This is a genomic window from Nitrosomonas communis, assembly GCF_001007935.1.
Lineage (GTDB): Bacteria > Pseudomonadota > Gammaproteobacteria > Burkholderiales > Nitrosomonadaceae > Nitrosomonas > Nitrosomonas communis.
On sequence record NZ_CP011451.1, the window covers coordinates 3,862,826 to 3,978,168 of the forward strand.

115 protein-coding genes, 5 tRNA genes and 1 pseudogene (2 of these 121 running past the window's edge) are annotated in these 115,343 nt (G+C 44.2%); 54 read left to right on the forward strand and 67 right to left on the reverse strand.

Annotation, left to right across the window (positions count from 1 at the left end):
* Both AAW31_RS17520 and AAW31_RS17525 read right to left on the reverse strand, forming a co-directional pair.
* On the reverse strand, window positions 1-232 hold the 5' end (the start) of the coding sequence (locus tag AAW31_RS17520; RefSeq protein WP_158441589.1) for a HupE/UreJ family protein. The gene continues 380 nt to the left of window position 1, outside the view; only the first 232 of its 612 coding nucleotides appear in the window; the start codon lies at window positions 230-232; its stop codon lies beyond the left edge, outside the window.
* Between the two features lie 323 nt (window positions 233-555).
* Window positions 556-1,134, reverse strand: a complete 579-nt coding sequence (locus AAW31_RS17525) for a cytochrome P460 family protein (RefSeq protein ID WP_235264409.1) — start codon at window positions 1,132-1,134, stop codon at window positions 556-558.
* Window positions 1,135-1,430: 296 nt separating this feature from the next.
* Between AAW31_RS17525 and ybaL the strand changes: the two genes are divergently transcribed.
* On the forward strand, window positions 1,431-3,122 hold the full coding sequence (gene ybaL / locus AAW31_RS17530; RefSeq protein WP_046851228.1) for a YbaL family putative K(+) efflux transporter: 1,692 nt from the start codon (window positions 1,431-1,433) through the stop codon (window positions 3,120-3,122).
* 205 nt (window positions 3,123-3,327) lie between these two features.
* Window positions 3,328-3,498 carry a hypothetical protein gene (locus AAW31_RS21545; protein ID WP_158441591.1) on the forward strand — a complete coding sequence of 57 codons (171 nt, stop codon included), beginning with the start codon at window positions 3,328-3,330 and terminating at the stop codon, window positions 3,496-3,498.
* Window positions 3,499-3,551: 53 nt separating this feature from the next.
* Here the strand turns inward: AAW31_RS21545 and AAW31_RS17535 are convergent, their stop codons facing one another.
* From AAW31_RS17535 to AAW31_RS17565, 7 genes are all read right to left on the reverse strand, one after another.
* Entirely contained in the window at window positions 3,552-4,301 is a 750-nt protein-coding gene (locus AAW31_RS17535; RefSeq protein WP_052752345.1) for a M48 family metallopeptidase, read from the reverse strand.
* The gene (locus AAW31_RS17540; protein WP_046851229.1) at window positions 4,249-5,034 is read right to left on the reverse strand and encodes a lysophospholipid acyltransferase family protein; all 786 of its coding nucleotides are present in this window, start codon (window positions 5,032-5,034) and stop codon (window positions 4,249-4,251) included. The genes AAW31_RS17535 and AAW31_RS17540 overlap by 53 nt, the downstream gene beginning before the upstream one ends.
* A complete protein-coding gene (gmhB, locus tag AAW31_RS17545) occupies window positions 5,031-5,570 on the reverse strand; it encodes a D-glycero-beta-D-manno-heptose 1,7-bisphosphate 7-phosphatase (protein ID WP_046851230.1) in 540 nt (179 codons plus the stop codon). Before gmhB ends, AAW31_RS17540 begins: the two co-directional genes overlap by 4 nt.
* A gap of 1 nt (window position 5,571) precedes the next feature.
* Window positions 5,572-7,770 (reverse strand): glycine--tRNA ligase subunit beta, encoded by a 2,199-nt coding sequence (glyS, locus tag AAW31_RS17550; RefSeq protein ID WP_187426882.1) that lies wholly within the window; start codon window positions 7,768-7,770, stop codon window positions 5,572-5,574.
* 2 nt (window positions 7,771-7,772) lie between these two features.
* The gene (gene glyQ, locus AAW31_RS17555) at window positions 7,773-8,681 is read right to left on the reverse strand and encodes a glycine--tRNA ligase subunit alpha (protein ID WP_082110514.1); all 909 of its coding nucleotides are present in this window, start codon (window positions 8,679-8,681) and stop codon (window positions 7,773-7,775) included.
* A gap of 53 nt (window positions 8,682-8,734) precedes the next feature.
* Window positions 8,735-10,228 (reverse strand): apolipoprotein N-acyltransferase, encoded by a 1,494-nt coding sequence (lnt, locus tag AAW31_RS17560; RefSeq protein WP_046851932.1) that lies wholly within the window; start codon window positions 10,226-10,228, stop codon window positions 8,735-8,737.
* 255 nt (window positions 10,229-10,483) lie between these two features.
* Complete coding sequence (locus AAW31_RS17565) at window positions 10,484-10,852, reverse strand: DUF6164 family protein (protein WP_046851231.1); 369 nt, start codon at window positions 10,850-10,852, stop codon at window positions 10,484-10,486.
* Window positions 10,853-10,974: 122 nt separating this feature from the next.
* On the opposite strand from AAW31_RS17565, the gene AAW31_RS17570 reads away from it, so the two are divergent.
* Window positions 10,975-11,811: an SDR family oxidoreductase gene (locus tag AAW31_RS17570; protein WP_046851232.1), complete on the forward strand. Its 837-nt coding sequence runs from the start codon at window positions 10,975-10,977 to the stop codon at window positions 11,809-11,811.
* Between the two features lie 253 nt (window positions 11,812-12,064).
* Here AAW31_RS17570 and AAW31_RS17575 read toward each other — a convergent pair whose 3' ends face one another.
* Window positions 12,065-12,976, reverse strand: coding sequence for a hypothetical protein (locus tag AAW31_RS17575; RefSeq protein WP_046851233.1), 912 nt, complete (start codon window positions 12,974-12,976; stop codon window positions 12,065-12,067).
* 127 nt (window positions 12,977-13,103) lie between these two features.
* Between AAW31_RS17575 and aat the strand changes: the two genes are divergently transcribed.
* The 6 genes from aat to AAW31_RS17605 are packed head-to-tail and all read left to right on the forward strand — an operon-like array spanning window position 13,104 to window position 17,368.
* The gene (gene aat, locus AAW31_RS17580; protein WP_046851234.1) at window positions 13,104-13,805 is read left to right on the forward strand and encodes a leucyl/phenylalanyl-tRNA--protein transferase; all 702 of its coding nucleotides are present in this window, start codon (window positions 13,104-13,106) and stop codon (window positions 13,803-13,805) included.
* Complete coding sequence (locus tag AAW31_RS17585; protein WP_046851235.1) at window positions 13,789-14,532, forward strand: arginyltransferase; 744 nt, start codon at window positions 13,789-13,791, stop codon at window positions 14,530-14,532. The genes aat and AAW31_RS17585 overlap by 17 nt, the downstream gene beginning before the upstream one ends.
* Before the next feature lie 48 nt (window positions 14,533-14,580).
* A complete protein-coding gene (locus AAW31_RS17590; RefSeq protein WP_046851236.1) occupies window positions 14,581-15,606 on the forward strand; it encodes a quinone-dependent dihydroorotate dehydrogenase in 1,026 nt (341 codons plus the stop codon).
* A complete protein-coding gene (locus AAW31_RS17595) occupies window positions 15,596-16,261 on the forward strand; it encodes an RnfABCDGE type electron transport complex subunit B (protein ID WP_309567366.1) in 666 nt (221 codons plus the stop codon). The genes AAW31_RS17590 and AAW31_RS17595 overlap by 11 nt, the downstream gene beginning before the upstream one ends.
* Window positions 16,262-16,273: 12 nt before the next feature.
* On the forward strand, window positions 16,274-16,936 hold the full coding sequence (nth, locus tag AAW31_RS17600; protein ID WP_046851237.1) for an endonuclease III: 663 nt from the start codon (window positions 16,274-16,276) through the stop codon (window positions 16,934-16,936).
* Window positions 16,937-17,368 (forward strand): DUF1841 family protein, encoded by a 432-nt coding sequence (locus tag AAW31_RS17605; RefSeq protein ID WP_046851238.1) that lies wholly within the window; start codon window positions 16,937-16,939, stop codon window positions 17,366-17,368.
* A gap of 208 nt (window positions 17,369-17,576) precedes the next feature.
* Here the strand turns inward: AAW31_RS17605 and AAW31_RS17610 are convergent, their stop codons facing one another.
* The 4 genes from AAW31_RS17610 to AAW31_RS17625 all read right to left on the reverse strand — a co-directional run bounded on the left by AAW31_RS17610 (window position 17,577) and on the right by AAW31_RS17625 (window position 20,877).
* Complete coding sequence (locus tag AAW31_RS17610) at window positions 17,577-17,900, reverse strand: c-type cytochrome (protein ID WP_046851239.1); 324 nt, start codon at window positions 17,898-17,900, stop codon at window positions 17,577-17,579.
* A gap of 27 nt (window positions 17,901-17,927) precedes the next feature.
* Window positions 17,928-18,212: a c-type cytochrome gene (locus AAW31_RS17615; RefSeq protein WP_046851934.1), complete on the reverse strand. Its 285-nt coding sequence runs from the start codon at window positions 18,210-18,212 to the stop codon at window positions 17,928-17,930.
* 174 nt (window positions 18,213-18,386) lie between these two features.
* Window positions 18,387-20,309: an ATP-binding cassette domain-containing protein gene (locus tag AAW31_RS17620; protein ID WP_046851240.1), complete on the reverse strand. Its 1,923-nt coding sequence runs from the start codon at window positions 20,307-20,309 to the stop codon at window positions 18,387-18,389.
* A 130-nt stretch (window positions 20,310-20,439) separates the two neighbouring features.
* Complete coding sequence (locus AAW31_RS17625) at window positions 20,440-20,877, reverse strand: Hsp20/alpha crystallin family protein (protein ID WP_046851241.1); 438 nt, start codon at window positions 20,875-20,877, stop codon at window positions 20,440-20,442.
* A 419-nt stretch (window positions 20,878-21,296) separates the two neighbouring features.
* Here AAW31_RS17625 and AAW31_RS22370 point away from each other — a divergent pair, with 419 nt between their 5' ends.
* Together AAW31_RS22370 and AAW31_RS17630 are read left to right on the forward strand one after the other, a co-directional pair.
* Complete coding sequence (locus AAW31_RS22370) at window positions 21,297-21,461, forward strand: hypothetical protein (protein ID WP_170828923.1); 165 nt, start codon at window positions 21,297-21,299, stop codon at window positions 21,459-21,461.
* A gap of 368 nt (window positions 21,462-21,829) precedes the next feature.
* Window positions 21,830-22,468 carry a YbhB/YbcL family Raf kinase inhibitor-like protein gene (locus AAW31_RS17630; RefSeq protein WP_309567367.1) on the forward strand — a complete coding sequence of 213 codons (639 nt, stop codon included), beginning with the start codon at window positions 21,830-21,832 and terminating at the stop codon, window positions 22,466-22,468.
* Between the two features lie 241 nt (window positions 22,469-22,709).
* Here AAW31_RS17630 and argB read toward each other — a convergent pair whose 3' ends face one another.
* Window positions 22,710-23,597: an acetylglutamate kinase gene (argB, locus tag AAW31_RS17635; protein WP_046851242.1), complete on the reverse strand. Its 888-nt coding sequence runs from the start codon at window positions 23,595-23,597 to the stop codon at window positions 22,710-22,712.
* Window positions 23,598-23,953: 356 nt separating this feature from the next.
* Here argB and AAW31_RS17640 point away from each other — a divergent pair, with 356 nt between their 5' ends.
* Window positions 23,954-24,538, forward strand: a complete 585-nt coding sequence (locus tag AAW31_RS17640; protein ID WP_046851936.1) for a BON domain-containing protein — start codon at window positions 23,954-23,956, stop codon at window positions 24,536-24,538.
* 28 nt (window positions 24,539-24,566) lie between these two features.
* On the forward strand, window positions 24,567-25,934 hold the full coding sequence (locus tag AAW31_RS17645) for an FAD-binding oxidoreductase (protein ID WP_046851243.1): 1,368 nt from the start codon (window positions 24,567-24,569) through the stop codon (window positions 25,932-25,934).
* A gap of 77 nt (window positions 25,935-26,011) precedes the next feature.
* On the opposite strand, the gene cyoE is transcribed toward AAW31_RS17645, so the two are convergent.
* From cyoE to AAW31_RS17690, 9 genes are all read right to left on the reverse strand, one after another.
* Complete coding sequence (gene cyoE, locus AAW31_RS17650) at window positions 26,012-26,905, reverse strand: heme o synthase (RefSeq protein ID WP_046851244.1); 894 nt, start codon at window positions 26,903-26,905, stop codon at window positions 26,012-26,014.
* A 100-nt stretch (window positions 26,906-27,005) separates the two neighbouring features.
* Window positions 27,006-27,587, reverse strand: coding sequence for an SCO family protein (locus tag AAW31_RS17655; RefSeq protein WP_046851245.1), 582 nt, complete (start codon window positions 27,585-27,587; stop codon window positions 27,006-27,008).
* The gene (locus AAW31_RS17660; protein ID WP_046851246.1) at window positions 27,559-28,272 is read right to left on the reverse strand and encodes an SURF1 family protein; all 714 of its coding nucleotides are present in this window, start codon (window positions 28,270-28,272) and stop codon (window positions 27,559-27,561) included. The genes AAW31_RS17655 and AAW31_RS17660 overlap by 29 nt, the downstream gene beginning before the upstream one ends.
* A gap of 154 nt (window positions 28,273-28,426) precedes the next feature.
* A complete protein-coding gene (locus AAW31_RS17665) occupies window positions 28,427-29,275 on the reverse strand; it encodes a cytochrome c oxidase subunit 3 (protein ID WP_046851247.1) in 849 nt (282 codons plus the stop codon).
* 31 nt (window positions 29,276-29,306) lie between these two features.
* The gene (locus AAW31_RS17670; RefSeq protein ID WP_046851248.1) at window positions 29,307-29,516 is read right to left on the reverse strand and encodes a DUF2970 domain-containing protein; all 210 of its coding nucleotides are present in this window, start codon (window positions 29,514-29,516) and stop codon (window positions 29,307-29,309) included.
* A gap of 50 nt (window positions 29,517-29,566) precedes the next feature.
* Window positions 29,567-30,097 (reverse strand): cytochrome c oxidase assembly protein, encoded by a 531-nt coding sequence (locus tag AAW31_RS17675; protein WP_046851249.1) that lies wholly within the window; start codon window positions 30,095-30,097, stop codon window positions 29,567-29,569.
* A 119-nt stretch (window positions 30,098-30,216) separates the two neighbouring features.
* Window positions 30,217-31,791: a cytochrome c oxidase subunit I gene (ctaD, locus tag AAW31_RS17680; protein WP_046851250.1), complete on the reverse strand. Its 1,575-nt coding sequence runs from the start codon at window positions 31,789-31,791 to the stop codon at window positions 30,217-30,219.
* A gap of 62 nt (window positions 31,792-31,853) precedes the next feature.
* Complete coding sequence (gene coxB / locus AAW31_RS17685; protein WP_046851251.1) at window positions 31,854-32,687, reverse strand: cytochrome c oxidase subunit II; 834 nt, start codon at window positions 32,685-32,687, stop codon at window positions 31,854-31,856.
* Between the two features lie 875 nt (window positions 32,688-33,562).
* Entirely contained in the window at window positions 33,563-36,322 is a 2,760-nt protein-coding gene (locus AAW31_RS17690; RefSeq protein WP_046851252.1) for a valine--tRNA ligase, read from the reverse strand.
* Between the two features lie 864 nt (window positions 36,323-37,186).
* On the opposite strand from AAW31_RS17690, the gene AAW31_RS22375 reads away from it, so the two are divergent.
* On the forward strand, window positions 37,187-37,393 hold the full coding sequence (locus AAW31_RS22375) for a hypothetical protein (protein WP_046851391.1): 207 nt from the start codon (window positions 37,187-37,189) through the stop codon (window positions 37,391-37,393).
* A 7-nt stretch (window positions 37,394-37,400) separates the two neighbouring features.
* Window positions 37,401-38,360, forward strand: coding sequence for an ISAzo13 family transposase (locus tag AAW31_RS17705; RefSeq protein ID WP_052751990.1), 960 nt, complete (start codon window positions 37,401-37,403; stop codon window positions 38,358-38,360).
* Between the two features lie 430 nt (window positions 38,361-38,790).
* On the opposite strand, the gene AAW31_RS17710 is transcribed toward AAW31_RS17705, so the two are convergent.
* Window positions 38,791-39,228, reverse strand: a complete 438-nt coding sequence (locus tag AAW31_RS17710) for a DNA polymerase III subunit chi (protein WP_046851254.1) — start codon at window positions 39,226-39,228, stop codon at window positions 38,791-38,793.
* A gap of 20 nt (window positions 39,229-39,248) precedes the next feature.
* A complete protein-coding gene (locus AAW31_RS17715) occupies window positions 39,249-40,739 on the reverse strand; it encodes a leucyl aminopeptidase (RefSeq protein ID WP_046851255.1) in 1,491 nt (496 codons plus the stop codon).
* 355 nt (window positions 40,740-41,094) lie between these two features.
* Here AAW31_RS17715 and serB point away from each other — a divergent pair, with 355 nt between their 5' ends.
* Together serB and AAW31_RS17725 are read left to right on the forward strand one after the other, a co-directional pair.
* On the forward strand, window positions 41,095-41,925 hold the full coding sequence (gene serB / locus AAW31_RS17720; RefSeq protein ID WP_046851256.1) for a phosphoserine phosphatase SerB: 831 nt from the start codon (window positions 41,095-41,097) through the stop codon (window positions 41,923-41,925).
* 678 nt (window positions 41,926-42,603) lie between these two features.
* A pseudogene (locus tag AAW31_RS17725) lies at window positions 42,604-43,945 on the forward strand (IS110 family RNA-guided transposase).
* 206 nt (window positions 43,946-44,151) lie between these two features.
* On the opposite strand, the gene cysM reads toward AAW31_RS17725, so the two are convergent.
* The 4 genes from cysM to AAW31_RS17745 all read right to left on the reverse strand — a co-directional run bounded on the left by cysM (window position 44,152) and on the right by AAW31_RS17745 (window position 48,614).
* Window positions 44,152-45,036 (reverse strand): cysteine synthase CysM, encoded by an 885-nt coding sequence (gene cysM / locus AAW31_RS17730; protein WP_046851937.1) that lies wholly within the window; start codon window positions 45,034-45,036, stop codon window positions 44,152-44,154.
* A gap of 241 nt (window positions 45,037-45,277) precedes the next feature.
* Window positions 45,278-45,619 (reverse strand): ComEA family DNA-binding protein, encoded by a 342-nt coding sequence (locus AAW31_RS17735; protein WP_309567368.1) that lies wholly within the window; start codon window positions 45,617-45,619, stop codon window positions 45,278-45,280.
* A gap of 88 nt (window positions 45,620-45,707) precedes the next feature.
* On the reverse strand, window positions 45,708-47,366 hold the full coding sequence (locus AAW31_RS17740; RefSeq protein ID WP_046851257.1) for an MFS transporter: 1,659 nt from the start codon (window positions 47,364-47,366) through the stop codon (window positions 45,708-45,710).
* A 114-nt stretch (window positions 47,367-47,480) separates the two neighbouring features.
* Window positions 47,481-48,614 carry a Do family serine endopeptidase gene (locus tag AAW31_RS17745; RefSeq protein WP_046851258.1) on the reverse strand — a complete coding sequence of 378 codons (1,134 nt, stop codon included), beginning with the start codon at window positions 48,612-48,614 and terminating at the stop codon, window positions 47,481-47,483.
* 59 nt (window positions 48,615-48,673) lie between these two features.
* Here AAW31_RS17745 and AAW31_RS17750 point away from each other — a divergent pair, with 59 nt between their 5' ends.
* Both AAW31_RS17750 and mltA read left to right on the forward strand, forming a co-directional pair.
* Window positions 48,674-49,420, forward strand: a complete 747-nt coding sequence (locus AAW31_RS17750; protein ID WP_046851259.1) for a Nif3-like dinuclear metal center hexameric protein — start codon at window positions 48,674-48,676, stop codon at window positions 49,418-49,420.
* 232 nt (window positions 49,421-49,652) lie between these two features.
* Window positions 49,653-50,888, forward strand: a complete 1,236-nt coding sequence (gene mltA, locus AAW31_RS17755) for a murein transglycosylase A (RefSeq protein ID WP_046851260.1) — start codon at window positions 49,653-49,655, stop codon at window positions 50,886-50,888.
* 61 nt (window positions 50,889-50,949) lie between these two features.
* On the opposite strand, the gene AAW31_RS17760 is transcribed toward mltA, so the two are convergent.
* Both AAW31_RS17760 and AAW31_RS17765 read right to left on the reverse strand, forming a co-directional pair.
* Window positions 50,950-51,663 (reverse strand): DsbC family protein, encoded by a 714-nt coding sequence (locus tag AAW31_RS17760; RefSeq protein WP_046851261.1) that lies wholly within the window; start codon window positions 51,661-51,663, stop codon window positions 50,950-50,952.
* 281 nt (window positions 51,664-51,944) lie between these two features.
* A complete protein-coding gene (locus tag AAW31_RS17765) occupies window positions 51,945-53,117 on the reverse strand; it encodes a UbiH/UbiF family hydroxylase (protein WP_046851262.1) in 1,173 nt (390 codons plus the stop codon).
* 117 nt (window positions 53,118-53,234) lie between these two features.
* On the opposite strand from AAW31_RS17765, the gene AAW31_RS17770 reads away from it, so the two are divergent.
* Together AAW31_RS17770 and murJ are read left to right on the forward strand one after the other, a co-directional pair.
* Window positions 53,235-53,310, forward strand: a tRNA-Met gene (locus AAW31_RS17770).
* A gap of 955 nt (window positions 53,311-54,265) precedes the next feature.
* Window positions 54,266-55,804 carry a murein biosynthesis integral membrane protein MurJ gene (gene murJ / locus AAW31_RS17775; RefSeq protein WP_046851263.1) on the forward strand — a complete coding sequence of 513 codons (1,539 nt, stop codon included), beginning with the start codon at window positions 54,266-54,268 and terminating at the stop codon, window positions 55,802-55,804.
* Between the two features lie 22 nt (window positions 55,805-55,826).
* Here the strand turns inward: murJ and folE2 are convergent, their stop codons facing one another.
* From folE2 to AAW31_RS17795, 4 genes are all read right to left on the reverse strand, one after another.
* Window positions 55,827-56,642: a GTP cyclohydrolase FolE2 gene (gene folE2, locus AAW31_RS17780; protein ID WP_046851264.1), complete on the reverse strand. Its 816-nt coding sequence runs from the start codon at window positions 56,640-56,642 to the stop codon at window positions 55,827-55,829.
* Window positions 56,643-56,861: 219 nt separating this feature from the next.
* Window positions 56,862-58,706: a 1-deoxy-D-xylulose-5-phosphate synthase gene (gene dxs / locus AAW31_RS17785; RefSeq protein WP_046851265.1), complete on the reverse strand. Its 1,845-nt coding sequence runs from the start codon at window positions 58,704-58,706 to the stop codon at window positions 56,862-56,864.
* Window positions 58,707-58,756: 50 nt separating this feature from the next.
* The gene (locus tag AAW31_RS17790; RefSeq protein WP_046851266.1) at window positions 58,757-59,650 is read right to left on the reverse strand and encodes a polyprenyl synthetase family protein; all 894 of its coding nucleotides are present in this window, start codon (window positions 59,648-59,650) and stop codon (window positions 58,757-58,759) included.
* Window positions 59,640-59,906, reverse strand: coding sequence for an exodeoxyribonuclease VII small subunit (locus tag AAW31_RS17795; RefSeq protein ID WP_235264411.1), 267 nt, complete (start codon window positions 59,904-59,906; stop codon window positions 59,640-59,642). The genes AAW31_RS17790 and AAW31_RS17795 overlap by 11 nt, the downstream gene beginning before the upstream one ends.
* A 429-nt stretch (window positions 59,907-60,335) precedes the next feature.
* Here AAW31_RS17795 and AAW31_RS17800 point away from each other — a divergent pair, with 429 nt between their 5' ends.
* From AAW31_RS17800 to AAW31_RS17845, 10 genes are all read left to right on the forward strand, one after another.
* Window positions 60,336-60,761, forward strand: a complete 426-nt coding sequence (locus tag AAW31_RS17800; RefSeq protein ID WP_235264412.1) for a hypothetical protein — start codon at window positions 60,336-60,338, stop codon at window positions 60,759-60,761.
* A gap of 195 nt (window positions 60,762-60,956) precedes the next feature.
* Entirely contained in the window at window positions 60,957-62,111 is a 1,155-nt protein-coding gene (locus tag AAW31_RS17805) for an N-acetyltransferase (RefSeq protein ID WP_082110591.1), read from the forward strand.
* Between the two features lie 296 nt (window positions 62,112-62,407).
* The gene (lptF, locus tag AAW31_RS17810) at window positions 62,408-63,481 is read left to right on the forward strand and encodes an LPS export ABC transporter permease LptF (protein WP_046851268.1); all 1,074 of its coding nucleotides are present in this window, start codon (window positions 62,408-62,410) and stop codon (window positions 63,479-63,481) included.
* Entirely contained in the window at window positions 63,481-64,545 is a 1,065-nt protein-coding gene (lptG, locus tag AAW31_RS17815) for an LPS export ABC transporter permease LptG (protein WP_046851269.1), read from the forward strand. The genes lptF and lptG overlap by 1 nt, the downstream gene beginning before the upstream one ends.
* A 27-nt stretch (window positions 64,546-64,572) precedes the next feature.
* Complete coding sequence (locus AAW31_RS17820; RefSeq protein ID WP_046851270.1) at window positions 64,573-65,796, forward strand: CDP-alcohol phosphatidyltransferase family protein; 1,224 nt, start codon at window positions 64,573-64,575, stop codon at window positions 65,794-65,796.
* Window positions 65,771-66,772 carry a diacylglycerol/lipid kinase family protein gene (locus AAW31_RS22920; RefSeq protein WP_046851271.1) on the forward strand — a complete coding sequence of 334 codons (1,002 nt, stop codon included), beginning with the start codon at window positions 65,771-65,773 and terminating at the stop codon, window positions 66,770-66,772. The genes AAW31_RS17820 and AAW31_RS22920 overlap by 26 nt, the downstream gene beginning before the upstream one ends.
* Before the next feature lie 12 nt (window positions 66,773-66,784).
* Complete coding sequence (locus AAW31_RS22925; RefSeq protein WP_046851272.1) at window positions 66,785-67,756, forward strand: hypothetical protein; 972 nt, start codon at window positions 66,785-66,787, stop codon at window positions 67,754-67,756.
* Window positions 67,757-67,790: 34 nt separating this feature from the next.
* Window positions 67,791-68,438: a DUF2959 domain-containing protein gene (locus AAW31_RS17835; protein WP_046851273.1), complete on the forward strand. Its 648-nt coding sequence runs from the start codon at window positions 67,791-67,793 to the stop codon at window positions 68,436-68,438.
* A 216-nt stretch (window positions 68,439-68,654) separates the two neighbouring features.
* Window positions 68,655-69,311, forward strand: coding sequence for a class I SAM-dependent methyltransferase (locus AAW31_RS17840; RefSeq protein WP_046851941.1), 657 nt, complete (start codon window positions 68,655-68,657; stop codon window positions 69,309-69,311).
* A 352-nt stretch (window positions 69,312-69,663) separates the two neighbouring features.
* A complete protein-coding gene (locus AAW31_RS17845; RefSeq protein ID WP_046851274.1) occupies window positions 69,664-70,044 on the forward strand; it encodes a VOC family protein in 381 nt (126 codons plus the stop codon).
* A gap of 194 nt (window positions 70,045-70,238) precedes the next feature.
* On the opposite strand, the gene xth is transcribed toward AAW31_RS17845, so the two are convergent.
* Window positions 70,239-71,033 (reverse strand): exodeoxyribonuclease III, encoded by a 795-nt coding sequence (gene xth, locus AAW31_RS17850; RefSeq protein WP_046851275.1) that lies wholly within the window; start codon window positions 71,031-71,033, stop codon window positions 70,239-70,241.
* 336 nt (window positions 71,034-71,369) lie between these two features.
* Here xth and fdxA point away from each other — a divergent pair, with 336 nt between their 5' ends.
* Entirely contained in the window at window positions 71,370-71,693 is a 324-nt protein-coding gene (gene fdxA / locus AAW31_RS17855) for a ferredoxin FdxA (protein WP_046851276.1), read from the forward strand.
* 192 nt (window positions 71,694-71,885) lie between these two features.
* On the opposite strand, the gene AAW31_RS17860 is transcribed toward fdxA, so the two are convergent.
* Complete coding sequence (locus tag AAW31_RS17860; RefSeq protein WP_046851277.1) at window positions 71,886-72,983, reverse strand: transglutaminase-like domain-containing protein; 1,098 nt, start codon at window positions 72,981-72,983, stop codon at window positions 71,886-71,888.
* Between the two features lie 72 nt (window positions 72,984-73,055).
* Here AAW31_RS17860 and AAW31_RS17865 point away from each other — a divergent pair, with 72 nt between their 5' ends.
* The 7 genes from AAW31_RS17865 (at window position 73,056) to AAW31_RS22385 (ending at window position 75,360) form a co-directional block, all read left to right on the forward strand.
* Window positions 73,056-73,736 (forward strand): alpha/beta hydrolase, encoded by a 681-nt coding sequence (locus AAW31_RS17865; protein WP_046851278.1) that lies wholly within the window; start codon window positions 73,056-73,058, stop codon window positions 73,734-73,736.
* 128 nt (window positions 73,737-73,864) lie between these two features.
* A tRNA-Gly gene (locus AAW31_RS17870) sits at window positions 73,865-73,939 on the forward strand.
* Window positions 73,940-74,046: 107 nt separating this feature from the next.
* Window positions 74,047-74,120 (forward strand) — tRNA-Cys (locus AAW31_RS17875).
* Between the two features lie 19 nt (window positions 74,121-74,139).
* Window positions 74,140-74,229, forward strand: a tRNA-Leu gene (locus tag AAW31_RS17880).
* Window positions 74,230-74,478: 249 nt separating this feature from the next.
* On the forward strand, window positions 74,479-74,733 hold the full coding sequence (locus tag AAW31_RS22380; RefSeq protein WP_235264583.1) for an Arm DNA-binding domain-containing protein: 255 nt from the start codon (window positions 74,479-74,481) through the stop codon (window positions 74,731-74,733).
* 45 nt (window positions 74,734-74,778) lie between these two features.
* Complete coding sequence (locus AAW31_RS23810) at window positions 74,779-75,057, forward strand: phage integrase central domain-containing protein (protein ID WP_407667754.1); 279 nt, start codon at window positions 74,779-74,781, stop codon at window positions 75,055-75,057.
* Between the two features lie 30 nt (window positions 75,058-75,087).
* On the forward strand, window positions 75,088-75,360 hold the full coding sequence (locus AAW31_RS22385; protein WP_052752347.1) for a tyrosine-type recombinase/integrase: 273 nt from the start codon (window positions 75,088-75,090) through the stop codon (window positions 75,358-75,360).
* 673 nt (window positions 75,361-76,033) lie between these two features.
* On the opposite strand, the gene hisN is transcribed toward AAW31_RS22385, so the two are convergent.
* Entirely contained in the window at window positions 76,034-76,822 is a 789-nt protein-coding gene (hisN, locus tag AAW31_RS17890) for a histidinol-phosphatase (RefSeq protein ID WP_046851279.1), read from the reverse strand.
* A gap of 297 nt (window positions 76,823-77,119) precedes the next feature.
* Here hisN and AAW31_RS17895 point away from each other — a divergent pair, with 297 nt between their 5' ends.
* The 3 genes from AAW31_RS17895 (at window position 77,120) to AAW31_RS17905 (ending at window position 81,573) form a co-directional block, all read left to right on the forward strand.
* Entirely contained in the window at window positions 77,120-78,850 is a 1,731-nt protein-coding gene (locus AAW31_RS17895) for a PQQ-dependent sugar dehydrogenase (protein WP_046851280.1), read from the forward strand.
* 688 nt (window positions 78,851-79,538) lie between these two features.
* Window positions 79,539-80,201, forward strand: a complete 663-nt coding sequence (locus tag AAW31_RS17900; RefSeq protein WP_046851281.1) for a potassium channel family protein — start codon at window positions 79,539-79,541, stop codon at window positions 80,199-80,201.
* Window positions 80,202-80,205: 4 nt separating this feature from the next.
* Complete coding sequence (locus tag AAW31_RS17905) at window positions 80,206-81,573, forward strand: TrkH family potassium uptake protein (RefSeq protein ID WP_046851282.1); 1,368 nt, start codon at window positions 80,206-80,208, stop codon at window positions 81,571-81,573.
* 56 nt (window positions 81,574-81,629) lie between these two features.
* On the opposite strand, the gene AAW31_RS17910 is transcribed toward AAW31_RS17905, so the two are convergent.
* The 5 genes from AAW31_RS17910 to AAW31_RS17925 all read right to left on the reverse strand — a co-directional run bounded on the left by AAW31_RS17910 (window position 81,630) and on the right by AAW31_RS17925 (window position 83,263).
* Window positions 81,630-82,043 carry a hypothetical protein gene (locus AAW31_RS17910; protein WP_046851283.1) on the reverse strand — a complete coding sequence of 138 codons (414 nt, stop codon included), beginning with the start codon at window positions 82,041-82,043 and terminating at the stop codon, window positions 81,630-81,632.
* Between the two features lie 4 nt (window positions 82,044-82,047).
* Complete coding sequence (locus AAW31_RS22390) at window positions 82,048-82,302, reverse strand: hypothetical protein (protein ID WP_200899667.1); 255 nt, start codon at window positions 82,300-82,302, stop codon at window positions 82,048-82,050.
* Complete coding sequence (locus AAW31_RS22395; RefSeq protein ID WP_200899668.1) at window positions 82,256-82,456, reverse strand: IS630 transposase-related protein; 201 nt, start codon at window positions 82,454-82,456, stop codon at window positions 82,256-82,258. The genes AAW31_RS22390 and AAW31_RS22395 overlap by 47 nt, the downstream gene beginning before the upstream one ends.
* A 103-nt stretch (window positions 82,457-82,559) precedes the next feature.
* Window positions 82,560-82,952 carry an IS3 family transposase gene (locus AAW31_RS17920; protein ID WP_082110516.1) on the reverse strand — a complete coding sequence of 131 codons (393 nt, stop codon included), beginning with the start codon at window positions 82,950-82,952 and terminating at the stop codon, window positions 82,560-82,562.
* A gap of 8 nt (window positions 82,953-82,960) precedes the next feature.
* The gene (locus tag AAW31_RS17925; protein ID WP_046851284.1) at window positions 82,961-83,263 is read right to left on the reverse strand and encodes a transposase; all 303 of its coding nucleotides are present in this window, start codon (window positions 83,261-83,263) and stop codon (window positions 82,961-82,963) included.
* Between the two features lie 305 nt (window positions 83,264-83,568).
* Between AAW31_RS17925 and AAW31_RS17930 the strand changes: the two genes are divergently transcribed.
* Both AAW31_RS17930 and AAW31_RS17935 read left to right on the forward strand, forming a co-directional pair.
* Window positions 83,569-83,958, forward strand: a complete 390-nt coding sequence (locus AAW31_RS17930) for a hypothetical protein (protein ID WP_046851285.1) — start codon at window positions 83,569-83,571, stop codon at window positions 83,956-83,958.
* A gap of 189 nt (window positions 83,959-84,147) precedes the next feature.
* Window positions 84,148-84,462 carry a hypothetical protein gene (locus tag AAW31_RS17935; RefSeq protein WP_144413019.1) on the forward strand — a complete coding sequence of 105 codons (315 nt, stop codon included), beginning with the start codon at window positions 84,148-84,150 and terminating at the stop codon, window positions 84,460-84,462.
* Window positions 84,463-84,864: 402 nt separating this feature from the next.
* On the opposite strand, the gene AAW31_RS17940 is transcribed toward AAW31_RS17935, so the two are convergent.
* Complete coding sequence (locus AAW31_RS17940; RefSeq protein WP_046851287.1) at window positions 84,865-85,272, reverse strand: hypothetical protein; 408 nt, start codon at window positions 85,270-85,272, stop codon at window positions 84,865-84,867.
* Between the two features lie 1,707 nt (window positions 85,273-86,979).
* On the opposite strand from AAW31_RS17940, the gene AAW31_RS20985 reads away from it, so the two are divergent.
* Both AAW31_RS20985 and AAW31_RS17950 read left to right on the forward strand, forming a co-directional pair.
* Window positions 86,980-87,198 carry a hypothetical protein gene (locus AAW31_RS20985; protein WP_144413020.1) on the forward strand — a complete coding sequence of 73 codons (219 nt, stop codon included), beginning with the start codon at window positions 86,980-86,982 and terminating at the stop codon, window positions 87,196-87,198.
* Window positions 87,199-88,226: 1,028 nt separating this feature from the next.
* On the forward strand, window positions 88,227-88,643 hold the full coding sequence (locus AAW31_RS17950; RefSeq protein ID WP_046851289.1) for a hypothetical protein: 417 nt from the start codon (window positions 88,227-88,229) through the stop codon (window positions 88,641-88,643).
* 319 nt (window positions 88,644-88,962) lie between these two features.
* On the opposite strand, the gene AAW31_RS19300 is transcribed toward AAW31_RS17950, so the two are convergent.
* The 7 genes from AAW31_RS19300 to AAW31_RS17980 all read right to left on the reverse strand — a co-directional run bounded on the left by AAW31_RS19300 (window position 88,963) and on the right by AAW31_RS17980 (window position 94,151).
* Window positions 88,963-89,193 (reverse strand): type 2 periplasmic-binding domain-containing protein, encoded by a 231-nt coding sequence (locus tag AAW31_RS19300; protein ID WP_052752348.1) that lies wholly within the window; start codon window positions 89,191-89,193, stop codon window positions 88,963-88,965.
* Entirely contained in the window at window positions 89,193-90,344 is a 1,152-nt protein-coding gene (gene aroQ / locus AAW31_RS19305) for a gamma subclass chorismate mutase AroQ (RefSeq protein WP_082110517.1), read from the reverse strand. The genes AAW31_RS19300 and aroQ overlap by 1 nt, the downstream gene beginning before the upstream one ends.
* Before the next feature lie 117 nt (window positions 90,345-90,461).
* Window positions 90,462-91,238, reverse strand: a complete 777-nt coding sequence (locus tag AAW31_RS17960) for a phosphorylase family protein (RefSeq protein WP_052752350.1) — start codon at window positions 91,236-91,238, stop codon at window positions 90,462-90,464.
* Window positions 91,239-91,551: 313 nt separating this feature from the next.
* Window positions 91,552-92,064, reverse strand: coding sequence for a hypothetical protein (locus tag AAW31_RS22930; RefSeq protein WP_235264414.1), 513 nt, complete (start codon window positions 92,062-92,064; stop codon window positions 91,552-91,554).
* Window positions 92,065-92,073: 9 nt separating this feature from the next.
* Window positions 92,074-93,183 carry a transposase gene (locus tag AAW31_RS20240; RefSeq protein WP_148906929.1) on the reverse strand — a complete coding sequence of 370 codons (1,110 nt, stop codon included), beginning with the start codon at window positions 93,181-93,183 and terminating at the stop codon, window positions 92,074-92,076.
* Between the two features lie 165 nt (window positions 93,184-93,348).
* Window positions 93,349-93,582, reverse strand: a complete 234-nt coding sequence (locus AAW31_RS17975; RefSeq protein ID WP_052752351.1) for a pyrimidine dimer DNA glycosylase/endonuclease V — start codon at window positions 93,580-93,582, stop codon at window positions 93,349-93,351.
* Between the two features lie 8 nt (window positions 93,583-93,590).
* A complete protein-coding gene (locus AAW31_RS17980; RefSeq protein ID WP_410055185.1) occupies window positions 93,591-94,151 on the reverse strand; it encodes a lipocalin family protein in 561 nt (186 codons plus the stop codon).
* A 523-nt stretch (window positions 94,152-94,674) separates the two neighbouring features.
* On the opposite strand from AAW31_RS17980, the gene AAW31_RS17985 reads away from it, so the two are divergent.
* Complete coding sequence (locus AAW31_RS17985; protein ID WP_200899669.1) at window positions 94,675-94,947, forward strand: IS630 transposase-related protein; 273 nt, start codon at window positions 94,675-94,677, stop codon at window positions 94,945-94,947.
* On the opposite strand, the gene AAW31_RS22935 is transcribed toward AAW31_RS17985, so the two are convergent.
* A complete protein-coding gene (locus AAW31_RS22935) occupies window positions 94,944-95,120 on the reverse strand; it encodes a hypothetical protein (RefSeq protein ID WP_235264415.1) in 177 nt (58 codons plus the stop codon). The genes AAW31_RS17985 and AAW31_RS22935 overlap by 4 nt on opposite strands.
* On the opposite strand from AAW31_RS22935, the gene AAW31_RS17990 reads away from it, so the two are divergent.
* The 5 genes from AAW31_RS17990 (at window position 95,040) to AAW31_RS18010 (ending at window position 97,317) form a co-directional block, all read left to right on the forward strand.
* A complete protein-coding gene (locus tag AAW31_RS17990) occupies window positions 95,040-95,510 on the forward strand; it encodes a transposase (RefSeq protein WP_144413021.1) in 471 nt (156 codons plus the stop codon). The genes AAW31_RS22935 and AAW31_RS17990 overlap by 81 nt on opposite strands.
* 104 nt (window positions 95,511-95,614) lie before the next feature.
* Window positions 95,615-95,812 (forward strand): type II toxin-antitoxin system HicA family toxin, encoded by a 198-nt coding sequence (locus AAW31_RS23815; protein WP_046851291.1) that lies wholly within the window; start codon window positions 95,615-95,617, stop codon window positions 95,810-95,812.
* Window positions 95,809-96,048: a pilus assembly protein HicB gene (locus AAW31_RS18000; RefSeq protein ID WP_046851292.1), complete on the forward strand. Its 240-nt coding sequence runs from the start codon at window positions 95,809-95,811 to the stop codon at window positions 96,046-96,048. Before AAW31_RS23815 ends, AAW31_RS18000 begins: the two co-directional genes overlap by 4 nt.
* 205 nt (window positions 96,049-96,253) lie before the next feature.
* Window positions 96,254-96,769 carry a winged helix-turn-helix domain-containing protein gene (locus tag AAW31_RS18005; protein ID WP_046851293.1) on the forward strand — a complete coding sequence of 172 codons (516 nt, stop codon included), beginning with the start codon at window positions 96,254-96,256 and terminating at the stop codon, window positions 96,767-96,769.
* Window positions 96,751-97,317 carry an IS630 family transposase gene (locus tag AAW31_RS18010; protein WP_200899670.1) on the forward strand — a complete coding sequence of 189 codons (567 nt, stop codon included), beginning with the start codon at window positions 96,751-96,753 and terminating at the stop codon, window positions 97,315-97,317. Before AAW31_RS18005 ends, AAW31_RS18010 begins: the two co-directional genes overlap by 19 nt.
* 187 nt (window positions 97,318-97,504) lie before the next feature.
* Here the strand turns inward: AAW31_RS18010 and AAW31_RS18015 are convergent.
* The 13 genes from AAW31_RS18015 to AAW31_RS18075 all read right to left on the reverse strand — a co-directional run bounded on the left by AAW31_RS18015 (window position 97,505) and on the right by AAW31_RS18075 (window position 111,975).
* Window positions 97,505-97,581: transfer RNA gene (locus tag AAW31_RS18015), tRNA-Arg, on the reverse strand.
* Window positions 97,582-97,648: 67 nt separating this feature from the next.
* Window positions 97,649-97,873 (reverse strand): hypothetical protein, encoded by a 225-nt coding sequence (locus AAW31_RS18020; protein ID WP_046851294.1) that lies wholly within the window; start codon window positions 97,871-97,873, stop codon window positions 97,649-97,651.
* 133 nt (window positions 97,874-98,006) lie between these two features.
* Window positions 98,007-98,633, reverse strand: coding sequence for an isochorismate family cysteine hydrolase YcaC (ycaC, locus tag AAW31_RS18025; RefSeq protein ID WP_046851295.1), 627 nt, complete (start codon window positions 98,631-98,633; stop codon window positions 98,007-98,009).
* 122 nt (window positions 98,634-98,755) lie between these two features.
* Window positions 98,756-99,622 (reverse strand): pirin family protein, encoded by an 867-nt coding sequence (locus AAW31_RS18030; RefSeq protein WP_046851946.1) that lies wholly within the window; start codon window positions 99,620-99,622, stop codon window positions 98,756-98,758.
* A gap of 166 nt (window positions 99,623-99,788) precedes the next feature.
* Window positions 99,789-101,405, reverse strand: a complete 1,617-nt coding sequence (locus AAW31_RS18035) for an MFS transporter (protein ID WP_235264416.1) — start codon at window positions 101,403-101,405, stop codon at window positions 99,789-99,791.
* 14 nt (window positions 101,406-101,419) lie between these two features.
* On the reverse strand, window positions 101,420-103,432 hold the full coding sequence (locus tag AAW31_RS18040; RefSeq protein WP_144413022.1) for an amidohydrolase: 2,013 nt from the start codon (window positions 103,430-103,432) through the stop codon (window positions 101,420-101,422).
* 94 nt (window positions 103,433-103,526) lie between these two features.
* Window positions 103,527-105,017: a glucose-6-phosphate dehydrogenase gene (zwf, locus tag AAW31_RS18045; RefSeq protein ID WP_046851296.1), complete on the reverse strand. Its 1,491-nt coding sequence runs from the start codon at window positions 105,015-105,017 to the stop codon at window positions 103,527-103,529.
* 269 nt (window positions 105,018-105,286) lie between these two features.
* Complete coding sequence (locus tag AAW31_RS18050) at window positions 105,287-107,104, reverse strand: adenosylcobalamin-dependent ribonucleoside-diphosphate reductase (protein WP_046851297.1); 1,818 nt, start codon at window positions 107,102-107,104, stop codon at window positions 105,287-105,289.
* Between the two features lie 523 nt (window positions 107,105-107,627).
* Window positions 107,628-108,977, reverse strand: a complete 1,350-nt coding sequence (locus tag AAW31_RS18055) for a nicotinate phosphoribosyltransferase (protein WP_235264417.1) — start codon at window positions 108,975-108,977, stop codon at window positions 107,628-107,630.
* Window positions 108,974-109,558, reverse strand: a complete 585-nt coding sequence (locus tag AAW31_RS18060; protein WP_046851298.1) for an isochorismatase family protein — start codon at window positions 109,556-109,558, stop codon at window positions 108,974-108,976. Before AAW31_RS18060 ends, AAW31_RS18055 begins: the two co-directional genes overlap by 4 nt.
* Complete coding sequence (locus AAW31_RS18065; protein WP_046851299.1) at window positions 109,539-110,000, reverse strand: universal stress protein; 462 nt, start codon at window positions 109,998-110,000, stop codon at window positions 109,539-109,541. Before AAW31_RS18065 ends, AAW31_RS18060 begins: the two co-directional genes overlap by 20 nt.
* An 18-nt stretch (window positions 110,001-110,018) precedes the next feature.
* Window positions 110,019-111,446: an RtcB family protein gene (locus AAW31_RS18070; RefSeq protein WP_046851300.1), complete on the reverse strand. Its 1,428-nt coding sequence runs from the start codon at window positions 111,444-111,446 to the stop codon at window positions 110,019-110,021.
* Window positions 111,447-111,567: 121 nt separating this feature from the next.
* Window positions 111,568-111,975 carry an archease gene (locus AAW31_RS18075; protein WP_082110592.1) on the reverse strand — a complete coding sequence of 136 codons (408 nt, stop codon included), beginning with the start codon at window positions 111,973-111,975 and terminating at the stop codon, window positions 111,568-111,570.
* A 483-nt stretch (window positions 111,976-112,458) separates the two neighbouring features.
* Between AAW31_RS18075 and AAW31_RS18080 the strand changes: the two genes are divergently transcribed.
* Window positions 112,459-113,580 (forward strand): 3-deoxy-7-phosphoheptulonate synthase, encoded by a 1,122-nt coding sequence (locus tag AAW31_RS18080; RefSeq protein ID WP_046851302.1) that lies wholly within the window; start codon window positions 112,459-112,461, stop codon window positions 113,578-113,580.
* Between the two features lie 204 nt (window positions 113,581-113,784).
* Window positions 113,785-114,768, forward strand: coding sequence for a 4-hydroxy-3-methylbut-2-enyl diphosphate reductase (gene ispH / locus AAW31_RS18085; protein ID WP_046851303.1), 984 nt, complete (start codon window positions 113,785-113,787; stop codon window positions 114,766-114,768).
* Here ispH and thiO read toward each other — a convergent pair.
* Window positions 114,765-115,343, reverse strand: the 3' portion of a protein-coding gene (thiO, locus tag AAW31_RS18090) for a glycine oxidase ThiO (protein ID WP_046851304.1). It continues 534 nt past the right edge of the window; 579 of the gene's 1,113 nt are visible here — the last part of the coding sequence; its start codon lies off the right edge, out of view — the gene reads right to left on this strand; the stop codon is at window positions 114,765-114,767. The two genes, ispH and thiO, sit on opposite strands and share 4 nt — an antisense overlap.

Genomic DNA, 115,343 nt, shown 5'->3' on the forward strand with positions numbered 1-115,343 from the left:
AAGGTACTAGCCATACGACACGTCCCCCGATTTGAGTTGCCCATAGACCCACAGCGATCATGGCAAGTACATGATCCAATCCTCCTACAGGATGAATAAAACCGTGTACCCAGCCATTCTGAGTGTCAATTCCAGTATGAGCATAAGCTAATGAGGAGTAAACTATGGGAAAAAGCGCCAGAGAGAACAATAGTAGTAATTTAATAACAAAATATTTTATCAGGACTTTCATTCTAATTTCCTTAAGCATTTGTTTCCTATCCGATAGCGAATTGCAACGCGCCGCTAATTCAGTATTCACCAAAACTAAAATTGCTCATTCCATCCCTAAATCAAACATGACACGAAAGCAAGATGCAAACAGTCCATATAATACGGTAAGGTGAAGCTGGCAAAATCAGGGTTAATTTAGAAATGGAATAAATTATCCATACTTCAGCACGCTGTTACTCCCATTACTAATTCTCTAAAGTCAGATAATAAAACAGGCTGCAAGTTTCTAGAAACTTGCAGCCTGTTCATAGCTTACCAATAGTATTTATCTTACATCAACTATCAATTCTTTCTTGCAAAATCAACGAGCTTCTGAAAGCTAAACAGGTAGTCCTGATCTTTCAACGGAGTATGGCACTGAACACAATTCAAGTCGTTGCTTTTGGGTGTGCCATCCGGGTTATACACAGCAAATCCCCAGTCACCTGTGCGGTTCTCCTGAGAAAAAGTTTTGTCCCAATCACTTCTTTTTTCCATCACTGCAACAGCTGCGAGTTTTTCAATTTCAAACATACCCTCTTTATCTGAAATGATCTTGCCAGCTGCATCTTTTTTAGTTTCATATATTTCCATGACAACGACTGACCCTGGTGTTGCTTCTTCGCCTTTTTTGTAACTCGCAATAGCAATATCATTAGCATAAAATTTTGCTACCTGCGTCTGATTGGCCCGATTGGCAGTATCATATTGAGTAAAGGCTTGCTGATAACTCTCAGGAAATTTGACAAAATCAGGATTACCTCCGCTATGGGCATAAAAAGGTAAAAGTGTGCAGACCAGGGTAATGAATTTAAATCGATGCATCATTCTCTCTCCTTGCTTGTAGTATCTAATAGTTAAGAAGTTTCTATGTAAAATCATTTATTTAATAACTATACTGAAAAGCCTTGGATGAATTGCTTGCCCTCTGCATAGTTTGAAGCATTATATGCAGAATATCCAACAATAGAAACTGGCATTATCCAGCCGTGATCAACGAATACTATCCTCCTCATGAGATACTCATTAATTTCCAGGTAACCATCCTTTTTATTTAAGAAGACGCTTAACAAGCTTGTCAGGCTGTAGAATAAGACCCTTGATTGCACGCACCGAGCTGGCTTTAGAATAACTGGTCAAGCTCACCTATTACTGCCGCTATAACAAAAGGAAACTGAATGGAACATGACACCTCGTTGATAACGACTATTGCTGCTGGATTTGGTCTTGCCCTGATATTGGGCTTCATTGCTGAGCGACTCAAGATTCCCGCTTTAGTTGGTTATCTACTGGCAGGAATAGCTATGGGACCATCCACACCAGGTTTCGTTGCTGATGTAGATATCGCCTCACAGTTGTCAGAAATTGGGGTCATGCTGCTTATGTTCGGTGTGGGTTTGCATTTTTCTCTTGACGATTTACTTGCGGTTAAGCGTATCGCCCTCCCAGGCGCCGTCGTTCAAATGGGGCTGGCGACTGGATTAGGTATGCTTATAGCTTCGTGGTGGGGTTGGGATTTTGGCACCGGCCTGGTTTTTGGTCTCTCTCTGTCTTGTGCTAGTACCGTCGTATTGCTCAAAGCCCTTGAGTCACGAGGCATACTCGAAACCATGAACGGGCGTATTGCCGTGGGTTGGCTAGTGGTGGAAGATCTCGCTACTGTACTCATCCTGGTATTATTACCTTCCTTTGCGGGCATATTAGGTGGAACAGTCGCCCCTACCGAAGAAACTGTTCCGTTATGGCGCACGATTGGACAGACCCTTCTTGAGGTCTCAGCTTTTATCGCTCTGATGCTGATCGGCGGGCGTCGTATATTGCCTTGGTTGTTATGGCAAGTCGCAAGTATCGGTTCGCGAGAGCTCTTCACTTTGTCAGTTATCGCAGCAGCGATCAGTGTCGCCTACAGTGCAGCAGCTTTGTTCAATGTATCATTTGCACTGGGAGCTTTCTTTGCAGGAATGGTCATGCGTGAATCAGAATTCAGTCATCGCGCAGCTCAAGAATCACTACCATTGCGCGATGCCTTTTCTGTACTGTTCTTTGTCTCTGTGGGGATGCTCTTCGATCCACAGATATTGATGGAGAAACCGATGCATGTTCTCAGCGTCGTTGCTATTATCATTGTCGGCAAATCAATCGCAGCAATGGGGCTGGTACTTACCTTCCGCTACCCACTCAATACGGCATTGGTGGTGGCTGCCAGCCTGGCACAGATCGGTGAATTTTCGTTTATTCTTGCTGGGCTGGGAATGTCACTTGGTTTGCTTTCTTCAGAAGGGATGGATTTGGTTCTCGCTGGGGCACTCATCTCCATAGCGCTGAATCCATTTGTGTTTGCCGCAGTTAACCCTATTATAAATTGGGTTCTCCAGCGCTCGGAATTAGCTCGCCGTCTGGAACACCGCGAGGATCCCTTCGCTGAATTGCCGTTAACTACAGAACGCAAATACCTTGAAGGACAAGTGGTGCTGGTAGGCTATGGCCGTGTGGGACGACGCATCGCCAGGGAGCTGGATAAACGCAAAATTCCCTATGTGGTTGCTGAACAAAACCGCGAACTGGTAGAGGATCTGCGTAAAAAAGGTGTCGCTGCTGTATCGGGTAATGCGGCTGATCCAGCTGTGCTCATCCAGGCACATATTGCAGGTGCAGCAATGTTGGTGATCGCAACACCTGAAACCCTCAACGTGCGGCAGATTGCTGAAATTGCACGTACCCTTAACTCGGATATTGAGATCGTGCTCCGTACTCACAGTGAAGACGAGTCACAATTCCTGCAGAAAGAAAAGATTGGCACAGTATTCTTTGGAGAAGAGGAACTCGCTAAAGGTATGACGAACCATATACTGCAACGTTTTGCTCCATAAAATTGCAGCGACCTAAAACGGCTATTCCCGCTGCTTGCAGCGGGAATAGCCATTTTTCTGTGCAGAACAGCCCCCCTATCCCATTCCAAATCAAAAATGACGCGAAGGCGAGCCGCAAACAGTATCAATAATACGGCAAGGTAAAACCGACAAAATTACGTTTGATTTAGAAATGGAATTAGAAATGAAATAACACACCCTCAGAATGCTGCGCTATAAGCTCTTTGCCAAAGCTGGTTATATTACCCACGAGGGCCGAAAAAAGATGATGAATCTGGCAGTTACCATGCAACAGCGTGAATGGATTCATAGTGTTTGGGACAAATCCAAAACATTTGATCTTCTCGTTAAATTCAGCCCAATACTCACCCCTTAATCGCTTGTAATGGAAAATCCGGGTTAAATAAAGTTCTGGAGCCCATTTTCCAATCAGTCGATTTTTTTTAACTCTGCCCGCGCTTGCCGGTAATCTGGATAGATGCTCTCGACTACTCTCCAGAATGCCGCAGAATGATTCATTTCGATCAGATGAGATAATTCATGCGCTACCACGTAATCCACCAGGAAAAGCGGCAACTGTATTAACCGCCAGTTAAGGGATACTGTCCCATTTGAACTACAGCTCCCCCAGCGCGTGCGCGCACTGGATAATCTCACTTTTGGTAATGGCACACCCAATTTGACCGCATAAAGCGCTACTCGCTCACTCATGTACGCTCGCGCTTGTTTACGATACCAAGTCATTACGAATTTCTCGATTTGACAGGAAGTTAGCGAAGCAATTTGCCGGGTTATTTCCTGAATTTGATCTGTTTTATTATTTTGCGAAATCAGTTGCAGTTTTTCTGATTCAGTCAAGACCAATCGATAGGGATCGCCTAATAGCCAGAAAGTACTATCCAGACACCACTGAGGCTGGATAATTTTTTTCTCTTTCCATACCTCCAGACTTCTAATGACCCAGGCAGCTTTACTGTGCAGTACTTGCTCTATTCTGCTGAGAGTCGCTTGCAAAGGGACACTGACCGTTAAACCCTCTCGATTGATTTTCAGGCCAATCGTTCTCCGGTTACGACGAATCAGCGTGTAGCCGATTGTCCTGTCAACCAATGTGATGGTACGTGCCTCATTTTTCAGCGTCTTTGACTGACTGGTTCGAGATCGAAATAAATTGTTCATCATCACGCCCTTCTTTTCCACAACTGCTGATACGCGACACCTCAGTTTCTATCCACGCTTGTACACGTGCATTAAGCTCATCAGGATCCATACCGGTTGGATCAATTGGTTTGCCAATGCTTACCGTAATCGTGCCAGGAGATTTGATAAATGAATTTCTTCCCCAAAATTCTCCTGCATTGTGTGCAACTGGGACAACCAATGTACCCGTGTGGGTGGCGAGCCATGCGCCGCCTATCTTGTATTTACCCGTCTTACCTGGAGGAGTGCGCGTCCCTTCCGGAAAAATGACGATCCAGAAGTTCTGTTTTAATCTCTCTTTGCCCTGCTCAACGATTTGCTGTAATGCTGCTTTACCCGAACTACGATCAATTGCAATCGGGTTAGTCATTGCCAGTCCCCAGCCAAAAAATGGAATACGCAATAACTCTTTTTTAAGCACCCATACCTGGGGTGGGAAAATTTGTTGCAATGCCAGGGTTTCCCATGCTGATTGATGCTTGGATAACACAATACTTGGCCGATCAGGAATATTCTCCGCACCCAGCACACGATAATGCAGGCCACAGATTACCCTGAGTAGAAACAGCATGATGCAGGTCCAGCCGTAGGTCACCTTATAACGGTAATGGGGAGGAAGGGGATAACAGGCGAGAGTAAATAATGCATAGGGAGGCGTGATGATGAGTTGTAATACAGTATAAAAAGCTGAGCGCACGGCAGCTGATATCATATTTTCTTCACCAATGTGTCCACAACAGATGCCAGATCAGCAAAAATTTGCGTCCCTTCCGGGAGATTCCCATTCGCATGAGTCATTTCACCTTTTCCAGTCAGCACTAAAATCGGGATGGCCTCTACCTTGACCGCTGCCTGCAAATCCCGCAGTGAATCACCGACAGCAGGAACGCCTTTAAGATCGGTACTATAACGTTGCATAATTTCCTGAAACATACCTATCTCGGGTTTACGACAGTGACATTTATCCTGCTCAGTATGTGGGCAGAAGAAAAGCGCATCAATGCGTCCCCCGGCGTGATGAACCGCTTTGAACATCTTGTCGTTAATGGCATTGAAAGTCGTCATATCGAGCAATCCGCGCCCAATCCCAGACTGATTGGTTGCAATGATCACGCGATAACCGGCCTGGGTAAGTCGTGAGATCGCTTCCAGGCTGCCAGGTATGGGTTTCCATTCATCGAGTGATGTGATAAAGGTTTCGCTGGCCTCATTGATCACACCATTACTATCCAGAATGATCAATTTCATTTCAGCTCGCCAGTCTGGAAATATCGGCCACTCGATTCATTACCTGCTGAAGTCTTTTAAGCAAAGCCAAACGATTGTTGCGCAGCCTGTCATCATCGGTATTGACCATTACATGATCAAAAAAGGTATCAACCGGTGCTTTTAATGCTGCCAGGATTTGCAGGGCAACCGTGTAATCCTTCTGCTGAAAGGCCTCATCCACTTTATCTTTCAGCTCAATTAACGCTTGATACAATGCTCGTTCAGCAGGCACTTGTAAAAGTTCAACCTCTACCTGTGGGTTGATGATAGCGCTACTCTTTTTGAGGATATTACTCACACGCTTATTGGCAGCAGCCAGACTAGCTGCCTCTGGCAAAGCGATAAAAGCACGAATAGCAGCCAGTCGTTTGGGAATATCATTTAAATGTTGAGGATAGAGTGCCAATACAGCATCCACTTCCTGGGCACTGTAACCCTGCTCACGCAAATTTACCGCCAATCGATCATAGATAAAATCTGCTAATTGCCCGCTTACCTCTGCAGATATCGTATGACGGATATGTTTCTGGTGGGTCTTCTCCTCAGTGTCAGCAAATGGCCTCTCGGCGACTGTCTGCTGTACCCATTGATCTGCAATACGTTCATCCTGGAGAATTTCTATGGCTCGCTCCATCAGCCTATTCAGTTCAAGCGGTAAATCCTTTTCGATCAGGATACGAATTACGCCCAAGGCATGGCGGCGTAGTGCAAAAGGATCCCTATCTCCGGTAGGGAGTTGCCCGATAGCAAATAAATTGATCAAAGTTTCCAGCTTATCTGCCAAAGCCACACAGACGCCAACCAGATTATGTGGTAGTAAGTCGCCGGCAAAGCGTGGTTTGTAATGGTCTTCTATCGCATAGGCAATGGTATCGCTCAAGCCCTCGTGCTGAGCATAATAACGCCCCATGATTCCCTGCAGCTCGGGAAATTCTCCAACCATGTCTGTCAGTAAATCGGTTTTAGCTAATCGCGCTGCCTGCTCTGCTTGTTCTGCCAGTATATTGCCACCCAATATTTGCCCGATCTCGCGTGCAAGGGTACGTACATACTCAATGCGCAAACCTTGTGTACCCAGTTGATGATGGTAAACCACCTTGTTCAGCCCAGGAATGCGCGAAGCCAAGGTATGCTTCCGGTCCTGGTCAAAGAAGAATTTTGCATCAGCCAAACGCGAACGGACGACCCGTTCATTGCCCTCGATGACAAAATGAGTATCTGCTGGACAAATATTCGCCACCATCAGGAAGGTATTGGCCAGTTTTCCCTCCCTATCCAGCAACGGAAAATATTTCTGATTAGCTTTCATCGTCAGAATCAGGCATTCCTGGGGTACTTCAAGAAATTCTGATGGGAATTTCCCGATCAGCACGTTGGGATGTTCCACCAGTGCTGTTACCTCATCCAGTAACGCTTCATCCAGAATAAGCTGCAGATTTTCTTTGGCGGCAGCAGTAGAAAGCTGATTCGAGATGCGGGTACGGCGTTCAGCAAAACTCGCAATAACCGCGCCCTCTGTTTCCAGTTGCTGGCTATAACTATCCGCTTCCCTGATGACGATAGGATGGCTACTGGCTTCGAAGCGATGACCTTGTGTCATATTGCCGGCAGTCAAACCCAGCACGCTCACAGGAACCACCTCGGCGCCATATAGCGCAATCAATCCATGGGCGGGGCGGACAAAATTAACGTTCTGCCAACCATCTGCAAGCTGATAAGTCATCACTTTGGGGATGGGTAATTGCGCAATCACCTCATCCATCGCTTGTTGCAGCCCATCAACCAGAACGATGCCCGACACCACACGCTCCAGAAAAAGTGTTTCGGATTTACCCTCGATTGCCCGCGTCAGTTGCGAAACAACAAATGCCTCCACGCCTAGACTACTTAATTTCTTGACCAAAGCCGGCGTCGCTCGCCCTTCCTCATCCAGACCCACCGAAACGGGCATTAACTTGGTCGTCACAGCCTGATCAGGCGCCTGCCCCAAAACATGCGTAATATGAACAGCCAGCCTACGTGGCGTTGTGTATGCAGTCATTACCGCATCTGGCATCGCCAGATTCTGGCTTTTCAGGCTATTGAGCAATGATTCAGCAAAATAAGTACCCAGCTTATGCAGTGATTTGGGTGGCAGCTCTTCAACCAGCAGTTCTACAAGTAGGTTTCTTGGAATCATGCTCACCCTGCTTTCTTCGGGATTTGCGCCACCCATTCGCGCGGCGCCAGCGGAAAGGGAGGCTGCAATCGTTCCCGACTATCATAATAAGCCTGTGCGACTCGACGCGCCAGATTGCGAATGCGCGCGATATAGGCGGCACGTTCGGTGACCGAGATGGCTCCTCGGGCATCCAATAAATTAAAGCTATGCGCCGCTTTCAGGACTTGTTCATAGGCAGGCAGTGGTAATTGTTGTTCCATTAAATCATTCGCTTGTTCTTCATATTTACCGAAAGCGACAAAGAGAAATTCAGTGTCGCTGCATTCAAAATTATAAGTCGATTGCTCAACTTCATTTTGATGATACACATCACCGTAGCTCAACCCTTGAGTCCAAGTTAAATCAAACACATTCTCCACCCCTTGCAGATACATAGCCAGCCGCTCGAGCCCATAAGTAATCTCACCGGTAATCGGCCTGCAATTGATCCCACCGACTTGCTGAAAATAAGTAAACTGTGTGACTTCCATGCCATTCAACCACACTTCCCAGCCAAGCCCCCAAGCCCCCAGCGTTGGGTTTTCCCAATCATCTTCCACTAATCTGACATCATTCAGTTTCAAATCCAAACCCAATGTCTGCAGCGAACCCAAATATAAATCCAGAATATTTTGCGGAGCAGGCTTTAGCACAACCTGATATTGATAATAATGCTGCAAACGATTCGGGTTATTACCGTAACGACCGTCCTTTGGACGGCGCGATGGTTGCACATACGCCGCACGCCACGGCTCTGGTCCCAGCGCACGCAGAAAGGTAGCGGTATGGCTTGTGCCTGCGCCAACTTCCATGTCATAAGGCTGTAACAGCGCACAACCTTGTTTGCTCCAATAATGCTGGAGCGTCAGAATCATATCCTGAAATTTCATGATAGGTACGTAAGCGTTAGCTTGGAACGGTATTGTTGATGACGGCAAGTATTTTACAGGGTTTTACGTTTCCTATAAAAAAAGACTGATAGCCAACCAGTGGTCAACAATAATATTGCCAGCCCTAATACCAGACTATTGCCCAAGCGTACATACGGGGTAGCACCCGAATAACCTTGCGCTATCCCATGTAAACCTGCGGTAGTAAACATTTCCAATTGCTGCACGAGGTTGCCGCGTTGATCAATGATGGCGGTTACCCCGGTATTGGTGGCACGCAACATGTAGCGTCCTGTTTCCAAGGCACGCATCTGTGAAATTTGCAAGTGCTGCCAAGGGCCGATAGAACGCCCAAACCAGGCATCGTTGCTCACATTGACCAGCAATGAGGCCTCGGGTAGCTGCATGATGATTTCTTCTCCGAACACATCTTCATAGCAGATATTGATGGCCACGTTTTGTCCAGCCAGATACAAAGGTTGCTGATCAAGTGAGCCGCGGGAGAAATCGGACAAAGGCATATTCAGCACTTTGATAATCCAGCCAAATACGAGCTTTAACGGGATATATTCGCCAAATGGCACGAGATGATGTTTTCGATAACGTTGTTCAGGCGATACACCCAGACTGAACATCGTATTGTAGTATTCATTCCTATCCGATGAGACCGCTTCAGCCATACCGATCAGTACATCCCCTTCATTTGCCCTTGCATGCGCAGCAAGCTCAGACAAGTAATCAAACGGCACATCTTCATGAAACAGCGGAATGGATATTTCTGGCGTTACTATGAGCTGACTGTTACTTTCCTGGATAAGCTTGGCGTAAGTATCCATGGTCGTGATAACGTGATCCTCTCGCCATTTTAAATCCTGCGGAATATTTCCCTGTAATAGACTCACTGTCACGGCATCACCCTCAGGTCTGGTCCACTCGATTCCCTGCAATCCCAGGCCGATGACCCAGACCCCACCCAGAAAAAATAAGCATCGCCATGAACGCCTTTGCTCAAACCAGGAGGATAGCCAGCCAGCACTCAGAACCAGAAGAAGTGAAATCCCATACACCCCCACTACTGGCGCAAAACCTATGAGCGGGCTGGATGGCGCCTGCGAATACCCAACCGCTAACCAGGGAAAACCGGTAAATAAGGTACCACGCAACCATTCTGATAATATCCATAGCGAGGCAATCATCCATGGCCAAATAGCTGGCGCAGCCGTGCGCAATCTTACCGAAATCCACCCTGTTAACGCAGGGAATAATGAGAGATAAGCACAAAGCAGGATCAAAGCCAATACAGCCAGCGGCATCGGCATATTACCAAAATCATGCAGGCTGACATAAATCCAGGTTACCCCTGTACCAAACATCCCCATGCCAAAAGAAAAACCCAGTATTGCGGCAGTTAAAGGCGTGATATTGTGACGCCAGAAATAGATCAGTAATGCCAGGGTAACTAAAGGGATCGGAAAAAAATAAAACGGTGCAAACCCCAGAACAGTCAGCGCACCCGACAGAAAAGAGAGGATGATTTTTAAATTAATTTGATTCAATCCGGCCCACTCAGCAAAAAAATCTCAAATAGTTTTGAGCAATAAGGAAATAAAATAAAGGCCCCTCTAAAAATTCATATTTGCGAGCATCCGCTTCGCAGATTGCCTGCTTACACCGTCTCGTCACCATGCTTCGTTGTTCACAAAGAATGCTTCCTTACCTATTAGCTATAGGCTGCGTCAACATTTTTTGTTCTCGCCTCATCTTGTTTAGAACTCTGAATTTTTAGAGGCCTCAATAAGAAACTACAATTTGGCTAGTTCCATGATCAGCTTGAATGGCAGGTAAAGCAAGGCCAGCACAATGAATATATAAGCTACAAACACAACAGGCTGTTGCTTTATACTATCCCACATTGTTTTATGCTTACCTTCACTTTTAAGTCGTGCGTATTCTTCCCTCACCCGTATGGAACGTGCTTGCTGATAAGCATCAAATAATGCTTTTGCTTCCCGGAATTGATCATCATTCTTCACCCAGAGGGCAGGCATGGAAACACCCCAATTGCCTGCTGAGGTTTCATAGTAATCAATATGATGGTTGGCCAGTAATTCACGCACTTCTTCGGCTTCATCATCTGGCACGTTTCGTAGTTTAAACAATATCTTTGCCATTATTCAATATTGATCATTGTAATACCATATGTCATCAATCCAATTATGTGATGCTATGATTATGCTTTTTTTGCGTCAAGCTCAAAACAACTATGAACAGTTTAGCAAGATAAGCTTAGTTGATGAAAAAGTCTATTTTAATTACTGGTTGCTCCAGCGGCATTGGCTATTGCGTCGCCCATGCACTGCACAAACGAGGCTATCGCGTATTCGCCACAGCGCGAAGGCAGGAAAGCGTCGAGAGGCTGTTAGCTGAAGGACTGGAAAGTCTTCGATTAGATTTAAATGAGCCAGATTCGATTCAGCAAGCATTCGAAGAAATCATGCACCGCACTCATGGTCAATTGTATGCCCTGTTCAATAATGGCGCTTATGGTTTACCGGGAGCAGTTGAAGATTTGAGTCGTGAGGCCTTACGCGCACAATTCGAAACCAATGTTTTCGGCTGGCTAGAGCTGACCAATCTTGTGCTGCCCATCATGCGCAAGCAAGGTTATGGCCGAATTATCCAGAATAGTTCCGTGCTGGGTTTTGCAGCCATGCCATTTCGCGGCGCCTATAATGCTTCCAAATATGCCATCGAAGGATTAAGCGACACGCTTCGCCTTGAATTGATGGGTACTCAAATCTTTGTCAGCCTGATCGAACCGGGCCCGATTGCTACTCAATTTAGGGCCAACGCGCTTAAGGCTTTACAAAAATATATCGATATCGACCATAGCATCCATGGTGAAAAATACCATGCGGTATTGGAGCGATTAAACAAACAAGGGCCAGCCGTTCCTTTTACACTGCCGCCGGAGGCTGTCCTCAAAAAAGTCATTCATGCCCTTGAGGCGCACAATCCTCAAGCGCGCTATTACGTTACGTTCCCTACCTATTTATTTGGCTTCCTCAAACGCTTCCTGAGCATTCGTTTGTTGGATAAATTACTTGCTAAGGCTGGAAATAATAATTAATAAACGAGCTAAACTATACAAAAAACTATACAAAAAAGACACCCCACCAGCTTAGTAGCGGGATGTAAAAGCTTCGTCACAAAATCACTTACTCAGTCGCACTGATCTTGCTAGAAACTAGAAGAGAAATACTATCTATCTAATTCAAAATACAACTATGAATTACAACTATATTGGAGATATTCTTCAGAATATCTAACAATGATTCCTCTTTCCCTCCTCTATAATTTTTTCACTACCTGGGTTCAAATTATTAAAAACCGATTCCAAGGTAACCACCAGCAGTTAAGCCGCTAATATTAACGCCATCAAATTTACCAAAAACCTCATGATAACGTGCATCAACGCCGAGATAAAAATTCTTCCATATGCGATAATCTGCACCAGCACCAAACATTATTCCAGGATTTGCCACGTAAGTGACAGACTCAGTTGCAGGGCTCACCACATGCATTGAGAGTCCTGCAGGAATAATCCAAGGTCTAAAGTTGCTGCCTTCCATGAATTTAATTTTCGGTGCTGCTGACAACGTAAATTGACTGATTGTCACACTCCGTGGATTAAAGGCTCCTCCTGCTAATTGAGATGGAGCATTGGCCAGCGCATTACCCTGCGAATGACCAAATCTTTTATATTCAAACATCAATTCAGCAAAGATCTCTGTGTTTGGTAAAAAGCCCCACACATCTTTTGTTAAACTAAAATCAAAACCTGCACCCACATACCAGCCATCATTCCCTCCTGCATCTTGCGCGCCTATTGGCACAACATTACTTTGCAGGGACGCACCATTACGTTCCTGCAAGTTATGCGCATAGCCACCACGAAAAAACAGCCGGTGTGAGATATTATGGTGTTTATGTTCAAACTCTTCTAGCTCTACTACTTTTTCTTCCACTTTTTTGATTTCCTGATCTTCCAGGACAATCTCTTCTTTTACTTTCTTAATCTCCTGTTCATCTTGAGCAGCCTTGCTTTTCACTTGATTGAGCTCATCCCGAATAGCCTTTAACTGACTTTCTAATTGCTTGATCTGCTGTTCCAAAGCTCCAGTTGATGTTCTATCGTGAGCGAGCGCTTGGGTGGAACCCGTTGTTGCTAGCGCAATAATGAATGAACTAACAGCTAAACTTGTGACTCCTGTTTTGTGACGGAATTGCTTCATTCGTTCTCCTTTATTTTGTATTTATTAATGCAAACTAAGGATTAAAATTAATAAAATACTAAGAAAATATTACTCTATAAACCTTGATCTAAATCAAAGTGCAGATATTTCATCACAAAATAAACTTATGATCCATTGGTTAACACCTAATCCAGAATATTTTCCACCGCTAGAAATGGCACTTGATGAACCCAATGGTTTACTTGCCGCTGGCGGCGACTTATCACCGAAGCGCCTGCTGACAGCCTATCGTTGTGGCATCTTCCCATGGTTCAACCAGGGAGAGCCCGTCCTGTGGTGGAGTCCAAATCCGCGTATGGTATTATTTCCCGATGAGCTTAAAATTTCCCGCTCGCTTCGTAAAACCATGAAGAAGCATCATTACGAAATTCGATGCGATAGCGCTTTTACCCAGGTGATGCAAGCCTGTGCAGCTCCACGCATGGAACAGGAAGGGACATGGATACACCCGGAAATGATCTCAGCATATACTGAGCTGCATCAAATGGGCATGGCCCACTCAGTGGAAACTTGGATCGAAGGAAAATTGGCAGGAGGATTGTATGGTATTGCTCTAGGGAAAATGTTCTTTGGTGAATCGATGTTCTCCCATGTTACTGACGCTTCCAAAATTGCCTTTGTGTACCTGATAAAACAATTGGAACATTGGAACTTTGGCATGATTGATTGTCAGATGAAAACGAGGCATCTTGCTTCATTAGGTGCTAGAGAAATTCCTCGCATTGAATTTGTTCGAATATTAAATAATCTACTCACCACTCCAGAAAGAATTGGGAAATGGCACTTTGATTATGTCTATCCAGAATGATGCGATCTTGCCAGTGATGAAATTGCATACCACTGAGCCTTATCCATGCAGCTATTTACCTGGCAAGCTTGCCCGTTCAGAACTTGCGCTATCTGATGACTTGATCGATACAGCGGCCTATGCGCAACTGATCAAACTTGGTTTCCGCCGCAGTGGTAATTTTGTTTACCGCCCAAGCTGTGAGCAGTGTGAGGCTTGCGTTCCGGTACGTATCATTGTCGATCAGTTTTCATCTACCCGGACGCAACGCAGAGCTTGGAAGCGACATCAGCATTTGGTCGCCACCCAACATAAATTGCATTACCATCCTGATCATTACCGTCTCTACCGCCGCTATCAAGTCAAACGTCATACTTCCGGTGGCATGGATTATGATAGCCGTGATCAATATTGCAATTTTTTGCTGCAAAGCAACGTCGATTCCAAGCTGGTTACCTTCCATGAAAATAATCAATTACGCATGATCAGTATTATTGATCAGTTACCAGATGGCTTTTCTTCAGTGTATACTTTTTTCGATCCCGATATTCTCAATGCAAGTTTTGGTACTTTTAATATTTTGTGGCAGATAGAACAATGCCGCATGAAGAATCTGCCATTTCTTTATCTGGGTTATTGGATTGGTGAAACCCGAAAAATGAGTTATAAAACTAATTTCCAGCCTTTACAAAAATTATTCGACGGACAATGGCAAGCCTTCAGCAATTCTTCCCAAAAATTCGTTTAAATTGTTCTACTTTAATCCAATCCGTTTTACAGGGTAAAATAAGTTTCAATGCGCTATCACTTTTTTCGCCCACTGCTATTTACGCTTGCTCCCGAAACAGCGCACACCGTTTCTCTCACTGCATTAAAGTGCGCGCAAAACCTGGGATTGCTGCGAACTCACTCATTTGCCTGTAAGCCACGCAGGATAATGGGTTTAGATTTTCCCAATCCTGTTGGCCTTGCAGCCGGGTTAGACAAAAATGGCGCTTACATTGATGCGCTTGCAAAGCAGGGATTTGGCTTTATCGAAGTAGGTACGGTCACACCTCGTCCTCAGACGGGCAATCCGCGGCCGCGCTTGTTCCGCCTCCCTCAAGCACAGGCCATTATCAATCGCATGGGTTTTAATAACGACGGTATTGATCGCTTGATCGAGAATATCAAACGTTCCAATTTCCAGGGCATACTGGGCGTAAATATTGGCAAGAATTTTGATACACCTGTAGATAAGGCAGTAGAAGATTATTTGATTTGTTTACAAAAGGTTTATCGTTATGCCAGCTATGTAACTATCAATATTTCTTCACCCAATACCCGCAATTTGAGACAATTACAAAATTCTGCCGAGCTTGAGCGCTTATTGCATCTCTTGAAAAGAGAGCAAACAAAACTTAGCGATCAACAGGGAAAATATACCCCGTTAGTCATCAAGATCGCGCCCGATCTGGAATCATCACAACTGGAGTCGATTGCTCAGTTATTGATAAAATACCAAATTGATGGCGTGATTGCTACTAACACCACGATTTCACGTCAGAATCTAGCACATTTACCGCTTTCCAATGAAACAGGTGGTTTAAGTGGCGCCCCCCTCAAATCACTCAGCACCCAAGTGATCAGAAAGTTATATGCCTTGCTACAAGGAACCATACCCATTATTGGTGTCGGCGGCATCCTGTCTGCTGAAGATGCAAAAGAAAAAATAGAAGCGGGAGCGAATCTGATCCAAATTTATACTGGTTTGATTTATCATGGTCCTGATTTGATACGCCAATCTGTTGAAGCCCTTTGCACTCCCTACCATGATGACTGATAAACGCAAATTAATAGAACAAATCGATGCCGTTCTGCCGCAAACACAATGTGGTCAATGCGGCTTTTCAGGTTGTCTACCTTATGCTACGGCTATTGTAGAAGGCCATGCTGATATCAATCAATGCCCACCTGGAGAGTTAGAAGGTATCCGAAAGCTTGCTGCCTTAATGGGAGTAGCTTTCAAACCTCTCAATACAGCACACGGTGTACCCAAACCTAAATCGGCAGCTTTTATCAATGAAGAACAATGTATTGGCTGCACGTTCTGTATACAAGCTTGTCCTGTCGATGCGATTGTAGGTGCCGCCAAACAGGTCCATACGGTGATCACAGAAGAATGTACCGGCTGTGAGCGATGCGTGACTCCTTGCCCGGTAGACTGTATTAGCATGATTCCTGTTATTCCCTATCCTGAAAACCAGGCTCAGGAAATGAAGCAGCGAGCTGCTGATCGGGCACGGCAACGTCATCAATTTAGATTACAAAGACTTGAACGTGACAAACAAATACAAACTGAGAAATTTGCACAAAAATCATTGGCAGCAAAAGAATCTCAATCCGCACCAGAAAATGCCAATCTGAAAAAGGTTGCCATTCAAGCCGCATTAGCACGCGCACTTGCACATCGGGCCGAGACAATTGATCAAAAATAACCACCCCAAACCATGAATGCCGCCAAACGCCAAAAAATTTTCACGCGCTTTAAAGCGGCCAACCCTCACCCTACTACCGAGCTTGAATACACTACACCATTCGAGCTACTTATCGCGGTCATCCTGTCGGCACAGGCCACAGATAAGAGTGTCAATCTAGCAACAAGAAAACTTTTTCCATTGGCTAACACTCCCGAGAAAATGATAGCACTGAGTGAAGCTGGATTAATGAGTTTAATTAAAAGCATTGGCTTATATAAAACAAAAGCAAAAAATATCCTCGCAACGTGTCAATTACTCATCCAACATCATCATAGTCAAGTACCGAGAACGCGAGTTGAGCTTGAGAAGCTACCGGGCGTGGGGCGCAAGACTGCCAATGTTATTTTAAATACTGCTTTTGGAGAACCTACCATCGCAGTTGATACCCATATTTTCCGTGTTGCCAATCGAACGGGAATTGCTCCTGGCAAGAATGTGCGTGTGGTTGAGGATAAACTCATCAAATGCGTACCCATTGAATTTCGCCATGATGCACATCACTGGCTGATTCTCCATGGTCGATATGTGTGCATGGCAAGAAAACCCGCATGTAGCTGCTGCCTTATCAATGATTTGTGTGAGTACGAACATAAAAACCTAGACAATAACCCTGTTGTTGCAATGAATTCCTAGATGTTTAATCCCACGAGAGAACAAGTCCGTCAGCTATTCTTTGAAACATGGCGTAAATTTCGCCAGAAAGAAGTCTTATCTGGTATAGAAACGATTGCACTAGAAGTCATCTTGTTGCATCCTGAATATCACGATATGCTTGATGATAGCGAGCGTTATCACGATAAAAACTATTTTCCAGAGATGGGGGAAACCAATCCCTTTCTTCATATGAGTATGCATGTTGCTATTAAAGAGCAGCTTTCTATTGATCAACCCATTGGGATTCGCAAGAAATTTGAACTTTTGCTAAAGAAAACCGGGAATGAGCACGATGCAACTCATCTGATCATTGAATGTCTTGCTGAAATGCTTTGGCAGGCGCAGCGCGATCAAACGCCACCGGATGCTCAGATTTACTTTGATTGTCTGGATAAATGGATACCTAAGTAATTCTATTACTGAATCAAAAATGGCGCTAAGGCGAGCCACAGGCAATATCAATAATACGGCAGAGTGAAACCGACCAAGTCAGTTTTGATTTAAAATGAAATGAGATCAATAAAAAACGGAATGTATAAAATCATACACTCCGTTTTTTGTTATATTTCTTTTTGAATAAGCAAGGCATGACTTCCCTGCTCATCCACAGAACAAATTATTACTTCACATATAAGCCAGATTGGCTGGAATAATAAAAAGCCAGATTTTCAATATCTTCTTCACTCAACGGCGCAGCCATTCCAGCCATGATAGGATCTTTACGCTCACCAGTTTTATAGTCTTTTAAGGCTTTCTCAAGATAAGTTCTGGGTTGACCACCAATTTTAGGGAAATTTGGAGCAGGACTGTTGCCATCAGCTCCATGACAGGAAGCACATACCTCTGCAGCTTTTTTCTTGCCAGCCTCGATATCAGCTGCAATACCGTACCCGGAAAAGAGTAATACCACACCGCTCACTGCGGCTACAACAAAATTATTCATGTTCTGATCCTTGCTTAAACGGAAAAATTATTTACTAGCATAATAAGCAGCCAAATCTTCAATATCTTGATCGGAAAGGGTAGCTGCAATTCCACTCATCTGAGGATGCTTACGTTCTCCTGATTTATAATCCTTAAGTACTTTAGCTAAGTAGGCCTCATGTTGCCCACCCAACTTTGGAACATGATAAACAACAGGATAAGATGTGCGATAACCCTCTATTCCATGGCAACCTATACACATGGAAATTTTGGCTTTGGCTGCTTCAGCATTACCGGCTGCCTGTACTACACCAGAAAATGCCAGAGACATGCCAGTAGCAAGTAATAATTTAACAGCTGCTGACTTTTTCACTTTGCGTGTTCTCCTCTCAAAAATGTAGACTTTAAACGATGAGTCATGTTAAGTCAATGAATATAATAGTGATCTCCCTGTTGTGTATAGGGAAATTATGTGTGTTTTTTTTCCAAATAACCTCCTCCAATTTCATGCTGTTGATTGCTTGGATTCCAATTCTTCCCAGCGTGCAAAGCACTTAGTCAGCTCTTGCTCTATTGCAGAAAATCGTATTTGCAAAGCCTTGACGTCCTCAGGGGAATTTCGATAAATTGCAGAATCACTCAATCGTGTCGTAATAGAGGATTGCTCCTTTTCCAGTAAATCAATTTTTTCAGGCAAAGCTACCAGCTCACGCGCCTCTTGATAGCTCAATTTAATACGTGAAGTAGATGTAGATGTAGCTTTTTTGTCTTGGAAAGCAGGAGAAGATTTAGGGGTAGCCACTCTTTGCTGAAGTGCCACCTCCACAGAATGTTTACTCTGAACCCATTCTTCATAGCCTCCCACATATTCCCTCAAGATACCATTTCCTTCAAAAGCAATTACCTGGGTCACTACATTGTCGAGAAATGCGCGATCATGGCTGACCAGAAACAGTGTACCGGCATAACTTTGTAGCAGCGTTTCCAGTAACTCAAGCGTTTCGATATCGAGATCATTGGTTGGTTCGTCCAATACTAACACATTGGCTGGCCGCGTAAATAAACGGGCCAGCAGTAGCCGATTACGCTCACCACCTGACAATGATTTAACTTTTGAGCGAGCACGCTGCGGGGCAAATAAAAAATCTTCCAGATAGCTAATAACATGCTTACGCTCACCATTAATCTCTATGAAATCAGATCCTTGGCTGATAGATTCTACTAACGTTAAATCTGCATTTAACTGCTCACGCATTTGGTCGAAATAGGCCACCGTCAGCTTTGTTCCTGTACGTATGCTTCCCGAATCGGGTTTCAGCTCACCCAATATAAGCTTCAATAAAGTTGATTTTCCGGCGCCATTCGGCCCCAACAATCCCACCCTATCACCCCGCATGATCCGACAGGAGAAATCTTTAATAATAATTTTATCACCGTAGCTTTTGGAGACATGCTCCAGCTCTGCGACCAGCTGCCCAGAACGCTCCCCTAGCTCGATATTAAAATTAACCGATCCGACACGGTCACGTCGGGCTGCACGTTCCAGTCGTAATGCTTCCAATCGCCTTACCCTACCTTCATTGCGTGTACATCTCGCCTGAACCCCTTTGCGTATCCAGATTTCTTCTTGTGCCAGCACTTTATCAAATTTCTGATGATGCACCGCTTCGACTTGAAGAAGCTCAGCCTTCTTCTGTTGGTAAACCGCAAAACTTCCAGGAAAATTCTCCAGATGCCCACGATCAAGCTCAATAATCCGTGTAGCAATATTATCTAGAAAACGTCGATCATGTGTGATGAAAATGACACTACCGGGAAAATCCTTGAGTAAACCTTCTAGCCATTCAATAGATGAAAAATCAAGGTGATTGGTAGGTTCATCTAACAATAGTACCTCTGGCATTACTACCAAGGCACGTGCAAGCGCCACTCGTTTTCTTACGCCACCTGAAAGATTTTCTATCTGTGCATCTGGCAGCAACCCGAGCTGACTAATCACAGTATCTATTCTCGTTTGAATACGCCAACCATCCTGCACCTCGAGTATGCTTTGCAAATCCTGCAAGCGCTCGAGCAATGCTTGGATATTTTTTCCGTTTTCACTCAAAGCATGAGAAATCTCATGATATTCGAGCAATACTTGGCTTAGATTTCCAAGCCCTTTAGAGACTTCCTGAAATACGGTACTGCCACCTTCAAATTGCGGCTCCTGTGGCACATAGACCAATTTCAATTCTGGTGCATACCAGAGCTTGCCGTCATCCAACTTAATCTCCCCTGCGATTGTACGCAGAAGACTTGATTTACCACTACCATTACGGCCAATTAAACCGATACGCTCTCCTGAATCAAGTTGCAAATTAACATGATTCAATAATGCATGGTGACCGAATGCCAGACTGGCATTCTCAAGTATTACGAGAGGCATGACAAAAACTAGAAAATTAGCAAACCTGTAATTCTTTCATGAATTACAGGACTCAGCAAAATAATTTTTTATATAGGGGGCTTTTATTCAAAATATTCTAAAAAGAATGGAGCCCGAAGGCTCCATTCTTTTACTCATTTGATGCTACATTAATTTTCTTAGGTTGCACTGATTCCCGTTTGGGAATAACAATCTCCAGCACACCATGTTTAGAAACAGCAGAGATAGCATCCGAGTTTGCCGTATCTGGCAGACTAAAGCGTCGATAAAAAGAGCCATACGTTCTCTCAACACGTTTGTAACCTTCTTTTTCAGCTTTAGCTTCGGTTCTTTTCTCACCTTTAATCGTCAATACTCCATTCTCCATACTGACATCTATCTCTTCGGGCTTAACCCCGGGCAGATCAGCGAGCAACACAAACTTATCAGTTTCTTCCTTGATATCCACTGAGGGAACCCACTCCGCCGTAGCAGAGGAACTTTCTCTTGATACATCACCTCGCATCTGCTCCAGTTCTTTCTGAAGTTGAGTCAATAATCCCCACGGTTCATAACGCATAATAGCCATTTGATAATCTCCATATCATAATAAAAGTCACTTAAATCGGGTTGCTACAAAGTATTTTCATGTAGCGTACCTACCTATCTCCTCTTGCGAAAAATTTTTAGTTGCACTCTGATATTTTCCATTTACACAAATTTTTGCTCATGTCTAAATTTCAGAAAATTTCTTGATATGCTCACTAATCATCACTTAAGGAGACAATGTGTACTGATCCTAATATAAGAATAGTCACTATATTTTCAACCCAGAAAAACAAATATTTTGATGAATACCAAATTTCATTTTTCCCGCCCCGCCGCGAGCGGCGCGGGCACTAATTAGTATAGAATCTACTCTATATTGATCTAGATAGAGCTTTTTTCAAGCACCCGAATAAGCTATAAACATAGTCAAAATTTTTCAGCCTGATGAGGAGAATTAATATGATCAGAAACCCTCGTACCAAACGCATTTTATCAATTTCGCTATTTATTTTAGGGGGTGTACTGATCTTCCTGGCACCGGAAAATGCATGGGTTGGAGTGATCCTTCTGAGCCTTGGTTTGGGTATAGAGATTGCCGCACTGATCTTCAGCCATCACAAATAAAATAGCCAGATTCACTATTCCATTCTATTCTGGAGCTGTTCAGTTTGATCATAGCGTATCCTAGAATAGGAATATCATAAAATACAGCAGCAATAAATCACTTGAAGATTTCATTAGGGTTCAAGTCATCGAGTTTTATTTCTAGCTTTATCGCATGACTTTTACTCGTTTTTGCACTCAATCAGGCAGACACAGACTGAAAAAATCATTAACTCTCGGTACCCGATCAGTATTTGAATGCGACTCCTTTAGATCAACAAACTCTTTTTCTTTACTCATATATGCGTTATAAAAGTACGATGTCAGTTTTCTCATTGAGCCAGTTATTGATAGTCGTTAATTGATAATTCGCAGAAGGAGGCAAGAACATGAAATATTTTCGTGAAAATAATCCAGCAAGCATCGGTTGTATTTATTTTTTCCGTCTGGTAGTAATAACATTCTTCACAATCGTGCTTTTTTTCATCCCTTTTCAAACTAGTCGTGCAGGAACGAGCACGTCTCAAATTAACCAGGAAAATATTATGACACTCTCACTGATATCTCCTTCCTTTTCCCCTAATGACATGATTCCGAGCAAATACACCTGTGATGGTCAAGATATTTCTGCTGCCCTTTCATGGTCAGGCGTACCTGATCACACCAAAAGTCTCGTGCTGATCGTTGATGATCCAGATGCGCCTGATCCTGCTGCGCCTAAAATGACTTGGGTGCATTGGGTGCTTTACAACATTCCTCCGCAGGCTAACGGTTTACCCGAAAATGTCGCAGTGAATGAATTGCCAGCAGGAACCTTACAGGGAATTAACGATTGGAAGCGTACAGGTTATGGCGGGCCCTGTCCGCCCATAGGCATTCATCGCTATTTTTATAAACTTTATGCTCTCGATACTGTGCTGTCTGATTTGAAGCATCCTACTAAATCGGAGCTGGAAAAAGCCATGCACGGTCATATTATTGCGCAGACAGAATTGATTGGTCGCTATCAGCGGAGTCACCACAAATAAAATTGTGGCAAACTAAAAACGGCTACCTCCGCTGAAAGTAGAGAATATTACGCCGTTTTTTCCTACAGGACACCTACTGGGCTATATCTAATTCCTTTTCTACATCAAAAATGACGCGAAAGCGAGCCGCAGATAATATCAATAATACGGCAAGGTGAAGCCGACAAAGCCAGATTTGATTTAGAAATGAAATAATGCTCTTACGGAAGCGGGGAATTGTGCCCGAAGAGATTAAGGTAATTTAATTTTCCATAATTAGTGTACCGACACCTTCATCGGTCAATATTTCCAGCAAGAGAGCATGCACTACGCGCCCATCAATAATATGGCAGGATTTAACACCGTTTTTTACTGCATCAAGTGCCGAACCGATTTTGGGCAACATTCCCCCTGAAATGGTTCCATCTGCAAATAACTCATCGACCCTGTTAGCAGTCAGCCCAGTAAGTAGATTGCCATTTTTATCCAGTACACCGGATGTGTTAGTGAGGAGTATCAGTTTTTCAGCGTTCAAAATTTCGGCAAGCTTGCCTGCCACTAAATCTGCATTGATGTTGTAGGATTGGCCATCCTCACCGACACCAATCGGGGCTATCACAGGAATAAAATCACGTGTATCAAGTAATGCGATGAGAGAAGGATCGATTCGTTCAATTTCACCTACTTGGCCGATATTGATCCATTCTCCTACTTTCTCTTTGTCTTGAATCAGCATTTTTTTTGCTCGGATAAAAGCTCCATCCTTACCGGTCAAACCTACTGCACGGCCACCATGGCGGTTAATAAGATTGACAATTTCTTTATTGACCAATCCACCTAGCACCATTTCGACGACATCCATGGTTTCTGCATCGGTTACCCTCATTCCTTGAATAAAAACACCTTCTTTTCCAACACGCTTTAGCATCTGGTCAATCTGAGGCCCGCCACCGTGAACAATAACAGGATTCATTCCAACTAGTTTTAGTAACACCACATCGCGTGCAAAGCCCTGCTTGAGATCCTCTTCAACCATTGCATTACCACCGTATTTAATCACGATGGTTTTATTATGGAATCGCTGTATATAAGGAAGCGCTTCTGCAAGAATTTTAGCTTTCTCTTTTGCAGTAGATGAAGATAACGTCATTTTATATTCCTATAAATATTTTTAGTAAGATGCTTTTAGTAGAGAGAAGATATCAATCAGTATTAATTACATCAATTCAAACCGGATCATATTCAAAGCTTTTATCGAGAACTGTATTGCGGCTTTATAAATTGTTTATAGATGTTTAACCCCTTTTAGTGTCAAATCTATTTTGTATGAGTATGCTTTATATAAAATAAGAAAGCGTATTTAAGGAAAGGAAGCGTATTATTGGCAGGTAGTAATCAATTATCGGGGTTAGATTTATGTTATTTTATGGGTCAGTAAAATTTCTGATTGAACGTTATTTTACTGCAATACCAGGCATAATTTTACTCATACTTAAAGCGAAGCTAATGAATAATATAAAATATTATCCTTCCCTACTAATGTTACTCTTATTGATCTTGAACGGCTGTGTACCCCTTGTCGTTACTGGCGTGGGTGCAGGCGCAGGAACAGGCGCCCTTATGAGTGAAGACCGTAGAAGTAATGGTACATTTATAGATGATCAAACAATCGAACTTAAAACGAACAGAAGAATCGTTGAGCAGCTCGGTTACGATGCTCGTATTAGTGTCACCAGCTTTAATCGCAATGTACTCTTGACCGGAGAAGCACCCAGTGAATCCATAAAAAGTGAAGCAGAAAAAATCGCTAAGGGAGTGGATAATGTTCGGAACGTTTATAATGAAATTTCCATAGCCGAAAAAAGTGCCTTATCTGCGCGCACTAACGATACTTTGATTACCTCTAAGGTTATCGGACGTTTTCTAAATGAAAGAAAATTTCAAATTAATTACGTGAAAGTAGTCACTGAAAATAGCGTTGTTTATTTGCTTGGGCTTGTTACGCGCGAAGAAGCAGAAAATGCCGCACAAATTGCCAGTACTACTGCAGGGGCAAGGAAGGTCGTTAAGGTATTCGAATATTTAAATTAAAACTGCTAATCATCAACTATTGATGTAGATGTTGCCATTAGAATTTATCAATCAGCTGTCTGAGCTACTCCCTGCCGATCGAATTTATACCGATCCTGTAGAATGTTATACATACGCCTACGATAATAGTAGAAAAATTTTCCCACCAGAAGCCGTAGTTTTTCCGCTTACCACTGAAGAGGTAGTAGCTATCCTTTTGCTTTGTAATGCAAATAAAATTCCTCTGACACCTCGTGGGCGAGGGACAGGCACAGCAGGAGGTAGCCTTCCAGAGAAAGGTGGGATTGCGCTATCCTTAGAACGAATGGTGCGAATTATCCGTGTTGATCCAGCAAATCGAGTTGTTGTCGCAGAACCTGGCGTATTGAATCAGGAAATACAGACTGCAGTTAAACCATATGGTTTTTTCTGGCCTCCTGATCCTTCTAGTGCAGCTTTTTCAACCATCGGTGGAAACCTTGCGACTAGTGCGGGTGGCCCTCATGCTGTGAAATATGGTACAACTCGTGATCACGTTTTGGGACTAAAAGGAGTAACGGGTGCCGGTGAAGTGATTAAGACAGGCTGTTATACAACGAAGGGAGTCGTTGGGTATGATCTAACGAGACTACTCATCGGCTCTGAAGGAACCTTAGCTGTTATTACAGAAGCGACTCTTAAGCTGACTCCTTTACCCGAGAAACAAGGAGGTCTGGTTGCCTATTATTGTGATGCTATCAGTTGTGCAGCTGCCATCGTGGCGATTATGGGGATACCCAGAGGGCCCAGTGCGCTTGAATTTCTGGATGCAGGCTCGTTAAACCTTATCCGGGCACGTTTTCCTGATTTACTGCCATCCAATTGCCAAGCAATGCTCATGATTGAAGTCGATGGATCGCAAACTGAAATTTCTGAAACCATTCACAACATCTTATATGCTTGCCACAATTCTGGCCTGTTGCAAGCTGAACAAGTCATTAATTCTGAGAATTTGTGGAAAGCTAGAAAAGCTTTATCACCCCTATTGCGTGATATTGCACCAAAGAAAATTAATGAAGATGTAGTTGTACCCGTTAATACACTACCTCAGTTTTTAGATGAATTAACCCAACTTGCAACCCAGTATCGCATTGCTAATGTTAATTTTGGTCACGCTGGTAATGGCAACATTCACGTTAACTTACTCATTAATCCTGACGATACAGAAGAAAACTACCGAGCCGAAAAATGCTTGAATGAAATTTTTGATTTAGTCATCAGGCTGAATGGAACACTTTCTGGTGAACATGGTATTGGCAGAGAGAAACGTGCTTATGTCGACAAAGAAATTGATCCTACAACCTTGACCTTGATGAAAAGGATCAAACAGCTATTTGATCCCAACGATATTCTTAATCCTGGTAAATTATTTCCTTGAATATAAATAAGAACAAAAAACCCCCGTCCTGAGAACAGGGGTTCTACCTTCGTTAAAAACGATATATCAATTCTAACTTAGAAATGATAATAATGGTCCACAAGTAAAACCACAAATAACAGAGCTAGATAAATAATCGAATATTTGAATGTAGTACGTGCAAGCTGATCACTATATCTGCGATAAATTTGGATGGCGTAGTACAGAAAAATTGCATCCAATACTAATGCTCCTACCAAATAAATCAACCCGCTCATTTGAGAAATATAAGGAAGTATCGTGACCACACAAAGTATGAGCGTATATAGCAAAACATGGAGGCGAGTAAAGTTATCACCATGCGTCACAGGAAGCATAGGCATACCGATCTGAGCATATTCATGCTTTCTGTATAACGCTAACGCCCAAAAATGGGGCGGTGTCCAAGCAAAAATGATTAAAAACAACAGTAGCGCATCAGGAGAAATTTGACCAGTTACCGCGGCCCAACCCAGGACAGGTGGCATTGCGCCAGATGCTCCACCTATCACAATATTTTGAGGAGTGAGTGGTTTAAGTATTATTGTGTAAATAATTGCGTAGCCGACAAATGTTCCTAGAGTAAGCCACATAGTTAAAGGATTTACCCATTGATGAAGTATGAATAATCCTGAACCACCTATCAATCCCAAGAAAAATAATGTTTCTGGAACACTGACTTTACCCTGTGGAAGAGGACGTCCACGAGTCCGCGCCATCACAGCATCAAATTTTTGTTCTACCAGGCAATTTAATGCAGCAGCAGCCCCAGCGACTAAAGCTATACCGAGCGTACCCAAAAATAGAATATCGATTGGTACCGCGCCAGGAACAGCTAAAAACATACCTATTACTGCAGTAAAAACTATTAAAGAGACTACCCGAGGTTTTGTAAGCCGGTAAAATTGATTTATTCTTGATGTTGTTTGTCGCCACACTAAACTAGCACTCATTACCTATACCTCCTAAACAATATCATATTTGTCTATTCTTTAATTTACTTATTACATACTCTTATGGCATTGCCACACGCTAAAACACATGGATAACACTTCAATGTTCGAGATGAGAAAGCTTCAATAGATGTTTTATATCTTTCGAAATTTTCGTAGGGTCAGCATCCTTTGGAAATCTCATCATTAAATTTCCCATTGGATCAACTACATAAATATGGTCATGCTGCGACAGTACAGCAGGAAATTCATTCAACAAATCACTATCTTTTCCACTTAGAAGTACCGTACCCTCGTATTCATTCTTAATATCTTGATCAGGGACATTATGATCATCAATTAACCAGATTCTTTCCACCCGATCTTTTTCTGTATTCTGAACGAGACGAACTTGCCTCATTTGATAAAGCTTTTTTTGACAGTACTCATTACATTGTCCAGAATCGATAGTAACCAATGACCATTTTCCGTGCATATTTCGTGGACGAAAAATAGTGTTATTCTCGATATTAAGTGCCTGACCTTTTAGTGGTTTTATTTCCAGCAATTCACCGTAATTGACCGTACCTTCTGGACGGATTTCTAGCACGTGAAAGAAATACGATGCAATGACCGGAGACAGCATCGCTAACATCAACAGAAGGAATTTAATTCTATTTTTTCGAGCTATTTCGTTTGACATTTAATACTAAAAATATAATGCATGTTGTCACAGCTAACAGAAACCATTGAACTGCGTATCCGATATTCTTTGAGGCACCTGAATCAGGCCGTACCCACTGACGTATCAATCCATCATCAATTTGATTATCCTGCTGCAACAATAGAATGGGTTGTAGTGCAAGCCCTGTTGTCTTTTGATAAAGATCAAAATCTAAATTTATCCAAAGCTTACCCGCTGTTTTTTCTTCTGAGAGCTGCATCGTTCTTATTGTTGGCGAAGTCACTATACCAGTTACTTTTACTTCTCCCTGTGGATAAAAAATAACAGGAAGTTGTGTACGATCATTGCTTGAGGCTATCCAGCCGCGATTGACTAACACATGCAGAGAGCTATTCGCAATTTTAAGCGGTGCAAGAATTTCGTAACCCGCTACTCCCTGATAGATTTTATTGTCGAGATAGATGGCATGATCCTCAATAAACCTACCCTTTACTTCAACTTGTCGATATTGAAAATCTTCTAATTTAATCGGTGTTGAAGGTAATGCCACAACCGCTTCCCGTGTATATTGCTCAATCCGTTCGTGCCGTAACTCTTTCTCATTTGCTCTCGAAAGCTGCCAAAAGCCCAGCCGCGTAAAGATTAATATGAAAATTGCGGTTAATAAAACAGCCCACCATCGTGGTTTGAACTGATAATCCATATTTTTTATTTATCGCTCATACCCCGAATGGTTACGCGCAAATTGCTTGTATCTCAGATTAGTTGGCTCAGCTTTGTTCCCAGATCTCTTGACGCCCATAATTAAGGAATCAAGAGTCTGGAATATAACTAGCTAGCTATGATTCAAATTTTATTTATAGTAAGTAAACAAATATGAACAATCCAAGCCAGACCACATCAACAAAGTGCCAATACCAAGCAACACCTTCAAACCCAAAATGATGTTCAGGTTTAAAGTGTCCTGCAGCGCATCTAAAATAGATGACGGTCAGCATAATGGCACCTAAGGTAACATGGAAACCATGGAAACCAGTCAGCATATAGAATGTTGAGCCATACGCACCGCTAGTCAGTTTAAGATTGAGATCGGAATATGCATGGCTATATTCATAAATCTGACAAGCAAGGAAAGTAAAGCCTAGTGCAACAGTTGCAAGCAGCCACATTTTAAGCGCTGGGCGTCGATTCTCCTTGAGTGCCCAGTGAGCGAGTGTCACCGTCACACCAGAAGAAAGTAATAAAAAAGTATTAAAGGCAGGTAAACCCCAAGCACCCATAGGGGTAAATTTCTCAGTAATACCAGGTCCTGCAGTTGGCCATCCCCCAGTAAAGCTAGGCCACAATAAATCATGTTCTACATCAGCTAATTCTGGAATTGTCAGTACTCTCATATAATAGAGGGCACCAAAAAAAGCTGAAAAGAACATTACCTCTGAGAAAATAAACCAGCTCATTCCCCAGCGGAATGATTTATCTTCCACTTTTCCATATTTGCCAGCTTCACTTTCTCGTGCCACCTCGCCAAACCAGCCAAACAGCATATAAATGAGGATAGCAAAACCGATACCCAACATATAATAGCCCGCTGGTATTTTATTCATGGTAAATGCTGCACCAAACCCTAGAAAGAACAGTGCCGATGATCCTACAATTGGCCATTTAGATGGTGCCGGCACATAGTAGTGTCCAGTTCCTTGACTCATTACCAACCCTCCTGATTTATTTTCTAAAAAATTAACTTGTTACTAATTTGACCAGTGTCAATATACTCAATACAAATATTACTCCGCCAATAAGACCGCCAATTACCACTTGATGCGGTTTTATCATTTTTGCATCTCGATCGAGATCGTCTTTCTTACGTATACCTAGAAATGACCAAAACACAGCCTTTGCTACTTGTAGCGTTGATGCTTTTCCAGCTTGATGTTCTGTATTATTCATTCATGCAATTCACTATTAATTAACCTGCAAGTTTATTTAATAAACATCTTCTACTTACCTGGTTGTAATGCAAAAAAAGTATAGGAAATAGTGACTGTATTGACATCAACAGGTATTTGAGGATCAATGACAAACTTTACTGGCATTTGCCTCACCTCGCCCGGCTTAAGCACCTGCTTAGTAAAGCAAAAGCATTCAAATTTCTTCAGATACTTCTCCAAGAAGCGTGGGCTATAACTTGGTATGGCCTGACCACTAAATTCTTGATCAGATATATTTCTAATTTCATACATCACTTCTATTGATTCGCCAGGATGTATTTTTACGTTTGATTGTAGCGGTTTAAATTGCCAAGGCATGCCGCGCACATTTGCATCTAACTCTATTGCAATTGAGCGCGACATATCTACTTTAATATTTTTATCCACCACATCCGGCTGTAACAGATTATTTATTCCAGTGACTTCACAAAACTTTTCATACATCGGAACAAGCGCGTAACCAAAACCAAACATGATCGCCGAAAAAATCAACAGTTTCTTCAACATGGTTACATTGATGTTAGTTGCGCTCTGTGTCATTGTTTTATCATCACCGTTACAAAATAGATTACAGCCATCAGGATAAGCAGTAAAAAAGCAGTCCTCAGTTTTTTACGCTTGAAATCTCTATCGTCATCTTGCGACATATACGCTTCGCTTTATTTAATTACTGGCGGGGTTTCAAAGCTATGATATGGTGCAGGTGAAGGTAGTGTCCATTCCAATGTAGTTGCACCTTCCCATGGTTTATCAGCCGCTTTTTCACCGCTACGAATGCATTTGATCACAATATAAAGGAAGAATAGTTGTGACAGTCCAAATCCGAATGCACCAATACTGGAGATCATATTGAAATCAGCAAACTGTAGCGAGTAATCTGGAATTCGTCGAGGCATACCCGCCAATCCCAAGAAGTGCTGTACGAAGAATGCTACGTTAAAGAAGATCATAGATAACCAGAAATGCATGTTAGCCAATTTAACATCGTACATACGTCCGCACCACTTCGGCAACCAGTAATATACTCCACCGAATATAGCGAACAACGCGCCCGATACTAGCACATAGTGGAAATGCGCAATGACATAGTAAGTATCTTGTACTTGGATATCAATTGGCACAATTGCACAAATCACGCCGCTGAAACCACCAATCACAAACAGGAAGATAAACCCAATTGAAAACAGCATTGGTGTTTCAAAAGTCAACGACCCACGCCACATTGTCGCAGTCCAGTTAAAGACTTTCACACCGGTAGGTACAGCAATCAGCATAGTAGCATACATGAAGAACAACTGACCGACCGTTGGCATACCAGCCGTAAACATATGATGTGCCCATACTATGCAAGATAAAATTGCAATTGATGCGGTCGCATACACCATTGATGCATAACCAAACAACGGTTTACGGGAGAATGTTGGAACGATTTCGGACACAATACCGAAAGCGGGCAGAATCATGATATAAACTTCAGGATGTCCAAAGAACCAGAAAATGTGTTGAAACAGAACAGGATCACCTCCACCTGCCGCATTAAAGAATGACGTACCAAAATGGCGGTCTGTCAGCAACATGGTGACTGTACCGGCCAAAACAGGCATTACCAGCACCAACAGATAAGCAGTAATCAACCATGTCCACACGAACATCGGCATTTTCATTAACGTCATACCGGGTGCGCGCATATTTAGGATGGTAGTAATAATATTAATTGCGCCCATAATTGAGGAAGCCCCCAAAATATGAATAGCAAAAATCATCATATCGACCCCTAAGCCACCTTGTGCAGAAAGCGGAGGGTAGAATGTCCAGCCCCCTGCAGCAGCACCACCGGGCACAAAAAACGAGGATATTAATAACATACCAGCTACTGGCAACAGCCAGAAGCTCCAGTTATTCATCCGCGCAAACGCCATATCAGGCGCACCTATCATCATAGGGACTTGCCAGTTAGCTAATCCCACGAATGCGGGCATAATCGCCCCAAACACCATGATTAAACCATGCAGTGTGGTAAACGAATTAAAAAGTTCCGGCTCTAATATTTGTATACCCGGCATGAACAATTCTGCACGAATTCCCATTGCCAGGAAACCGCCAACCAGAAACATAGCAAAACTGAACCACAGATACATAGTGCCAATGTCTTTATGATTGGTTGTCATTACCCAGCGCATTATGCCACTGGGATGATGGTCGTGATGACCATGAACATCTTGAACTACTGCCATGATTATTCTCCTTAGTACTTACTTCTTTATTTACTGAAATTACATCTCATGCGATTGAAATATTAATTCCCAACTGCCGCCGTGTTAACGACTGCTGCTGATGCTTTTTTCTTATCCGCAGCCCATTGCGCGTACTTGTCTGCCTCCAGCACCTCAACCACGATCGGCATATAGCCATGATCTTTGCCACAAAGCTCAGCACACTGGCCACGGTAAACACCCGGTCTATCTGCTGTAAACCACACATCTCGAATAAATCCTGGAATTGCATCTTGCTTGACTCCGAAAGCAGGCACCCACCATGCGTGAAGAACATCATTAGCCGTTGTGATTACCCTAATCTTCTTGCCTACAGGCACAACCAGATTATTATCTACCTCCAGCAAATAATTTTCTCCCTTAGCTTCTTTGCCTTCCAATTGAGCAGTTGGCGTGGATAGTTTACTGAAGAAGCTGATGCCCTCACCTTCTCCCTGAAGGTAATCGTAACCCCACATCCACTGATACCCTGTGGCTTTAATAGTGATATCAGGCTCGGACGTATCTTTCATGGCAACGACAGTTTTAGTGGCCGGAAATGCCATACCAATAAGAATCAGAAGTGGAATAGCCGTCCAGATAATCTCTACAACAGTACTATGATGAAAATTGGCAGCCTTATATCCAACTGATTTACGGTGTTTCAGAATCGAGTAAAACATCACACCAAAAACAACAATAAAAATTGCCAAACAAATCCATAGAGCAAATATATGCTGATCATAGGTTTCTTGTGCAATTATAGAGTTTGGCTGCGGATGAAAATACTTACTAGTCTCATCTAGCGAAAACGCCATACTTGAGTATAAAACAAGTGTTGCAGACCCCAGCAGGGCCATTACTGATTTACTGCTCATATATTCCCCCCACATAAATTACTAATTTAGACTAGTTTACAATACTTAAAAAAACACGGCCATTTGAAGCAAATGGCTACACAAACTACCTGACTGCAGATTACTTCATACTAAAACTTTTATTGATCTCTGATAGTTTTTAATCTTATCAATCACCCAATAATGCTGGTTGGAATTCTAGCATGTCAAATCTGTGCCAACAAGGGAAAATCATGATTTTTATAGAAAAATTCCCCTGCTTTGAATGTGGTGATTTTTTTATTTATTATTATTTTAGTTTAATAATAGCTTTTTTTACCAAAAAAAAAGACCTTATTTAACCGTTGCCATCATAGGTTTTTCAAACCTTATCTAACATCATCATAAAGAAAAATTAGATATAAGCAAGTGCTCCTCCTGTGTTAAAAAATACAAAAAAACTGGAGTTAATTAAACCAGTAAGCACCCTAGCAGATTATTGAAACAGAAAATGAACCTATCTCCCCTTCTGCTGTAATACTTTCTCTGTAAACTCAGATGAATAATTGTCAATATTCCTGTACCCAGCCGAATCTTGTTCCTTCCAAAGACGCTGAACTATGTATCGAACTACAAGCGCCAGTACACCCCTATTTACGTCGATCACACAGTCTTTGTATTTCTGTCTATCCTTATTCCCATTTGGCACCAATGAAAAACTTGGCGGGCGACAAAAATATCTTATGGTCTATTACATCACCCCTATGATATCGAAAGTAACTCAAGTATCAGCAAGCAAATATTGAGATTAGGGCTATCAGCGAACAACGAAGTGTTTGCCTCGGCCTACTATAGCATCACTGTCAATAACACTAAGACACCAGGCAATGTTTTCTAAAAAAATACATACTTAAAAATTAACTTAATTTTTGCAATTGCTCTGTCAATTTAGTCAACATTGCCTTAAAGCTCGCCAAACGCTCTTTCTCCTGTGTAACCACTTTTTCTGGTGCACGTTGCACAAAAGCCGGATTATGCAGCTTTGTTGCCGCCTTATTGATCTCGCCTTCCAGACGAAGAATTTCCTTTTGAAGTCGCGCACGCTCAGCTGATGCATCTATTTTAATTTTAAGCATCAATCGGAATTCGCCGACAACAGCAACAGGCGCATTTGCATCAGGCAAACCACTTGGCATAATTTCCATATCAGATAACTTAGCCAGTGCTACTAAATAATTAGAAAAACCGGCCAAGCTGGATTGACTGCCTTCAATTAGCAAGGGCATTCTCTCTGCTGGTGATAATTTCATTTCTCCACGTAATGCTCGGCATGCATTTACAATCTCTTTGAGTAACGCAATGCGACTACCAGCTTCTTGGTCAATATGCGTGAAGTCGGCTAGTGGATAAGATTGACACATGATGCTCTTACCTTTTTTACCAGCCAGAGGTGCAATTTTTTGCCACAATTCTTCCGTAATAAAGGGAATCACAGGATGTGCCAGACGGAGCGCAGCTTCAAGCACGCGCACTAGCACACGACGTGTAGTACGCTGTTCAATATCTCCCCCTGAGCTTAACTGAACCTTAGCAAGCTCTACATACCAGTCGCAATATTCATCCCAGATAAACTCATAGAGCTCGCGCGCGGCAATATCAAAGCGATAATCATTAAATCCTTGCCTCACGCCCTGCTCGGCTAGTTGCAATCGACCGATGATCCATTTATCGGCGTGAGAAAATGCCAAAGGCAGCGTTTCATCCAAACCGACATCTTTCTCTTCACAATTCATGAGGACAAAGCGAGTAGCATTCCATAGTTTATTACAAAAATTCCGATAGCCTTCGCATCGCTGCAGATCAAATTTAATATCTCGTCCATGTGAAGCCAAACTGGCAAAAGTGAAACGCAGGGCATCAGCACCAAATGCAGGTATTCCCTGTGGGAATTGCTTACATGTATTTCTCTCGATTGATTCAGCCTGTTTAGGATTCATTAAGCCTGTAGTGCGCTTTTTGATCAGCTCGGGCAGCAAAATACCATCGATCAGATCAAGTGGATCCAATACGTTTCCCTTGGATTTACTCATTTTCTGGCCTTCCGAATCGCGGATTAATCCAGTCACGTAAACCTCATGAAATGGCACCTTCCCAGTGAAATGCAGTGACATCATGATCATGCGCGCAACCCAGAAGAAAATGATGTCAAACCCAGTTACCAGCACTGAGGTGGGTAAAAAGGTCTTGAGCTCGGCTATGTCCTGTGGCCACCCAAGTGTTGAAAATGGCCATAATGCGGAAGAAAACCAGGTATCAAGCACATCTTCATCTTGCCTGAGATTTTCCTTACCTGATAACCGCTGCGCTTCCTCAAGATTATGCGCAACCGTTACATTGCCATCCTCATCATACCAGGCAGGAATCCGGTGGCCCCACCACAATTGGCGCGAAATACACCAATCCTGTATATTTTCCAACCATTGGTTATAAACATGCGTCCAATTCTCCGGTGTAAATCTGACCTCACCATTGGCTACTACTTCCAAACCACGTTTAGCCATCCCTTCCATCGCCACATACCACTGATCAGTTAACATCGGCTCAATAATAGTTTGCGTACGATCTCCTCGTGGCACCATCAGCTTGTGTGGTCGCGTTTCGACCAACAATTCCTGTGCTTCCAGATCGCTAATAATCTTTTTTCGTGCCTCAAAACGGTCCAACTCTTGATATTCGACTGGCGCAACATCATTGATTTTTCCGTTGAAAGTAAAAATATTAAGTGGAACCAGCTTATGACGTAAACCGACTTGATAATCATTAAAATCATGCGCGGGCGTAATTTTCACACAACCCGTACCAAAAGTCGGATCGACATATTCATCCGCAATAATAGGGATCGTGCGCTCAGACAAAGGTAGCCGGAGATGCCGCCCAACCAGATGACAGTAGCGTTCATCCTCTGGATGAACAGCCACCGCCATGTCTCCTAGCATCGTTTCTGGCCGTGTGGTCGCAACAATTAAGCCACTTTCCTGCAATCCAGTACTGCTATCCTCTTCGAATGGATAAAGAATATGCCAAAGTGAACCTGTTTCTTCGGTCGAAATGACTTCCAAATCAGACACGGCTGTTTGCAGCACAGGATCCCAGTTAACCAGACGCTTGCCACGATAAATCAATCCTTCTCGATATAACCGCACAAATACCTCAGTCACTGCTTGGGAAAGCATCTCGTCCATGGTAAAACGCTCCCGCGACCAATCGCAAGAAGTACCCATCCGCCGCATCTGCCGCGTAATAGTTGAACCTGATTCCTCTTTCCATTGCCAAACACGCTCGAGGAACGCTTCACGCCCGAGTTCTCGCCGATTAATATTTTCTTGGTCTAATTGACGCTCGACGACTATTTGTGTCGCAATGCCGGCATGATCTGTCCCAGGCTGCCATAGCGTATTATCACCCAGCATACGATGATATCGAATCAATGCATCCATCAGAGTGTGCTGAAACGCGTGCCCCATATGCAGGGTGCCCGTTACATTGGGAGGTGGCAACATGATGCAGTAAGCAGCAGCCTCCTCCTTATTTGATGGCTTGAAATAACCTGATGACTCCCATACAGAATACCAGTAAGCTTCTATGACTTTCGGATCAAAACTTTTTGCAAGTTCCATGAAAATTAAATTGTTAAATTAGCAAACCAGAAAATTCGCCATTATATCGGAAGGTAACATCGCAGGTAGCAAGGTCATTAATTATTAACTGATCTAAATGATTTTTTGAAAGTACCATAATCATGCCTGAGGAAGAATTTGAGCATTTCGCAGCAAATGTATATAACACATTTAGTTATTCCATTTCTCAATCAAAAATGACGCGCAGGCGAACCGCAGACAATATCAAGCATACGGCAAGGTGAAGCCGACAAAGGCCGACAAAGTTAGTTCTCATTTAAAATAGAATAAGAAAAAAAACTATATTGGGTGGTAGCAAGCTGTTGAAAAATGTACTGGAGGTAGAGATACTCGATGATAATGATGAGTAAACACAGTCAAAAAACGGTGTTTATAGCTGATAAATCAGTATTTTGAATTTGTTTTTCATTTTAAACCTGTTTTTAATATCGCAGTCGCAATGTAGATAGTTTCTCAAGAGCCTGCTAGTGAACCGCTGCAGGGAGCCATTGATCCTGTGATACCGGATAGTGTAGTTCTCTTTTTGTTTTTAACCGATGTCAAGACGATCATATTCCAAGCTTGTCTGACCTCTTCAGTTTCAGGCCGCTGATAAGCTTTATCATCATACAGTTATTACTGTGCAATTGTGGTTGAGTCTGATCAAATACATCGGCTAACCGATTAAGGCGCTGAACATAAGTAAGCAACATCACTCGCAAGTCGTGCAGACTAAGTATGTCGTCAAAAATAACTTCCAGAAATTGGATTAGAATGTTCATGCAGGATTATGGATAATAAAGCCAATTTATAATTGGTGAATGACAAATTGTGGCTGTTTACGATAAAAGCATTGAACTGAAGATGCAGCGGTTGTTTCTGCTGCTATCAGAAAAGGATCGGCGGCGGTATGCGGGGATTGAAGCGGCCAAGCTAGGGCACGGCGGTATTGAGTATGTGTCTGGGTTATTTGATATGGATCCCAAGACGGTGCGACGTGGTCTGGTAGAACTGGAAGTGAGTGAGGATCCTGCGCCGAGCCGGATCAGAAAAAAAAGGTGCGGGACGTAAAAATGCAATGGTTCACAAGCCTACCCTGGAAGAAAATTTCCTCAGGCTACTTGCGGAATTTACCGCCGGCGATCCGATGCGCGAAGGTGTCTTATGGACCAATCTATCACGTTGCGAAATTAGTCGCCGCCTGGCTGAAATGGGCACATCAGCAAGTCGGTACACGGTACGTAAATTATTAAAGAAACATGGTTTAGGACAGCGTAAAACGCGTAAGAAAAAAACGCTGGGAGCCCATCCTGATCGGGATGCCCAGTTTCAAAACATTGCCAGACTTAAGGCAGCGTATATGGCCAAGGAAGAGCCTGTGATCAGTATTGATTCCAAAAAGAAGGAATTGATTGGCAATTTCAGTCGAGAAGGTTACACCTATACACAGACGCCTGTAGATGCTTTGGATCATGATTTTCCCAGTGCCGGTGAAGGCAAATTGATTCCGCATGGCATCTATGATCTGGCGCGAAACGAAGGGCATATGAACCTAAATACCAGCCACGATACCAGTGAATTTTGTTGCGACAGTATTGCGCATTGGTGGAAACAGCAGGGTTGCCAGCACTATCCCAAGGCCCGGCGGTTGTTGCTTCTCTGTGATGGTGGCGGCAGTAACGCCGCCAATCGACATGTGTTCAAGGAAGCTTTGCAGGTGCTTGCCAAACGGCTGGGACTGGAAATTCGTGTTGCCCACTATCCGCCTTACTGCTCAAAGTACAACCCTATTGAACACCGGTTGTTTTCGCACATTACGCGTGCCTGCCAGGGTGTGGTGTTTCATTCGGTCGCCATTGCCAAACAATTTATGGAGAAGACTAAAACCTGCAAGGGTTTAAAAGTAACCGTGGATATATTGACCGGGGTTTACGTTACAGGAAAAAAGTGTGCAGAGAATTTTCTTGAAAATATGAGGATCATCTTTGATGACTATCTTCCTCGCTGGAACTACCGGGCAGTCCCACAAACAATCTGATTTCGGGAAGTTATTTTTAGCTAAATCCTAAGCGCGTAAATGATGATCCGCATACTCATAAATACTCTTGATCGCTCTATGCTTGTCCACCAAACCGAACAGGTAGAGAACAGTGATTTCTTCATCGCTAAAGCTTCAATCCGCGTAATTACTCATTCTTTGGCTATAAAGCAAAGAATTTCCCTGATAATGCTTGTGATCATAGAGACAAATCGTTATTAATCGGTCTTGCCGGTGCCTCCGTTATTATGATTTATTAAGGTTGGTGGGTACCTTCGTCAATAGTTTAAAATTATTGATGAACTGGCTTCTATTTCAGCGCTTAATTCACATTCGAGAGCCAAAGTAAGCTTTTTTTCAATCAACCTTAGAATCTCTTGGTTTTTCCATGCCATTTTTTATCCGATTGACTTCATCCTTCTGGTATCGATCAATGCTGAATCTGATCAAGTTTATAGTGATGTACACTGAGCCCCTGCTCCTGATAAAAGCGATAACGTTTGCGAGCAACCATCTTGTCCTCGGGCACATTTTCAACGATTTCGATGACTCTTTGAAACTGATCATAAACTGGAGGTACTTCATCATGCAGGTTAAGCAATATTTCATAAGACCCAATCTGCTGAATTTCTTCGCTATTACTAATTAATATTACCGGCGTCACATTGGCCATTTTGTCATCCCCGTGACAATGCGGAATAAAGCTGATGGGAGAAAAGGTCCAGAGCAATTTATCGAGTTGATTCAGAAGCGACGAATCTGGGATATAAACCATTATTTTAGTCGCCTGTTGAATTACTTTTTCACTTAGCCTGCATGCAACCAATAATTTGTCGGATGCACCCGAATAAAAATCAATTTGTGGCATTGTTTATTTAAATGCTTATTTTATCTATTCGCACGCGAAATTAAAAATTGTGTCAAAAGTGGGACCGGACGACCAGTAGACCCTTTTTCCTTACCACTTCTCCAGGCCGTACCGGCAATATCCAGATGTGCCCAAGGATATTTTGCTGTAAAGCGTGACAAAAAGCAGGCGGCCGAAATTGTTCCTGCTGAGCGTCCACCAATATTTGCCATATCTGCAAAGTTGCTTTTCAACAGCTCCTGATAATCATCCCACAGCGGCAACTGCCAAGCACGATCCAACGCCAATTGGGAAGCTTGTAACAATTCCTGGGCCAATTGATCATTATTACTCATTAAACCAGATGCTATATGTCCCAGTGCAATGACACATGCCCCAGTCAGGGTCGCGATATCTATTACGGCATCAGGTTTATACCGTTCAGCATAGGTCAGCGCATCACATAAAATCAGCCGCCCCTCAGCATCAGTATTCAGAATTTCAATTGTTTGGCCAGACATGCTTGTCACCACATCCCCTGGTTTGCTCGCATTACCACCAGGCATATTCTCAGTCGCTGGAATAATTCCGACGATATTGAGAGGAAGCTTCATTTCTGCTACCGCTGTTAATGTGCCCAATACACTGCCTGCGCCACTCATATCGAATTTCATCTCATCCATTTCAGCTGCAGGCTTTAATGAAATACCCCCAGTATCAAAAGTAACGCCTTTACCGACTAGCACAATAGGTTTTTCCATTTTTGCCAAGCCGCGGTACTCCAGCACGATTAATCTGGCAGGCTGATGACTTCCACGTGAAACAGCAAGCAATGCACCCATACCCGCTTTTTCCATCTCTTTCTGTCCTAACACAGAAACCTTAAGATCATAGGCTTTAGCCATATCGGTAGCTTGCTCAGCAAGATATGTCGGGGTACAGATATTGGGCGCAAGATTGCCTAGATCCTTAGCTACTTTTATACCCCGCGCAATTGCAAGGCCCTGCTTTAATGCTTTTTCTCCAGCTTGAAGCGATGCTTGATCGTTCACGTTTATCGTAATTTTCCCAAGAGCAGACTGCTCTTTCTCTGGTTTACTTTTGAGGCGATCAAAACGATAAGTACTTTCCGCCCCCAGAATCACGGTCTGGGTAATTTTCCATGCAGTATCCCGCTCTTTTATTGGAATATCCGACAAGAAGAGGGTAACATCTGGAGCAGATGTTTGAGATAACGCTTTGAATGCGGCTAAAACTGCTTGTTGATACACCTTATCATTGAACTCTTTCTCTTTACCTAATCCCACCAACAGCACGCGCTTACTTGTAATGCCAGGAACGTTATGTAACAGTAAAGTTGTATTAGCTTTACCCTCCATATCACCTTGACGCAAGATGTTGCTGATGACGCCTTTAGAAGCATCATCCAAGCTCTTGGCAGGCTCGGTCAATTTGCGTGATTCAAATACACCCACCACGATACAGGCTCCGCGCTGTTTTTCTGGGGCGCAGAGTTTGATTGTAAAATCCACTTTCTACTCCTTGTTAATTATTTTAAGATGGAAAAATTTCATAAATAAATTTGCATGGATTATCGCTGTACTTAATGTATAAAGTCAAAATAAGCAACAGGGGATAACTGGAATAAACTTTCCACCTTAAAATTAATTCCTAATTAAAAGCAAGTGCAAAGCAAGGTATTTCATTTTTCCATTTTTAAATCAAAAATGACACGAAGGCGAGCCGCAGGCGGTATCAATCACACGGCAAAGTAAAGCCGACAAAGTCAGTTTTGATTTAAAATGGAACTACACCAGCTGGAGTACCCTGCTTTACGCTTGCTTTATTAACATCACTATCAATAATTAATAATAATTCGGATACACCATGAACCTCATCATTCAAGGACTAGAAATTGAAAACAGCGACCTGCGAGCAGTTGCAAAACTCGCACAAGCTAGCCATATTGAACGTATTACCGGGCAAGCGTTCCGCTTGGCCAATGCCGATCCTCATCCCGATATTCCTGAATACTGCTCTGAAGTAAAACTCGATTTTGCTTTTGTTCCGAGCGGAACAAAGTTAACTAACTTTGGGCTAATTGCAATGGATATGGACTCCACCCTCATCGCCATTGAATCAATTGACGAAATGGCTGGTATGAACAATGTCCAGCCCCAAGTTGCAGAAATTACGCAGAGCACCATGCGAGGCGAAATTGACTTCGCTGAAAGCCTGATTCGGCGTACAGCACTTTTAGAAGGATTACCGCAAGAAGCGCTACAAAAAGTTTATGATGAAAAAGTCAAATCAAACCCTGGCGCAAATAAACTATTACAGCGCATGCAAGCAGTAGGTATCAAGACCATGGTAATCTCAGGTGGTTTCACCTTCTTCACTGATAGAGTCAAAACAGAGCTTGGGTTAGATTATGCCTTTGCAAATACATTGGAAATCAAGGATAAAAAATTAACTGGCCAAGTGCTTGGTAATATTATTGGCGCCGAGGGAAAAGCTGAAGTGTTAAAGCGTATCCGAGATGAGCTAGGTCTAAACAAGGAACAAGTTATTGCGGTGGGCGATGGCGCCAATGATATAAAAATGCTGGAATCTGCAGGCATTGGTATTGCTTACCACGCAAAACCCGTTTTACGAGAGAAAGCAACTTATTCCATTAATTTTGTGGGACTGGATGGCATTATCAATCTTTTCGAGTAATTAATATGCATTAAATTTTAGCAATGGCACGCAATTGATTGGTACAGCAACAGTCGGAGTGGGTATTATCTTTTTTACTTAGGCAGGAATCTCTACTGTAACCCGTAGAGACTATAGCTTTTTGCATAATTTCATGATGATTCTTGCTCCACTGCCTCATTTATTCTTTGCGATATCCGCTGTATTGCTTGCAATCTCTGCTACTGCAATAATGCTTTTCTCAGGATTTATCTTGTTTGATGTCAGCCGTACCATAAAGGTGACGAGATTAATTATGTAATCACAACTCTCGGTATTTATATTAGGAGACCTATAAAAATTCCTATTTAGTCACAATACATTGTTTTTCGCAGAAAATGTTTTCTTACATATCAATCATATACAGCGCCAATATTTGTTGTTCTCGCTTCGTTTTGTTTAAAACTCTGAATTTTTAGCGTAGTAATCCGCTAGAGGCGGCAAGGCGCGCAGAAGAAACAAGCGGCGTCAGAGCTTGAGGAGTAAAGTTGGAATGTCGCGCTGGAGAAGACCGACCCATCACTGGTGCTAATCCGCCCGTTTTTTAGCGTGGTCATGGGTCACGTCGGCGACATTGGTGAGTCCGTGGCAACGGGCATCCCGTTTGAAAGAGTGAGTACAACGACGTACCTGAACCAGCGCGACATTCCAATAGAGATAATGGAGGATGTCATAGCAAAGTTCAAGCAAAGTAAATTGGAGTTAATCCATCCGAATGCAGCGGGGATTGATATTGGCTCTGCGAGCCATTTTGTGGCGGTACCGCCGGATCGAGATAACAAGCCGGTAAGGGAATTCAAGAGTTTCACCGCAGACCTGAATGGTTTAGCGGACTGGTTAGAGGCCTGTGAAATTGACACTGTGGCAATGGAATCGACGGGGGTATACTGGATTCCACTGTATGAACTTTTGGAGTCGCGCGGGCTGACTGTGTATCTAGTAAATGCGCGGCACGTTAGAAATGTTTCTGGCTGGAAGTCGGATGTACTGGACTGCCAATGGTTACAGCAACTGATGAGCTTTGGGTTGTTGTCTGGCGCATTCCGTCCGAAAGATGAGATATGTGCACTACGAGCCATATCTCGTCAACGCGATATGCTGATCCGTTATCAGGCGCGACATGTGCAACATATGCAAAAGGCTCTGGCGCAAATGAACATACAATTGGCGAACGTGATTTCGGATATTGTGGGCGAAACCGGTCAAAAGATCGTTCGTGCCATCATTACTGGTGAGAGATGGGCACATCCTGGCGAATCTCAAGAGCAATCGCATCCGGGCTGGCAAAGACGAGATTGAGAAATCGTTAGTCGGGAATTGGCGGGAAGAACACCTGTTTGCACTCAAGCAAGCGATGTCACTCTATGACGCCTACAGCGAACGACTCACCGAATGTGACCGGCAGCTTGAAACCATGCTGGCGGCACTTCAGGTGCACAAGGTAGAGATCTGCCAGAAGAAGCGCCGCTCCAATGTCAAGAACGCTCCCAAATTTGATTTGCGTGCCCATCTGATTGGCATGTGTGGGGTTGATTTGACGCGAATTGACGGCATCGAAGTGACGATTGCGATGAAAGTCCTGAGTGAAGTGGGCGCTGACATGAGCAGGTTCAAGAGTGCGAAGCAGTTTGCCTCGTGGCTTGGGTTGTGTCCTGGAACAAAGATATCGGGCGGAAAAGTGCTATCGGGGGCAAGCAAGCGCACAGCGAACCGTGCGGCTCAGGCACTGCGCATGGCGGCAGTTTCATTGAAATCCAGCCAGTCTGCACTGGGTGCCTATTACAGAAGATTATGTGGCAGACTCGACAAGGCAAAGGCAATCACAGCGACAGCACACAAACTGGCGCGCTTGATCTACACGATGCTAACGAAAGGAACCGAGTACGTCGATAAAGGGCAGGAGTACTATGAGGAGCGATATCGTCAACGCGTGTTGCATCATCTGACTGTTCGCGCTCGGAAGCTGGGGTTTAATCTTACCCCTGTTCCTGAGGCTACTTAATATTTGCTGTAAAACCATTGTGTTACATTTGTTTCTTGAAAGAGGTGTCCATTAATATTTATAAATTGTTTATCAGTTTGCTTCAGTTACTATTAGCTCTCTCAGGTAAAAGAGATGAATTAGTTACTGTATCTCCATAAACTAAAAAGGGTAGCCAAAAATAGCCATTCTTCTTGTTTAATAGTGCATCGGTCAAATCTGGTTTTTTAATTAAAAACGCTGGTAGATAAATAGCGATCGCCGCGGTCGCATACAATAAAAACAATCACTGCATTATCTAGCTCTGCAGAAACTTTAAGCGCTGCAGCTAGTGCCCCACCTGATGAAACCCCCGCAAAGATGCCCTCTTCGCGTGCCAAACGCCGAGTCATAGTCTCAGCTTCATGCTGAGAAACCAGTATAATGCGACTCACCCGTTTAGGGTCGTATATTTTCGGCAAATAATTTGCTGGCCACTTACGAATACCTGGAATCTGCGATCCTTCTTCCGGTTGGACTCCAATAATTTCAATAGCTGATTTCTTTTCTGAAAAATATCGAGCGCATCCCATGATTGTGCCTGTGGTACCCATGCTACTTACAAAATGAGTTATTTTTCCATCCGTATCACGCCAGATTTCTGGAGCGGTACCCTCATAATGAGCTAACGGATTATCGGGGCTAGCAAACTGATCAAGAATAACCCCCTTACCTTCTTCACACATTTTTTCAGCAATATCACGTGCCTTTTCCATGCCCCCTTCCTTAGGGGTTAATATAATTTCAGCGCCAAACGCACTCATTGCTTGCCGGCGTTCTATACTCAAATTTTCCGGCATAACAAGAATCATCCGATAACCCATTATGGCCGCCGCCATCGACAAGGCAATACCAGTATTGCCACTCGTAGCTTCAATTAAAGTATCACCTGGTTGGATATCCCCTCGTTTTTGCGCATGCTTAATCATAGAAAGCGCTGGCCGATCTTTTACTGATCCAGCTGGGTTATTTCCCTCAAGCTTAGCCAGAATGGTATTACTGGTTTCTCCAGGGATCCGTTTAAGCTCTACTAAGGGGGTCCTACCAACAAAATTCTCAATTGTTTTGAACATAGACAATGCAATTTTTGCTAGAGGATTAATTATCGCATATGTCATTAAAAATGAATGTCCAAAGAATCAGAATAATTTCATTTCTAAATCAAAACTGACTTGGTCGGCTTCACCCTGCCGTAATATTTATATTGTCTGCGGCTCGGCTTCGCATCATTTTTGATTTGGAAGTGGAATAAGCAAAAAAAATACCCCCAGAAACTGAAATATATGTCTGGGGGTATAGCATTACTTCGCTAACTTATGGATTGGATTCTTTTTTCTGTTCAACTGCTATTTTTTCCTCCTTATCCACTGTCAGATCGCTGCGTATTTGCTGAAGAGTGCCCGCTCCAATACCATTTACTTTTTCCAAATCATCAATCGAACTAAACAGTCCATGCTCATTTCGATATTCAACAATGGCTTTTGCCTTGGCTGGACCAATTCCCTTCAGCGCTTCGAGCTCGGCTTGTGAAGCAGTATTAATATCGACTGCTGCATAAACATCACTACTCAATATAAAAAAGATAATTATCAGTTGTTTCAACCTTACCATAATCACTCCTAAAATTATAAAAAAGTGTTGTTTTGCTTTTGACAAGCCTTTATTGCTTATAAAGCAATCCATATATCGGCGTTTTCTCAATCTTATTGAGAAAATTTTAGATAGATCAAGGTAAAGCCAGCTCTCAAGCGCTACGGAAACGTGTTTGTTTCATCAGGATAATAGCCAGAAAAGGTAGAATAAAGCCAATAACAGTGACTGTTATTAATAGCATACCTAGTTCACTGTAATCAGCTGGTACAGAGATATCACTGGTGACAGGATCCCTCACTTCGCGTGTAACGACAAAAATCTGGTTAATATATTTGCTGCCCAATTGAGAAGCTGATAAAGCAAGGTTAGTAAACGATGCCATGACAGCAAAGAAAGTTGCTTTAAGTTTATCTGGCGCTGAATTAGCAATCCATGCCAGCATAGGAATCATTGCAATTTGGCCCAGTGGTGATTCTATTGCCGTATCTATTATAGCGATAAAACGTGCGTCTACTATTCCTCCTGTTTGTGCTGCTGTCCATTCGTGCAAACCAAAGTACATACCTATGATTGGGAAAGACAACAAGGTGCCGGCAATGGTAAGTGCACCTATAATATAAGCCATAGAGCGTTCTGCCATAAAACGGCGAAATATAAACATTCCCACCAACGTTAAGACCGCACCTATCAATGACAAGGTGGCAAGAAATTGCTGATCGAAACCTAGTTGATCAATCATCCACCAGGTTATGCCTGCTCCAGGGTTAGGGAGCGCACGGAATATAAATATCAGAATAGCTGTACCCACCAACTGATTGCGTGCTTCTGCATCAAGCTCACTCGAAAGACGCCAGATCAGAAAAAGAATGATGGCCATTGATAAACAAAAAACAATTTCCTCGGCAGCAGCAAACCCACCGAGTCCGATACTTAAAGATACAATCGTAAACGCTGCACCACCGCCCAATATCCACCAATTAACCGGCGGTGCTTCGGTATGGATAGTCAACAATGCCTCAGCCTCTTTACGGTTCAGTCCCTGTGACAAAAAACGTCTCATATTTTGCCGCCGCAACCAGCTCGCAAAAAATACCCCGCAAACCGAGATAAATGGAATCACCAAGGCAAGTTTATAAACCAACAAATAGGCAGCGGTCCTACCTTCTTCTGGCATGGCACCCACATCGCGCATCAAAATAACATTCGCAATAGAGACAAGCACACTGCCGCCAATGATAGCCACTCGGCCAAGAGTTTGCATTGTGACATGCATTTGTTTGCGCTTTTCTAAAGGCAATGGTTTCCCATTCGCATCTACACGTGGAACAGCTTCGACTGTCATTGCATCGGCCACTACATCTTGGAGAACATAACCAATCGGAGCAAGTAAGGCGGCTGCTACATACCAGCTTTCTAGTGCAGCAACACTTCGCATGGTATCGGTATACCCAAGCAATCCGATCATGATGAGCAGGCTTACCATAATCAAACTTGCTCCCAGATAGACGAGCAAGCTCTTCCAACGCCATATCAAGTCGACAAGATGGCCAATCGGCATTTTGAGCGCCCATGGCAATGCCATCCAGAATGCCAGACCTGCCAGGAACTCAGCAGAAAGCCCCAACCGCTCTTTAACATAAAATGTGCCAACGATTCCAGTCAAGCTTGAAATACCAGCAGCAACGTACACCATTAATGGAGGCAAATACGAAAGCCGCATTTCACGGCCCAGCGCAAATATATTGATATCGAACCAACGGTATAAGGCAGCTAGTGCTTTTGAATTTGGATTTGGTGGCACCACTTTCATTCAGGTTATCCTGTTTCTTTTGATCTATTTCTTCGGAAATATGGCTTCAAACATTTAAATCCACACGCAAAAAAACGTGTATGAGCTATTGATCCAAGCATGCTATCCTGCTCATTAAGTAGGACGTTTACCCACTTTAACTTTAACTGACCTTTCCGAGCTATTACGTAATATCGTTAAAGTCACTGTTTTCCCCGGGCTTAAAGCTGCAACCAGGTTGAGCATTTCGGAGGAATCTGCCACTGTTTTTCCATCCATAGCAAGCAGGATATCTCCTGGTTTTATCCCGGCTTCATCAGCTGGACCATTTTTCAGCACACCGGCAATGAGTGCGCCCCCAGCTTTTTTTAACCTAAATGACTCTGCCAGCTCAGGCGTGATATCCTGCATACTCACACCTAGCCAACCACGTATCACATTCCCGGTTTCGATAATTTGCTCCATGATTTGTTTAGCTGCATTTGCTGGAATAGCAAAGCCTATGCCGAGCGATCCACCTGTACGAGAATAAATAGCCGTATTGATTCCAATCAAATTACCGGCCGTATCAGTCAGCGCACCGCCTGAATTACCTGGGTTAATAGCTGCATCAGTTTGAATAAAATTCTCAAAAGTATTGATGCCTACTTGGGATCGCCCTAATGCACCGATAATTCCCATGGTAACGGTCTGACCAACGCCAAAAGGATTACCGATAGCGAGCACAATGTCACCCACTCTTGCTTGCTCGGATTGACCAAAAGTGATACTGGGCAGATTATCCAGATCAATCTTTAGTACAGCTAAATCACTTTCCCGATCAGAACCAATGATGCGCGCTTTGGCATTTCTACCATCCACCAAGGCAACCTGGATTTCACTTGCTGCCTCCACTACATGATGATTCGTCAGGATATACCCTTCTGGACTGACAATCACGCCTGAGCCAAGACTGGAAGCGCGCCTTGGTCTGGACTCAAAACGCTCGCCAAAAAAACGCTGAAACATCGGGTCATCCAGTAGCGGATGTGATGGCATCCTGACTTCCTTGCTCGTAAAAATATTAACAACCGACGGCATCGCAATTTCTGCGGCAGCATAAAAGCTACCAGGCCGGGGTGCCGTTTCAACGGACATAGCTTCTTTGACCGTCGCCAACTTGCCACGTGGCGTCCAGGGCAATAACTCAGGCCGGAGCGTGGAAACGATAAAAAAAATCGCCAGCAGTACCGTGACCGATTGTGCAAAAATTAACCAAAGTTTATTCATATCAGCGTATTAATCAGGAGTTACAATATCAATAGGTATATAGTGATCAGGAATAAAAAATGCAACAGGATGAACTTGAGAATTATCTGAACCAATTACTGGATATTTCACGTTTTCAAGATTATTGCCCAAATGGACTGCAAGTGGAAGGGCGCAATCAAATTCATACTATAGTAAGTGGCGTTACAGCATCAATGGATTTTCTGCAAGCGGCTGTAGCCATGCACGCTGACGCCGTCCTCGTGCACCATGGTTATTTTTGGCGTGGCGAAGACAGAACACTGCGCAGCATAAGGCATCGGCGCATCGCCTTATTGATGAAGCATGAAATAAGCCTTTTTGCCTATCATCTCCCCCTAGATGCTCATCCAGAATTAGGTAACAACGCTCAATTGGGACAAAAACTCCATTTTGCGACAGTCGGTCACTTTGGAGAACAAAACATTGCCTCATACGGCGAAGTTATGCGCACACTTTCTCTCAATGAGCTGGGTGAAAAAATATCATTGGTATTGGTACGTCAACCATTGATCATTGGCGAACCAACTAAGCAAATCCGCCGCATCGCCTGGTGCACCGGTGCCGCGCAGAACTATTTCGAAGAAGCTATCCAGTTGGATATTGATGCATTCATTACAGGTGAAATTTCCGAGCAAAATGTCCATACTGCACGAGAATCAGGAGTCGCATTTATTTCGGCAGGACACCACGCAACTGAACGTTTCGGTGTGCAAGCACTTGGAGAACATATTGCCCGGCAATTTGGCATCAAACATCACTTCATTGATCTAGATAACCCGGTATGATCGATGCATTTACAGTTTATAAAAAATTTAGATGCTAAAAGCATGAGTGATTATTTTCCAAGGCCAGTCAATCTTCCTTCTTGCTCTTGTCTTTTTTCTTAGGCAGAGTCCACCAAATGATAAAAATAAATAATCCCAATGCCAGCGCTGCTTCTGCTGCTAATATCCACATATCTCTCAGCTTGTTGTATAGTCAGAATTTATCAAAAAATATAACTTTAATTAAAATTAAATGCAAAGCCAATCAACTTTATCTATTCTCGCATTGCTATTGTTGCTGCTGGTAGCCTGCAAAACAGAGACTATTCCGCCAGCACACATACCTGCCAAACCATCTGCTTCCTCAAGCACAAGCAAATCCCCGTCTGCTCCCATTGTACCCCAAGTATCCCCCATATCCCCTAGCACCAGTCAGCTAAAAGCCACTGATTGGTCTCAATTAAAAGAATGGGAACAAGACATGCTTTTGCCAGCGTGGACTGCTTTTTTACAAAGCTGCAATGCTTTAAATAAGCAACTATTGTGGCGGGAAACCTGCAAAAAAGCCAGCATGATCAAGCAACCCACTGATAACACCATTAAACATTTCCTTAAGCTCCATTTTACCCCCCATCAGGTAATGAACTTGGATGGTAGTGCTGAAGGATTAATTACCGGCTACTATGAACCACTGCTTAAAGGCAGCCGCACCCCATCACAGCAGTATCGTTACCCACTTTATGCGCAACCTGATGAACTTCTTATTATCGAATTAGCTGATGTTTATCCAGAACTTAAGAATCTGCAATTGAGAGGCCGTTTAGAAGGACGCAAAGTGGTACCGTATTATACTCGAGCAGAAATTGAGAATGAATCAGCATCACTGAAAGGGCGTGAGCTTGTATGGGTCAACGATCAAGTTGAATTATTCTTTCTCCAGATTCAAGGTTCAGGCCGTATCATTCTCGAAAATGGAGAAATTCTCAGAGTGGGTTATGCCGATCAGAATGGCCATCCCTATCAATCAATCGGAAAACTCCTGGTTCAGCGTGGTGAACTTCCCTTAGAAAATGCTTCCATGCAGGGAATCAAGCAGTGGGGACAGCAAAATCCTGACAAACTCACTCAATTACTGCATCAAAATTCACGCTATATCTTTTTTCGAGAGCTCCCTAACAACTTGTCTGGCCCAATTGGTGCATTGGGTATACCACTCACTGCGGGTAGAAGCTTGGCTGTCGATCCCCGCGCTATACCACAAGGCGCTCCTGTTTTTCTCTCCACCACCTGGCCTAACAGCAACAAACCGCTCAATCGGTTGATGGTAGCCCAGGATGCGGGTAGTGCGATAAAAGGTGGAGTACGTGCTGATTTCTTCTGGGGATTCGGCCCGGAAGCAGCAAGCCAGGCCGGAAAAATGAAGCAAAAAGGAAAAATGTGGGTACTGTTACCCAAAAACTATTCCTCACAACTTCAGGCTCAAAAATAAAAAAAGAATAAGCTGGTTACTATTTCTTGTACGAAAATAAAACTATGCATGCTCATTCGTTCTATTTTTTTCCCGCGTCATCGAGTCTTCTCTCAATCTCTTCTGCTGGAATCATGCCGGATACAACTGATCCATCAGCAAAGATAAGCGTGGGTGTTCCGTTTACTTTATTTTTCTGTCCTGATTGAAGCAATGTATTCAACGGCGTTTCGCAGTCTTTCCCTGTGGGCGCAATCCCTTGTAGCATAAAATCATCCCAGGCCTTTAGCCGGTCAGCCGAACACCAAATCGCTGTTGCTGTTTGCATTGAGTTTTTTAAGATAGGATAAAGCAGTGTGTAAATGGTAGCATCGTTTACCTTAGCAAGTTCTGCTTCCAATTTTTTGCAATAAGGGCAATGTGGATCAGAATAAACGATCAGCGTGCGCTTTCCATTTCCCTTAACCGCCTTGATCGCTAGATCCAATGGTAAAGTATCCAGTGCTATTCGTCGTGCATCTCTGAGCTCCTGCATGCGTTCGCTGGTCAAACTTACTCGCGTTTTAGTATCGACGATATGTCCCACGAAAAAATATGCTGCCTTCTCGTCTGTGTAGAGGATTTCTCCACCAACCACAACCTCATACAAACCCATATAAGGGGTTTTACGAACACTTTCGATCTCGCTACCCGGGAAATGTGTTTGGAGCATTTTTTTGAGCTGCGCTTCATCAGCGAAGGCATAATTGAAAATAAAGCTTAACAGCAGAAACATACAAAAATGATGTAAACGCATGATTATTTTGCTCCTGTTCAAAAAATTAGGGTTCGGTATGCTCATTTGACCTAGCCTCCTCAGCTCATCGCTGATGTTAGGTGTTAACATGATGATTATTCTTATCTTTAAAAAATTTTTGCACCCCCTGTTGGATGCAATTGCTTCGGGTAGATTACCTAATTTACGAGCACATGGCTGTGTTATAACCTCTCGAAGTAAAGCGACTATTCCGCTTTGTGGCATCTCACCCTGCCCCATAAAATAGCGCACTTCATTCCATTCAATTGATGAATCCAGGTTTAACTGAGTGCATGCTGCATCAGTCTGTTTTTTAATAAGGGAAAACGATTGGTAATTTCAAACCCCAGGTTTCGTAAACGAATCAATATAGGGTCTGGACTGCTAAATAATTTTTGTAGACCATCGGTTACAAATTCCATCGCAAGAATATCTTCCTTACGTGCTCGCTCATAGCGGCGCAATAACATAAAGTCGCCACAATCTGATTGCAAGCCTCGATTCATTAGAATGGCAGCTAATTCACGTGCATCACGCAAGCCTAGATTGACGCCTTGCCCTGCTAGCGGATGAATCCCATGTGCAGCATCACCAATTAAAACTAGCCGTGGTTTTGCTAGTGCTTTGACATGTACAAAATTCAGCGGAAAACCTACTGGCTCAGTCACCAACTGGAATTTTCCAAGTATATGGTTGGCAGCTTCCGCTACCTGGCAGCATAATGCTTCATCGGATAAGTCGCGTAACTTGCTAGCCTGAGATTCATTTGCTGACCACACCATGGATACCCGTTTATCAGGCAATGGTAATAATGCTAACACACCATCTCGCCGGAACCACTGATATGCCGTGTTAAAATGAGAAATTTCAGCGCTAAAATTGGCTACCATACCTATTTGGTGATAGGCATGCTGTGTTACCTCAATTTTTGCTTGCTTCCTTACCCATGAATTAACACCATCGGCACCTATGACTAAAGCAGCTTGTAGCAAGCGGCCATCTGCCAGCTGTATATCAACTCGGGACTCATGCCATACAAGCGAAATACACTGGGCGGGGCAGAAAACTGTCACACTCTCATCAGCTATACTGGTAAGTGCCTTCCAAACAGCAGTTTGTAATTGCCGATTTTCAGCGATAAACGCCAGCTCAGATAATCCACTTGCATAAGCACTAAAATCAAGCCTCGCTGCGCCGTCATCGCCGAACACCTTCATCTCGTACACCGGTGTAATGCGTGCATCTTCTACTTGTTGCCACAAGCCTAGCTTTTGCAGAAAAGCAGCACTACCTGGGCTGATAGCATAAACTCTGCTATCCCAGCTCGTATCATTTGGCAATGGAGCAGGCAAGCGCGATTCAATCAGCGCTATTTTCAAGCCGCTTCCTTTAAGTGCCACGACTAGACTTGCACCCACCAAGCCACCACCGATCACAACAATATCGAATTTCATGATGAAATTATACAGATGCTTTATCTCTGGGAATACAGCAAATATGTAAAAGAAACATCAAGTCAATCTTGACAGCATTCCCACTCCAAAGGCAAAATGCACGTTTTATGCTTATATGGCGAATTAGCTCAGTGGTTAGAGCAGCGGAATCATAATCCGTTGGTCCGGGGTTCAAATCCCTGATTCGCCACCATCTCTTACCAATTAACAAGGGCGAAGCGGCTACTATAGATATTAGATATCGCAAATACCACAGACGCCACTGTTTAAATTATGTCCAGCATCGCCCATCTAATCCCATTTTTAAATCAAACATGACGCGAAGGCGAGCCGCAGACAGTATCATCATACGGCAAGGTGAAGCTGACAAAACCACTTTTGATTTAGAAATGGAATAATTTAGTTTAGCATTCATCGTGCTAACACAGCAGAACCTCCACAAGCAGCAAAAAAAATGGCTCATCAAAATTAGAAAAGTAGAATAACTTCTATAGATCAGCTTGTTTGATGTAATTCCATTTCCAATTCAAACATGACGTGAAGGCCAGCCGTAGACAGTATCAATCATACGACAAAGTGAAGCCGACAAAACCACTTCTGATTTAGCAATGGAATGAGGTATGTCAGGGTTTTATATTATGGAGATATTGATTCATTAGTTTTGGATATTTCTAAAACTTACTCTCAATTAGAATGAACGCAAATAAAAATGATATGCCATTGTCACACCAATCTCAAAACTGACAGACTGGCTGCATGACATAACCAGAGCATTTATCAGACTAAAAATACTTAACCATTAAATAGATATAACTAATGACAAAAAAAGCTGCAATAATGATGACGATTTTTTTGAGCACCTTCTATCACCTCTCTAGTTAATTATTAACAGAATTTTTAATATTTTAACAATAAATACCAACCATGCTTTATCTTTTAGCTATTGTGAGCAGCTAAAGGTTAAATCAGACAGAAAATTATTTTATATTCAAAAAAGCTGATCTTCTTATTTAATTCCATTTCTAAAATCAAAAGTAACTTTGTCCGCTTACCTTGTCGTATGATTGATACTGTCTGTGGCTCGACTTCGCACAGCATGTTTGATTTGGAAATGAAATAAAGTCAATTTATTTATATCGTCCACTCAATTGAATCTACTTAGAGCACTTGCCGCAGTCAGCAGCATGACATTAATTTCACGCATCCTAGGATTCTTGCGTGACGTACTCATCGCCAGAATCTTTGGTGCTGGGATGGCAAGCGACGCTTTCTTTGTTGCATTTCGTATTCCCAATCTGTTACGTCGACTATTTGCAGAAGGCGCCTTTTCACAAGCATTTGTTCCTATTCTTGCTGAATATAAAAACCGCCGTACGGAAAATGAAACACGCGAACTGATTGATCATGTGGCGACATTATTGGGAATTGCACTATTTATAGTAACGCTGGCCGGGGTGTTGGCTGCACCACTCATCATTTATATCAGTGCCCCAGGATTCTCAGCCGATCAGGAAAAATTCGTGTTAACCATCGAACTACTGCGCATTACTTTTCCTTATATTTTGTTTATCTCTTTTGTCGCGCTGGCAGGAGGAATCCTTAATACCTATAGTAAATTTTCAGTGCCAGCATTTACGCCGGTTTTATTGAATTTATCGTTCATCGGCTGTGCGATTTGGCTTGCACCTCTACTTGATCCTCCCGTCCTTGCCCTTGCTTGGGCAGTATTCCTCGGTGGCATACTGCAGCTTGCATTTCAAATCCCGTTCTTGATACGCCTCAAACGAATACCCCGTTTTCATCTGAAATCAAAGGATACCGGCGCGTGGCGCGTGCTCAAACTAATGGGGCCAGCGGTTTTTGGGGTATCTATCGGACAGATCAGTATGCTGATCAACACCATTTTTGCTTCATTGCTAGTGACAGGTAGCGTTTCCTGGCTTTACTATGCTGATCGGTTAATGGAATTTCCGGCAGGCCTTCTTGGTGTCGCACTGGGAACCATCTTGTTACCCTCCTTATCGCGCCATTACGCGAGCCATGATAACGAGAGATACTCTCACCTGCTGGATTGGGGTTTACGATTGACTTTTCTGCTGACATTACCGGCAGCCGTAGCATTGGCATTGCTCGCTACGCCGCTTATTGCCACGCTTTTTTATCATGGCGCTTTTACAGCGGAAGATGTCTGGATGACCCGTCAAGCACTTATCGCCTACAGCATCGGCTTACTTGGGCTCATTCTGGTAAAAGTGCTGGCTCCCGGTTTTTATGCCCGACAAAATATCAAAACTCCTGTCAAAATTGCCGTCATCACACTCGTTGCAACTCAATTAATGAATCTTGCTTTTATCTTTCCATTGGAGCATGCTGGATTAGCGTTGGCGATCGGCCTAGGTGCTTGCCTTAATGCAGGATTACTCTACTATAAATTACGCCATCATGGCATTTATCAGCCGCAACCCGGTTGGGCAATATTCTTACTGAAAATTTTAACAGCACTAGTTGTCATGAGCGGCACTCTCTGGTTTGCGACAGGTAGCGATCTATCCTGGTTACAAAATACTGCAATGGAGCGCGCACTACGCTTGGCCCAAGTTGTCCTCCTAGGCGCTGCTTCCTATTTCACTGCCTTATGGCTATTAGGTTTCCGCCTGCGTGATTTTGCTCGACAAGGAGAAGAATAATACTGCTAGTTGATACGCAAAATTAAGTATGGGGCAACTCGTTGCATTTATCCCGTTCGATCAGTGCATAAGCAGAATGATTATGAATGGACTCGAAATTCTCTGATTCCACCACATAGGCATCAATACGATCATCACTATTCAGCACTTCTGCTATATCACGTACAAGGTCTTCGACAAATTTGGGATTGTCATAGGCTCTTTCAGTGACATATTTTTCGTCTGGACGCTTGAGCAGACCGTAAAGTTCACAAGAAGCATTCTCTTCGGCTACTTTAATCATATCTTCAATCCAGACAAAACTATTGGTACGTACTGAAACGGTTACATGAGAGCGTTGATTGTGTGCGCCATACTCTGAAATTTTCTTGGAGCAGGGGCAAAGGCTAGTTACAGGAACGATCACTTTCATAGTGAATGCATAGTGATTCTGTTTGATTTCACCAATAAAAGTGACTTCATAATCCAACAAACTTTGCACACCAGAGATGGGAGCTGATTTGTTAACGAAGTAAGGAAAGGTCATTTCAATATGTCCAGAATCAGATTCTAGCCTGGTTACCATAGCCCGCAAGATTCCCTCAAATGACTCAACGGAAATCTCACGTTCGTGGCTATTCAGTATCTCGACAAATCGAGACATGTGCGTACCCTTGAAATTATGCGGTAAATTCACATACATGTTGAATACTGCAACGGTATGCTGCACCCCACCATCTTTATCGGCTACTTTGACTGGATGACGAATGGCTTTAATACCCACTCTGTCGATTGCAATACGCCGGGTATCCAACGAACTTTGTACATCAGCAATCGAAAAATCAGTTTGTTTGTTCATAGTGATTCCTTCTGGAAAGATAGAGACAACCTGCTTCGCTACTGAAAGCCTTTAAGAATGACAACGTGCGTCAAGTCTAAAAGGACTAACCAAGACCGAGTAGGCGCTTTTTGGTCAGACCTTCCTTTACAAAGTTGGTTCTAAGCATGAAAACCATTAAAAAACATCAATAGAAATCATCAGCTCACTCAAGTGGAGTCATTGCAGATACTCTACCAGTTATTCGGATAGCCTAGCACGGATGGAGCTAATGACACCCATTTTGTCTAAGCCGCAATCAACCAACATTTGTGTAGGATCTCCCTGATCAAGGAAAAGATCTGGCAAGCCTAACTGAAGCAGCTTAACGACCATTCTTTTGTTTGCCAGTGATTCCATCACAGCACTACCCGCTCCACCCATAATGGTATTTTCTTCAATCGTGACCAGCAATTCATGGGTAGCCGCTAACGCTAGCACCAAATCTTCATCCAATGGTTTGACAAACCGCATATTCGCAACGGTAGCATCCAATTCCTCCGCTGCCTCCAGAGAAGGGGCCAGCATGCTGCCAAAAGCAAGCAAAGCGATTTTGCTACCTTTCCGGCGAATCTCTCCACGACCTAGTGGTAATACCTGCATCTCTTTTTGTATCTTTACGCCAACGCCTGTCCCACGTGGATAACGCACCGCTGTCGGTGTGTTCATCTGGTAAGCAGTGTAAAGCATTTGACGGCATTCATTTTCATCGGCAGGCGTCATTACCGTCATATTCGGAATGCAGCGCAAATAGCTTAGATCAAAGCTACCTGCATGGGTAGGTCCATCAGCTCCCACTAATCCCGCGCGATCAATGGCAAAAACCACGGGTAAATTTTGAATGGCCACGTCGTGAATCAACTGGTCATAAGCGCGTTGTAAAAAAGTTGAATAAATAGCCACCACCGGCTTCAACCCATCACATGCCGCACCAGCAGCAAAAGTCACCGCATGTTGCTCAGCAATTCCTACATCGAAATAGCGATTCGGATATTCCCGGGAAAATCTGACCAAACCCGATCCTTCGCGCATCGCAGGTGTAACACCAATCAAGCGTGGATCTATGGCCGCCATATCACACAACCAGTCGCCAAAGATTTGTGTATAAGTTGGGTTACTACCGGATTTGGAAACAATGCCCTGGGTTGGCTCAAATTTCCCCACACCATGATACAAAATCGGATCCTCTTCAGCCGGCTGATAGCCAGCACCCTTACGCGTCACAACATGTAGAAACTGGGGCCCATCCAGATGTTTGATATTGCTCAGCGTCGTAAGCAGCACATCCAGATCATGCCCATCAATTGGCCCGATATAGTTGAAGCCAAACTCTTCGAACAATGTACCAGGAGTCATCATTCCTTTTACATGCTCTTCGGCACGCCTAGCCAACTCCAGAACGGGTGGCATTACGCCCAATACCCTCTCACCGGCACGACGAGCTGTTGCATAAAATCTACCAGACATCAGCTTGGCTAAATAATTATTGAGCGCCCCGACTGGAGGAGAAATGGACATATCATTATCGTTCAATATCACCAGCAAATTAGCATCCATTACGCCAGCATTATTCAACGCTTCAAATGCCATACCGGCACTCATGGCCCCGTCGCCAATCACAGCAATCGTGCGCCGTTTGATACCTCCTAGTTGTGCGGCCACTGCCATCCCTAAAGCCGCACTGATAGATGTGCTCGAATGGGCTGTACCAAAGGCATCATATACACTCTCATCCCGTCGCGGAAATCCCGCAATACCGCCGTGCATGCGCAATTTAGCCATTCCTTCACGCCGGCCAGTCAATATCTTATGAGCATAGGTTTGATGACCTACATCCCATACCAGTCGGTCACAGGGCGTATTGAAGATATAGTGCAGCGCAATGGTTAATTCGACAGTACCAAGATTCGACGACAAGTGCCCGCCAGTTTTTGCCACGGATTCAACCAGAAATTGACGTAGCTCATCAGCAAATTGTGGTAGTTGTTTACGCTCCAGCTTTCTTAAGTCGGTAGGAGTGTTAACACGGTCAAGTAATGGGTACATGCAAACTTAAATAGAAATGTTAGCTGATTGTAAAAAGAAAAGAATCAGGATTAGAACTCACGCTGAACAATGAAATCTGTTACTTGCAATAATCGATGAGTAGATTTCCCCAGATGTTCAAGTGCCTGATAGGCATCATGCTGCAGCGCTTTAGCCAGTTCACGAGCCTGCTTCACTCCTAAAATACTGACATAGGTTGGCTTGTTTTGCTCGGCATCCTTACCTGCAGTTTTGCCCAATGCTGCAGTCGTTGCTTCGGCATCAAGCACATCGTCTACTACCTGAAACGCAAGACCGATACATTTAGCGAAATGATCCAAACGATCCAGTTGTTCTTCGCTTAATTTATCGCCACAATACGCCCCCAGCATGACTGCTGCACGTATAAGAGCCCCAGTCTTATGGATATGCATAAATTCAAGCTCTGGCAAAGTCAGCATCTTGCCTACACTTTCGAGATCAATCGCCTGCCCACCGGCCATTCCCCGTGATCCAGCTGCTTGGGCAAGTTGCTTGATCATTTCCAGCTGCTTTTTTGGGTTCTCTGCCAAACTGAATTCAGCCATTAACTGAAAAGCCAAACTTTGCAGACTATCTCCTACTAATAATGCAGTTGGTTCGTCATATTTCATATGGCAAGTAGGTTTACCGCGCCGCAACGTATCATCATCCATACAAGGCAGATCATCGTGAACTAACGAGTAGACATGGATCAATTCTACCGCTGCAGCTACAACGATGGCGCGCGTTTCATCTGCTCCGTTCAATTCTCCAGCGGCAAAAGAAAGCAATGGACGAATTCTCTTCCCTCCACCAAGTACCGCATAGCGCATCGCCTCGTGCAAGCGCTTCGGCGCATGATTTTCCGCGGGAAGGTGATTTTGTAGGTAAGACTCTATTTGTAACTGATGGCTTTTAACCCAGCCCTGGAAATCAGCGTTCATCGATACCTGATGTAGAAAAATCTTTCAGCATGTCTGCCTCAAGAACACGTATTTGTTGCTGCGCATTTTGCAACGTAGTCTGACAGTAATGCAATAGCTCCACTCCCCGCTTATAAGCTGAAAGCGAAGCTTCCAATGTCATTTTCCCTGCTTCCATTGCGACGACAATGGCTTCTAGCTCGGTTGATGCTGCTTCAAAACTATCTGGCTGTGGTGGGGATGCTGTCATAACTGCTTTGTTGGATTTATTTTTCATGCTTTCTTCTTTTACTTTTTCAGGAGGGCGAAGGAAAACAGTTTGTTAGGTTTATTTTGCTTAAACACAGACAAAATATCGCAATCAGTATAACTCGGTCAATCCTATTTTAACCTTTCCTGCCGTTCTCATCATAAGGATTTAATAAATATCCGATTAATCAAACCCTATCAATCTTTCGGAAACTTATTCCCTCCAGCTTTTTTGTATACTATATCTTTGTAAACTTGATTCCAACAGCAATTGTCGAGGCATATCATATTGATCCGTGCGCTATCCTATGGCAATATCGATTACAATTGATTGAGCAAATCATTTAATTTTCAAAGAATTTAATATTTTGTATTTATATTTTCTAATTTAACCAATACGTTAAAAGTCGAGGAAATTTTGGATAAATATCTAGATCAAATTACCAATTATTTCATTATGGTCCCGTTGTGGCCATTTACATTACTTGGCTTCATCATCGCTATTGCCATTTTCGTCGAAATTATTAATCGTCGACGACGAGCAGATGCCGTAGAGTATTATGACACCACTTTCAGAACAGAACTTGCTGGCTTATATCCAGTTCCTACGCACTGGCCGGAAGATCTCTCGGCTCATTTACGCACAAGATTACCCGTCATGCGCGAAGCGTTTGAAATTCTGAAAATTTTTATTCCCCAAAAACAGCTGCGTGATTACAACCTCGCTTGGAATAAATTTTATGATTTTTGTCGCATGAATGGTGCAATTGATGAAAAGCAAGCTGATACAACGACACCATCTGAAGCAGAGCACGATGCAAAACAAGCCTTTCATCAGCTTGTAACCGATCTGTTGGCCTATACTGATCAATTTAAACGGTAAAAGCAGAAAAGTTTTCCATAAACTTGACTTGAATTAGGCAAACCATTGAACACTAACAAGCTTTAATGGCAAGCTTGCCGATATTTTTGCTCCGGTTTTGCTTATTCCATTCAACCTCACCTGACATGATGAGAAATTGCCAATGTGCTCATGGTTTTTGCAATATTACATGAGCCTGCCGATCCGCTTTATATCATGAGTGAACAAATAGATCAGCAGAAAAATACCCCTATTTACGTGCATCCTGTCATCTCTTACCGTGAGATGGGTACATTTATTGACATTCCCTGGCAAATTTATGCAAATGATCCTATGTGGGTGCCTCCTCTTCGCTTGGAGCGACGCTTGCATTTTTCCAGATTTAACCCTTTTTTAGAGCATGCAAAATGGCAAGCCTGGATTGCTTATAAAGGTAAACAACCCGTAGGTAGAATTAGTGCACAAGTGGACACTCTTCACAGACAACGTTATGGCGCAGATACGGGGCATTTTGGCTCGCTGGAATGTATCAACGATAGCGAGGTCTTTGCCAAGCTCATGCATACTGCCGAAACTTGGCTTGCTGAACGGGGCACACGTCAGGTAACTGGACCTTTTAATTTATCCATCAATCAGGAGTGCGGTATTTTAATAGAGGGCTTTGAAACACCACCGGTTGTCATGATGCCGCATTCACCTAAATGGTATGGTCCATTACTGGAACAATGCGGCTACCAGCCTGCTAAAGATCTCCTGGCCTATTGGATTGCGGTTGATTTTGAACCACCAAGAATCATGCGTACGGTGATTCAGAAATTTTCAAAGCAAATTAAGCTGAGAACGCTACGCCGCGATAAATTTAGTGAAGAAATGGAAATATTGCGTGATATTTTCAACGATGCCTGGTCAGAAAACTGGGGATTTGTCCCTTTTACCCAATCTGAATTTGCTGAGCTTGGCAACAGTCTGCGCTGGCTAGTCCCAAGTGAATATATCCAGATTGCGGAAGTAGAGGGAGTTCCTGTTGCATTCATGGCAGCCCTTCCCAACCTTAATGAAATTTTTGCCCAACTCAATGGTAATTTGTTTCCGACAGGCTGGCTTCGTTTAATTAAGCAACTAAAATCCAACACGGTTCAGACTGCCCGTATTCCGCTAATGGGTGTGCGCAAGCAATTCCACAATACGCCGCTTGGCATGGCACTGGCTTTTACGGTGATCAATGCGCCGAGAGAAATCGGGCTTGTGAGAGGAATCAAAAAAGTCGAACTGTCCTGGATCCTTGAAGATAACAAGCCTATGCGCAGTATACTCGAAACTATTGGCTGCCAAGAATATAAGCGATACCGGCTTTATAAAAAAACGCTCTAGTTGATCAACGCAAGTATTCTTGACCTTTAATTACAAGATCTTTGGCTGATAGGTAGCACCGAGAATTATCCGCTTTATTAACACTAACACAGTGCAAATTGTTTCAGTGAATTGGCTTGTATGTTGAACCAATTTCTTTACCCTTTGCTCGGGCAGGAATTAATGCTGATAAGCTTTATGATGGATGGTGGATAAAATCTTATTTAGAGAATGGTTAGATAACTACCGTGGTTGAATGCTTGGTGATGCGGCCCTCCATTCAAGCTAGATTAATATTTACAAAATAATCCGATTTAATGAAAATCATCGAGAAATACATCACACGAGAACTGCTCTTCCCTTTTCTTACTGTACTCAGCATTCTTGTGGGGCTTTTCGTTAGCTTCAGTATTGCTCGATTTTTGGCTGGCGCGGTCACTGAAACACTCGGCATGGTCGCCATGCTTCAACTAGTAATGCTCAAAACGATCATTGCTTTGGAGGTGTTGATCCCCATCTCATTCTATGTTTCTGTCATTTATGGATTAAGTAGAATGAGCAGGGATCAAGAAATGAACATATTACGTTCTGTCGGATTCAGCGATTACCGTGTGCTCTATACAGTATTATTAGTTGCGGCCCCTGTAGGCATCATGAGTGGTGTGCTCTCACTTTATGCACGTCCCTGGGCTTATGCTGAAACTTACATTCTCAACGCGCAAGCTGAAGCCGAACTCAATGCCAATCGTTTCCAGGCAGGGCGTTTTTACGGCAGTGAAAAGAGCGGGCGCGTGGTTTTTGTACAAGCCAAGGATGATTCTGGCATGCGCTTGGAAGAAGTATTTCACTTTATCAAGAAAGAGGGTATCAGTGAGATTGTCATAGCAAAGGAAGCCATTCAACGGCAACAGATATCACTGGAACAGCGGCCGCATATCGAATTGTTTGACGGCTATATTTATCGTATTGCCTACCCAAAAGATAGCGACAGTGTGATTCAATATGAAAAAATGACCTATTTTACTGAAAACGAGCAATCAAAATGGCATCGGCGCAAAGCTGCACCGACACGTATGTTATGGGGATCGGAAAGAACGCATGATATTGCAGAGCTTCAATGGCGGCTTTCCCGTCCAGTTGCAACTATTCTGCTGGCTTTGATCGCTGTCTCGTTTACGCGCCTTTCTCCCCGTCAAAACAAAAGCGACAAAACTTTTCTAATTGCCGCCACCGTGTTTGCTATTTACTATAATCTCAGCGGATTGGCTCAAACATGGGTAGAACAAGGCGTCGTCGCCGCCATACCGGGTATATGGTGGTTATATCTACTGCTTTTTGTTATCGCTGGACTGCTTTTGCCAGGCACAAGACAAAAATTATTTAGAAGATAATGAAAACTGCCTCCCGTTATATCGCCAAACAAATAGTAATGGCTATGGCTCTCGCTACGCTAGTGCTATTACCGTTATTCAGTTTCTTCGATTTATTAGAACAACTCGATGATGTCGGCAAAGGCACTTATCAGACGAGAGATGCCTTTCTATATGTTGCCATGCTAATTCCACGCCGGTTTATTCAAATTGTGCCCTTTATCGCGCTGCTGGGCACAGTTGGTGCGCTAGGCAAATTAGCCATTAATCTCGAGTTAGTGGCCCTACGTGTCGCCGGATTGTCACCCGCCCGGCTTAGTATCGTCCCTGTTGGCATTGGGATGGCATTAATTCTGATCATCGCTGTGATGGAACAATTCATCGCTCCACAGCTTCAGCAAAGAGCTGTTGCACTTCGGGCGACTGCAATGGATAAAACCGCTGAGCTAGGAAAAGGGCTTGGGATCTGGACACGCAATGAGCATAATATTCTACGTATCGGTGAAATCCTGCCTGGAAACATCGCAATTGATGTTGAAATCATGCATTTTAATGAACAGAACTTGCTTGCTACGCATACACATGCAAAGTTTGCGGATAACCTCAATGATGAATTATGGCGATTAAATAATGTGACTGTCAGAACATTCACAGAGAAAAATATCGCACTAACCACTGCCAGCACCGTAGAGTGGCAATCTTTTCTTAAAGCAGAAGATATTTCTACATTGACCAAGCCTCCCGAAAGCCTTTCCCCGGTGGAGCTAATACGACATACAGAATTTCTGCAAGAGACTGGCCAGAAAGTCGATGCATATCTCATGGCTATCTGGCGTAAGATAGGGAACGCATTTATGATCATCGCCATGATATTGCTGGGCATTCCCTTTATTTTTGGTTCGGTCCGTGAGGGATTGGGAGGTAAACTGACTCTGGCTACCGTCATCGGAGTCGGGGTTTATCTGCTCGACCAGATCATTGCTAATGCTGGCTTGCTGCTGCAATTGAATCTGGTATTAACATCCATTCTTCCCAGTTTAATCCTTATTACCTTGACCATTCTGTGGTTGCGGCGGATTTATTAATTTTTCACCCCATTTCAATTTTAGTTCATGTCGACAACTTATATTTATATCCTCGGTGAAAGCGAAACCAGCCTCTGGGGATTGAGTGGCCGCGAACGGCTGCTACGTACGGTAGCATCTCTCAAACAAACCCATCTGATTGATAACCCAGCAGACATTCCGGGCGATGCGCCTGCGCTGCTGCTGCGCGCCGATCATCTGTATGATGCCAGGGTGATTGCTGCTTTGATCAACTTGCAAGAAGACATCGTACTATATCATCAAGGCGACATGGCCGTTGCCGTACGTACTATCGGAAAAAATATCCCTACCCTGCTTCAAGCCTTGAGCAGTGCAAATATGCAAGCATTCTCCTTTATGAAGAAATACGCTCTGAAAGATTTACAGCTAGGTATCCAGCAGAATCTGAAGAAAAAAGAGCCGCCCTATATCCTCTCGATCAGTGCAGCTAATCGGGAGGCACTTGAATGGGAATTGTTCGCAGGCTCTTATAAAGGCGTAACCGACCTCGTCACCAAATGGCTATGGCCTATACCTGCATTTTGGGCAACTCATCTCTGTGTGCGCTGGAAAATAACGCCCAATCAGGTGACGTTGTTCAGCCTGCTATTAGCAATTTTCGCAGGAGTGGCCTTCTGGTACGGTTACTACGCAAGTGGTCTGGTCATGGGATGGTTAATGACTTTCCTCGATACAGTGGATGGTAAACTGGCACGCGTCACGCTTAGTTCAAGCCGGCTGGGCGATGTACTGGATCATGGCCTGGATATTATTCATCCACCGTTATGGTATGCTGCCTGGGGTGTCGGTTTAACGACCACCGCATTCCCACTAGCGAATCTGGAATTATGGTTCTGGCTGATATTTGTCGGTTACATTGGTGGACGTATCTGTGAAGGGTTATTCGAATTCTGGCTTGCACCTTTTGTCATGTTTATGTGGCAACGCATTGATTCGTTCAATCGCCTCATCACTGCGCGGCGTAATCCCAATCTGATTCTAATGACAGCAAGTTGGCTTGCTGACCGACCCGATATCGGATTCTTAATGGTTGTGGGCTGGCATGGCTTATCAACACTTTTTCTCGCCTGGCGAGTGCTCGTTGCCTGGCAAGTCCGACGCCTAGAAGGATCACTCACCTCGTGGATGGAAGCAATTGACCCAATACGAGACAGACAACAACTAGCGGTCAAAGTATTTACCCGCGTTCCTCTTGCTGAGAAAAATGGTAGCGCCATTACGCATCCATAGCCTGGAAACAGGAACAGCCCGTGTCGGATTGATCCTCAATCCATTGGGCGGAAAGGCACGGAAACGTCATAGCCTGATCAAGCAGTTACTGGCTGAGATACCCGGTATCCACCAGTGGATTGTCACTACTGCCGCAGATTTCGATGCTTCAGTAAAAGCACTCATTCAGGCAAAGATTGACTGGCTAATTATCCTTGGAGGGGATGGTACCTTTCAAGGGATACTCAATCGCCTCTATGCTTGGTTACCGTCTGAACAATGGCCGGTTCTGACGATCATTCCTGGCGGAACGACCAATATGACTGCACTTGATCTGGGCATGCGCGGCACACCGGATCATATCCTGCGCCGCTTAAAACACTATCTGCAGCAACCTGCTCCACGTCCAGCTCCCGTACTTGTTGAACGACCGGTATTGTGTATTGAACAAACAGGACGGGAAAAAATCTATGGCATGTTTTTGGGGCTGGGGCTGATTGCGCGCGGAGTCAAATTCTCGCGCAGCTCAATCAAACAAATAGGCATTACCGGAGATATTTTTACCACACTCATCGTATTACGCTCTTTATTAGGCACCTTTCTGGGGCGGCCGCAGCCTGAATGGGCACCGGTACAAATCACTATCGAAAACGAAACGGGATCAAGACGCGAGGAACGCTATTTACTAGTTCTGGTCAGTGCGTTGGAACAGCTATTGATGGGCATTCGACCTTATTGGGGAAATGAATCAGCACCTCTGCATGTTACTTTTGTTCGACAGTATAGCAAAAAATTCTGGTGCTCGATTTTGCCGTTAATCACGGGTCGTGGACATAACCTCAAGAAAGAAGACGGCTATGTCAGTTACAATACCCAGGTGCTGGAATTATCGCTGGATGATGAATATATCGTAGATGGCGAGCTGTTTCATGCCTCGCGCCAACATGGACCTCTACGCATCTCGGCTAGCGGACCCATCACCTTCCTCGTACTGTAACTTGAGTTAACGATGAAAAAGAACAAATCACTCCACACTGAGCAACCACCCGCACCGCTGGTAGAAATTATCGCTTCACAGAATGCCCAAACAGTTTCCCCTGATTTCGGGTATCTGACTGAGGCACTCAAACAGCGCTTTGCTGACTCGCTGGATGCCATCGTCCTGTATGGCTCCTGTCTACACACCAGCAATCTGTCTGAAGGCATCGCCGATTTCCACGTACTGGTCAATGATTACCGTAATGCCTACGCTAAGCGCTATCTCGCTCACCTGAATGCCTGGCTTCCTCCCAATGTATTCTATTTGGAAGTCAACCAGCAGGAAAAAATCTTCCGTGCCAAGTATGCAGTCTTTTCAACCGCCGATTTCGAATACGGCAACCGTTACTGGTTTCATCCCTATCTCTGGGCACGCTTTGCTCAACCGGCGCGATTACTCTATGCGCGTGATGATTTCATCCGTCAACGCGTTAATGTGGCTATGGCGCAAGCAGTCGTTAAATTCCTGAAATCGAGTCTGTTAGCATTGGAAGCACACGCATTAAATACTGAAGAAATCTGGACTCAGGGCCTGATGTTGACTTACGCCGCAGAACTACGCGCCGAACGGGCCACGCGAGCACGTCACCTCGCTCAGCTTAGTCTCAATCATTATGAACGTTTGACGGCTGCCGCTCTGCCCGCTTTAAACGGCTTGCTGACTGTTCAAACCGATGGGCCTTATTACTGTCAGGCTACGCCATCAGATAACCGACGAGCCCGCTTGTACTGGCGTCTCAGGCGCTGGCAGGGAAGAATCCTCTCGATATTACGCTTGAGTAAAGCTACACTGACATTTCATGACTACCTTAACTATGCTGCGTGGAAAATAGAACGCCATAGCGGTGTCCGGGTTGAAGTTACACCCATGCTGCGACGCTACCCGATCCTGTGGGGATTCAAGGTCATGTGGCTAATGCTGCGGCGGGGGATCCTCCGTTAATTTTTCATTGACTGATTCTTTTGAGGAAAACATCATGATGAGCTTATCTCGCTTCTTCGCTTGCCTGCTATTATTTTCTTTATCTGCTTGCTCCACCCTCTATTACAGTGGACTGGAAAAAATCGGAATTCCCAAGCGCGATGTGCTAGTGCATCGAGTGGAAAATGCGCGTGATACCCAAGAAGAAACCAAAGAGCAGTTCAAATCAGCTCTGGAGCAGTTCACCGCCGTGACCAACTTCAAAGGTGGTGACCTGGAAGCAGTCTACAAGAAATTGAACAGCGAATATGAAGCCAGCGTCGCTAAGGCGAACGAAGTCAGCGATCGCATTGCTGCCATCGAAGATGTCTCCCAGGCATTGTTTGACGAATGGGAACAGGAAATCGCCCAATATTCCAACGCATCACTTAAACGCAGCAGCCAGCAGAAGCTAGTAGCCACCCAAGCACACTACCAGCAATTGATCACCACCATGAAAAATGCCGAAAGCAAGCTTCAACCGGTGCTAACGGTATTCAATGATCAAGTCATGTACCTCAAACATAACCTGAACGCACAAGCAATTGCTTCATTGAAGGGAGAACTCGGCACACTCCAGTCTGATGTATCCTCACTCATTAGTTCGATGGAAAAATCTATCAATGAAGCTAATGCGTTTATTAAAACTATGGAGAAGAAGTGAGTATGTAGTTTGAAAGCCAACTCATTCATCTGTTAAGAAACAAAAGCAGCACGGTGAGAATCACGATAGTCGATACCATTTTTACGTAATAGTAATATGACTTCTGAGGTTGATACTAGTTAGCTGCCATAGGCCAAAAATATGCAGTTCAACAAATTTGTCTTCAACCATAACATGCGGCATTCTAACTTATCGAAGCACCCATTAAACTTTTCTATGAACTGCGACTCATACAACAGGATTGCCAGTCAGTGGGATGAATCCCGTAAAGAATTCTATGGGCGCGAGCAAGATTATCTTTATTTACTGTTGTCCGATTTACCGCATCATGCTTTAGTGTTAGATCTTGGCTGTGGTACCGGTCGTCCCATGGCAGAGTACGTGATTTCCAAAGGCCATGGAGTACTTGGCATTGAACAGGCCGAAGAATTAATCAAGCTTGCCAAGAAACGTTTTCCAGATGAGCAGTGGGTTCTGTCCCCTATTGAACAGTATGACTTCAATAACAATTTCCATGCTGCTATCATCTGGGATTCTCTATTTCATATTGATCGCTCGCGGCACGCCATTATCTTGCGCAACGTTGTCGAGAAACTGCCAGGAGGGGGAAAAATCATGCTTACAGTCGGCGGTTCTGCACACCCAGCATTTACTGACACTATGTTTGGGCAAGAATTTTTTTACGATTCTAATACGCCAGAGGATACTAACCATATTCTTCGTAGTCTAGGTTGTCAAATATTAGTAGGAGAATTCATGAACCTCCCCACCAAGGGTCGAGATAAAGGACGCTATGCTATCGTCGCGCAGAAAGTTGATAGACAGCAAACCGAAAATAAATTTAATACAGTGCAAAAGCAAGAATTTATCTAAAACAACAAGAAAAAGAAGATTAATGATAGCTATATATGCCGATCCTCATCATATCCCTTCTAATGAAGAGTATAAAAATCCAGCGCATATCGGCTTCTCATTTTTTTGTTGCCCTCCTTAACTACCTTAAGTAGTTTGGATAATTCCATTTCTAAATCAAAAATGACGCAAAAACGAGCCACAGACAGTATCAATACAATAATACGGCAAGGTGAAGCCGACAAAATCTGTTCTGATTTAAAAATGGAATAAGGTACTCGGTAACCGACGGCATCAGTAGTTCATAAAAAGTTAAGGATCCTGAACTCATTCTTGTGTTAACACATGATTTGCATTTTTAGGAGATATTCAAGTGAGCAATAACCCAGTGGGATGGTTTGAAGTCTACGTGCAAGATCTCGAGCGGGCTAGGCGTTTTTATGAAGCTGTTTTTGAGGTTAAGCTGGAACAGCTTAACTCTCCTTCGGAAATGAAAATAGAATTATGGGCTTTTCCGATGGAAAAGGATGGAAGAGGAATAACTGGCGCATTGGTCAAGAAGGAAGGCGTCTCATCCGGTGGAAACAGCGTATTGGTTTACTTTATATGCACTGACTGCGCATTTGCGGCTGCTCGTGCGGCCGCTTCTGGAGGAAAAATAGTGCAAGAAAAGAAATCCATTGGTCAATACGGCTTTATTTCTTTGGTGGTGGATACCGAAGGCAATATGATTGGTCTACATTCGATGGAATAGCGTTACTTTGAGAGATAACTCAGAAATATCTCAGGGTCGGCAAACGCATTGAAATGTCTCTGAATAAATCACTGGGCTCGTAACAGAGGGTAATTGGCTTATTGATTTATGATTCAGCTTGCGCGAAAACACTCAATTGGGATGATTCAAATCCTCCCGCGCCGAACCTGACCAGCTGCTAACGAGTTGTCCGGTTAGTTACAGGATCGAGCTTGTTCCAAGTCCTGGGCAATTTCAACTATAACGGGAGTATGATCAGAAGGCCGTTCCAATTTTCTGGGCTCCTTATCGATCATGCAGCTTTTACAGATACTGGCCAGCTCGCTGCTGAGCATGATGTGGTCAATACGCAATCCCCTGTTGCGGCGGAAAGCGAGCATACGGTAATCCCACCACGTGTATGATTTATCTGGCTGATCAAACAAACGAAAACTGTCAGCGAAACCGAGTTTTAATAATTCCTGGAAGGCATTTCTTTCGGACTCACTGCAAAGTACCTGACCTCTCCACAAATCGGGAGCATGCACATCTCGATCTTCCGGTGCAATATTAAAATCTCCGAGCAAAGCTAAGCGCGGATATTGCTCCAGCTCCTTACTGAGCCATCGGTTCAGTGCGTCTAACCACATTAACTTATATTGATACTTATCCGATACAATACTTTCCCCATTGGGCACATACACACAGACGACGCGTACATCTTCATAAGTCGCCGCGATGATTCGTTTCTGGCTATCATCCAAATTGGGAATTGCCGTAACTACATCAGCTCCATTTTGCTTACTTAATAGCGCAACGCCATTAAACATTTTCTGTCCAGTATAAACGGAGTGATAGCCAAGCGCTGCAATCTCAGTGGCTGGAAAAAACTCGTCCTGCAGTTTAGTTTCCTGTAAACATAATATATCTGGTTGATGGGCCACTAACCAGTTAATGACCTGCGGCAGGCGAACTTTAAGTGAATTAACATTCCAAGTAACGATTTTCATAGTATTCAGTATTTATTTTTATTATTCATCTGTTTCTGCAGAACACATGATATCCTCTGCATGCAACCCGTCGCAATGCCCAGCATAATATTCGTTAATTCAGTGAGTTATTAAAATGAGTACAGGATATGTTTTAATAAGCTTGAGTCAATGCAATAACCTTCTATATTAAAAATAACCATGCGTTCTGCTTTTGAAACATTAAATTAATCCATTTTTACAGCATTATTCCGACTCTCTCTTTGAGAAGACCGCCGACAGAGTAGTAGAGCTCCCTCAATTTCTGATAAAATTCAGCATTCTGAATCTTATAAGTACCACGCAAGGAATTCCATCATGACTTATGTAGTAACTGAAAGCTGTATCAAATGTAAATATACTGATTGTGTCGATGTATGCCCGGTGGATTGCTTCCGCGAAGGTCCCAATTTTCTAGTAATTGACCCTGATGAATGTATTGACTGCACGTTATGTGTAGCTGAGTGCCCTGTGGAAGCGATTTATGCTGAAGATGATGTTCCTGACAATCAACGTGGTTTCATTGCCCTTAATGAGGAATTATCCAAAATCTGGAAACCTATCATCGAGAAAAAAGATGCGCCGCAGGATGCTGATGAATGGGCCACTGTTAAGGACAAACTGGATAAACTAGAGCGCTAACTCGTATTTAAATATACTCTCATGCCGTCTTGCTCATTATTATCTGTTCAACGGTATCAGCAGAAACCAATATTCAAGATCATAAGCACTGATTGACACTCATTGCCCTGATGAGTCTTTATAAGGGCAATGAGTTTATCTAACACAAACCCACTTCCTCATTATCCTGTGCACGAGATTTTTTCTGATTATCTAAAGTTTTGCTCCTGTACCAATCAATGCTGCTGACACAATTTTATATGAAAATGTTTGCGGATCAAGGTTATCCAATTGCTTTCCATCTATTTCAGCATGTGGATACAGGAAGAAGGGTACTTTTCCTGCTTTGCTATTCTGACCCAAGGTAATATTTTCTCCATGGTTAAAAGCCACCCAATTCATTTCCCAAGTGCCGAACAATTTTTCTCTCAATGCGGTAGTTTGCTCATGATTGCGCGGCAAGTTATCTAATGCGATGACTTCACACACACCAGCCGGATCAACGGGCACCCAGCCAGGACCGGCAAGGTAAAACTCCGCATGGCAATGCTGCGCTGTACTGATATCGCCAAACTTACCTAAATTTTTGTTCAACGCTGATTCGTCCATCCGGATACCAAATTGCTGCCGTGCAGGAATGCCTGAGGCGCGCGCCAAGCCAACGAATAAGCCATTAATGTCCGCACACTTTCCTTTCAAGTTGCCATTTGCCAGCATTTGCTTAATATCGCCCTTTCCTCTACCACGCACGCTCTGATCATGAGCAGCATTATCAATTACCCAATTGTAAATAAGCCTGGCTTTCTGCAAAGGAGAACTGTTTTTACTTTCTTTGGTAATGGCAGAAGCGGTTTGGTGCACAATCCCATCTAATGGTATTTGTTGCGTAGATTGCAGGAAACGTTTGATATTGTCAGGAATAATTGCTTTGGCTGGTGCATTATAATGTTGTAGATCAATTTGCCGTTGTGCAGTCTTGACGATGCTGCTCACTGTGACAAGGCGCTCTCCATCCCCGCTCCATTCAGCATAAAATGCAGGAAAATCCGTTTGAGGAAGGGTATAAAACTTTGCTGATTTGGCGTTACCATTCCAAACACTCCCTTGAGTAAACTGATAAGGCGTGTCGTTGGTATCCGGCAATGGTAACCAAAGACGTGCATGCTTACCCGTTGAAGGTAACGTCACTTGATATGACAACCGATAACTGCGCCATTTACTAGAACTCGCGGTTTGCGCAAAAGTTGATGGAGTGATAGGAAGCAAGGTAATACTTGCACCGATCAATTTGATAAAATCCCTGCGTTTCATGCACATCTCCTGTAACCTGTATAGCTTTTGAAAAACAAATTTTATTATTAATCGAATCAATCAGTCTCTATCATGCCCACCCCTTTATCACAGCAACTTCCAGCAATTGAGCTAGAAACAGGCGCACAACCAACTCATTCAATTTTGTGGATGCATGGGCTTGGCGCTGACGGTAATGATTTCGTGCCTATTATACATGAGCTCAAGCTACCACCTGACACCGCAATACGTTTTATTTTTCCTCACGCACCAAAACAACCGGTAAGCATTAATCAAGGCTTTATTATGCGTGCATGGTATGACATTAAGCCTCCAAATTTAAATCATTATGAAGATGAAGCAGGTATTCGTCGCTCCCAATATGCAATCACGGCACTGATTGAGCGAGAAAATCAACGTGGCATTTCTTCTAACCATATTGTATTAGCTGGATTTTCTCAAGGAGGCGTCATGGCTTTACAAGTTGGCCTGCGCCACCCAGACAAATTAGGAGGCATTATGGCGCTATCAAGTTATCTACCGTTAGCGCATACCCTTGCCAAGGAAACACATCATGCTAATACCTCCACCTCCATTTTTATGGCGCATGGCAGCCATGATCCTATTGTACCAATCCACCTGGCGAAAACTTCCCGGCAACAGCTAGTGGAAGCCGGCTATCAAGTTGAATGGCATGAGTATCCAATGGAGCATTCTGTCTGTTCTGAGGAGCTGGCCGATATAAGCAGATGGTTACAGCAAGTGTTGCGATGATAGATTGAATCGTAAAATAACGATTTAAGGAAGACTGGATCCATGCGTTTCTTGACAAAATAAACAGCACCTTTATAATCCTCTCTTTATTTCTGAATTGTGTTGTTGAGTACGTAGAACTCAGAATTGCGGGAATAGCTCAGTGGTAGAGCACAACCTTGCCAAGGTTGGGGTCGCGAGTTCGAGCCTCGTTTCCCGCTCCAATATCGAGATAAATTGGATTTTTTTAGCAAATAGATAAAAAATCCATATCATATTATTCCTCGTGGTGTTACGATACAGACCACATTCTGATCTTAAAAAAATAATTGGCGGGGTGGCAGAGTGGTTATGCAGCGGCCTGCAAAGCCGTCTACGCCGGTTCGATTCCGACCCCCGCCTCCAAAATCAGCCTGTTTCGATTGCCCGGATGGTGAAATTGGTAGACACAAGGGACTTAAAATCCCTCGGACCTTATACGTCCATGCCGGTTCGATTCCGGCTCCGGGCACCAAAAGAACGTTTCCTGAAGTATCCCTCCGTATCAAACACATTGAATTTACTAGCATTTAGATAAATTATTAGTCTCCTATAGTATAACAATGTATCTGGACATACCGTCAAAATGACGATATTTTTGACGGTACTTTTACCTACCGTCATATGAGATACCGTCAAATGCTCACAGATATCGCAATACATAACGCTAAACCGAAAGACAAGCCCTATAAAATAGGCCGATAGTGGCGGCTTATATTTGCTGGTGCAATCCACGGGGAAGTATTGGCGCATGGATTACCGCTATGCAAATAAGCGTAAAACGCTGGCTATCGTTGTTTATCCAACCGTTACCCTTACTGCTGCACGTAAGAAAAGAGATGAGGCAAGAGATTTGCTAGCTAAGGGTGTTGACCCAAGCCTAGCTAAAGCCATTAACAAGCAAGTCAAGAAACATGCTCACGAAAACACATTTGAAGCTATAGCACTTGAATGGCATATTAAACAATCAACTACTTAGGCAGAGTCAATTAGCGCCAACATAAAACGATGCCTGGAAGCGGATATATTCTCCTGGCTAGGCAATCGACCCATCAAGGATATTAATGCACCAGAATTACTGGCAGTACTACGCAGGATTGAAAGCCGTGGGGCACATGAGAAAGCTCAACGGACACGGGAATATGTAGGCCGGGTTAGATATGCCATACAAACCGGACGCGCTGAACGTGACCCTAGTGGCGATTTAAGAGGGGCATTAACGCCAGTTAAAGCAAAGCACATGCCTGTATTACCGATCCTAAAGCTATTGGGGGATTACTATGCTCAATTAATGGCTTTGTAGGTTCATACACCACCAAATGCGCGTTACAGCTTGCCCCACTGGTTATTCGTTCGACCGGGTGAACTACGCCATGCAGAATGGGTAGAAATTGATTTTGACAAAAAAGAATGGCGCATACCCGGCCATAAAATGAAAATGAAAGAACAGCACATCGTTCCTTTATCACGTCAAGCAATTGAGATTTTTAGAAGCCATTCAGCCATTAACAGGGAATGGGAAATATATCTTCCCAAGTATAAAAAGTACCGTCAGACCAATGTCAGAAAATACCGTCAACTCAGCGCTAAGGCGCATGGGCTATGAAAAAGACGAGATGACCGGGCATGAGGTGTGCTGTCAAAAGTGGAGTCCATTGGTTTAAGCAGCGAGCAGATTTGCATAATATCGCTGCTTAAATTGTGCTAGTGGAATAGCCCTGCTAAACAGGGCTCATGCAGGGCTGAAACGCGCCAGGATTGCGTTAGAGCTATTATTTTATGGCGAGGATGTTTCTTTCTATATATGCCCTACTCTTTTTTTATCCTAAAGTTTCATAAATAAGAGCCGTTAAAAGTGTTTCATGATATAGCATTTGTCATGAACTTCTCGAATGTGAAATAAAACCCTCACTAGGTATCGTCCTACTTGGTGAGGGTTTTCTTATGCTTTGCTTGAAGATAGCAAAAGATTACAGAGAACTAATAGCAAAAAATACCCGCTAGACCTTTAACGATCAATCAAGGGAGTGCAATCAGATTACACCAGCTCTAGTTTTAGGAATAAATCATCATACGCCAGAAGATGTGCGGTCCTTAGTGACGACCGCACCTAGAGCAACGACATGGATCCGTCAGACTTTTAACGATCTAGCGGGTTTGTTTAATTAACGTGAGTTCGGCATAAGGAAAAGTGAGCTTCCTCGAACGTTCGGCGCGGATGAAGTCGTCGGCGAAAGCAAGGTGGCGGGTTTTGTTGGTCATGGAAACTTGCTGAATGCTCAAGCGCAGCCGTTAAGCAGGCGCAGCGCCTCGTAGTGCAGAGTCGGCGTTGCCGAAACGAGGACTGAACCACCCTCCTCGGCCCGTTCACCATCCAGCCGTGTCACGACGCCTCCGGCTTTCTCGATAATGGGGATCAGCGCTACGATGTCGTAGGGTTGAAGCGAGGGTTCAACGGCGAGGTCAATGCGACCTGCCGCCAGCATAGCAAGCGCATAGCATTCGCCGCCATAGCGGGTCATTCGCACCGACGCGGCGAGGCGGTCGAATCCTTGCTTGAGATCGCCGTGATAATCCTCGGGCGAGGTCGTGTGCAGGATCGCCTCCGACAGTGCGCCGACATTGCGGGTGGAGAGAGGCTGGCGCTTGCCAGCGCGCTCGTACCACGCACCCTCGATGTCCGCCCAGAAGCGTTCGCCGATAAAGGGCTGGCTCATCATCCCCATCTCGGCCCGGCCGTCGACGGTAAGGCCGATCAGCGTCCCCCATACGGGAAGACCGCAGATGAAGGGACGGGTTCCGTCTACCGGATCCAGCACCCAGCGAAAATAGCCGTTACCAGTCTGACCCAGTTCCTCGCCTAGGATCGCGTGATCAGGATATTCGGCTTCGATTGCGGCGCGAATCGCGATCTCAGCCTCTCGATCCGCCTCCGTAACAGGATCGAAGGTGTCGCCCTCGTTGAACTTGGTGTCGACTGCAAGCTCGGTCCGATAGCGTGGCATCGTCTCGGCGTCGGCGATGTCCGCCAGGCGGTGAAGGAAATCGGCGTTAGGTAGTTTGGACATGATCAAGCTCCATTTGTGCATGTTGGGCGCGCGAACAATCACCCACGCTAATATTAGTAAGAAAAATTGTATGCTGATGCATTATTGTCTGCCTACTGGTTATTCCTTAGCATCATTAAGTAAAAATTTGGATTGGTTTGATCCATTACTTATGTTTTTTCGTTCAAGCGCTACTCGACCAAAATAATAGCGCCACCCCATAACTGATTAATAATCTGAAGTCTCCAACCATCCTTATGTTTCAAGAGGCGAGGATTGAATCTGCAAAAACTCATTTGTGATATAGGGAGGTTCAACATGAAAATTTATTATTCTATTCTGTCTTTACTGCTATTGATATTCATTTCTACCAAATGGTCAGAGACTAATGCTAACCCAGCGACATCGCGTGAACCTTTGACTTCAGCATCAGAACAACGCCTTGATGATCCAATTCTAACGCCAATTCAAAGAGGATCAATCCGATTGAGATTGAAACAGATAGCGAGCGGGTTAACTGCGCCAAATTGGGCAACGCCTGCTCCAAATGACCCAGATCATTTATATGTTAGTGATCAGGACGGGAAATTATGGCGCATCAACCTTACCACTAACGATAAAGAAATTTTTCTGGATTTTTCCGATCTGTTGGTACCTTTAGGAGTGTCGGGAAGCAATTCATTTGATGAGCGCGGTTTTCTCGGTTTTGCCTTTCATCCCCAGTTCGTTGGAAATGGCTTGTTGTATACCTATACTTCAGAGCCCGCAGGCGAAAAAAGCGATTTTTCTACCATTCCTCCTGGCGCCAGCCCCAATCACCGCTCGGTAATCAGGGAATGGCGGCTAGATCCTAATAATTTTAATCAGGCCCAGGCTAATGTAAAAGAGATGCGAGTGTTGATGACTGTGGATCAACCCCAATTCAATCACAATGCAGGCGCACTTAATTTTGGCTCAGATGGCATGCTATATATTGCTTTCGGGGATGGTGGCGGTGCTGATGATCGTGATGGTCAGGATATTGGTGGCAGTCAAATGATAGGGCATGGTCCCAATGGCAATGGTCAGAATACCGGCAATCCTCTTGGTAAATTATTGCGGATTGACCCAGTTGGAAATAATTCGAATAATGGGCAATATGGTATCCCAAACGATAATCCTTTTGTCGGTTCAGACACTGCGCTTAAAGAGATTTATGCTTACGGTTTTCGTAATCCATTCCGCTTTTCATTTGATCCGGAAACAAATTTCCTTGTGCTTGCCGATGTAGGGCAAAACGATATTGAAGAGATTAATCTGGTTCAAGCTGGCAGGAATTATGGCTGGGGGTTAAAAGAAGGAAGCTTCCGTTTTGAGCCCAACGATAATGAACCAGGGTTTGTTACCGATGCTCAGATTGCAGGCAATTTCATCGATCCTGTCATTCAGTATGATCACAGCGAAGGTACCGCTGTCATTGGTGGTTTTATTTATCGTGGCAAGGCTATCCCTGCTTTAGAAGGTGTATATCTGTTTGGAGATGTAGCCAGGACTGGGAATGGCGATGGCAGGATATTTTATTCTAATGGTAGCAGCATCCTGGAAATGGATCTGACCGAGCATGCACAACCTGGCTTTTGGGTGCTTGGTTTCGGGCAGGATATCGATAAAGAGCTTTATGTACTCGGTAATATGACCGGTATTCCGTTCGAAACTACTGGTGCAGTGTATAAACTGGTGCCCAATGCCAGTTTTGATTCTGACGTTCTTGAGATACCCGCAGTTGATGTCAATTTTGATAACAATCATAGCGGTACTTTCCGTGCTCGTTTGCAGCTTGTCCAGGATACCCAACCACCACGCTTCGAGCTAACTCAAACTGAACAACTGGCTGATCGTTTTCGGGGAGACAACGCTAGCTTTAATCAAACCACTGGTGAGCTATCCATTCCGTTTGTCAATATCCGTGACACTAGTGATAATATATCCACTTTTGCTGCCCAGCTGCAATTAATCCCTGGCCTGCCAGTACTAACTTTTGAGTTAAAACAGTTTGTGCCTGTACGGTAAACGAATAGGAATAAATCTGTTCACTGATGCCCATTGATGTCTAGTTCCATTTCTAAATCTAAACTGACTTTGTCGGCTTCACCTTGCCGTATTATTGATACTGTCTGCGGCTCGCCTTCGTGTCATTTCTAATTTGGAAATAGAATTAGACGGGGATGTCTGCTTTCCGATTTTCGTCTCAGTCGACCCATACATAGTTATTCAATCTATGTTTAAGCGAATGCCGTTGTGGCAAGCTAAATTATTTGATAGCCAAGCGAATCGCAAACCCTTTCAGACTCACTTGATATTGGAAGAGATTGAATCATGCTATTTCAGATGCATATCGATATAATTCTTTTCCGCAAGGGTAAGTTGCGCATAAGCCATAAGGTCTCTCGTCAGCGGTATGCCGGAATACCTTTTACCATACCTTGCTCTTGGCTGCTTCGGTTAGCAATGATCCCAGCTTGATAGACGAGTTATGCACTTATGATAGGAATTCATCAAGCACAATTTCTTCTTATGCATAGAAAAACATAAATTGATTACACCAGACTAATACATGGAATCCATGAGAAAGCGAAGTTAATACGATTGAAAAATTTCTTCTATTTTCAACTCCATGCCATCTTGACACGGCAAATAGAATTATTAGTCACAGGACTGTAAGACACTTCAATAATTTAATTTATAAATTCTAAGAAATATGAAAAATCAACTCAGACAATTCGCAGTAATAGGTTTGGGCAGGTTTGGTTCTGCAGCTGCACTAGAACTGATGCGATTTGGTCATTCAATTATTGGAATTGACATTGATGCAAAAATTGTAAACAAGCTGGCAGATCAATTGACTCTCGCTGCAATAGCAGATGCTACTGATGAGAATGCTCTTAAAGATTTAAATATCTCCAATTGTGATGCAACTATCGTAGCAATTGGCGAAAGTCTGGAAGCCAGTATACTTTGTGTGCTGTTGCTAAAAAATATGGGAATGAGTGAGATATGGGCCAAAGCTTCTTCCAAACCGCACCATACTATACTCTCAAGAATTGGAATTTCTCGCATTGTGCATCCCGAAGAAGAAATGGGTATGAAAGTAGCACAATCACTTAATTATCCAATGGTTAATCATTACATGCCCATTGGCTACAACTTATATGTAGTTGAAATAAAAATAGCAGAGAAATGTCACGGTATTTCTATCCAAGACTTATTAAAAGATGTTCGTGATTCTATCGACCCATTATTAGTACGAAGAAAAAGAGAAACTATAAAACCCATTGAACCAGATTTTATTTTGGAATTGAATGATTCTCTGGTGCTATCCGGTTCATTGGATATTCTCGCCTCAATTGCTCCGAGGTTATAGAATAGTGAAGCCGTGGGACCCTCATGTACTACCTTACAAACATATCATCGCAGCAAAAAAGAATTTACTCAACCTCAGCCCACCGGCAGTTTTATTTCTAGGTTTTGCATTGCTGATTGCTATTGGTACTGTTTTACTGAAACTTCCTATCGCTTCGCATAGTGAAACCAGTTTGTTGCAGTCAATTTTTACAGCAACCTCCGCTGTAACAGTCACAGGATTAATTTTACTCGACACCGGCACCCATTTCACCTTGTTTGGGCAGATTGTCATTGCGCTGCTGATTCAAGCAGGAGGCTTGGGGTTTATGACTTTTGCTATTGTTGCGGCAGTAAGCCTAGGCGCAAAATTAGGGATTGGTCAGCAGGTAGTTGTACAAGAAGCATTTAACCAAACCAATCTGGAAAAGGTTATTTATATTGCAAAATATGTGCTGATTTATTCCCTGTTTATAGAGCTTACTGGCTTCATATTGCTTGTTTTAACCTGGTTTAATGAGCTGGGGTTAAGCACAGCCATCCATCATGCTTTTTTTTACACAATTTCCGCATTCAATAATGCTGGTTTTGCTTTAAGCAGCAATAGCCTAACTCCTTACTTTAATAACTTATCAATTAATTTAGTGATCACTGCACTTGTTATTATTGGAGGCATAGGTTTCTTAGTCTTAATTGATATAAAAACACAGAAAAGTTGGCATAGGCTCAATGTTAATACCAAAACTGTATTATTGAGCACGTTCATAATCAATATATGCGCATTCACGCTCATATGGGTTCTTGAAGTCAAAAATCCTGCCACCCTTGGTCAGTTATCTATCCTTGATCAAGCATTAACAGCCTGGTTTCAAGCGGTATCCCCTAGAACTGCAGGTTTTAATACTGTGCCGATAGAAGAATTAACTCAAGCCACAACGACTCTCATGATTTTATTGATGTATATTGGTGGAGGATCGTTAAGTACAGCCAGTGGACTAAAAATTGGCACTTTTGTTGTTCTCATAATGGCAACTTATGCTTTTTTACGACGAAGAGACGATGTTGTAATTCTTCAGCGTACCGTACCGCCAACACAGGTTATGAGAGCACTTGCATTGGCCATCGTATCAATTATTATGATATTTATAGGTATATTTATCCTGACACTTACTGAAAATGCGCAATTTATTGATATCGTTTTTGAAGTTGTATCGGCTTTAAGCACTGTTGGATTGTCTAGGGGCTTAACTACCCAATTAAGTATAACAGGTGAAATCGTGATAATTTTTTTTATGATTATTGGGCGTGTAGGACCACTAACATTTGCCTATTTCTTTGCTTCTCCAAAGAAAAAATATATCAAGTATGCAAATGCTGATATTCAGGTTGGTTAACTTTATTATCATTTTACTAATAGGAATTAATAAAGAACCACAAAAGCAAATATGGATCAAGTATGTTTGATCCGCTCCCGCTGCTCCTCCCACAGCACCGGCAGATCCACCGCCAAATCAAACAGCGTGATATGATTTTGCAAAGTATCATCCAGAATGGAAGCGATGATGTCAGGCGCAAGCGTAGTCAGGTTCACCATGCGACTGACGTAACTGCTGTCGACTCCTTCACGAGTAGCAATCTGTTTCAGCGATTTGACTTTCCCCGACTCGAGCATAGCAAGCCAACGGTGACCTCTTGCCAAGGCTAATTGCAACGATGTTGCCACCGTGTCCCAAGGTCGAGTCTTGGCAATTTCGCTGTTGGGTAACGTGACTAACTTACGCCCACTACGGCACTTCATCTGAATTGGTACGGACAAGGTCAGTCTGCCATCACTTGCTTGGTGGTTCGGCCTGTTGCATGCCAATCTTTTACGCCATGGACGCGCTCACCCACTGGCGCATAGCCATGCGTGCGTAGTATATCGTGCGCAAAGCCGCTTTCATCAAAGTAAATGATGACGCGGCCTCGCGCTCATAGCCTTCAATTTTTTGCTGGAAGATACGCCGCCCTTCTTCGCTGGCTTTGGGGTGACGCAGGCTTTTTTTATAAGTCACACTCAGACGCTTCAAAGCGTGATTAATGCCTTGCTTGCTGACTCCCAGCCGCCTGGTACGCTCGAACACGCTCGTACTGATACGCGTCTGGATAATTCTTGACGTCCTGCGCCAACCTCTCCATGTTGATCTTGGTGGCAGGCTTGTTACGGGTTGTCTTGGGATCGGGAGTCTTGATCCAACGCGTCACACTGGCCACACCTACGCAAAAACGCTTGGCCACTTGCGCAATTGGGAGGTTCTCCTTCTCCGAACGGATAATATTTTACGGCGAAATGATATCGGATAGGTCATCTGTAAATTACAATCAATTTATAGGGGATATGCTATATCGCTGACCCACGCTTTCTCAAGTGCGCTAACAACACAAGCTCTCTTTTCAGAATATTGGGTGCAAACGGCAAATGATGTTTAGAATAGGTCGTGACCTTGAATTTACGCTTTTGCTTACAACGCAAATTCAGCTTCTTGCGGAGCACTCGGACACGGTATGCTGTAATCTGTACCCCCTGACCTACCAATTCGCTATGCAAGCGTTTCACACTGTAGGTCTCTCGGGTGCGTTGTTGTGCTGCCAGTATTTCTATTACCAGCCGTGCATTTTTCTGTTCACGTTCACAAGGTGGGCGAATATTCCACGCATGAAATCCGCTCTCTGAAACATCGAGTACACGGCACATAAGTGCAACGGGGTATTGCTGTCGCAGCGTATCAATCATGCCGTATCTCACCGCGACTCCCTCGCGAAATAGGCCGCACACTTTTTTATGAAATCTCGCTCCATCTTGACTTCTGCCAATTCACGTTTAATCCTGGATAACTCTAATTCAAGCTCAGTCAGTGAACTCTGCTTTTTACCTACAGTTGTGAGTTCGCCTTGCCAGTCAGCATAAACCCAGTTCTTTAACGTTCCCTTAGGTAAAGATAGTCCTTTTGCTGCTTCAACCAGCGTCAATCCACTTTCTTTAAAAAACTTAACCGATTGCTCACGAAACTCTTGGCTATATCGTGTGCGGGGTAATTGTTCCATCTATATCTCCATTTCATGTCTATATTTTATGAAATTTGGACTCCATAAAACTCAGCATACCTCACGAGCCAGAATGCTCTAAAACATGGCATGCATATTAACCATGAAGAAATAAGAAGTGGCAATGCAAAAGCATAGAAAAATACTGGAACAGCTATTATGAAGCCCTGCAATTATTTCCAATAATTTTCTTATTGAATAATGCTGTGCTCCCAGACAGGATGGCTGTTATACTTTATTTTTATGCATTTCTCATGATCTCTATGGTTATTGGAAGTCCTAATTAGACAGGACTGACTGTTAGAATGAAAAAAATAATTGCGTTATTTCTACTTTTTTCTCTGTCGGGCACGTTATATGCAGCCGGACCGTATGATGGCATTTACTCAGTAATCGTTAGTGGCGTTACTTCAGGCTATGCCACAGTACATGAAGTAAATAATAAAATGGTTGTGATTATAGTTGACCCCATGCCTAATACTCCATGGGAGCCAATGATTGGTACCCGAAGAGGTAACAGCGTTTCTCTAACAAATGTTGTCGGCGTAAGTTCTTCTGATATTCAGCTAAAAGTAACTGTTAATTTCAATGACAATGGTCCCTCAACAGCCACTATAGCTTCGTGCGTCAATGGCATTTCTCATGTGTGTCTATTTCCGACTGGCTCAAAATTTAACTTAGAAAAATTATTTTAAGGGCGATCTTATTCTTTTTAGCTCTTAATTGAAGTATCCTACCCTATAACTTTTCTCACACTTATGCAAATAAGATATAAGCATTCGCAATTCTATTTTTCAGATTATTCAGCTTGTATTCATGATATTCACTGTAAAGTTATTACTAACAGAAGTCATTCTAATAAATAACGATTAAAGAGGTGCAACATGAAAACAAGAACTAATATAAATATGCGAGTAAAATTTTTATCTGTTATGTTATTAAGCGTTGCTTTAGCAGCGCCCATGGCAGCTGAGGCCAAAAAAGGCCATCGTCATCATCACCGCCATCATACCCATCATCATCACCATCATGGCCATCAGAGCCATCATCACCGTCATACCTACTCTAATCATTACAACACGCAGAATATTTATTACAACCAACCCTATCCGCCCGCGCCCGCATATGGCATAGCAGCGGGCAGGTATTTTTTAGGTGTTAATACGGGCAATGTCGGTTTTGTGTTATCAGGCTATTAACTTGGATATCTCTCTAGGCTGGTATTAAATCGAGATCACGAATAGAGAGCGTCTTTACAAATATTTTTAAGGTTTTGATTGAAACGCAATGCTGGCTGGTATTTTTGGTTTCTATTCTATAGTGTGAAGCTTTATAAAATACAGTTTGTGCCTGGATATCAAGCGAGTAAAATTAGTTCATAAACCACTCATAAATAATGTATATGTTATAGCTATTAATCAGGCGGTAATAAGGCTTTAGATTTATGAAAGCCTTATTAACAAACATATCGAGTCCATTAACAAGCTTGTCATTTATATAAACACCCTATTGGGGTTGATGAATGAGACAATTGTGATAAATGGAATAGTTGCTGAGCAGAGCCCGCCAGATAATTCATAATCTGGCGGGTTTTTATTAAATTATACTATCACCACCACTTTCTGAAAAAGCGGATTAATAATTACTGATAAAAAAGCATCCCGGTCTTTTTTGGTGTCAAATTCATAAATATGCCCTTGATGTTCGGGAGACTCATCACATAATGAGCGATCAGGACAAGATAAAATTGCATAATGCTTTTTTACTTCTTCGGTTTTATGCTCCTCCAATTTTCGTAATAATTGAGATAATGAGCAGTTTATTTTATCGTAAAGGTCTCTGCCATTCTCCGTCAGCACACCTATCTCATCATCGTTAGTTAGCCGAACTAGATCGGATAATATCGCAGTAAACCGTTCTAACTTGGCGATGTCGGTTTCAAGCTGCTTTGCTATACTTTTGGTTGAGATATTGACCGGCTCTGTTGTCGTAATATTTTGCATAGTCATTTTTACATCTTCTTAGTTACACCAGAGGATAATCTACAGCATGTAGCATCATAGCTACTTGATTAATGTCAAAGAATATGATGTAAAAGTGATAAATAGATAAGTAAAGCGTTGCCCGGTTGCGTGCACGGATTATTCCATTTCTAAATCAAAAATGACGCGGAGGCGAACCGCAGACAGTATCAATCATACTGCAAGGTGAAGACGACAAAGTCAGTTTTGATTTAGAAATGGAATTAAACCCCTGAATCGAGGCGCCTTCCTTAGCTGTGAATGATTTACTTCTTGGTAGTGTTGTGTGCAAGTGTATCTGTGATGCTTTTCATTTTGTATTTTCCAATCAATAATGATAAAAAATATATACTTAATACCTAACAAAAGAATTTAATATTATTTTCTGCGGCTTTTTTAAAATTTATAAGAATATTTTTATGTATGCATAATAAGATGATACTTTGCGGTTACAGCTCCATACCAAATAATCATTTCAGTAAATTTCTAAATGTGTACTAGCTCTACAATATCAATTCGCTGTATTACCCAGATTTAAGGGCATCTTTAAAAATTCAGAGTTCTCAACAAGACAAGGCAAGAGCAAAAAATGTTGAATCCGCCTATCACTGATAGGTAAGGAAACATTCTTTGTAAAGAATGAAATACTGTGACGAGACAAGGTAAGCAGGCAACCAGCGAAGCGGATGCTCGCAGATATCAATTTTTAGAGGTGCACTTAATAAGGATTGTTTGTTCTTTATAGTATAGCAACGTATCTGAATTACCGTTATGTCAGATACTGTCAAATGCCATAGATATCGTCGTACTACCATACACCATAACGCTCAATCAAAAGATAAGCCATGATCAATCACCCTTCAGCCTTTGTTGCGCCATTTATAAATAATAAAATGCAGGGCAATCAAATCATGACCAGCAAGAATAACTTATTTAGGTCAATTCATTAGGTCCTTTTAGATGCTGCTCGGCAATATGGTTTAAGCAGAAATCAAACTAAACGCCTTCTCAATAATATGAAGCGTCCAGGCAATCACAAGTTTTATCAAGATAAGTTAAGGTATTGCCATAATGATTTTGTTTCCCCATATATTATGACAACGTCGATATACAGTATTTACCAAACTTAATCGCTTAAAAACAAAGCCAGCAATGCCAAGCAAAAAGATATGTTTAAGCACCTACTATGAATTTATAAAATGCTCATGGAATAATTTTTCAAAACAATACTAAAGTTCCACCAATTACTACCGTTAAGATAATTGTCGCTTAGTAACGACAATTATAACTCTTTGATAAGTAAAACAATGAAATTCCCACGGGATACCCCCTTATTCAGTGGGAATTTCTTATTTGTATTAAATTAGATTACCAATAAGGAACCAATCCATTCTCTGAAATTTTCATGCTAATACCACGCCTTACCGTAATTTTGCACAAGCAATCTAGAAAAACAGTTTTTTATGCTTAATTTACATACTATGCGATTGAAATAGACGATTTAATCCTCTATAACTCTCACTCAGAATAACGATCTTCTAATTTTCTTGATAATTATGAAAGCTAGGATATGAGCATTTTCAATCTTATGTTTTTATTCTATTCAGACTGTTCAGCTTCTATTCATGATATCCAGGATAAAGTTAGCACTAACAGAAGAAATTGTGATCAACAGAAAAATCAGGGAGATATAGCATGAGAGCAAGAACAAAAATGAACACGCCAGTAGGATTACTATCTGTAATATCATTGAGTGCTGCGTTAGTAGCGCCCACGATGGTTGAAGCCAGACGAGGCTATCATCACCATCATACCCAGCATCATCACCATCACCATAACCATAACCATAAACATCATCACCATAACCATAAACATCAGCATCATTACAACACACAAAATATTTATTACAGTTAACCTTACTACCCAACCGTGCCTGTATATGGCGTAACACCAGGCAGGTATTTTCTGGGTGTAAATACGGGTAATGTTGGCTTTGTGTTGTCGGGCTATTAAGACGAATATTTCTCCAGGCTGGCGTCTACATGAAGAATACATGAATCATTAGCGGTACTTTTCTAGGTTTCAAAGGCTAGTTTCTACTTTAATATGGGAAGCTTTATAAATTAAAAGTTTTTCAAGATATATAAAGATATAAAAGAGTGTGAAATTTTGCTTATCTATCATCAACTAGGCAGCATGAATTCTATAATCATTAACAAAAATAAGCTGGAGCATAATTTTTATGACAATTTTAACAAACAATATCTTGGTGACATTATCAAGCTTATTATTTGCAAAAAAACCTCAATGGGTTGACGATTGGGAGGATTGCGATGAGTGGGATGAGTGCTGCCCAGGCTGTTGAAAATAAATCAAGTAAAATCAAGTATTCTGGCACCAGCAGGCTTGCCTTGCTTTCTGGAGAACCAGGGTTGTTCTCTTTGAAAAATTAAACGGATAGGTACAGGACAATGTTTTCTTTAAAGAAATTCTAAAAATTTAATCGACGCTCCCCTGCCCTATTTTCCTAAATCTCCTCAGAAAAGGAATAAAATACTTATTTACTTATTGATACCTAGCAAGAAAAATTGACGACCCATTTAAAGCCCGAAAAATAAAAATCATTATGTTAGAATGTTTTTGTGATATTTTGCGGTTATGATTCCGACATCAGCTTAACATTCAAAAAGATTAGAAATATTCCATAATTCCTTAATACTCAAGGATTGATTGGTTATTTTATATCCATGATAATACATAAGCTAATAATATCAGCCTGCAAATGGTTGGTATATTTATCAGTATTTGCTAATATCAAAATTCAGATATCAATAAATTACTAAGTGCCAGTAATATTTGGTACTTTTTTATTTTAAACCAGTGGATATTTACTAACTTGCGTCTAATTTGAGAACGCTATTTTAATGAGAAGAGCATTTACCATGAAAAAATTACTTTTTGCCATTTTAGTTTCTATGATATTTGCAAATAATCTTTATGCGAAAAAAAGCAAGGGGAGCGTATCAAAAGGATCATTTAGTTCCAAGCAAAGTAGTTCTCAACCTGCTACCACCCAACAAAAGAGCGCTACTACATCAAATCCCTCGACATCAACCCAAGCACAAACACCTAATACGCCAGCTCAGAATCCATCATCAGCGACCAGCTCAAGTGCATCCACAGCTGCACCAGCACCTAGCGCACCAGCTCAAAATCCATCAATGCTTCAATCAGTCATGCCAGCTTTAGTGGGTGGCGCAGTAGGAAGTTATGTCGGCAGCAAATTAGCCGATGGCGGGGATAATGAAAACTTAGAAGAAAAAGAAGCAAAGAAAGAAAACGAACTTTTAAACCCATAAGCATATCATTCCATCCCTTATTTAAATCCGAAGAAACCACCAGGAGGATAGGTTTTCTCAGTGGTTTCTAATGTGAATTCATAACACCTAGCACTCGACATCTTTTCAACTGTTACCTTTACTCACGCAAATAACTGCTGAAGTAATGGATTTGCTTGCAAAAATGTTGATTAAAAGCAAGCCAAGCGACATCCTCATTCCAATTCTAAATCAAAAATGACGCGAAGGTGAGCCGCAGACAGTATCAATAATACGGCAAGGTGAAGCCGACAAAGACAGTTTTGATTGAGAAATGGAACTACGGACAACATCAATCTGCTCAACGTTTAATAGCCGATGAGTTTTCGGAAGAAAAAGCATCCTTAAGTCGCTGGCTGACTTTCCCGCTTTCCCGTTCTGCGCTCAGCCAGGCATCCACCTTTGTGATCAACTTTGGATCGCATGCTATTAAAAGCGCCTTATCGTACTGGGTAAAGACCTCAGCGGTCGCCCGGCATAGCCTGGAATCGCGCTGCGTCTGCAAATCTACCTCCACATCGTTGGTCACCATCAATCTGCACGGCCGGTAGCGATTTCTTCAAATATCGTCCGATTATCGGTGTATAGAATGGGCTGCACATTGTGTAAGTGTTCTCGAACAAAGCGCTCGTTTGTCCCACCGGGATTCACGATCACACGCACACCCGCTTGGTTGATCTCATTTAGTGAACCAAACCGTGACTCAGTTCCACATCGTACAATTGGCGTCTTGCCACCTCTATAATACGGAATGGAGAACGATCCAATTGGAGCCCGTTCAGTGGTAATGCTAATCCCGCCAATCGCCAGATCGAAGCGGTTGCCCTGATAGTCAGTCATTAACGTAGCCCAGGTCGTTCGAACGAACTGAGGCTCGGCATCAAGAAAGGCCGCAAGCGAGATGGCCGCAGCGATATCAGCGCCGGTGAGCATGCCCCTCGACTCCAGTGTAAAAGGCGCATAGTCACCTGTCGTGCCAATTCGCAGTATTCTGCTTGCTGTAATTCGCTGCAGTGCCGGAACTGGCATCAGCCGCAGCCGCGCGAGCGCATCGAAAAGTGCGTTGATATCCCGTTCTTCCACCCTCCGCTGTGCAATGCTATGCGCTGATCCAGCGTAATAGCTATGGAAATCCTGGCGCTGAAACTCGGGCATCGCAAGATAAATGGTCTGCATCAGTTGAACGCCGAGTTTATCCAATTGCGGACGCAGCTCTGCGCTCAGATCGAGTGGCGCTGCTGGCACAACCCCCGCAGCGGTCCATTGGTCGATGAATCGCTGTTGCATTTCGCGCGCTAGTCGCATCTGCAACGTAAACAGCTCACGTACTGGTTCGGCAGAAATGCCGAATGTCTGTGCTTGAGCCACCGTCGCCTCGAGCACAGAGCTTTCCCTAACGTCATCAAGAACTGGGCGCTGATGTACATACTTCCATGCAGCAACTGCTTGCATCAATTCAAGACGTTTATCGATCAGAGCAAAAATTTGCCGAACCTGATCTTCCTGATCGAGAAAGCTGAATTGGGCAACCGCGGTATTTGCAAACAGCACAAGCAAGGCACATAGGATGCAGGAGAGTTTTCTAACAGCAATGCACCAGCTGGCAAGGGCATCATGATACGTGCCTCTGAGTATAGGTGATAGGAATCCCTTTTCCATCCAGCGGTATGTATTAAAAGTCATCTATATTGTCTTTAGAGTCAAGCAACCACGTCGCAGCAGGAGATTTAATTTCAGATCGGGAATATCCACCAGCGCTTACTCGTCCAGCACAGGCTATGCCACAAGCCATTTTCAAACTCACCTCGGCAACTTCTGCTGATGTTCAATGACGGCGGTTTTCTCGTCGGTACGGGCAAATGCATCGATAACCGCCAAGGTTTTCTCAGTCAGGTTAGTGACAGCCATGGCAAAGTTCTTTTGAAACTCGCTCGGTGCGTCGGGGTGAGTGTCGATCAAATCAGTGATCGACTTGATGGCAAACATCGGCGTGCCGGTGATATAACCTACCCAGGCGACAGCAGTAGCTTCCATTTCCTTCACAACCGCGCCATGAGACACGATCGCAGCCAGATCCTGTTCAGTAAAATCAAGCGAGTTGTCGCTGGAAATATTGCCGAGTGGCAGGCTAAGCTCACGTGCCAAATGGCTAACATCCAGTGACGGATAAGCGCCTTTCCCGAACTTGTCCCAGCCGGGAAGCGGGATACGATGATCATGAAAGTAAAAAGTTGAATCGCTTAAATAAACCCTTCCAATGGAGGCGCCATGTTTAGCAAAACTACCGGCAGTGCCCGCACTCACTAATACAGTGGGATGAAATTCTGTCACGGTTGCAAATGCAGCAACCGCTGCCGGCTCCGTGCCGATGCTATCCACCTCATAGCGAGGATCCTTTCCTGGGATAGTAATAGTCAGCTCAAGAGGATCTGTCGGATGATCTCGATAGCTGCCTCGATAAAACTTCAGCGGCAGACGTTCATAAAACGGACGAGGGACAAAGGGTCTCAATGCCAGGGCATCGATCAAACCCTGTGCCTCGGATTCCATCGCCATAATAAAGGAAAGCTTAGGCATACACGCGATTAATATTTGAAATTTGATATAGAGAAAGGAGAAAAATGTGGACGACGCGAGTGATCAAGCTTCTGAATGAAGGGTAAAAATTATTAATTTTTTTACGCAAAAATATACGCAAAGGCTGATGTTTAGTCAAACTCACTACCAAATGAAAAGACATCAATTATTTGGTAGAGACTATGGTATTTCCCAGTCTTCCACATCGCCAGCAACGCTATAAAACAAGGGATGAAGTTCAATTTCTGTGGTGTTCTTAAATTTTTGTATAAATTTTGATCTTTATTTTTTATTTTTATCCTAAATTCCTCTTTTAACCCGAATTAGAAGCCAAATGAAAGGTTGGCAAATCGAGAACTGGTAGATTTTTTGGTCCGGCTGCAAAGATTTTGTCGATAATGTAGCGTACCAAGGTAGGCCAACGTTCCACTTTTGGCAACTGAGGCGCATTTGCTAGAATGAAATCAAAACCCTTAGGGATACTGCTGATCATTGTTTTGATTTGATCACCCGCCTCATGAGTTAATGTAAGCAATAGTCGAGATTGACCTGCATGTCGAGTCAGACGAGCAACCCCATTTAGTAGTAAAGGGCGACTGGTAATTGCTTCCAGATGTGTTTTGGGGTGTGCCAGGCGAACATACCCGCTCCACCAGTTATAAATGAGCGCGACTGCTCGTGCTGAGAGGTTACAGCGCTCCAGGTCATGAGTGGTATAGCCACCCCAACCCCATTGGTTTTTCAACTCATCAAAGCCATTCTCGCAATCTGCCCGATCCCGATACCATTGACCGAAGGCTTCCAATGAATAATCAGCATTGGTCACTAAAACAGCCTATTCCCATACTTTGATCTTATCTAGATGGTCAACGAAGTGCAGGGTTCCCTGTTGAGTATCAGCATTCATTTCGACTGCCAGATTGTTTTTGACTTGACGCCGCAGCACCACTATCCGCCGCGCGCGACTCCAGCCTGCCAATTGGATTTGATCCTCTACTGCGTCAAAGCCTTGCCCCACAGGCTGCCACTGGTTTTGCTGCCATTTCCGCTCGATCAAACGTTTAATTCCAGCAGTCTGGCGCAGTTTGAACAGATAACGCTGATTAATCTGTTCCATTCCAGCCATCACGCCTTCATTGCCAAAAGCACTGTCGCCACGCACCAACGCAGGACGCTTTTCAAGAGCCAAGTCTTCGATTAACTGCCGCAGACGGGGTAGGCTATGTTTGGCAGCATGAGATTTACCGCTTTGCACTTCAACATCAAGCACCAGACGAACATTGCTAATCCAATACGTATGCAAGGTGTGGCTTGGCCGTCCCGGCTTGCTAGGATTGTAGCCGATCTCAGCACCTGTTTGACGGCCATATAACAGCTTGACGCTGCTATCAGCGTCAAGAATCCAGGCAGTATTCAAGGCCTCACGAGTACTCTCGCTGAGCGCTGTATCCATCCAGCTTGTACTCTTCATCAGCTGAGCCAGGCAGACAGCACGTTGCGATTCATCGCAACGTTTGGGTAAACCTGGCGCAAGCGCACTCAGCGCGCGACGCAAGCTCTCATCGCTGACAATCTTGCCCATGCCAAGTATCTCAGGAGCCACTTCGTCTCCTGGTAGCCCGGCGATGTGGGCATAGCGTCGCTGCCCATCAAGAATGGAGAGCAACCAGGTACCCAGTAAATCAACCACAGCAGGCGCATTAGGACTCGTGTAAGAAAGCGGGCATCCTTCTACCCAACGGGCAAATAAGCCGGTAACTTCCAGGAATTCAGAAAAAAATGCCAACTGACCCATGGCTGTGGCACTTCCGTTTTCATCCCAGCGCACGTGAAATCGACCACCAGGAGTCGACAAACACATCTCCTCTGCAGATTGCTCCATCTCCTGCACGGCGTTACTTACCGCCTTTGCCGCTCCTTTTTCCTCAAAATCCTTTTCACCCATTGGGTGACTCCTTTATTCAGCCATAAAGCCTTGACAGTACTACGTTTTCGGTTGTTTTTATAGGTTCAACTGAGGAAAATAGGTTTATGCAGTAAATGCTTGAACTTGTATTGGATCTGCCTGTTCGTAATAAGAATATACTCTTTAAAGCCCAAGTCAACGATCTTAGTTTTTTGAGATGATAATTTCTTCGATCAGCCTCTTCGGCGTCTTTTTTAAATAACAAGCAATTGCCGCAGATGAATTATGCGTAATTTTAAACTGCATCAACTGCGGTTGATTTTCATAGCCTTTGGTCTTACCAAGCAAAGCATTTTGAGCTTGCAGACCTTCTCTCCAAAACACTAGCAGACCTTTTGCATAGAAATATTTGGATAGATTGACCAAAGCCGCATACAAAAACGCCCTTACTTTGCTAAATTTTGCTCAGTAAATATGAGCGCATTGGTATCAAAGCCGAGTTCTTTTGATTTTTTGACAAATCGTTCTTTCACGTCCTCACTGACTGTTGGCGTTCTTGATAGAAGCCACAGATAAGACGTGTTATAGCCTGATACAAAGGCGTATTGATAATTTTCCTGATCCAGATCAAATATAATGTAAGACCCATAAAACGGACCAAAAAATGAAACTTTTAAACGCCCCTCATCACGGCTTCCAACAAAATAGGCTTTTCCTTCCGCCACTTTCCACTTGTTTTCTTCAGCTAAAAATCCGCGGTTGATAACGTTGATACCATCGTCACTGCGTAATTCATATTCAGCTGTTACGTTACTCAAACCCCGTTCAAAGGAATGATCCAGCCGGGCAATTTCATACCACTTGCCAAGATATCTGCTTATATTTAGATTTTTAACAGGCACAACACCTTCCGGCATGCCTGTGCAGCTGATTAGCAAGAAAAAGAAAAGAACTAATAATATACGCATGCGTTTCACTTCATCAGAATTGATAATTGTAATACCCAACGATTCGAAGTATATGCCTTGTGGTACTAAATACTGAATGACCATTGCTGGTCATCAGTCAGAAAAAAAATGTTTTGAGTCAGTAAAAGGTATCAGTCATTGTATCTTGCAAAATGAACGAATTGGCCGACTAACAGTACCGTAATGAACATTAAGATACGCGGCAATTTTAAGCATTGTGTAATGTCACGTTTTGTCTATTGCATTCATTGCCTCTCCTCTATCAGTCATGCCGGCAACAATTTCATCCTTTGGTTTCTTGGGTGATTTCTTCGAGCACTTGTTAATATGAATACACCTATGGCTACGTATCATAAATGTACTTCATTCACTTCTTGCACTATACAACGACTGACACTGAGGCATTCTGAAATTTCCATAAGCATTGTGTTACAAATGCTATAGATTGAAAATGCTTAAAAACCCTTTACTAGCTCAAGGCGAATGATCTCGTTCATGGGCAGGATATCCGTGACAAGTCAGGCGTATAGCATGTCCCCTATAAATTGATTATAATTTACAGATGACCTATCCGATATTATTTCGCCATAAAGTATTATCCGTTCGTGAGAAGGAGAACCTCTCAATCGCGCAAGTGGCCAAGCGTTTTGGTGTAGGTGTGGCCAGCGTGATGCGTTGGATCAAAACTCCCGATCCCAGGACCACCCGCAACAAACCTGCCACCAGGATCAACATGGAAATGCTGGCGCAGGACATCAAGAATTATCCGGACGCGCATCAGTACGAGCGCGTTCGAGCGTACCAGGCGTCTGGGAGTCAGCAAGCAAGGCATTAATCATGCTTTAAAGCGTCTGAGTGTGACTTATAAAAAAAAACCTGTGTCACCCCAAAGCCAGCGAAGAAGAGCGGCGTATCTTCCAGAAAAAAATTGAAGACTATGAGCGAGCAGGCCGCGTTATCGTCTACCTTGATAAAAGCGGCTTTGCTCACGACATGCCACGCACGCATGGCTATGCGCCAGTGGGTGAGCGCGTCCATGGCGTAAAAGACTGGCATGCACGAGGTCGAACCAATGTGATTGGCGCTCTCATCGGAAAGACGCTCCTGACCATAAGTCTGTTCATCGCCAATATCACCGCTGACATTTTCTATGGGTGGATAACGCAGGACCTGTTGCCTAAACTTCTGCCCGCTTGCGTGATTGTCATGGACAACGCAACCTTTCATAAACGGCAGGATATCCAAACCGCCATTGCCAATGCCGGGCATACACTTGAATACCTACCGCCTTATTCCCCTGACTTAAATGACATTGAACCCAAATGGGCTCAGGCCAAAGCCATCAGAAAAAGGGAAGGTTGTTCCATCGAGCAGCTCTTTGCCGTTTATGAAATTTAAATCATTTTATATGAGATCTGCTATATACCTAACTTAATTGCAGTGGACGCACCAATGCGTTTCCCTGATTTTCATCGTTATGCGAAGAATACAAGGACAAGTCTATGCCGCCAAAAATTAGGGATTTAATAACAGAGCTGGAGAAGGCGGGATTCGTGAATTGTGGTGGAAAAGGAAGCCATCGAAATTTTGCCCACCCGAGAGCACAGAAACCTATAACAATTTCGGGTAAACTTGGGGATGATGCAAAACATTATCAGGTCCGAGCAGTGCGCTTGGCCCTAGAGGAGTTGAAAAAATGAAAGACAGCGCGAAATACGCAAAGATTGTCGAGTGGTCGGAAGAAGATCAGTGCTATGTAGGGAGTGCGCCCGGGTTGATTCTCGGCGGTTGCCACGGTAACGATGAAAAACAAGTCTTTGATGAACTGTGCCAAATCGTCGAAGAAGCTATAGAACTTTATCATAAGGATAACAAGCCATTGCCACCAGCTACTTCCGGTCATGACCTTGCCAACAGCTTACAAAACATCGCATAACCATCCCATCCAGCAGCTGCCAAAAAGCGGCGCACTGATGGGCAGCGTTAGGCCTCATGAAGCAAAACGCCGACCTTGCTACAAAGTTCTACTCGGAGCCTAAAGTGTTATCGTCATGTTCCTTGGGCTTATGTTTGTCTTATTCCATTTCGCGTTATAAGATGTAATAATAAGTCATCCAGGCTCACGTAAATGGACGACAATTATGGCAAGACCAGCAAGTGGTGAAGAACATCTTGAATTGGCCCGAAATGCGGTACGGATCGCTAAAACAGCCGATGAACTGCGTAGCGCACAGGCTTTACTGCTGCCACTCGAATTGGGTCTGAGTCTGGAGCAGACGGCCATTGCTATTGGTCGATCAAAAGGCAAGACCTGCACATTGCGTACAAATTACTGCAAGCGAGCCACTGGAAGAATGGCTGCGCCCGTTGCCAAGCGTAATCTGCGTAATCGGGCAAACCGATCGCTTGAAGAAGAGAAGGTGCTGTTGCAGGAGGTATTTGACGGTGCCGGCGTTGGTGGAGTATTGGTGGTTCCGCCGTTTGCCGATAAGTTGCGCCAGAAGATGGGTGTCCCGCTTTCGCTTTCGGCCATATACCGAATGCTTGCGCGCCATGGTTGGCGTAAGATTGTGCCTGATACCACCCACCCAAAAGGAGATTCCTTAGTCCGGGAAGACTGGAAAAAAAACTCCCCGGGGTGCTGGGTCAAGCGATAGCAGAGTTTGCTGTGCCTCGCCCCATGCGGCTGATGTTTCAAGACGAGGCACGATTTGGCCGCATCAGCGATTGCCGACGCGCATGGGCGCCTCGTCCAATGCGTCCGCTAGTCAAGGCTATGCTTACCTACGAGTACACCTACGCTTATGCAGTCTGTCCGCTGGACGGAAAGTTTGACAGCTTGGTATTACCTAATGTCAACACTGAGTGCATGCAAATCTTTCTTGATGAAATCGCCAGGCGCTACCCCAATGAGAATATCGTTATGGTGATGGACGGTGCTGGCTGGCATCGCAGCCATTCGCTGACGTTAGCTGAGAATCTTCGCTTGCTGCTATTGCCGCCTTATTCACCTGAACTTAATCCAGTCGAGCACCTGTGGGATGAGTTGCGCGAAAAGAGCTTTCATAACCGTGTATTTGACAGCATCGGCGCGCTCGAATCTCATCTGGTTGATGCACTTCGACATATGGAGGAAACTACGGATGCAGTGAAATCAATTGCCGGATGGGATTGGATAATTAATTCACTTTGTAACGCCAATTAGAATTAGGTGCCATCATTATGGGCTCCACTATCTTCAGTCAAATAAGTTAAGATTAGCCAAAAAATTACAGGGTTGAGCTATTTATCGCTCCTTTCTGGGTAGTAACTAGATGGAAATGCCTTTCTTTGATAAAACCTATTTGTCTTACGGCACTGGCAAATAGATTAAATAATTTTTTTCTAAAGAATGGCGCGCCCGGCAGGATTCGAACCCACGACCACTTGGTTCGAAGCCAAGTACTCTATCCAACTGAGCTACGGGCGCTATGTTTTTCCTTATTTTTATGTGGGTATTATAGCAAGTATCTTGCCTGGCAAAAATTAAAGTTTTTCTAAGACTGAAAGATTATCGAGCGGCAATTATCTAGCATCAATACTTCCATTTCTAAATCAAGACTGACTTTATCAGCTTTACCTTGCCGTATGATTGATACTGTCTGCGGTTCGCCTTCGCGCCATGTTTGATGTGAAATGGAATAGCTGGCGGCATAGGCTGCATTCCAGATGCTGTACTGCTGTACTGCCGTCCCTGCCTTGAACGTGGCGGCTGATTGCACTCATCTTGAGCAGCTGGACGATTCATAAACATTCAGCGTGACAAAGAGCATCCTTTAACACTGAATTTCCAGGAAAATAACTTTTGTGGCTAAGCCTGCGCTCAGCCATGATCCAAAAGTGTGCTCAATTCATTCATTGACTCGCTTTAATTGCATTATAAGCCGTGAAAAGATTACGGTAATCGGGAATATGATTGGAAAACAACATTCCAAGACCTTCCACATCATTGCGCCAGTCACGATGCAGTTCACACGCCACCGCAAACCAACTCATCAGTTGTGCGCCCGCTGCGGCCATGCGGCTCCACGCCGCCTCGCGTGTCACTTTATTAAAAGTACCTGAGGCATCCGTCACCACAAATACCTCAAACCCCTCTTCCAAAGCAGAAAGAACAGGAAATGCCACACAGACCTCGGTAACAACGCCTGCGATAATCAACTGTTTTCTACCGGTTTGCTTGACCGCTTTAACAAAATCTTCGTTATCCCATGCATTAATTTGTCCTGGGCGTGCGATATAGGGTGCATCAGGAAAAGTTTGTTTTAATTCCGGCACCAGCGGACCATTCGGGCCCTCCTCAAAACTGGTGGTTAAAATAGTCGGTAATTTAAAATACTTGGCTAAATCAGCTAAAGCCAGCACATTATTCTTGAACGTATCCGGTTCAAAATCACGTACCAGCGACAGCAGGCCGGCCTGATGATCCACCAAAGTGACGAGCGCATTGTTTTTATCGAGGCGATAATCAGTTTTACTCATTTGACTCCTCCTTATCTGAATAAAAGAAGACCGTATCAACACTAAGAATCCGTTAATTTATCCAGTTACCAAAGACAACGGTTACCATAAAACACTCTGATTCATCATTAACCGAGAGTAACCTAATGTGGTAATTGTCCAAAATGTCCGCTATTAAAATCGGCAATTGCCTGATCGATTTCAGCCTGGCTATTCATGACGAAAGGGCCTTGCCCAACAACCGGTTCATCAATCGGTTCGCCACTCAGCAGAAGCGCCACCACATTCTCCTGGGCGTTGATCGACAGCGTTTCACCACTGCGATCGAGCGATACCATTTGTGCTGCTTTCACTAGTGTTTCTCCGTTGACTACTACGGCTCCATGCAAAACGATAAGGGTTGCATTCCAGCCTTCAGGTAATGATAACTCGGCTGATTTTCCGTGGTGCAAGCGCAAATCCCAAACATTCATGGGTGTAAACGTGCGCGCAGGTCCTGCATGACCTTGGTAGTTGCCGGCAATCACGCGCACAATACCCGCTTCCTCAGGTAGCATGACCACTGGGATGTCTGTTTTGAGGAGCGTCTGATAGTGCGGTGCAGTCATTTTCTCCCTGGCTGGCAGATTGACCCAGAGCTGTACCATCTCCAGCCGACCACCCTCACGCGTAAATGATTCGGAGTGAAATTCTTCGTGCAAGATACCCGAGCCCGCAGTCATCCATTGCACGTCGCCGGGACCAATCGTCCCACCCTGACCGGTTGAGTCGCGATGCGCTACTTCACCATGGTAAACAATAGTAACTGTTTCAAAACCACGGTGTGGGTGTTGCCCTACCCCACGTGGCCGCTCAGCTGGTGCAAAATCGATTGGACCGGCATAATCCAGCAGCAGAAACGGACTCAACAATTTTCCATGGTTACGATAAGAAAACAGCGATCGCACTGGGAAACCGTCGCCTACCCAATGGAGAGGCGGCGCATCATAAATACCTGAAATCGTTTTCATCATCATCTCCTTACATGATTTATCCGATATTTGGATAAGACCCAGTGTACAGCCAGTATAGTCATCTGAATAGCCCGCATTATCAGCTATCATTGTTCTGCATCGTTCTATTTAGAGAAAATAAGCTATTAATGCTTAGTCCCATCAGGTAACTACATTCCTTTCATCAATCATGATGGGTTTTAGGAATAGCTTGCAAATGATTGCCTACAGGTGGCGTAACCGCGTGCGTCACGCGCGGTGGCGTAGCGCCACGATGCAAGGCAACAATTTTGTCTTGCAGAATTTTGTCTGCGGCGGATACACGGGCATGCTGGCGTAGATGCGCCAGCCAGGATTCGACTATGAATATCTCGATAAACCGTCCATGATCCTCGACATCCTCAAAAAATCCCCACTGAATAGCCCCGTCGCGGCGGCGAATGACTCCCAGCTCCTGCATCAGCGAATAGAACGCATCGCAATCCGCATCGGCAATACGATACTCCAGTGTCACAAGAACGGGTCCATGATCATGTGAAACAAACATACTCACAGCGGGTTCACCCCAATGGCCAGATGGGGTATAGTCGTGATGTTCACCCAGATTAAGTTTAAAGCGCACTGTAACAGGAATCAGCAAAAGTGCCAGCAATCCTGACGCCGCTAACGCCAGCGGCAAGCCGATAACCCCAGCCAGTTGCCCCCACCCAAGCGATCCCACCGTCATCGCGCCAAAAAGCACCATCTGAAAAATGGCGAGACCGCGGGCGCGCACCCAGTCCGGTAACGCTACCTGTGTGGAAAAATTGAGCGATGCTACCGCGCTAAGCCATGATATACCACCGATCAATCCGGCAGCGATACCCATGCCGGTGTGTTCACCATAGGCAAACATCAGCGAGCACAGTGCGGCTCCTGCCGTTGCCAGCATCAGGATCTTGTCCGCACTCATATGTTGTTTTATCACCGGCAGCAGAAGCGCTCCTACTACTGCACCGACCCCCAGCGCAGTCAGCAAAATACCATAAAGGCTGGGATCACCCTGTAATATTTCCTTGGCCACCAAGGGTAGCAATGCCCAGTAAGCAGCAGCACAGATGAAAAAGGCAAATGCACGAAATAGGGTATGACGCAATGGTGTGCTATGCAGCGCAAAGCGAACCCCTGCGCGCATAGCACCGGACAGGCGCTCTCGCGGCAGCGTATCAGCTTGCGTCGTGGCAGTACGCCACCATACCAACGCAGCTACTACGGCGAGATAAGAAATGGCATCAAGCAGCACTGTCGCTACTGCCCCTGCTACTGCCAGAATAAGACCACCCAATGCAGGGCCGATAGCACGGGCGATATTGACGCTCACCCCGTTCAAAATGATGGCAAATCCCAGTATATTGCGTGGCACGAGACGCGGAATAATTGCCTGCCACGCGGGCGCAGCAAAAGCCGTTCCCATACCGGTCAGAAAAGTGAAGAGCAGTAAAATCCAGGCATTTACCCCGTCTCGCGATAGTAGCCCAGCAAACAGAAAAAGCACCGCCGCCAACAGCATCTGTGTCCATAACAATAGCCTGCGGCGGTCAAACAGATCCCCTAGCGCCCCTGCGGGAAGCGCAAACAGGAAGATCGGCAACGCTGTCGCCGCCTGCACCATCGACACCATCAAAGGCGATGGTGATAGTTCTGTCATTACCCAACCGGAAGTGACATTGAACATCCAGGTGCCGATATTCGAGATCAGCGTCGCTGTCCACAGCACCGTAAAAACACGATGTTTAAATGGAGAAAAAGCCGACCCACTCATTCCACCTGGCATGCTCAATAAGCAAAGCAGCCACAACCAAGAGCCCACGGATGATTAAAGCTGGGTCTCTCCTGTTGCCCCTGCTGCCCGCTAAGACCCAGCCAGCAGGATAACTTGCCGTCATGTCCCTGCACATGATTATGATGACATGCTACCGCCATGGAGGCACTGGTGACGGGAAGAGCAGAGCCAACAGCATCAGCCTGCTGATAACCACCAAAACGACGCACTGGTGACCAGTCTGGACTGACTGGAGGTAAAGGTCTGTCATGCGATTTGAATTCCGCATCGGCATAAACGATTTTGCCGCCCACCACAGTCATGACAGCGGTGATGTCCTTGATCACTTCCTCCGGTACCGTCATAAAGTCATGTGACAGCACTGCGAGATCGGCGTATCTGCCAGGCATCAAAGCACCCTTGACCTTCTCCTCATTGGATTTATAGGCACTGCCCAGCGTCCAAAGACGCAGTGCTTCTTCGCGTTCCAATCGGTTGGCATCGCCATAAAGCGGCAGACCACCAACCGTCTTGCCGGCCACCAGCCAGTAAAGGGATATCCAGGGGTTATAGCTGGCCACACGCGTCGCATCGGTGCCGCCACCGACCGGGATACCCATCGCGAGCATTTTGCGGATGGGTGGGCTGTGCTCTGCGGCATGCTTGCCGTAACGGTCCACAAAATATTCACCCTGAAACGCCATGCGGTGCTGTACAGCAACCCCGCCATTCAAACGTTGAATACGTTCCAGATTTTTTTCACTAACAGTTTCGGCATGATCGAAGAACCAGCGTACATCACCAATGGGGGTATCACGGTTGATCGTTTCGAAAACATCCAGAGCGCGGCCGATGGTTTCGTCATAGGTCGCATGCAGACGGAACGGCCAGCGATTTTCCACCAGGAAACGCACGACCTCGCCCAGTTCTTTTTCCATATTCGCTGCCATCTCAGGGCGCGGTTGTAAGAAATCTTCAAAATCGGCAGCTGAAAACACCAGCATTTCACCTGCGCCATTATGGCGCAGATACTCATCGCCGCTGTAGGGCTTGACTATGCCTACCCATTTTTTGAAGTCTGCCAGTTCACCGCCCTTATTCTGTGTGAATAAATTATAGGCAATCCGAACCGTCATCTGCCCATCTTCATGCAGTTTCTCAATGACTTCGTAATCGTGCGGGTAGTTCTGATAGCCACCACCCGCATCAATGCAGCTCGTCACCCCCAGGCGGTTCAATTCACGCATGAAATGGCGTGTTGAATTGACTTGGTCGCTCATTGACAGCCTGGGCCCTTTGGCCAGGGTCGCATACAGAATTAGTGCATTCGGCTCGGCGATTAACATGCCAGTCGGATTGCCTTTCGCGTCGCGCTCGATCCGACCGCCGGCAAAGTCCGGCGTATCCTTCGTGATCCCTGCTGCTCGTAGCGCCGCCCTGTTGAGTAGCGCACGATCATACAGATGCAGGATAAAAACGGGTGTATCTGGTGCAACCGCATTAATTTCTGCCAGTGTCGGCATACGGCGCTCTTTGAACTGGAATTCGCTCCATCCACCGACTACACGCACCCACTGCGGCGCGGGTGTACGATCAGCCTGGATTTTCAGCATGGCCAGGGCATCCGCCAGGCTGCGTACCCCATCCCAGCGCAGCTCCATATTGTAATTCAGCCCGCCGCGGATCAGGTGCAGGTGGGAATCATTAAGACCGGGAATTACGCGCTTGCGTCCCAGGTTGATCATTTTCGTATCTGGCTTTGCCAGCGTACGGATCTCCTTATCCGAGCCAATAGCGGTCACAAATCCGCCTGTCAGCGCAATAGCCGCCACCTCGGGATTACGCTCATCCAGCGTGGTAATTTTACCGTTGTAGAAAATCACATCAGGTACATTATTTACCATGGCATGACCCTCCTTTGGAAACAGATTGAGATAGCGTTCGGCTAACAACCCTGTACCCAGCAGCACACTGCGCTGTATGAAAGTTCGGCGTTTCAGGTTCTCGATAACAGAATTTCTTTTCATAAGCTATTCCTCTTAAAACCAAGAGACAGATGCAGATAAATGATATCAGTGATGGTCTAGACGCCAGGATAATTTAATCAGACTATCCCCGAACTTACAGCTCGTTGCGCCAGGTTTGATCGTCGTTATCAAACAAGCGGTTGGCTTCTGTCGGGCCCCAGCTTCCGGCCGAATAGGTTGGAATAAATTCGCGTTCGACCAGCCAATGTTTTAAAATGGGATCGACAACCCGCCACGCCCATTCCACCTCGTCAAAGCGGATAAATAGTGAGCGATCGCCCTCGATCACGTCGAGCAAGAGTGTTTCATAAGCATCGAGTGCCTGTTCGTCAGTTTTGAGGAAACTCGCGTTCATCTGCATCACACGTGTGTCCATGTCAAGGCCAGGCTGCTTGACGTGAATTTCCAAATGCATCGATTGCTCGGGCTGGATCGACAGCAATACCCAGTTCGGCTCGATGAATTCCAGTGGCGTCTCGCGGAAAAGCTGTTGCGGTGGATGCTTGAAGCGGATTGCGATCAGTGAAGTCTGCTTCGTCAGTCGTTTGCCGGTACGCAGATAGAACGGCACGCCACGCCAACGCCAGTTATCGATATAAAACTTTGCAGCAACAAAAGTCTCAGTGAGGGAGTTGATCTCGACATTTTCCTCCTGCTGGTAACCTGCCACTGCCTGTCCATCGATGTTGCCAAATGTATATTGTGCACGCACGGCGTGCGCATGGACTGCGCGCTTGGCAATCGGTCGGATCGAGCGCAATACCTTGACCTTTTCGTCGCGCAGTGCATCTGCCTCAAGCGCGACCGGGGGCTCCATCGCTACCACAGTCATCAGTTGCATGAGATGATTCTGCAGCATATCGCGCAAAGCACCGGCACGATCGTAGTAGCCGGCGCGCTTTTCGATGCCGATCGACTCCGCTACCGTGATCTGCACATGATCGATGAAATTACGATTCCACAGTGGTTCAATCAGTGTGTTGGCAAAGCGAAACACAAGCAGGTTCTGCACTGTTTCCTTGCCGAGAAAATGGTCGATGCGATAGACCTGCTCCTCATCTAAATACTGATGCAATAGACGATTCAGCACCTGCGCTGATTCGAGATCTTCGCCGAAGGGTTTCTCGATCACCACCCGGTTCATACCACGCGGCTGGTTGAGCCCAACTGCTTCAAGATTCTTGATTACCACCGCGAAATCAGCAGGTTTGATTGCGAGGTAAAACACGGTACGCGAACAAGCGGGTTCCGGCGGCAAGTTGGCTGCTAGCGCGCGATATGATTCCACATCATTGATATCGCCCCGGTGGTAGCGAAAGCGGGCGAGGAAGCGCTCAAATACTGGACCTTCCAGCTTGGCTTTGACTTTATTAGCCAGTACGCTTCTCAGGTATTCACGCCAGCTGTCAAGTGTCCAGTCGCGACGGGAAAAAGCAACAATAGTGAGCCCTTCCCCCAGCCGTGAAGCTACTTCCAAATGAAACAGTGCAGGCAAAAGCTTATTTGATGCGAGATCACCTGTTGCACCGAAAATCACGAATGAACACGGCAAATTCTCTGATTGACGCACCTTTGAGCTATTCATCTCCATTCTCCTTGATCATATGACCGCCGAAGCCATGCCGCATTTTAGCGAGCAGCGTTATAGTGTAGTCGTTCTTATCCCATTTCCAAATCAAACATGACGCGAAGGCGAGCCGCAGACAGTAAGAAGAATACGGCAAGGTGAAGCCGACAAAGCTAGTTTTGATTTAAAAATGGAATTACCTTGCGTAGCGAAACGGATCGCAAAGCTTACTAATAACTCCATTTTATATCCCAGCACTACAGAAACATCCAGCACTTATTCTTAGCTTAATCTGCTTCACGCTCTAAATTACAACAATGCGGTGCTGTTTGTTCTTGTTCTATCTTGCTGAGAATAGTGCCCGTCACCGGATTAGGACGAAAAGCCGTGCAGCCTTTCAGACCAAGCTCATAAGCCTGTTGATAGAGATTACGAAATGCTACAAAATCATAATCTGTCGGCACATTGATCGTTTTGGAAATGGCCTGGTCCACATAGGGCTGAATAGCTGCCTGCATTTGCAAGTGATCAGTGGGTGAAAGCTGGTAGGCATTGATAAATGCCGGAGGTAAGGATTTACTTACTTCCCTGCTGCGCCAAAAAGCCACGGCATAATCGACTACCTGATATTCTGAATAATTCCCATCCAGCCCCAATACGCGTCGCGTGTAGTCACTATCAAAAACAGGCTCCAGACCACTTGAAATATTATTGGCAAGAAGACTGATCGTGCCGGCCGGCGCAATCGCTGTCAGATGGCTGTTTCGTATACCATATCGCGCAATATCCTGCCGAACAGAGCAGGGTAAGGAGCGCACAAAAGTACCGGCAAGATATTTTTCCTGATCGAAGGAGGGAAACGGTCCTTTCTCCCGAGCGATATCAATCGAAGCTTGGTAGGCAGTATGACAAATTGTCTGCATGACTGATTGCGCCATCTGCAGGGACGCTTTGCTGCCATAAGGTATATTCAGCATTATGAGCACATCGGCCAGACCAGTAATCCCTAACCCGATCCGTCGCGAAGAATGCACTTGCATAGCCTGACTGGGTAATGGGAAATTCGAAACATCTATGACATTATCCAGCAAGCGCACTGCAATTCTTGTCGCTGCGCTAATCCCTTTCATATCCAGATGCGCTTGCTCTGAAAAGGGCGCACAAATGAATTGCGTGAGATTAATAGAACCAAGATTGCACGCACCACACGGAGGCAACGGGACCTCACCGCAAGGGTTGGTTGCATGAATCCTCTCACAATAATAGAGATTATTAAGTTGGTTGATACGATCAATAAACAATACCCCTGGTTCAGCATAATCAAAGGTAGCACGCATGATTTTTTCCCATAGCTCACGTGCACGAACACGCTTGTATACCTTGCACGGAACAGGTTGTCCGCAACTTGACCAATCTCGCATCAGCACTTCACCATCCATTACCTGTTCACCCACTGGAAAAACCAGCAACCAGTTTTCATCCTTATTGACTGCGGTCATAAGATCATCGCTAACCAATACCGAAATATTGAAGTGCCGTAACTGAGTTCGATCCTGTTTAGCGGCTATGAATTCCTCAATATCAGGATGGTCGCAGCGTAATGCCCCCATCATGGCACCGCGCCGTGCCCCGGTTGAAAGAACAGTGGCACACATACTGTCCCAGACATGCATGAAAGAAACGGGGCCAGATGCAATGGAACCAACCCCATACGCCTGCGTGCCCCGCGGGCGTAGTGTGGAAAAATCATAACCGACGCCGCCCCCTTGCTGCATCGTTAACGCACCCTCCTTAAGCGCATCGAAGATTCCTTCCATCGCATCGGGAATGGTACCCATCACAAAACAGTTAAAGAGTGTGACCTTGTGTGCAGTCCCTACACCCGCCTGGATACGACCTCCTGGTAAGAATTTAAAATTGTGTAGAATGTCGTAAAAGCGTGCTTGCCAATCCTCCCGATTACTTTCTCCCGCAGCCAAAGTAGAGGCAATGCGCCGCCAGCTATCGCTAATCGTGGCATCATAAACTACACTATCTTTACGATAGCGGTATTTAGTTTCCCAAACATGCCGGGCAATCGGTGTGGTGAAATAGAGATCGTTCATGGTTTTGAGTTAACATCTATTTGGTTTATCAGATAGGTAAAGAGATGAACAGCACGATCAAAATCAATGCGTACAGCACAAAATTATTTAATTCACATTGACAGACACTCGCACAACAAAAATGCCACTACCGAACCATAAAACCTTAACTATGAATTTGACAACATTACTGAAATTTTGTTGAATCGATATTGCTCTAGGCTATGATAATGTTCACGGGCTCAGGCAAGGGCACACAAATGGCCAGGATGGTGAAGCAACCGGGTTGCTAGAGAAACTCAATGCAGCAGATCCCGTTTTAAAGTTGAATATTGAGAAAGAAATGCAGAAAATCCACGCTCGATTTGATCTAAAAGAAATCGACCAACTGCAATAAGAGACGTGAGTCCGACATAAATATTAGGCTCACTCAGGCTCTTCCCGCCGTGGTGTGGCAATGCTTACGTTGAACTCACATTAATGAATAACTGATTTTCATGAAATCCCTGCAGGCACTTAAGCCACGATAAAAATATTAATTTGGCTACAAATGAGTCACCATTTCTGCATCAAGTTGTTTTGCCAGATCCTGTAAAGCGGTAGAGATCGTCACCGGATAAGCAGGAGTTGCTTCCAAGGTTGTCATGACTTTTGGTAAATGAGTATAGTTTGCCAAAGTCTGCTGGCGGAGGTCGTGTAACGATATTTTCGAATGGATGCGCTGCCCTGCCAGCATCATCGGCTCAAGCAGCGGCTGCCCTTCATGAGGATCATTTTCTGCTAGCGCCACAATGTCATGACTCATTTCATCCTCAGCAGTGTAATAACGGTATACCTGCTTTCTTCCCGGCCAGGTTGCCTTACCTTCTGAGCGCTTACGGCGTGGCTTGCCGGCATATTCCTGCAACTTATAAACACAATCAAAGGCAGGCGCATCGATGGAAATATCCAGTGCGGTGCCAATGCCAAAACCATCTATCGGTGCCTTGGCTGACAGCAAGGTTTGAAGTTTGTATTCGTCCAGGTTACCGCTGGCAAATATGGTCGTGCTTTGCAAACCTCCTTGATCAAGAATCTGGCGTACATTGAAGGCATGAGCCGCTAAATCGCCGCTATCCAGGCGAACACCTTGGATATTGATACGATCTGCAGCAAGTATCGGCGCTAAAGTGACTACTTTTCTGGCCGCGGCTTCGGTGTCATAGGTATCAATCAGCAACACAACGTTATCCGGGCTGGAGTAAGCAAAGTGCGCAAAAGCCGTCAACTCATCTGCATGCGCCTGAATATAGGAATGCGCCATAGTGCCAAATAAAGGAATGCCGTACAATGCTCCAGCCAGCACAGTTGCTGTGCCGGAAAATCCTGCCAGATAACTTGCGCGCGCTGCCAGTAAAGCAGCTTCGGCGCCATGCGCCCGACGCATACCAAAATCGACCAATAACTTATCCGGTGCGAGCAGCACTGAGCGTGCAGCCTTCGAGGCGATCAATGTTCCGAAATGAAAAAGATTGATAAGGCGCGATTCGATCAATTGTGCTTGGGGCAGCGGCGCAGTGACGCGCAAGACAGGTTCGTTAGGAAAAAACAAGGTACCTTCAGGCATAGCATGCACATCTCCGCTGAAATGGAACTGTTCAAAATAATCGATGAGCGAGGGGTGGAAGCGTGCAGCAAGCCAGTCGAGCTCCTCAGATGAAAATTTTAAATTTTCAAGAAAATTCAGCACCTGTTCTAACCCAGCCGCAACCATGAAATTTCGACCAGGCGGCAGCTTACGGATAAACAATTCAAAGACAGCCGTTTCTTGCATGTCTTGCTCAAGATAACTTTGCAGCATCGTAAACTGATATAGATCAGAAAGCAGCGGGCTGGAAAGTGGATTCATGCTCATGCAGTAACAGCCTCAAATTGGGTAAGCGTTGCGCCGAGATGCTCCATTTCTTCGCGTGCACGTAAGCCATCATCTGGCTTCAGATCAATGGCACCAATCGCATCCTCAAGAACAAATGTAGCATAACGATGTTGTAGGGCATCCTTCACAGTATTGAACACGCAGTATTCAGTCGCAACCCCCCCGATAAACAGGCGGCGAATACCTAATTCTTGCAGTAGCGCATGGAGCTGAGTACCTGTAAAAGCTGAGTAAGCATCTCTCTCTACCGTTGTCGCTTTGGAAATAACCTGCGTATTGATAGGAAATTCTATCTCCGGGTGAAATGCTGCCCCTGCTGTCGTGGCGATGCAGTGCGGCGGCCATGGACCGCCTTGTTGCCGGAAAGAACAGTGATCAGGAGGATGCCAATCGCGAGTGGCAAAAATCAGCAGGCCATCCTCATGAAAAAGCTTGAGATAGCGATTGATCACAGGAATAAGGGTATCAGCCATCGGCACAGCGAGGCTGCCGCCAGGCAGAAAATCATTCTGCATATCAATGATCACGAGCGCATCTCCGCTATTTAGTTTCACTTCCATGTGAATGACCTCGTATCAATAAAACGGGTATAGCTGCCGTACGCACTACGCCTTCAGCCACACTTCCCAATAGCAGGCGACTGAAGCCAGTTCGACCATGGGTGCCGATCACAATCAAATCGGCTTGCCAGCGTTCAGCCTCTGCCACAATAACATTGGCAGTGCGTTGGCCTTTTGCCTCGAGTAATTTTATTCCAGTGGCCAATCCTCCTTGCTGCACTAACGCTTGCGCTTCAATCAGTATTTTTTCACTACTTTCTCTGGCAGTTTCTTGCAGTTCGGCGTAATTGATATAACGTTCGTCTACCCAATAAAGAATATCTTCAAACACATGCACAAGCTCCAGCTGTGCACGATGCTGCTGTGCTAGTTTAATCGCTTCCTGCAGCGCACAATTTGATGTAGTACTACCGTCAACTGGAACCAGGATTCTTCGATACATGGCATCTCCCGTGTAAAATCATCCTTTTATACATGCCAGAGGTTTAAGAAAAGCAACTCTCCGAGCAAGCCTGGCCTGCTCTGTCGTTTCCGCGACCAAATCAATATCTTTATAGGCACCCGGTGCTTCCTCAGCTACTCCGCGCATTGAGCGGGAACGGATCAAGATACCCTGCTGGGCTAGCTCGCCGATTACCTGTTTTCCATGCCAACGAGCTAACGCCTGATGACGACTCAATGCTCGACCTGCCCCATGACTGGCTGAGGCGAATGCGGGATTATCCCGATTACCCGCAAGAATGTAAGAGCCTGTCCCCATACTCCCACCCACAATCACCGGCTGACCTAATGCACGGTAACGTTCAGGCAAGGAGGCATGCCCTGCACCAAATGCACGGGTAGCCCCTTTGCGATGCACATGCAGCATTCGAGATTTGCCCTCGACTTCATGTTTTTCTAGCTTGCATGTATTGTGCGAAACATCAAACAGCGTCTCCAGCTCACTATTTGGGAAAACTTCCATAAATGTTTCACGGGTCAGATGAGTCAAAATTTGTCGATTAGCTAAGGCGCAATTGATACCTGCATTCATTGCGCCAATATATTGCTGTCCTTCTGGAGATTTAATCGGGGCACAAGCCAGTTCACGGTCAGGTAAATGAATGCCGCAGCGCGCTGCCGCCTTGGCCATTGAGACAAGATACTCTGTTCCAATTTGATGTCCCAGGCCACGCGAACCACAGTGTATCGAAATGATAATTTGTGCTTCCTGCAACCCGAAAGCTTGCGCCGTCACAGTGTCAAAAATACGCTCAACTACTTGGACTTCGAGATAATGATTGCCTGAGCCAAGGGTACCCATTTCACCGCGTTGACGCTTCTTGGCTAATTCGGAAACGTTTGCTGGAACCGCGCCTGACATACAGCCTCGCTCTTCGATAAACTCCAGATCTGCCTCGCTGCCATAACCTTGCTGGACTGCCCAGCGTGCTCCACCGAGCAGTACTTGATCAAGCTGTTTCGTATCCAGCTTTAGAAAACCCTCCTCACCTACACCAGCCGGAATGACCCTGAATAGCCTTTCAGCAAGGGTCGAAAGGTGTGGTTCCACATCCTGCAAATTCAAGTTGCTACGCAAGCAGCGAATGCCACAGGAGATATCAAAACCAACGCCACCAGCAGAAATAACCCCCCCCTGCTCAGCATCAAATGCTGCAACTCCACCAATCGGAAACCCATAACCCCAATGCGCATCTGGCATCGTCATGGCAGCACCGACCAAACCGGGTAGTGATGCGACATGAGTGATTTGCTCGAGCACCTTATCGTCCATGCTCTCCAGTAAAGCCCTCCCACCATATAGCAATACTTCCTTCCGACTCTCGCCTGATTTGAGCGGGAATGTCCATAGATAAGGCTGAATTTGATGTAATTGCTGTAAATCCATCTGATACCCCCTCTTTCTTATTCCATTTCCAAATCAAAAATGAAGCAAAGGCGAGCCGCAGACAGTATCAATCATACGGTAAGGTGAAGCCGACAAAGTCAGTTTTAATTTAGAAATGGAATTATACGTCCACTACACAACGCGCTTCCCATATTGTGCCGATTTGCTTTACTGAAAGCATCGTTAAAGTCGCACCTTTAACCTCGACACCGTGTTCTAAATCCGCATGCCATTTTCCACCTAGCGCTTCAGCCTGCCATAAATTGCCCTGCCGGTGAATGCGAAAACGGCAAAAAACCATGCCTAGCTCACGTGCTTTTCCCAGCAGCAAATTTAACCAGGTTACCAGTGCGAATTCGAGATCTTCTTCTTCAAACTCAAAAGCCACAGAAATATCAGGCTGGACCGCTTCAAGATTGGTTACAATAGCAAATACTGCCTCAGCAGCTGACTCAAATGCTTGTTCGATCGTTGATCCACGTCCAATAATGCCGACATCGGCATCATGTTCAAAATAGTGTGAAATCATTTTTATATTTTTGGACCAGACGCATTCATCCATCTAAATAATGCAGCCTGAAGAACATACGTCATAAATTAAAAATAGTGTCTAATTCCATTTATTCCTAAATCAAAACTGACTTTGTCGGCTTCACCTTGCCGTATGATTGATACTGTCTGCGGCTCGCCTTTGCTTCATTTCTGATTTAGAAATGAAATGACAAAAAATATTTTAATACGGGCTATATAACCGAATGTGTGGAAGAATATAGCCAACCTGGCGGATAAAATACAATATTTACAATATTTTGACGCACGTCAAGCCGCATCGATAAATTACTAAAAATAAATGGGAATAAAAAATCCCACAAGATTCGAGAACAGAGCCTTAACATTAGATAATCTAGCTAGACGTATAGTTGCATAAGCAATGACAATCCCTTCCGATTTCAGTTAGAATCGGTATCGAATCACTGTTATTTCATCTTGTAGAACTATATCAGGCATTTTTATGATTCTTATTCTGAAACCAGGCACTCTTCCCGAGAGCCATGAATATAAGCAGTTATTTGCACACCTTGCTAATCTTGCAGGTATCACCGTTCGCGTACACACGGAAGTCGGCATTGAGCAAACGTTAACTGAAGTCTATTTGATCGGTAATACGAAAGCATTATCGGTTGAAGACATGCAGAGTCTGTCGTGTGTTGACCGAGTCGTACGTATCTCAGAGGAATATCGGGTTCTCGGTCGACATGAAAATGATGATCGCCCGACTTATTTCGACTACAACGGTGTGCGTTTTGGTCAAGATACATTAAATATCTTTGCTGGGTTATGCGCTGTCGATACGCTAGAGCATGTGGAATTAATGCTAAAAGCATTGCGTGATCATGGTCAGGTTTGTACACGCATGGGCGCCTATAAGCCTCGCACGAGCCCATATTCATTCCAAGGGCATGGTAAAGCCTGCTTGCCCTATGTATTCGATCTTGCTGGTAAGTATGAGATCAAAGTGATTGCGATGGAAGTAACTCACGAATCCCACGTGGAAGAGATTCGGGAAGCGCTCTACCAAACTGGCACTTCAACGGGTGTGATGCTGCAGATTGGCACGCGTAATACCCAGAATTTTGAGTTATTGAAGATCGTTGGCCGCCAGCAGGATTTCCCCGTACTCATTAAGCGTGGTTTTGGTATTACCCTGGATGAATCTCTTAATGCAGCAGAATATCTGGCCTCTGAAGGCAATCGAAAAGTAGTTTTTGGCTTGCGTGGAATGAAAACCAATATGGGGGATCCTCATCGCAATTTTGTAGATTTTGCACATGTGCCTGTGGTCAAGCGTATGACACGTATGCCGGTTTGTATTGATCCTTCACACTCGATTGGTACTCGATCAAGCACACCGGATGGCATTCCTGATATCATGCATGCAACTGCCCAGGGAATTATTGCAGGTGCCAATATGGTGCTGGTTGATTTTCATCCTGTACCTAGTAAAGCGCTGGTTGATGGCCCTCAAGCATTATTACTCAAAGAATTACCCCTTTTTCTAGAAGATGTTCGTATCGCGCGCGAGGCTTATGAAAAGCGAGCAGATCTAGCCAAGCGATATCAGGAAGCCAGTTAGGTTGTTCACGTATCAATAACTCATTTAAACGCTCATAATCAAGCTTGCGTGTATTTATGACTGAAGCGCGTACGCAATGATTGCAGAATTATTTTACATAAATATCTTATAATCTCACCCTAAAGTATGTTAGGCCAAATTATTATAGATAGACGAAGGTATATTATCGGTGATACCAGGTATCGTCTTCATGGAGAATAACCAATGATCAAAGTTTTGCTTGCAAACCCAAGAGGCTTTTGTGCGGGTGTCGATCGTGCCATCGAAATTGTTGAACGGGCATTAGCCATGCATGGCGCCCCCATTTATGTGCGACATGAAGTAGTGCACAATCGTTTTGTCGTGGAGGATCTGGAAAAAAAGGGAGCTGTATTTGTTGAGAACCTGGAAGAGGTTCCGCAAGAAAGTATTCTGATTTTCAGCGCCCATGGTGTTTCGCATGCGGTGCGACGAGAAGCAGCAGCACGCAAACTCAAGATATTCGATGCAACCTGCCCACTAGTAACGAAAGTGCATGTCGAAGTCGCAAAAATGCGCAAAGAAGGAAAAGAGATCATCATGATTGGCCATCAGGGCCATCCTGAAGTTGAAGGCACGATGGGTCAAGTAGAAGGACATGATAGCGGTATGTATTTGGTAGAAACAGAAGAAGATGCTGCGAATTTACAAATTAAGAATGAGCATAATCTGACTTATGTCACCCAAACGACCTTATCTGTCGATGATGCTGCACGCGTAATCGATGCATTAAAACGACGTTTTCCCAAAATCATAGGCCCGAAAAAGGACGATATCTGTTACGCCACACAAAACCGTCAGGATGCAGTTAAAAAGATGGTTAAACACTGCGATTTGGTCATAGTGGTGGGTTCTCCCAATAGCTCAAATTCCAATCGCTTATGTGAAGTAGCACGTAATGCCAATGTTGAAGCTTATATGGTTGACCGTGCTGAGCAATTACGGGAACAATGGTTAATTGGAAAAAGTTGCATTGGGATCACTGCCGGTGCCTCAGCGCCAGAAATATTAGTACAGCAGGTTTTAGACAGACTTAAGCAGATTGGCGCTGCACAAACCGGGCACGATGTCGTCATTGAGGAATTAAGTGGAGTTGTTGAGTCTGTAGTATTTCCCCTTCCTAAAGCAGAAGCGATTTCCATGGATAAATATGTGCGCGAAGCAAACTAATCGACTCCCCATCCTTTCTGATAAGGACTGATATCAAAGGGTTGTGCTCTGCCCATAATTTCATTTAATAACATTTTGGCGCTACCTGGCGCCATGGTTACCCCATAGCGAAACTGCCCGCTATTGATAAATAGATTATTCAATAATGGATGACGTCCGATTGCGGGAATATTATGCGGCGAACCTGGTCTGAGACCCGCCCAATGCTTTATCAGGGGTCTCCCCTTTAACTGGGGCAACAATTTTTGTGCGCGTCCAGATAAATGCTCGTGTGCGGCCAGTGTCGTTTGCTTGTTAAAGCCAACATCTTCCAGGGTGCTACCGACCAGTAAATGTCCATCGCGTCGAGGAATCAAATACACATCCCCCTGAAGCAAAATCGACCTGAGCGGTGATTCTTCAAACTTGTATAACAACATTTGCCCACGAATCGGCTTTATTTCGAGGCTGAGCGCATGCTTCCCTAACACTTGTTTGCTCCATGCACCTGCAGTGATGACAAAGTCAGCAGCACAATATTTGCCACAAGAGGTCCTAAGCGAGTGAACCCGATGATGCTGCGCTATGATTTCTTG

Coding starts and splice junctions, on each gene's coding strand:
- AAW31_RS17525 (WP_235264409.1), bottom strand. CDS start 1,134: ATGATTTTACATAGAAACTTCTTAACTATTAGATACTACAAGCAAGGA.
- ybaL (WP_046851228.1), top strand. CDS start 1,431: ATGGAACATGACACCTCGTTGATAACGACTATTGCTGCTGGATTTGGT.
- AAW31_RS21545 (WP_158441591.1), top strand. CDS start 3,328: ATGCTGCGCTATAAGCTCTTTGCCAAAGCTGGTTATATTACCCACGAG.
- AAW31_RS17535 (WP_052752345.1), bottom strand. CDS start 4,301: ATGAACAATTTATTTCGATCTCGAACCAGTCAGTCAAAGACGCTGAAA.
- AAW31_RS17540 (WP_046851229.1), bottom strand. CDS start 5,034: ATGATATCAGCTGCCGTGCGCTCAGCTTTTTATACTGTATTACAACTC.
- gmhB (WP_046851230.1), bottom strand. CDS start 5,570: ATGAAATTGATCATTCTGGATAGTAATGGTGTGATCAATGAGGCCAGC.
- glyS (WP_187426882.1), bottom strand. CDS start 7,770: ATGATTCCAAGAAACCTACTTGTAGAACTGCTGGTTGAAGAGCTGCCA.
- glyQ (WP_082110514.1), bottom strand. CDS start 8,681: ATGAAATTTCAGGATATGATTCTGACGCTCCAGCATTATTGGAGCAAA.
- AAW31_RS17565 (WP_046851231.1), bottom strand. CDS start 10,852: ATGGCAAAGATATTGTTTAAACTACGAAACGTGCCAGATGATGAAGCC.
- AAW31_RS17570 (WP_046851232.1), top strand. CDS start 10,975: ATGAAAAAGTCTATTTTAATTACTGGTTGCTCCAGCGGCATTGGCTAT.
- AAW31_RS17575 (WP_046851233.1), bottom strand. CDS start 12,976: ATGAAGCAATTCCGTCACAAAACAGGAGTCACAAGTTTAGCTGTTAGT.
- aat (WP_046851234.1), top strand. CDS start 13,104: ATGATCCATTGGTTAACACCTAATCCAGAATATTTTCCACCGCTAGAA.
- AAW31_RS17585 (WP_046851235.1), top strand. CDS start 13,789: ATGTCTATCCAGAATGATGCGATCTTGCCAGTGATGAAATTGCATACC.
- AAW31_RS17590 (WP_046851236.1), top strand. CDS start 14,581: ATGCGCTATCACTTTTTTCGCCCACTGCTATTTACGCTTGCTCCCGAA.
- AAW31_RS17595 (WP_309567366.1), top strand. CDS start 15,596: ATGATGACTGATAAACGCAAATTAATAGAACAAATCGATGCCGTTCTG.
- nth (WP_046851237.1), top strand. CDS start 16,274: ATGAATGCCGCCAAACGCCAAAAAATTTTCACGCGCTTTAAAGCGGCC.
- AAW31_RS17605 (WP_046851238.1), top strand. CDS start 16,937: ATGTTTAATCCCACGAGAGAACAAGTCCGTCAGCTATTCTTTGAAACA.
- AAW31_RS17610 (WP_046851239.1), bottom strand. CDS start 17,900: ATGAATAATTTTGTTGTAGCCGCAGTGAGCGGTGTGGTATTACTCTTT.
- AAW31_RS17615 (WP_046851934.1), bottom strand. CDS start 18,212: ATGTCTCTGGCATTTTCTGGTGTAGTACAGGCAGCCGGTAATGCTGAA.
- AAW31_RS17620 (WP_046851240.1), bottom strand. CDS start 20,309: ATGCCTCTCGTAATACTTGAGAATGCCAGTCTGGCATTCGGTCACCAT.
- AAW31_RS17625 (WP_046851241.1), bottom strand. CDS start 20,877: ATGGCTATTATGCGTTATGAACCGTGGGGATTATTGACTCAACTTCAG.
- AAW31_RS22370 (WP_170828923.1), top strand. CDS start 21,297: ATGATCAGAAACCCTCGTACCAAACGCATTTTATCAATTTCGCTATTT.
- AAW31_RS17630 (WP_309567367.1), top strand. CDS start 21,830: ATGAAATATTTTCGTGAAAATAATCCAGCAAGCATCGGTTGTATTTAT.
- argB (WP_046851242.1), bottom strand. CDS start 23,597: ATGACGTTATCTTCATCTACTGCAAAAGAGAAAGCTAAAATTCTTGCA.
- AAW31_RS17640 (WP_046851936.1), top strand. CDS start 23,954: ATGAATAATATAAAATATTATCCTTCCCTACTAATGTTACTCTTATTG.
- AAW31_RS17645 (WP_046851243.1), top strand. CDS start 24,567: ATGTTGCCATTAGAATTTATCAATCAGCTGTCTGAGCTACTCCCTGCC.
- cyoE (WP_046851244.1), bottom strand. CDS start 26,905: ATGAGTGCTAGTTTAGTGTGGCGACAAACAACATCAAGAATAAATCAA.
- AAW31_RS17655 (WP_046851245.1), bottom strand. CDS start 27,587: ATGTCAAACGAAATAGCTCGAAAAAATAGAATTAAATTCCTTCTGTTG.
- AAW31_RS17660 (WP_046851246.1), bottom strand. CDS start 28,272: ATGGATTATCAGTTCAAACCACGATGGTGGGCTGTTTTATTAACCGCA.
- AAW31_RS17665 (WP_046851247.1), bottom strand. CDS start 29,275: ATGAGTCAAGGAACTGGACACTACTATGTGCCGGCACCATCTAAATGG.
- AAW31_RS17670 (WP_046851248.1), bottom strand. CDS start 29,516: ATGAATAATACAGAACATCAAGCTGGAAAAGCATCAACGCTACAAGTA.
- AAW31_RS17675 (WP_046851249.1), bottom strand. CDS start 30,097: ATGACACAGAGCGCAACTAACATCAATGTAACCATGTTGAAGAAACTG.
- ctaD (WP_046851250.1), bottom strand. CDS start 31,791: ATGGCAGTAGTTCAAGATGTTCATGGTCATCACGACCATCATCCCAGT.
- coxB (WP_046851251.1), bottom strand. CDS start 32,687: ATGAGCAGTAAATCAGTAATGGCCCTGCTGGGGTCTGCAACACTTGTT.
- AAW31_RS17690 (WP_046851252.1), bottom strand. CDS start 36,322: ATGGAACTTGCAAAAAGTTTTGATCCGAAAGTCATAGAAGCTTACTGG.
- AAW31_RS22375 (WP_046851391.1), top strand. CDS start 37,187: ATGCAGCGGTTGTTTCTGCTGCTATCAGAAAAGGATCGGCGGCGGTAT.
- AAW31_RS17705 (WP_052751990.1), top strand. CDS start 37,401: ATGGTTCACAAGCCTACCCTGGAAGAAAATTTCCTCAGGCTACTTGCG.
- AAW31_RS17710 (WP_046851254.1), bottom strand. CDS start 39,228: ATGCCACAAATTGATTTTTATTCGGGTGCATCCGACAAATTATTGGTT.
- serB (WP_046851256.1), top strand. CDS start 41,095: ATGAACCTCATCATTCAAGGACTAGAAATTGAAAACAGCGACCTGCGA.
- cysM (WP_046851937.1), bottom strand. CDS start 45,036: ATGTTCAAAACAATTGAGAATTTTGTTGGTAGGACCCCCTTAGTAGAG.
- AAW31_RS17740 (WP_046851257.1), bottom strand. CDS start 47,366: ATGAAAGTGGTGCCACCAAATCCAAATTCAAAAGCACTAGCTGCCTTA.
- AAW31_RS17745 (WP_046851258.1), bottom strand. CDS start 48,614: ATGAATAAACTTTGGTTAATTTTTGCACAATCGGTCACGGTACTGCTG.
- AAW31_RS17750 (WP_046851259.1), top strand. CDS start 48,674: ATGCAACAGGATGAACTTGAGAATTATCTGAACCAATTACTGGATATT.
- mltA (WP_046851260.1), top strand. CDS start 49,653: ATGCAAAGCCAATCAACTTTATCTATTCTCGCATTGCTATTGTTGCTG.
- AAW31_RS17760 (WP_046851261.1), bottom strand. CDS start 51,663: ATGCGTTTACATCATTTTTGTATGTTTCTGCTGTTAAGCTTTATTTTC.
- AAW31_RS17765 (WP_046851262.1), bottom strand. CDS start 53,117: ATGAAATTCGATATTGTTGTGATCGGTGGTGGCTTGGTGGGTGCAAGT.
- folE2 (WP_046851264.1), bottom strand. CDS start 56,642: ATGAACAAACAAACTGATTTTTCGATTGCTGATGTACAAAGTTCGTTG.
- dxs (WP_046851265.1), bottom strand. CDS start 58,706: ATGTACCCATTACTTGACCGTGTTAACACTCCTACCGACTTAAGAAAG.
- AAW31_RS17790 (WP_046851266.1), bottom strand. CDS start 59,650: ATGAACGCTGATTTCCAGGGCTGGGTTAAAAGCCATCAGTTACAAATA.
- AAW31_RS17795 (WP_235264411.1), bottom strand. CDS start 59,906: ATGAAAAATAAATCCAACAAAGCAGTTATGACAGCATCCCCACCACAG.
- AAW31_RS17800 (WP_235264412.1), top strand. CDS start 60,336: ATGGTCCCGTTGTGGCCATTTACATTACTTGGCTTCATCATCGCTATT.
- AAW31_RS17805 (WP_082110591.1), top strand. CDS start 60,957: ATGAGTGAACAAATAGATCAGCAGAAAAATACCCCTATTTACGTGCAT.
- lptF (WP_046851268.1), top strand. CDS start 62,408: ATGAAAATCATCGAGAAATACATCACACGAGAACTGCTCTTCCCTTTT.
- lptG (WP_046851269.1), top strand. CDS start 63,481: ATGAAAACTGCCTCCCGTTATATCGCCAAACAAATAGTAATGGCTATG.
- AAW31_RS17820 (WP_046851270.1), top strand. CDS start 64,573: ATGTCGACAACTTATATTTATATCCTCGGTGAAAGCGAAACCAGCCTC.
- AAW31_RS22920 (WP_046851271.1), top strand. CDS start 65,771: ATGGTAGCGCCATTACGCATCCATAGCCTGGAAACAGGAACAGCCCGT.
- AAW31_RS22925 (WP_046851272.1), top strand. CDS start 66,785: ATGAAAAAGAACAAATCACTCCACACTGAGCAACCACCCGCACCGCTG.
- AAW31_RS17835 (WP_046851273.1), top strand. CDS start 67,791: ATGATGAGCTTATCTCGCTTCTTCGCTTGCCTGCTATTATTTTCTTTA.
- AAW31_RS17840 (WP_046851941.1), top strand. CDS start 68,655: ATGAACTGCGACTCATACAACAGGATTGCCAGTCAGTGGGATGAATCC.
- xth (WP_046851275.1), bottom strand. CDS start 71,033: ATGAAAATCGTTACTTGGAATGTTAATTCACTTAAAGTTCGCCTGCCG.
- fdxA (WP_046851276.1), top strand. CDS start 71,370: ATGACTTATGTAGTAACTGAAAGCTGTATCAAATGTAAATATACTGAT.
- AAW31_RS17860 (WP_046851277.1), bottom strand. CDS start 72,983: ATGAAACGCAGGGATTTTATCAAATTGATCGGTGCAAGTATTACCTTG.
- AAW31_RS17865 (WP_046851278.1), top strand. CDS start 73,056: ATGCCCACCCCTTTATCACAGCAACTTCCAGCAATTGAGCTAGAAACA.
- hisN (WP_046851279.1), bottom strand. CDS start 76,822: ATGTCCAAACTACCTAACGCCGATTTCCTTCACCGCCTGGCGGACATC.
- AAW31_RS17895 (WP_046851280.1), top strand. CDS start 77,120: ATGAAAATTTATTATTCTATTCTGTCTTTACTGCTATTGATATTCATT.
- AAW31_RS17900 (WP_046851281.1), top strand. CDS start 79,539: ATGAAAAATCAACTCAGACAATTCGCAGTAATAGGTTTGGGCAGGTTT.
- AAW31_RS17920 (WP_082110516.1), bottom strand. CDS start 82,952: ATGATTGATACGCTGCGACAGCAATACCCCGTTGCACTTATGTGCCGT.
- AAW31_RS17925 (WP_046851284.1), bottom strand. CDS start 83,263: ATGGAACAATTACCCCGCACACGATATAGCCAAGAGTTTCGTGAGCAA.
- AAW31_RS17930 (WP_046851285.1), top strand. CDS start 83,569: ATGAAAAAAATAATTGCGTTATTTCTACTTTTTTCTCTGTCGGGCACG.
- AAW31_RS17935 (WP_144413019.1), top strand. CDS start 84,148: ATGAAAACAAGAACTAATATAAATATGCGAGTAAAATTTTTATCTGTT.
- AAW31_RS17940 (WP_046851287.1), bottom strand. CDS start 85,272: ATGACTATGCAAAATATTACGACAACAGAGCCGGTCAATATCTCAACC.
- AAW31_RS20985 (WP_144413020.1), top strand. CDS start 86,980: ATGAGAGCAAGAACAAAAATGAACACGCCAGTAGGATTACTATCTGTA.
- AAW31_RS17950 (WP_046851289.1), top strand. CDS start 88,227: ATGAAAAAATTACTTTTTGCCATTTTAGTTTCTATGATATTTGCAAAT.
- AAW31_RS19300 (WP_052752348.1), bottom strand. CDS start 89,193: ATGGTGACCAACGATGTGGAGGTAGATTTGCAGACGCAGCGCGATTCC.
- aroQ (WP_082110517.1), bottom strand. CDS start 90,344: ATGACTTTTAATACATACCGCTGGATGGAAAAGGGATTCCTATCACCT.
- AAW31_RS17960 (WP_052752350.1), bottom strand. CDS start 91,238: ATGCCTAAGCTTTCCTTTATTATGGCGATGGAATCCGAGGCACAGGGT.
- AAW31_RS20240 (WP_148906929.1), bottom strand. CDS start 93,183: ATGGGTGAAAAGGATTTTGAGGAAAAAGGAGCGGCAAAGGCGGTAAGT.
- AAW31_RS17985 (WP_200899669.1), top strand. CDS start 94,675: ATGACCTATCCGATATTATTTCGCCATAAAGTATTATCCGTTCGTGAG.
- AAW31_RS22935 (WP_235264415.1), bottom strand. CDS start 95,120: ATGCGTGCGTGGCATGTCGTGAGCAAAGCCGCTTTTATCAAGGTAGAC.
- AAW31_RS23815 (WP_046851291.1), top strand. CDS start 95,615: ATGCCGCCAAAAATTAGGGATTTAATAACAGAGCTGGAGAAGGCGGGA.
- AAW31_RS18000 (WP_046851292.1), top strand. CDS start 95,809: ATGAAAGACAGCGCGAAATACGCAAAGATTGTCGAGTGGTCGGAAGAA.
- AAW31_RS18005 (WP_046851293.1), top strand. CDS start 96,254: ATGGCAAGACCAGCAAGTGGTGAAGAACATCTTGAATTGGCCCGAAAT.
- ycaC (WP_046851295.1), bottom strand. CDS start 98,633: ATGAGTAAAACTGATTATCGCCTCGATAAAAACAATGCGCTCGTCACT.
- AAW31_RS18030 (WP_046851946.1), bottom strand. CDS start 99,622: ATGAAAACGATTTCAGGTATTTATGATGCGCCGCCTCTCCATTGGGTA.
- AAW31_RS18035 (WP_235264416.1), bottom strand. CDS start 101,405: ATGAGTGGGTCGGCTTTTTCTCCATTTAAACATCGTGTTTTTACGGTG.
- AAW31_RS18040 (WP_144413022.1), bottom strand. CDS start 103,432: ATGAAAAGAAATTCTGTTATCGAGAACCTGAAACGCCGAACTTTCATA.
- zwf (WP_046851296.1), bottom strand. CDS start 105,017: ATGAATAGCTCAAAGGTGCGTCAATCAGAGAATTTGCCGTGTTCATTC.
- AAW31_RS18050 (WP_046851297.1), bottom strand. CDS start 107,104: ATGAACGATCTCTATTTCACCACACCGATTGCCCGGCATGTTTGGGAA.
- AAW31_RS18055 (WP_235264417.1), bottom strand. CDS start 108,977: ATGAGCATGAATCCACTTTCCAGCCCGCTGCTTTCTGATCTATATCAG.
- AAW31_RS18060 (WP_046851298.1), bottom strand. CDS start 109,558: ATGGAAGTGAAACTAAATAGCGGAGATGCGCTCGTGATCATTGATATG.
- AAW31_RS18065 (WP_046851299.1), bottom strand. CDS start 110,000: ATGTATCGAAGAATCCTGGTTCCAGTTGACGGTAGTACTACATCAAAT.
- AAW31_RS18070 (WP_046851300.1), bottom strand. CDS start 111,446: ATGGATTTACAGCAATTACATCAAATTCAGCCTTATCTATGGACATTC.
- AAW31_RS18075 (WP_082110592.1), bottom strand. CDS start 111,975: ATGATTTCACACTATTTTGAACATGATGCCGATGTCGGCATTATTGGA.
- AAW31_RS18080 (WP_046851302.1), top strand. CDS start 112,459: ATGATTCTTATTCTGAAACCAGGCACTCTTCCCGAGAGCCATGAATAT.
- ispH (WP_046851303.1), top strand. CDS start 113,785: ATGATCAAAGTTTTGCTTGCAAACCCAAGAGGCTTTTGTGCGGGTGTC.